Source organism: Bradyrhizobium diversitatis, from assembly GCF_016031635.1.
GTDB lineage: Bacteria > Pseudomonadota > Alphaproteobacteria > Rhizobiales > Xanthobacteraceae > Bradyrhizobium > Bradyrhizobium diversitatis.
Window position 1 is genome coordinate 1 of the sequence record NZ_JACEGD010000024.1, and the last position, 107307, is coordinate 107307.

Annotated in this window: 121 protein-coding genes and 1 pseudogene (1 of these 122 only partly in view); 61 read left to right on the forward strand and 61 right to left on the reverse strand. The window is 64.7% G+C overall.

Going from position 1 to position 107307, the window contains the following annotated elements; genetic code table 11:
- Positions 1-384: 384 nt before the first annotated feature.
- The 3 genes from H1B27_RS25010 to H1B27_RS25020 all read right to left on the reverse strand — a co-directional run bounded on the left by H1B27_RS25010 (position 385) and on the right by H1B27_RS25020 (position 2249).
- A complete protein-coding gene (locus H1B27_RS25010) occupies positions 385-690 on the reverse strand; it encodes a hypothetical protein (RefSeq protein ID WP_028182079.1) in 306 nt (101 codons plus the stop codon).
- Between the two features lie 95 nt (positions 691-785).
- The gene (locus H1B27_RS25015; protein WP_061876527.1) at positions 786-1472 is read right to left on the reverse strand and encodes a DUF2161 domain-containing phosphodiesterase; all 687 of its coding nucleotides are present in this window, start codon (positions 1470-1472) and stop codon (positions 786-788) included.
- 96 nt (positions 1473-1568) lie between these two features.
- On the reverse strand, positions 1569-2249 hold the full coding sequence (locus H1B27_RS25020) for an SDR family oxidoreductase (protein WP_197967881.1): 681 nt from the start codon (positions 2247-2249) through the stop codon (positions 1569-1571).
- A gap of 119 nt (positions 2250-2368) precedes the next feature.
- On the opposite strand from H1B27_RS25020, the gene H1B27_RS25025 reads away from it, so the two are divergent.
- Positions 2369-3109, forward strand: a complete 741-nt coding sequence (locus H1B27_RS25025; RefSeq protein WP_061876528.1) for an SGNH/GDSL hydrolase family protein — start codon at positions 2369-2371, stop codon at positions 3107-3109.
- On the opposite strand, the gene H1B27_RS25030 is transcribed toward H1B27_RS25025, so the two are convergent.
- Positions 3110-3853 (reverse strand): tyrosine-protein phosphatase, encoded by a 744-nt coding sequence (locus tag H1B27_RS25030; protein WP_061876529.1) that lies wholly within the window; start codon positions 3851-3853, stop codon positions 3110-3112.
- A 70-nt stretch (positions 3854-3923) separates the two neighbouring features.
- On the opposite strand from H1B27_RS25030, the gene H1B27_RS25035 reads away from it, so the two are divergent.
- Positions 3924-4235 (forward strand): MliC family protein, encoded by a 312-nt coding sequence (locus tag H1B27_RS25035; protein ID WP_061876530.1) that lies wholly within the window; start codon positions 3924-3926, stop codon positions 4233-4235.
- A 113-nt stretch (positions 4236-4348) separates the two neighbouring features.
- Here H1B27_RS25035 and H1B27_RS25040 read toward each other — a convergent pair whose 3' ends face one another.
- Positions 4349-4552 carry a DUF2735 domain-containing protein gene (locus H1B27_RS25040; protein ID WP_061876531.1) on the reverse strand — a complete coding sequence of 68 codons (204 nt, stop codon included), beginning with the start codon at positions 4550-4552 and terminating at the stop codon, positions 4349-4351.
- Between the two features lie 538 nt (positions 4553-5090).
- On the opposite strand from H1B27_RS25040, the gene H1B27_RS25045 reads away from it, so the two are divergent.
- From H1B27_RS25045 to H1B27_RS25070, 6 genes are all read left to right on the forward strand, one after another.
- Complete coding sequence (locus H1B27_RS25045; protein WP_061876532.1) at positions 5091-6125, forward strand: glutamine synthetase beta-grasp domain-containing protein; 1035 nt, start codon at positions 5091-5093, stop codon at positions 6123-6125.
- A 194-nt stretch (positions 6126-6319) separates the two neighbouring features.
- Entirely contained in the window at positions 6320-7021 is a 702-nt protein-coding gene (locus H1B27_RS25050) for a GrlR family regulatory protein (RefSeq protein WP_197967956.1), read from the forward strand.
- Between the two features lie 18 nt (positions 7022-7039).
- Entirely contained in the window at positions 7040-7723 is a 684-nt protein-coding gene (locus H1B27_RS25055) for a substrate-binding domain-containing protein (RefSeq protein WP_197967882.1), read from the forward strand.
- A gap of 32 nt (positions 7724-7755) precedes the next feature.
- Positions 7756-8577, forward strand: coding sequence for a tetratricopeptide repeat protein (locus H1B27_RS25060; RefSeq protein WP_197967883.1), 822 nt, complete (start codon positions 7756-7758; stop codon positions 8575-8577).
- A 71-nt stretch (positions 8578-8648) separates the two neighbouring features.
- Complete coding sequence (locus tag H1B27_RS25065) at positions 8649-8798, forward strand: hypothetical protein (protein WP_007609497.1); 150 nt, start codon at positions 8649-8651, stop codon at positions 8796-8798.
- A 253-nt stretch (positions 8799-9051) separates the two neighbouring features.
- Complete coding sequence (locus tag H1B27_RS25070) at positions 9052-9756, forward strand: GrlR family regulatory protein (protein ID WP_061876535.1); 705 nt, start codon at positions 9052-9054, stop codon at positions 9754-9756.
- Positions 9757-9938: 182 nt separating this feature from the next.
- On the opposite strand, the gene H1B27_RS25075 is transcribed toward H1B27_RS25070, so the two are convergent.
- Positions 9939-10898 (reverse strand): LysR family transcriptional regulator, encoded by a 960-nt coding sequence (locus tag H1B27_RS25075; RefSeq protein ID WP_197967884.1) that lies wholly within the window; start codon positions 10896-10898, stop codon positions 9939-9941.
- Between the two features lie 192 nt (positions 10899-11090).
- On the opposite strand from H1B27_RS25075, the gene H1B27_RS25080 reads away from it, so the two are divergent.
- The 8 genes from H1B27_RS25080 to H1B27_RS25115 all read left to right on the forward strand — a co-directional run bounded on the left by H1B27_RS25080 (position 11091) and on the right by H1B27_RS25115 (position 19939).
- Positions 11091-12455 carry an aromatic ring-hydroxylating dioxygenase subunit alpha gene (locus H1B27_RS25080; RefSeq protein ID WP_197967885.1) on the forward strand — a complete coding sequence of 455 codons (1365 nt, stop codon included), beginning with the start codon at positions 11091-11093 and terminating at the stop codon, positions 12453-12455.
- A 24-nt stretch (positions 12456-12479) separates the two neighbouring features.
- On the forward strand, positions 12480-13094 hold the full coding sequence (locus tag H1B27_RS25085) for a hypothetical protein (RefSeq protein ID WP_210343486.1): 615 nt from the start codon (positions 12480-12482) through the stop codon (positions 13092-13094).
- A 15-nt stretch (positions 13095-13109) separates the two neighbouring features.
- The gene (locus H1B27_RS25090; RefSeq protein WP_197967886.1) at positions 13110-13979 is read left to right on the forward strand and encodes a branched-chain amino acid ABC transporter permease; all 870 of its coding nucleotides are present in this window, start codon (positions 13110-13112) and stop codon (positions 13977-13979) included.
- Positions 13976-14929 (forward strand): branched-chain amino acid ABC transporter permease, encoded by a 954-nt coding sequence (locus H1B27_RS25095; protein ID WP_197967887.1) that lies wholly within the window; start codon positions 13976-13978, stop codon positions 14927-14929. Before H1B27_RS25090 ends, H1B27_RS25095 begins: the two co-directional genes overlap by 4 nt.
- Positions 14926-16542, forward strand: a complete 1617-nt coding sequence (locus tag H1B27_RS25100) for an ATP-binding cassette domain-containing protein (protein ID WP_197967888.1) — start codon at positions 14926-14928, stop codon at positions 16540-16542. The genes H1B27_RS25095 and H1B27_RS25100 overlap by 4 nt, the downstream gene beginning before the upstream one ends.
- 220 nt (positions 16543-16762) lie before the next feature.
- A complete protein-coding gene (locus tag H1B27_RS25105; RefSeq protein ID WP_197967889.1) occupies positions 16763-17761 on the forward strand; it encodes a YlbE family protein in 999 nt (332 codons plus the stop codon).
- Entirely contained in the window at positions 17761-18903 is a 1143-nt protein-coding gene (locus H1B27_RS25110; RefSeq protein WP_197967890.1) for an ABC transporter substrate-binding protein, read from the forward strand. The genes H1B27_RS25105 and H1B27_RS25110 overlap by 1 nt, the downstream gene beginning before the upstream one ends.
- A 64-nt stretch (positions 18904-18967) precedes the next feature.
- Positions 18968-19939 carry an FAD-binding oxidoreductase gene (locus H1B27_RS25115; RefSeq protein ID WP_197967891.1) on the forward strand — a complete coding sequence of 324 codons (972 nt, stop codon included), beginning with the start codon at positions 18968-18970 and terminating at the stop codon, positions 19937-19939.
- 45 nt (positions 19940-19984) lie between these two features.
- On the opposite strand, the gene H1B27_RS25120 is transcribed toward H1B27_RS25115, so the two are convergent.
- Entirely contained in the window at positions 19985-20716 is a 732-nt protein-coding gene (locus H1B27_RS25120; RefSeq protein WP_197967892.1) for a DUF3750 domain-containing protein, read from the reverse strand.
- 172 nt (positions 20717-20888) lie between these two features.
- Between H1B27_RS25120 and H1B27_RS25125 the strand changes: the two genes are divergently transcribed.
- The 3 genes from H1B27_RS25125 to H1B27_RS25135 all read left to right on the forward strand — a co-directional run bounded on the left by H1B27_RS25125 (position 20889) and on the right by H1B27_RS25135 (position 23368).
- On the forward strand, positions 20889-21143 hold the full coding sequence (locus tag H1B27_RS25125) for a hypothetical protein (RefSeq protein WP_061876536.1): 255 nt from the start codon (positions 20889-20891) through the stop codon (positions 21141-21143).
- A gap of 68 nt (positions 21144-21211) precedes the next feature.
- On the forward strand, positions 21212-21565 hold the full coding sequence (locus H1B27_RS25130) for a hypothetical protein (protein ID WP_197967893.1): 354 nt from the start codon (positions 21212-21214) through the stop codon (positions 21563-21565).
- Positions 21566-21745: 180 nt separating this feature from the next.
- A complete protein-coding gene (locus H1B27_RS25135) occupies positions 21746-23368 on the forward strand; it encodes an ABC-F family ATP-binding cassette domain-containing protein (protein ID WP_197967894.1) in 1623 nt (540 codons plus the stop codon).
- An 87-nt stretch (positions 23369-23455) separates the two neighbouring features.
- Here the strand turns inward: H1B27_RS25135 and H1B27_RS25140 are convergent, their stop codons facing one another.
- Positions 23456-24745, reverse strand: a complete 1290-nt coding sequence (locus H1B27_RS25140) for a type II asparaginase (protein WP_276578562.1) — start codon at positions 24743-24745, stop codon at positions 23456-23458.
- A 54-nt stretch (positions 24746-24799) separates the two neighbouring features.
- The gene (locus H1B27_RS25145; RefSeq protein ID WP_061876538.1) at positions 24800-25048 is read right to left on the reverse strand and encodes a hypothetical protein; all 249 of its coding nucleotides are present in this window, start codon (positions 25046-25048) and stop codon (positions 24800-24802) included.
- 201 nt (positions 25049-25249) lie between these two features.
- On the opposite strand from H1B27_RS25145, the gene H1B27_RS25150 reads away from it, so the two are divergent.
- Positions 25250-25714 carry a cupin domain-containing protein gene (locus H1B27_RS25150; protein WP_197967895.1) on the forward strand — a complete coding sequence of 155 codons (465 nt, stop codon included), beginning with the start codon at positions 25250-25252 and terminating at the stop codon, positions 25712-25714.
- A 7-nt stretch (positions 25715-25721) separates the two neighbouring features.
- Here H1B27_RS25150 and H1B27_RS25155 read toward each other — a convergent pair whose 3' ends face one another.
- Complete coding sequence (locus tag H1B27_RS25155) at positions 25722-26684, reverse strand: alpha/beta hydrolase (RefSeq protein WP_197967896.1); 963 nt, start codon at positions 26682-26684, stop codon at positions 25722-25724.
- A 114-nt stretch (positions 26685-26798) separates the two neighbouring features.
- On the opposite strand from H1B27_RS25155, the gene H1B27_RS25160 reads away from it, so the two are divergent.
- On the forward strand, positions 26799-27476 hold the full coding sequence (locus H1B27_RS25160; RefSeq protein WP_197967897.1) for a nitroreductase: 678 nt from the start codon (positions 26799-26801) through the stop codon (positions 27474-27476).
- A gap of 131 nt (positions 27477-27607) precedes the next feature.
- Positions 27608-27811, forward strand: coding sequence for a hypothetical protein (locus H1B27_RS25165; protein WP_061876542.1), 204 nt, complete (start codon positions 27608-27610; stop codon positions 27809-27811).
- 27 nt (positions 27812-27838) lie between these two features.
- Here H1B27_RS25165 and H1B27_RS25170 read toward each other — a convergent pair whose 3' ends face one another.
- From H1B27_RS25170 to H1B27_RS41075, 4 genes are all read right to left on the reverse strand, one after another.
- Positions 27839-28960, reverse strand: a complete 1122-nt coding sequence (locus H1B27_RS25170) for an HD-GYP domain-containing protein (RefSeq protein WP_197967898.1) — start codon at positions 28958-28960, stop codon at positions 27839-27841.
- A 58-nt stretch (positions 28961-29018) separates the two neighbouring features.
- The gene (locus H1B27_RS25175; RefSeq protein WP_061876544.1) at positions 29019-29348 is read right to left on the reverse strand and encodes a PilZ domain-containing protein; all 330 of its coding nucleotides are present in this window, start codon (positions 29346-29348) and stop codon (positions 29019-29021) included.
- Positions 29345-30454 carry a DUF2336 domain-containing protein gene (locus H1B27_RS25180; protein ID WP_197967899.1) on the reverse strand — a complete coding sequence of 370 codons (1110 nt, stop codon included), beginning with the start codon at positions 30452-30454 and terminating at the stop codon, positions 29345-29347. Before H1B27_RS25180 ends, H1B27_RS25175 begins: the two co-directional genes overlap by 4 nt.
- Before the next feature lie 217 nt (positions 30455-30671).
- Positions 30672-30989, reverse strand: coding sequence for a hypothetical protein (locus H1B27_RS41075; protein WP_311976989.1), 318 nt, complete (start codon positions 30987-30989; stop codon positions 30672-30674).
- Between H1B27_RS41075 and H1B27_RS25185 the strand changes: the two genes are divergently transcribed.
- Both H1B27_RS25185 and H1B27_RS25190 read left to right on the forward strand, forming a co-directional pair.
- Positions 30916-31701 carry an AraC family transcriptional regulator gene (locus H1B27_RS25185; protein WP_311976985.1) on the forward strand — a complete coding sequence of 262 codons (786 nt, stop codon included), beginning with the start codon at positions 30916-30918 and terminating at the stop codon, positions 31699-31701. The genes H1B27_RS41075 and H1B27_RS25185 overlap by 74 nt on opposite strands.
- Before the next feature lie 50 nt (positions 31702-31751).
- Positions 31752-32342: an NADPH-dependent FMN reductase gene (locus tag H1B27_RS25190; RefSeq protein ID WP_197967901.1), complete on the forward strand. Its 591-nt coding sequence runs from the start codon at positions 31752-31754 to the stop codon at positions 32340-32342.
- A 96-nt stretch (positions 32343-32438) separates the two neighbouring features.
- Here the strand turns inward: H1B27_RS25190 and H1B27_RS25195 are convergent, their stop codons facing one another.
- Together H1B27_RS25195 and H1B27_RS25200 are read right to left on the reverse strand one after the other, a co-directional pair.
- Complete coding sequence (locus H1B27_RS25195; RefSeq protein ID WP_197967902.1) at positions 32439-34520, reverse strand: methyl-accepting chemotaxis protein; 2082 nt, start codon at positions 34518-34520, stop codon at positions 32439-32441.
- A gap of 92 nt (positions 34521-34612) precedes the next feature.
- Entirely contained in the window at positions 34613-35053 is a 441-nt protein-coding gene (locus H1B27_RS25200; protein WP_197967903.1) for a DUF1810 domain-containing protein, read from the reverse strand.
- A 120-nt stretch (positions 35054-35173) separates the two neighbouring features.
- Here H1B27_RS25200 and H1B27_RS25205 point away from each other — a divergent pair, with 120 nt between their 5' ends.
- From H1B27_RS25205 to H1B27_RS25215, 3 genes are all read left to right on the forward strand, one after another.
- Entirely contained in the window at positions 35174-36193 is a 1020-nt protein-coding gene (locus H1B27_RS25205) for a DUF2778 domain-containing protein (RefSeq protein ID WP_197967904.1), read from the forward strand.
- A 65-nt stretch (positions 36194-36258) separates the two neighbouring features.
- On the forward strand, positions 36259-36516 hold the full coding sequence (locus H1B27_RS25210) for a hypothetical protein (protein WP_024338019.1): 258 nt from the start codon (positions 36259-36261) through the stop codon (positions 36514-36516).
- A gap of 122 nt (positions 36517-36638) precedes the next feature.
- A complete protein-coding gene (locus tag H1B27_RS25215) occupies positions 36639-37730 on the forward strand; it encodes a TRAP transporter substrate-binding protein (protein ID WP_061876550.1) in 1092 nt (363 codons plus the stop codon).
- Positions 37731-37875: 145 nt separating this feature from the next.
- Here H1B27_RS25215 and H1B27_RS25220 read toward each other — a convergent pair whose 3' ends face one another.
- The 6 genes from H1B27_RS25220 to H1B27_RS25245 form a co-directional block, all read right to left on the reverse strand.
- Entirely contained in the window at positions 37876-38658 is a 783-nt protein-coding gene (locus tag H1B27_RS25220) for an ABC transporter ATP-binding protein (protein ID WP_197967905.1), read from the reverse strand.
- Complete coding sequence (locus H1B27_RS25225; protein WP_061876552.1) at positions 38646-39701, reverse strand: dihydrodipicolinate synthase family protein; 1056 nt, start codon at positions 39699-39701, stop codon at positions 38646-38648. The genes H1B27_RS25220 and H1B27_RS25225 overlap by 13 nt, the downstream gene beginning before the upstream one ends.
- A gap of 6 nt (positions 39702-39707) precedes the next feature.
- Entirely contained in the window at positions 39708-40529 is an 822-nt protein-coding gene (locus tag H1B27_RS25230; protein ID WP_197967906.1) for a GNAT family N-acetyltransferase, read from the reverse strand.
- Positions 40516-41553: an NAD-dependent epimerase/dehydratase family protein gene (locus tag H1B27_RS25235; RefSeq protein ID WP_197967907.1), complete on the reverse strand. Its 1038-nt coding sequence runs from the start codon at positions 41551-41553 to the stop codon at positions 40516-40518. The genes H1B27_RS25230 and H1B27_RS25235 overlap by 14 nt, the downstream gene beginning before the upstream one ends.
- A gap of 20 nt (positions 41554-41573) precedes the next feature.
- Positions 41574-42344, reverse strand: coding sequence for an ABC transporter permease (locus H1B27_RS25240; RefSeq protein WP_197967908.1), 771 nt, complete (start codon positions 42342-42344; stop codon positions 41574-41576).
- A gap of 68 nt (positions 42345-42412) precedes the next feature.
- The gene (locus H1B27_RS25245; protein ID WP_197967909.1) at positions 42413-43075 is read right to left on the reverse strand and encodes a TetR/AcrR family transcriptional regulator; all 663 of its coding nucleotides are present in this window, start codon (positions 43073-43075) and stop codon (positions 42413-42415) included.
- A gap of 100 nt (positions 43076-43175) precedes the next feature.
- Here H1B27_RS25245 and H1B27_RS25250 point away from each other — a divergent pair, with 100 nt between their 5' ends.
- The 5 genes from H1B27_RS25250 to H1B27_RS25270 all read left to right on the forward strand — a co-directional run bounded on the left by H1B27_RS25250 (position 43176) and on the right by H1B27_RS25270 (position 46678).
- Entirely contained in the window at positions 43176-44192 is a 1017-nt protein-coding gene (locus H1B27_RS25250; protein WP_197967910.1) for an ABC transporter substrate-binding protein, read from the forward strand.
- A 282-nt stretch (positions 44193-44474) separates the two neighbouring features.
- Positions 44475-45173 (forward strand): septum site-determining protein MinC, encoded by a 699-nt coding sequence (minC, locus tag H1B27_RS25255; protein WP_197967911.1) that lies wholly within the window; start codon positions 44475-44477, stop codon positions 45171-45173.
- Positions 45174-45194: 21 nt separating this feature from the next.
- Positions 45195-46010 (forward strand): septum site-determining protein MinD, encoded by an 816-nt coding sequence (gene minD, locus H1B27_RS25260; RefSeq protein ID WP_061876558.1) that lies wholly within the window; start codon positions 45195-45197, stop codon positions 46008-46010.
- Positions 46007-46288, forward strand: coding sequence for a cell division topological specificity factor MinE (gene minE, locus H1B27_RS25265; protein WP_025035955.1), 282 nt, complete (start codon positions 46007-46009; stop codon positions 46286-46288). Before minD ends, minE begins: the two co-directional genes overlap by 4 nt.
- 204 nt (positions 46289-46492) lie before the next feature.
- The gene (locus tag H1B27_RS25270) at positions 46493-46678 is read left to right on the forward strand and encodes a hypothetical protein (protein ID WP_061876559.1); all 186 of its coding nucleotides are present in this window, start codon (positions 46493-46495) and stop codon (positions 46676-46678) included.
- A gap of 485 nt (positions 46679-47163) precedes the next feature.
- Here H1B27_RS25270 and H1B27_RS25275 read toward each other — a convergent pair whose 3' ends face one another.
- Complete coding sequence (locus H1B27_RS25275) at positions 47164-47559, reverse strand: hypothetical protein (RefSeq protein WP_061876561.1); 396 nt, start codon at positions 47557-47559, stop codon at positions 47164-47166.
- Between the two features lie 126 nt (positions 47560-47685).
- Here H1B27_RS25275 and H1B27_RS25280 point away from each other — a divergent pair, with 126 nt between their 5' ends.
- Positions 47686-48471, forward strand: coding sequence for an SDR family NAD(P)-dependent oxidoreductase (locus H1B27_RS25280; protein WP_197967912.1), 786 nt, complete (start codon positions 47686-47688; stop codon positions 48469-48471).
- A 112-nt stretch (positions 48472-48583) separates the two neighbouring features.
- Here the strand turns inward: H1B27_RS25280 and H1B27_RS25285 are convergent, their stop codons facing one another.
- Positions 48584-48814, reverse strand: coding sequence for a DUF6894 family protein (locus H1B27_RS25285; protein ID WP_025035960.1), 231 nt, complete (start codon positions 48812-48814; stop codon positions 48584-48586).
- A 354-nt stretch (positions 48815-49168) separates the two neighbouring features.
- On the reverse strand, positions 49169-50245 hold the full coding sequence (locus H1B27_RS25290; RefSeq protein WP_197967913.1) for a hypothetical protein: 1077 nt from the start codon (positions 50243-50245) through the stop codon (positions 49169-49171).
- A gap of 345 nt (positions 50246-50590) precedes the next feature.
- Here H1B27_RS25290 and H1B27_RS25295 point away from each other — a divergent pair, with 345 nt between their 5' ends.
- Positions 50591-51187 (forward strand): L,D-transpeptidase, encoded by a 597-nt coding sequence (locus H1B27_RS25295; protein WP_165935844.1) that lies wholly within the window; start codon positions 50591-50593, stop codon positions 51185-51187.
- Between the two features lie 73 nt (positions 51188-51260).
- On the opposite strand, the gene H1B27_RS25300 is transcribed toward H1B27_RS25295, so the two are convergent.
- Positions 51261-51689 carry a COG4315 family predicted lipoprotein gene (locus tag H1B27_RS25300; protein WP_197967914.1) on the reverse strand — a complete coding sequence of 143 codons (429 nt, stop codon included), beginning with the start codon at positions 51687-51689 and terminating at the stop codon, positions 51261-51263.
- Between the two features lie 117 nt (positions 51690-51806).
- Positions 51807-52271, reverse strand: a complete 465-nt coding sequence (locus tag H1B27_RS25305) for a MarR family winged helix-turn-helix transcriptional regulator (RefSeq protein WP_061876627.1) — start codon at positions 52269-52271, stop codon at positions 51807-51809.
- A 107-nt stretch (positions 52272-52378) separates the two neighbouring features.
- On the opposite strand from H1B27_RS25305, the gene H1B27_RS25310 reads away from it, so the two are divergent.
- The 4 genes from H1B27_RS25310 (at position 52379) to H1B27_RS25325 (ending at position 55433) form a co-directional block, all read left to right on the forward strand.
- Entirely contained in the window at positions 52379-54292 is a 1914-nt protein-coding gene (locus H1B27_RS25310; RefSeq protein WP_197967915.1) for an FAD-binding monooxygenase, read from the forward strand.
- A 127-nt stretch (positions 54293-54419) separates the two neighbouring features.
- Complete coding sequence (locus H1B27_RS25315; protein ID WP_028179792.1) at positions 54420-54701, forward strand: hypothetical protein; 282 nt, start codon at positions 54420-54422, stop codon at positions 54699-54701.
- A gap of 131 nt (positions 54702-54832) precedes the next feature.
- Positions 54833-55039 (forward strand): hypothetical protein, encoded by a 207-nt coding sequence (locus H1B27_RS25320; RefSeq protein WP_028179791.1) that lies wholly within the window; start codon positions 54833-54835, stop codon positions 55037-55039.
- 73 nt (positions 55040-55112) lie between these two features.
- Positions 55113-55433, forward strand: coding sequence for a hypothetical protein (locus H1B27_RS25325; protein WP_061876628.1), 321 nt, complete (start codon positions 55113-55115; stop codon positions 55431-55433).
- Between the two features lie 22 nt (positions 55434-55455).
- On the opposite strand, the gene H1B27_RS25330 is transcribed toward H1B27_RS25325, so the two are convergent.
- Together H1B27_RS25330 and H1B27_RS25335 are read right to left on the reverse strand one after the other, a co-directional pair.
- Positions 55456-55800: a DMT family transporter gene (locus H1B27_RS25330; protein WP_028179789.1), complete on the reverse strand. Its 345-nt coding sequence runs from the start codon at positions 55798-55800 to the stop codon at positions 55456-55458.
- 173 nt (positions 55801-55973) lie between these two features.
- A pseudogene (locus H1B27_RS25335) lies at positions 55974-56123 on the reverse strand (O-methyltransferase); the annotation flags it as partial.
- Positions 56124-56250: 127 nt separating this feature from the next.
- Between H1B27_RS25335 and H1B27_RS25340 the strand changes: the two are divergent.
- Both H1B27_RS25340 and pdxY read left to right on the forward strand, forming a co-directional pair.
- On the forward strand, positions 56251-56892 hold the full coding sequence (locus H1B27_RS25340) for an FMN-binding negative transcriptional regulator (protein ID WP_197967916.1): 642 nt from the start codon (positions 56251-56253) through the stop codon (positions 56890-56892).
- 40 nt (positions 56893-56932) lie between these two features.
- Positions 56933-57751, forward strand: coding sequence for a pyridoxal kinase (gene pdxY, locus H1B27_RS25345; protein ID WP_197967917.1), 819 nt, complete (start codon positions 56933-56935; stop codon positions 57749-57751).
- Between the two features lie 8 nt (positions 57752-57759).
- Here the strand turns inward: pdxY and H1B27_RS25350 are convergent, their stop codons facing one another.
- A complete protein-coding gene (locus H1B27_RS25350; protein ID WP_197967918.1) occupies positions 57760-59064 on the reverse strand; it encodes a hypothetical protein in 1305 nt (434 codons plus the stop codon).
- A gap of 257 nt (positions 59065-59321) precedes the next feature.
- Here H1B27_RS25350 and H1B27_RS25355 point away from each other — a divergent pair, with 257 nt between their 5' ends.
- The 3 genes from H1B27_RS25355 to H1B27_RS25365 all read left to right on the forward strand — a co-directional run bounded on the left by H1B27_RS25355 (position 59322) and on the right by H1B27_RS25365 (position 61069).
- Entirely contained in the window at positions 59322-59525 is a 204-nt protein-coding gene (locus tag H1B27_RS25355) for a hypothetical protein (protein ID WP_061876629.1), read from the forward strand.
- Positions 59526-59696: 171 nt separating this feature from the next.
- A complete protein-coding gene (locus tag H1B27_RS25360; protein ID WP_061876569.1) occupies positions 59697-59951 on the forward strand; it encodes a hypothetical protein in 255 nt (84 codons plus the stop codon).
- A 197-nt stretch (positions 59952-60148) separates the two neighbouring features.
- A complete protein-coding gene (locus tag H1B27_RS25365) occupies positions 60149-61069 on the forward strand; it encodes a DMT family transporter (protein WP_197967919.1) in 921 nt (306 codons plus the stop codon).
- A 6-nt stretch (positions 61070-61075) separates the two neighbouring features.
- On the opposite strand, the gene H1B27_RS25370 is transcribed toward H1B27_RS25365, so the two are convergent.
- Both H1B27_RS25370 and H1B27_RS25375 read right to left on the reverse strand, forming a co-directional pair.
- Positions 61076-61426, reverse strand: coding sequence for a zinc ribbon domain-containing protein YjdM (locus tag H1B27_RS25370; protein WP_197967920.1), 351 nt, complete (start codon positions 61424-61426; stop codon positions 61076-61078).
- Between the two features lie 110 nt (positions 61427-61536).
- Positions 61537-61710 carry a hypothetical protein gene (locus tag H1B27_RS25375; protein ID WP_018644642.1) on the reverse strand — a complete coding sequence of 58 codons (174 nt, stop codon included), beginning with the start codon at positions 61708-61710 and terminating at the stop codon, positions 61537-61539.
- A gap of 169 nt (positions 61711-61879) precedes the next feature.
- On the opposite strand from H1B27_RS25375, the gene H1B27_RS25380 reads away from it, so the two are divergent.
- The 6 genes from H1B27_RS25380 (at position 61880) to H1B27_RS25405 (ending at position 65272) form a co-directional block, all read left to right on the forward strand.
- A complete protein-coding gene (locus tag H1B27_RS25380) occupies positions 61880-62332 on the forward strand; it encodes a pyridoxamine 5'-phosphate oxidase family protein (RefSeq protein ID WP_197967921.1) in 453 nt (150 codons plus the stop codon).
- 121 nt (positions 62333-62453) lie between these two features.
- Positions 62454-62813: a c-type cytochrome gene (locus H1B27_RS25385; protein WP_197967922.1), complete on the forward strand. Its 360-nt coding sequence runs from the start codon at positions 62454-62456 to the stop codon at positions 62811-62813.
- 207 nt (positions 62814-63020) lie between these two features.
- Complete coding sequence (locus H1B27_RS25390) at positions 63021-63425, forward strand: VOC family protein (protein ID WP_197967923.1); 405 nt, start codon at positions 63021-63023, stop codon at positions 63423-63425.
- Between the two features lie 54 nt (positions 63426-63479).
- Positions 63480-64139, forward strand: coding sequence for a cell envelope biogenesis protein TolA (locus H1B27_RS25395; RefSeq protein WP_197967924.1), 660 nt, complete (start codon positions 63480-63482; stop codon positions 64137-64139).
- A gap of 158 nt (positions 64140-64297) precedes the next feature.
- Positions 64298-64834 (forward strand): helix-turn-helix domain-containing protein, encoded by a 537-nt coding sequence (locus H1B27_RS25400; protein WP_197967925.1) that lies wholly within the window; start codon positions 64298-64300, stop codon positions 64832-64834.
- A gap of 162 nt (positions 64835-64996) precedes the next feature.
- Positions 64997-65272: a hypothetical protein gene (locus H1B27_RS25405; protein WP_061876575.1), complete on the forward strand. Its 276-nt coding sequence runs from the start codon at positions 64997-64999 to the stop codon at positions 65270-65272.
- A gap of 106 nt (positions 65273-65378) precedes the next feature.
- On the opposite strand, the gene H1B27_RS25410 is transcribed toward H1B27_RS25405, so the two are convergent.
- The 3 genes from H1B27_RS25410 to H1B27_RS25420 form a co-directional block, all read right to left on the reverse strand.
- A complete protein-coding gene (locus tag H1B27_RS25410) occupies positions 65379-66176 on the reverse strand; it encodes a transglycosylase SLT domain-containing protein (protein ID WP_197967926.1) in 798 nt (265 codons plus the stop codon).
- Between the two features lie 217 nt (positions 66177-66393).
- Positions 66394-67599, reverse strand: a complete 1206-nt coding sequence (locus tag H1B27_RS25415; RefSeq protein WP_197967927.1) for a calcium-binding protein — start codon at positions 67597-67599, stop codon at positions 66394-66396.
- An 81-nt stretch (positions 67600-67680) separates the two neighbouring features.
- Entirely contained in the window at positions 67681-68883 is a 1203-nt protein-coding gene (locus H1B27_RS25420) for a calcium-binding protein (protein ID WP_197967928.1), read from the reverse strand.
- A gap of 277 nt (positions 68884-69160) precedes the next feature.
- On the opposite strand from H1B27_RS25420, the gene H1B27_RS25425 reads away from it, so the two are divergent.
- On the forward strand, positions 69161-69427 hold the full coding sequence (locus tag H1B27_RS25425; protein WP_025575662.1) for a DUF2312 domain-containing protein: 267 nt from the start codon (positions 69161-69163) through the stop codon (positions 69425-69427).
- Positions 69428-69844: 417 nt separating this feature from the next.
- Here H1B27_RS25425 and H1B27_RS25430 read toward each other — a convergent pair whose 3' ends face one another.
- The gene (locus H1B27_RS25430; protein ID WP_061876578.1) at positions 69845-70075 is read right to left on the reverse strand and encodes a hypothetical protein; all 231 of its coding nucleotides are present in this window, start codon (positions 70073-70075) and stop codon (positions 69845-69847) included.
- A gap of 339 nt (positions 70076-70414) precedes the next feature.
- Here H1B27_RS25430 and H1B27_RS25435 point away from each other — a divergent pair, with 339 nt between their 5' ends.
- Positions 70415-70702, forward strand: a complete 288-nt coding sequence (locus tag H1B27_RS25435; protein WP_197967929.1) for a hypothetical protein — start codon at positions 70415-70417, stop codon at positions 70700-70702.
- Positions 70703-70809: 107 nt separating this feature from the next.
- Here the strand turns inward: H1B27_RS25435 and H1B27_RS25440 are convergent, their stop codons facing one another.
- The 5 genes from H1B27_RS25440 to H1B27_RS25460 all read right to left on the reverse strand — a co-directional run bounded on the left by H1B27_RS25440 (position 70810) and on the right by H1B27_RS25460 (position 76566).
- On the reverse strand, positions 70810-71454 hold the full coding sequence (locus H1B27_RS25440) for a phasin family protein (protein WP_197967930.1): 645 nt from the start codon (positions 71452-71454) through the stop codon (positions 70810-70812).
- Between the two features lie 109 nt (positions 71455-71563).
- Positions 71564-72079 (reverse strand): ParB N-terminal domain-containing protein, encoded by a 516-nt coding sequence (locus H1B27_RS25445; protein WP_197967931.1) that lies wholly within the window; start codon positions 72077-72079, stop codon positions 71564-71566.
- 211 nt (positions 72080-72290) lie between these two features.
- Positions 72291-72539 (reverse strand): DUF2442 domain-containing protein, encoded by a 249-nt coding sequence (locus tag H1B27_RS25450; RefSeq protein WP_061876581.1) that lies wholly within the window; start codon positions 72537-72539, stop codon positions 72291-72293.
- Positions 72540-72548: 9 nt separating this feature from the next.
- The gene (locus tag H1B27_RS25455) at positions 72549-72764 is read right to left on the reverse strand and encodes a DUF4160 domain-containing protein (RefSeq protein ID WP_246515699.1); all 216 of its coding nucleotides are present in this window, start codon (positions 72762-72764) and stop codon (positions 72549-72551) included.
- Between the two features lie 31 nt (positions 72765-72795).
- Entirely contained in the window at positions 72796-76566 is a 3771-nt protein-coding gene (locus H1B27_RS25460) for a vitamin B12-dependent ribonucleotide reductase (RefSeq protein ID WP_197967932.1), read from the reverse strand.
- 807 nt (positions 76567-77373) lie between these two features.
- On the opposite strand from H1B27_RS25460, the gene H1B27_RS25465 reads away from it, so the two are divergent.
- Positions 77374-78270, forward strand: a complete 897-nt coding sequence (locus tag H1B27_RS25465; protein WP_061876584.1) for a DMT family transporter — start codon at positions 77374-77376, stop codon at positions 78268-78270.
- Between the two features lie 46 nt (positions 78271-78316).
- On the opposite strand, the gene H1B27_RS25470 is transcribed toward H1B27_RS25465, so the two are convergent.
- The 5 genes from H1B27_RS25470 to H1B27_RS25490 all read right to left on the reverse strand — a co-directional run bounded on the left by H1B27_RS25470 (position 78317) and on the right by H1B27_RS25490 (position 85125).
- On the reverse strand, positions 78317-80116 hold the full coding sequence (locus H1B27_RS25470; RefSeq protein WP_197967933.1) for a cache domain-containing protein: 1800 nt from the start codon (positions 80114-80116) through the stop codon (positions 78317-78319).
- A gap of 7 nt (positions 80117-80123) precedes the next feature.
- Positions 80124-81095 (reverse strand): ABC transporter substrate-binding protein, encoded by a 972-nt coding sequence (locus H1B27_RS25475; protein ID WP_061876586.1) that lies wholly within the window; start codon positions 81093-81095, stop codon positions 80124-80126.
- Positions 81096-81472: 377 nt separating this feature from the next.
- Positions 81473-83731, reverse strand: coding sequence for a CHASE3 domain-containing protein (locus H1B27_RS25480; RefSeq protein WP_197967934.1), 2259 nt, complete (start codon positions 83729-83731; stop codon positions 81473-81475).
- Complete coding sequence (locus H1B27_RS25485; RefSeq protein ID WP_061876588.1) at positions 83728-84150, reverse strand: response regulator; 423 nt, start codon at positions 84148-84150, stop codon at positions 83728-83730. Before H1B27_RS25485 ends, H1B27_RS25480 begins: the two co-directional genes overlap by 4 nt.
- Before the next feature lie 246 nt (positions 84151-84396).
- On the reverse strand, positions 84397-85125 hold the full coding sequence (locus H1B27_RS25490) for a BA14K family protein (protein WP_061876589.1): 729 nt from the start codon (positions 85123-85125) through the stop codon (positions 84397-84399).
- A 243-nt stretch (positions 85126-85368) separates the two neighbouring features.
- Here H1B27_RS25490 and H1B27_RS25495 point away from each other — a divergent pair, with 243 nt between their 5' ends.
- Positions 85369-85776, forward strand: coding sequence for an NADH:ubiquinone oxidoreductase subunit NDUFA12 (locus H1B27_RS25495; RefSeq protein ID WP_061876590.1), 408 nt, complete (start codon positions 85369-85371; stop codon positions 85774-85776).
- 532 nt (positions 85777-86308) lie between these two features.
- Here the strand turns inward: H1B27_RS25495 and H1B27_RS25500 are convergent.
- A complete protein-coding gene (locus H1B27_RS25500) occupies positions 86309-86995 on the reverse strand; it encodes a DJ-1/PfpI family protein (protein ID WP_197967935.1) in 687 nt (228 codons plus the stop codon).
- A 108-nt stretch (positions 86996-87103) separates the two neighbouring features.
- On the opposite strand from H1B27_RS25500, the gene H1B27_RS25505 reads away from it, so the two are divergent.
- The 3 genes from H1B27_RS25505 (at position 87104) to H1B27_RS25515 (ending at position 90207) form a co-directional block, all read left to right on the forward strand.
- Entirely contained in the window at positions 87104-88042 is a 939-nt protein-coding gene (locus tag H1B27_RS25505; RefSeq protein ID WP_061876592.1) for a GlxA family transcriptional regulator, read from the forward strand.
- 213 nt (positions 88043-88255) lie between these two features.
- On the forward strand, positions 88256-89314 hold the full coding sequence (locus H1B27_RS25510; RefSeq protein ID WP_197967936.1) for a YeiH family protein: 1059 nt from the start codon (positions 88256-88258) through the stop codon (positions 89312-89314).
- Between the two features lie 2 nt (positions 89315-89316).
- Positions 89317-90207, forward strand: a complete 891-nt coding sequence (locus tag H1B27_RS25515; protein ID WP_197967937.1) for a LysR family transcriptional regulator — start codon at positions 89317-89319, stop codon at positions 90205-90207.
- A gap of 234 nt (positions 90208-90441) precedes the next feature.
- On the opposite strand, the gene H1B27_RS25520 is transcribed toward H1B27_RS25515, so the two are convergent.
- On the reverse strand, positions 90442-90591 hold the full coding sequence (locus tag H1B27_RS25520; protein ID WP_197967938.1) for a hypothetical protein: 150 nt from the start codon (positions 90589-90591) through the stop codon (positions 90442-90444).
- Between the two features lie 118 nt (positions 90592-90709).
- On the opposite strand from H1B27_RS25520, the gene H1B27_RS25525 reads away from it, so the two are divergent.
- Complete coding sequence (locus H1B27_RS25525) at positions 90710-91951, forward strand: molybdopterin-dependent oxidoreductase (protein ID WP_246515701.1); 1242 nt, start codon at positions 90710-90712, stop codon at positions 91949-91951.
- Between the two features lie 10 nt (positions 91952-91961).
- Positions 91962-92291, forward strand: a complete 330-nt coding sequence (locus H1B27_RS25530) for a cytochrome c (RefSeq protein ID WP_197967939.1) — start codon at positions 91962-91964, stop codon at positions 92289-92291.
- 103 nt (positions 92292-92394) lie between these two features.
- Here H1B27_RS25530 and H1B27_RS25535 read toward each other — a convergent pair whose 3' ends face one another.
- Genes H1B27_RS25535 through lipP1 form a run of 3 tightly spaced genes read right to left on the reverse strand, consistent with a single transcriptional unit; the run spans position 92395 to position 94693 of the window.
- The gene (locus H1B27_RS25535) at positions 92395-92649 is read right to left on the reverse strand and encodes a PepSY domain-containing protein (protein WP_131868455.1); all 255 of its coding nucleotides are present in this window, start codon (positions 92647-92649) and stop codon (positions 92395-92397) included.
- Between the two features lie 27 nt (positions 92650-92676).
- Positions 92677-93735 carry a bile acid:sodium symporter family protein gene (locus H1B27_RS25540; protein ID WP_246515703.1) on the reverse strand — a complete coding sequence of 353 codons (1059 nt, stop codon included), beginning with the start codon at positions 93733-93735 and terminating at the stop codon, positions 92677-92679.
- Positions 93736-93745: 10 nt separating this feature from the next.
- The gene (gene lipP1 / locus H1B27_RS25545) at positions 93746-94693 is read right to left on the reverse strand and encodes a LipP1 family hormone-sensitive lipase (RefSeq protein ID WP_197967940.1); all 948 of its coding nucleotides are present in this window, start codon (positions 94691-94693) and stop codon (positions 93746-93748) included.
- Positions 94694-94894: 201 nt separating this feature from the next.
- On the opposite strand from lipP1, the gene H1B27_RS25550 reads away from it, so the two are divergent.
- On the forward strand, positions 94895-95917 hold the full coding sequence (locus H1B27_RS25550) for a DUF2155 domain-containing protein (RefSeq protein WP_061876595.1): 1023 nt from the start codon (positions 94895-94897) through the stop codon (positions 95915-95917).
- 19 nt (positions 95918-95936) lie between these two features.
- On the opposite strand, the gene aat is transcribed toward H1B27_RS25550, so the two are convergent.
- The 10 genes from aat to H1B27_RS25600 form a co-directional block, all read right to left on the reverse strand.
- Positions 95937-96617 (reverse strand): leucyl/phenylalanyl-tRNA--protein transferase, encoded by a 681-nt coding sequence (gene aat / locus H1B27_RS25555; protein ID WP_061876596.1) that lies wholly within the window; start codon positions 96615-96617, stop codon positions 95937-95939.
- Between the two features lie 61 nt (positions 96618-96678).
- On the reverse strand, positions 96679-97596 hold the full coding sequence (locus H1B27_RS25560; RefSeq protein ID WP_197967941.1) for a histidine kinase dimerization/phosphoacceptor domain -containing protein: 918 nt from the start codon (positions 97594-97596) through the stop codon (positions 96679-96681).
- The gene (locus H1B27_RS25565; protein ID WP_028177209.1) at positions 97593-98033 is read right to left on the reverse strand and encodes a response regulator; all 441 of its coding nucleotides are present in this window, start codon (positions 98031-98033) and stop codon (positions 97593-97595) included. Before H1B27_RS25565 ends, H1B27_RS25560 begins: the two co-directional genes overlap by 4 nt.
- A complete protein-coding gene (locus H1B27_RS25570; RefSeq protein ID WP_197967942.1) occupies positions 98030-99556 on the reverse strand; it encodes a sensor histidine kinase in 1527 nt (508 codons plus the stop codon). The genes H1B27_RS25565 and H1B27_RS25570 overlap by 4 nt, the downstream gene beginning before the upstream one ends.
- 107 nt (positions 99557-99663) lie before the next feature.
- Positions 99664-101022 (reverse strand): acetyl-CoA carboxylase biotin carboxylase subunit, encoded by a 1359-nt coding sequence (gene accC, locus H1B27_RS25575; RefSeq protein WP_197967943.1) that lies wholly within the window; start codon positions 101020-101022, stop codon positions 99664-99666.
- An 82-nt stretch (positions 101023-101104) separates the two neighbouring features.
- On the reverse strand, positions 101105-101599 hold the full coding sequence (gene accB, locus H1B27_RS25580) for an acetyl-CoA carboxylase biotin carboxyl carrier protein (RefSeq protein ID WP_061876600.1): 495 nt from the start codon (positions 101597-101599) through the stop codon (positions 101105-101107).
- Positions 101600-101634: 35 nt separating this feature from the next.
- The gene (aroQ, locus tag H1B27_RS25585) at positions 101635-102102 is read right to left on the reverse strand and encodes a type II 3-dehydroquinate dehydratase (RefSeq protein ID WP_061876601.1); all 468 of its coding nucleotides are present in this window, start codon (positions 102100-102102) and stop codon (positions 101635-101637) included.
- Positions 102103-102328: 226 nt separating this feature from the next.
- A complete protein-coding gene (locus H1B27_RS25590; protein ID WP_197967944.1) occupies positions 102329-103159 on the reverse strand; it encodes a DUF1236 domain-containing protein in 831 nt (276 codons plus the stop codon).
- Between the two features lie 224 nt (positions 103160-103383).
- A complete protein-coding gene (locus H1B27_RS25595; RefSeq protein WP_197967945.1) occupies positions 103384-104151 on the reverse strand; it encodes a DsbA family protein in 768 nt (255 codons plus the stop codon).
- Between the two features lie 98 nt (positions 104152-104249).
- Positions 104250-105650 (reverse strand): M48 family metalloprotease, encoded by a 1401-nt coding sequence (locus H1B27_RS25600; protein WP_061876604.1) that lies wholly within the window; start codon positions 105648-105650, stop codon positions 104250-104252.
- Positions 105651-105841: 191 nt separating this feature from the next.
- Here H1B27_RS25600 and H1B27_RS25605 point away from each other — a divergent pair, with 191 nt between their 5' ends.
- Together H1B27_RS25605 and H1B27_RS25610 are read left to right on the forward strand one after the other, a co-directional pair.
- On the forward strand, positions 105842-107029 hold the full coding sequence (locus H1B27_RS25605; RefSeq protein ID WP_197967946.1) for a pyridoxal phosphate-dependent aminotransferase: 1188 nt from the start codon (positions 105842-105844) through the stop codon (positions 107027-107029).
- A gap of 92 nt (positions 107030-107121) precedes the next feature.
- Positions 107122-107307, forward strand: partial view of a biotin transporter BioY gene (locus H1B27_RS25610; protein ID WP_197967959.1) — the 5' end (the start) only. The gene runs 372 nt beyond the window's last position; only the first 186 of its 558 coding nucleotides appear in the window; it begins with the start codon at positions 107122-107124; its stop codon lies off the right edge, out of view.

Genomic DNA, 107307 nt, shown 5'->3' on the forward strand with positions numbered 1-107307 from the left:
GCCGTCGATCCAGTCCCAATCGACCTTGCCGGCAAGCTGAACCAGCTCGTGCTTCATATTGATGATCTGGTCCAGCCTGGCCCGGAACAGATCGCCCGATTCCGTCGTCCTGTGCTTCTTCGGTCGCATCGCCACCTCCGATGCGACGACGGAATCATGACTGGCGATTCGACGGAATCCTGAAAATGAAATTGCAAGGTTCCGATGCCCCAAGCATCAAAACCCTGCAATCGCAAAACAGCCCACAAAGACAAATGCGATTCTAGCTCAATCGCTTAGCCGCTCTTCACGGACGACCGCATAGCCTGAAGGCACCGGACACGAATCAAAAAGCGGACCGGCACGGCCGGTCCGCTTTCGTATTCGGGGTGGTGAAATGAACGCTCAGGTGCCAGTGCGCTTGTCGTTGCCGAAACGGCGGACGACGCGGCGCTCGACCACCACGGAGCGCTGCGCGCCCTGTTCGCCAGCGATGACGCGCGTGGCCGTGATGCGGCTGTTGGTGCGGGCCTGCTTCTTCACCTCGGCCTGGACAACGTCGAGCGGCATTCCCATCAAGGCTGCGGCGATCTCGGCCTGCTGCGCCTGATCGTCGGTGATGCCGACGGCGGCGAAGATCGCCTCATCCAGGGTGGGCGGATCGTGGCGCACGCGCCGCGTGCCATATTTGGTGTTCCAGTCTGCGCTCATAACGGCCTCGTTTTGATGCCGGGATACCTAGTGCCCTGAATGTTGCATTGCAATATGAAATCGGCGTGGCAGCTCAGCTATGCACCGTTCGGGTGTCATGGCGGTGACACAGCACCTGCGACGACCCCCACACGTTGCTGAGGCCAGCGTTTCAGAGCTGCGTCTCCGGCTTCGGTGAGCCGGTAAATTCCCCGCTCAGTGCGTTCGAACCAGCCATACACATTGTTAAGCAAGATCTTGCCGGCATCGGGACAACGTTCCCGCAGCTCGCGCACGGGCTTCGGGCCTTCGGCGAGCGCCGACGCGCAGGCCAGTGCCTGCTGCCGATAGGCCGTCATGATCGGTGCGCGGGTGCTGCCGCCGAGCACGGGATCGCCCTGGCGCCGCTGATGCTCGGCGACGAGCCGCGAGCGCACCTTCGGCTCCCGGCGCGGCGCAGCGGTCGGCGGTTTCACCAGCACCTCGACCTGGCCGCGATCGGTCACCCCAAGCATGCCGAAGCCGAGACGGCGGCAGAGATTGCGGTAGCGCGCATCGCTCTCGCGTCCCTTGCCGCGCGCCGACATCTTGGCCGCGATCCAGACCTCGTCGCCGGCCGGCGCGCGGTCGACTGCCTGCAGGATCAGCTCGAGATTGAAGGCAAGCTTGAGCTCGCCGATGACCACGACCGGCGGATCGCCGGCGCTGAGACCGACGAGATCGCAGCCGCCGATCTCGCCCTTGACCGTGAAGCCAAGCTCTTCGAGGAAGCGTTTGACGGGCAGGTATAGCGCGGTTTCCAAGGCGGTTCCGATCGGAGAATCAGTTGCGGCTAGTCTAGTGCCTTCTCGCCTCTGATTGAATCAAGCCGGTGTTCGGACGATCAGATCAAAACGCAATCACACCCGACCACCTACCGGAATCAGCGCACCGGTGACGCCGCTCGCGGCGTCGCTGGCAAGGAACAGGATGACCTCGGCGAGTTCCTGCGGCGTCACCCATCTGGAGAAATCGGCCTTCGGCATGTCGGCGCGATTGGCCGCGGTGTCGATGATCGAGGGCAGCACGGCATTCACGGTGACCTTGCCCTTCCATTCGTTGGCGAGCGCCTCGGTGAGGCGATGCACGCCGGCCTTCGAGGCCGCATAGGGCCCCATGCCGCTGCCCGCCTGGAGCGCGCCCATCGCGCCGATATTGACGATGCGGCCGGCCTTGGACGCGGCGAGGTGCGGCAGCGCCGCGCGCGAGGCGTTGAGCGCGGTGAGCACGTTGAGCGCGTGCATGCGCTGCCACGTCTTGATGTCGCCGTCGCCGATGGTCTCGAAGGCGAAGCCGCCGGCGATGTTGATCAGTGCGTCGAGCCGGCCGAAATGCTTTGCGGCCGCATCAACGGCGTTGTTCGCTTGCGCTGCGTCGGACAGGTCGACACCGCCGATCTCGATGCGGTCGGGCGTCGGGGGCACTTGCGAAGGCGCGTGATCGATGCCGGCCACGCGCGCGCCGCGCGCCAGCGCCGTCTCGGCGACCACCTTGCCGAGCGCGCCGAGTGCGCCCGTCACGAGAACCACTTTTCCGTGCACGTTGCTCTCCGTCGTTACCTCTTGCGCTCCGACATTGCGCGGGCCGAATTGGACTTGCAATGCCGGCGGCTTCAAGGCTGAATGAGTTCTGCAACCTTGAATAGCGTGAGGGCGTCGGTATGTCCGAAAGTCTGCCAGCCGTAGACATCCCGCAGGACATCATCGCGCTCAAATACCCGCTGCGACGCTTCTTTGAGGCTCTGCGCGGAGAAGGTCCGGCTCGCATCGTGGCGATGGGATCATCCTCAACGGCGGGACGTGCGGATGTCGTGCCTTACCCCGCCCGCCTGGAGATGTATTTGAGGCAGCACTACGCCGGCCCCTTGCCGAAGCTTCGCATCGACGTCCTGAACCGCGGCAAGGGCGGAGAGGAGGCGCCGACAGAACTCGATCGGTTCGACGCAGATATTTTCGCGGACCGGCCCGCGATGGTGCTTTGGCAGGTCGGGACCAACGCTGTCTTCCGCAAGAACGAGTTCAACTTTCAGCAGGTGCTGGACAGTATCGCCGAAGGCGTGCGCCGGCTGGGGCAGCATCCAATGGATGTTGTGTTGATTGATCCGCAATATGTCACCGCCATGCTCCGCGACGACAAGGCCGAGCTTTCGGAGCAGATGGTCTCGAAGATCCGGGAGATCGCGGAAGCTGCGAAGGTCAATGTGTTCCGACGTTGGGCCCTGATGCGGCATTGGCATGTGCAGAATGGCGTGCCATTCGACCAGATGGTCGATCCAACGGATCGGCCCGACATGCTTCACCAGAGTGACTGGAGCACGCTTGAGGTCTCCAAAGCCCTGTGTCAGGCGATCACCGACGCTGTCCCGCCGGGGACGTGGCTGACCGACCAAGCAACGTCCTGATCAGGCTTGCAGATAGCGCGCCTTCAGCGCGGCCCGCTCGGCTTCGCCGAGCTTGAGCCCGTCGCGCAGATAGGTTTCGAGATCGCCATACTCGCTGCCGACGGCCTCGAAGGCCGCAGCAAGATACGAGGTCTCCACGCTGCCGATGGCGTTGCGGACGTCCTCGGGCAGATCCGTGGCGGCCGTCGCATCGCGCTTGTAGTGACGGTTGGTCAAGAGGTAATCCTCGGCGATGATGTCGTCGGGCACGCCCAGCGCATGCAGGATCAGCGCGCTGGCGAAGCCGGTGCGGTCCTTGCCGGCGGTGCAGTGGATCACGAGCGGCGCGCGGTCTTCCAGCAAATGGCCGAACAGCGCACGAAAGCAGTGCGTGTTGTGGCGAACATAGTTCCGATAGGACTCGCGCATGAGCTCGAGCGCCACGGGCGCGGTGAGCGTGCCCCGGGTGAGCTCGGCGCGCAGCGCGGCGACGACGGTCGGCTCGATCGGCAGCGAATGCACCGTGATCTCGTTCACGACGCAGATGCCAGCTGCGCGCTCCTCCAGGCCACGGAAATCGAATGCGCTTCTGACGCCCAGCGCGCGGACGATCTCGACGTCGGCTGCGGTGAGCTGGCCGAGATGATTGGAGCGGAAGATGTGCCGCCAGCGCGTGATGCGGCCATCGGTGGTCGGATAGCCGCCGAGATCGCGAAAATTGCTGGCGCCTTGCAGGGCGAGATGGCGGGCAGGAGAGTCTGACATGAGATCAGCTTGGGTTATGTTCCATTGGACGCACGACGGGCGTTCTTAAGGGCTACTAGAGGGGGCGATCATGGGCTGCCACAAGGCCATTCTTTTGGCGGTCACCATGCTGGCGGGCGGAATTTGCCACGCGCCGCAGGCCGATGCGCAGACGTTCCGGACCTATCGCTGTGCCGATGGTACACGGTTCATCGTTGGTTTTTATGATGGCGACAAGCGCGCCTTTCTGCAGATCGACGGCGAGCCCGTAACGCTCGCGAAGCGGCTGGCGGTCTCTGGCGCGCGCTATTCGGGAGCCGGTATCACGCTGACCATCGGGAAGGCCGGGACCACCACGGTCAAGCATCTGAAGCGGCCGGTCACGGCCTGCGCGGTGATTTGATCGGCATGGTTCAGGCAGGAATCAAAAAGGGCCGAAACGCCGTTGTTTCGGCCCTTTTCAAACTGCCGCCGGGCGACTTCGAGAGCGCGGCGGTCTCAAACCAACGATAGGCATCAGCGATCCCATTTCGGCTTGGCTTCGTCGACCGCATCCTGGTGATACCAGCTGTCGCTGCAGATCGAGACGTTCGAGGGCAACGAGGCGTGATCGGCAGGAAGGCGGGTCTCGCCGTAACGGCGTCCCCCGAGCGCCGCACGGCCGCCGACGGGGAATTGGTAGATCTTCGCAGATCCGTGACTAAGACCATTGTTCATCATTACGATTTCTCCTTGGTCGAAGCGCCTTGGCCTCCATGGTGCGCCCGACTCGTTCGATTGTGGTTACTGGAATCCCCATATCGGCCGGGCTTCCCGGATTGGAAAGTGCTGAAAAGAAAATCAGTTTCCGCCCAATTTGTGGGCAGGCAGCCTTCTGCATCGTCTAAGGCACGATCCCTCTGACCAACGCATGGGCCATTCCGAAGGTTGCGGGGCAGGGGGCGTATAGTTTGCGAAAATTGCCGGACGTTGATGCGCGTTTAGTCGGCAACCTCCGGGACGATGCTAGCTGCTCCAGAATCGGGCGTTCTCCGAGGAATTTTGCAGTGTAGCTTCACGTGAAGGTGCGCGGCTATGACGCACAGTGCCGTGAGTGGTTCGCCGGCGACGTGGGAGGTCGGCCGCGGTGGAAAACCGCCCGTACTGCGGCTTTTTGGCACGTAAAATGCTTGGGAAGCGCCGGCCGATGATGGCCGGGTACAAAACGTGCGGGGGCCTTCAGGCCCCCAACCTTTCGCATCATCTACAGAGAGGCTCAATGACCAAGTACAAGCTCGAGTACATCTGGCTCGACGGATATACGCCGACTCCGAATTTGCGCGGCAAAACTCAGATCAAGGAATTCGCGTCGTTCCCGACGCTCGAGCAGCTTCCGCTCTGGGGCTTCGATGGCTCCTCCACCATGCAGGCCGAAGGCCACAGCTCCGATTGCGTGCTGAAGCCGGTCGCGGTGTTTCCGGACGGCGCGCGCACCAACGGCGTGCTGGTGATGTGCGAAGTCATGATGCCGGACGGCAAGACCCCGCATCCGTCCAACAAGCGCGCCACCATCCTGGACGACGCCGGCGCCTGGTTCGGCTTCGAGCAGGAATACTTCTTCTACAAGAACGGCCGTCCGCTCGGTTTCCCCGAGGCCGGCTATCCGGCGCCGCAAGGTCCGTACTACACCGGCGTCGGCTATTCGAACGTCGGCGATGTCGCCCGCAAGATCGTCGAAGAGCATCTCGACCTCTGCCTGGCTGCCGGCATCAACCATGAAGGCATCAACGCGGAAGTCGCAAAGGGCCAGTGGGAATTCCAGATCTTCGGCAAGGGCTCCAAGAAGGCCGCTGACGAAATGTGGATGGCCCGCTACCTGATGCTGCGCCTGACCGAGAAGTACGGCATCGACATCGAATTCCACTGCAAGCCGCTCGGCGATACCGACTGGAACGGCTCGGGCATGCATGCGAACTTCTCGACCGAGTACATGCGGACGGTCGGCGGCAAGGAGTATTTCGAGGCGCTGATGGCCGCCTTCGACAAGAACCTGATGGACCACATCGCCGTCTACGGCCCGGACAACGACAAGCGTCTGACCGGCAAGCACGAGACCGCGCCGTGGAACAAGTTCAGCTACGGCGTTGCCGACCGCGGCGCGTCGATCCGCGTTCCGCACTCCTTCGTCAACAACGGCTACAAGGGCTATCTGGAAGACCGCCGTCCGAACTCGCAAGGCGACCCCTACCAGATCGCTTCGCAGATCCTGAAGACGATCGCGTCCGTGCCGACCGACAAGAAGGCCGCGGCCTAAGATCCTCCCGGCCCGGGCTGGGGGGCTGGCCCGGGTTGGTCTCAATCCGCCGGAGCTGCAAGGCTCCGGCGGATTTTTGCATTTGAATGACGGCCGTTTCCGTGTCTGCCGACCGCGGCTCCGCGAAACTTGTCCATTGCTGCCGAAAGCGGGATAGAGTGCTCCAGGATGCGGGCAGGGCCGGGGCACGGCTGGTGTTTGAAGGCTTCTACAAGGTGAGATTTCAGCTCGGCGATGCCATCGGCCGGAGCGTGATGCATGCCGGCAACGGCAAGATGCTCGGCGGCAATTCGGCCTTCGCTCATATCGGCACCTACGTGAAGACCGGCGAGGGCGTGGACGTCGTGATCAGCACCGTCCGCCATAACCCGGATCCGAGCTACCGCGCCATGGCGGGCACGGACGATGCGACCTTGATCGCGAAGGGCTGGGCGGACGGCGATCTCTATCGCTTCAAGGGTGAGCTGAAGGAGCTGCCCGGCGTGCCGTTCCAGTCGGTGATGACGCCGATCACGGATGACGAAGTACCGATCGCCGGCGGCGTCGGCGAGGCCGGCATCGCCAACGGTCTCTACTCGATTCATCTGCGGATGCTCGACGGTCTCGACGGAGGCCTCACCGGCGTGATGCTGCTCAACCAGGGCCGCATCCTCGGCGGCGACGCATCATTCCATTATCTCGGCAGCTACACCGCCGCGAACGGCCGCTGGAAGGGCCAAATCCTCAACCAGGAGCACACGCCGGCCAAGGACGATCCGATCTTCGGCGGCCACGAGGTCGGCATCGGCTTCTCCGGCAGCTACGATGCGGAGCACGCGGTGCTGGAGGCGACAGCGCTTGCCGGCAAGCGCAGCCTGCGCCTCACCGCCGCGCTCAAGCTGATGCATCGCGCCTGATCGCGCCAGGAACCGCGCATGGAAAATGTCCGCATGCTCTCGACGCTCGGCCTCATGGGCGCGATGCGCAGCCTGTCCTCGGCCTTCGAGACTGCAACCGGCATCCATGTCGATGCCGATTTCGCGCCGACCCTGGCGCTGCTGAAGCGGTTGCGCGAGGGCGAGGCCGCCGACCTCGTCATCCTCACCCGCGAAGGGCTCGACGAGATGATCGGCGAGGAGCGCGTGATTGCCGAGAGCGCGGCTGATCTGGCGCGGTCCTTCGTCGGCATCGCCGTGCGGGCCGGGCAGGCGCACCCCGACATCGGCAGCGAAGCGGCGCTGCGCACGACCCTGCTCGCAGCGCGGTCCGTCGCCTATTCGCGGCTCGGAGCGAGCGGCGTGTACTTCGCCCAGCTGATCGTGCGGATGGGGATCGCGGCGGAGATCAACGCCAGGGCCACCATCGTCGAGCAGGGATTTACGGCGGAGCGGCTCGCGACCGGCGAGGCGGACCTCGCCGTGCAGCAGATCAGCGAGCTGAGGCAGGTCGGCGGCATCGAGGTCGTCGGCCCGATCCCGCATGAATTGCAGACGCCGGCCGTGTTCTCCGCCGGCCGCATGGCGAATGCGAAACATGCCGAAGCCGCCGACCGGCTGCTGCGCTATCTGGCATCGCCTGATGTCGTGCCCGTGCTGCGCCAATCAGGACTCGAGCCTTGAATTTGCCGGGACGGGGACGCAACGTGACGACCATGCGGACTTACCTCCTCGCCATGCTGTTCACGCTCGCCGTGCCCCTGACGGCGCAGGCGCAATCGGCCGACCTCGTTCTGTGCGACCGGGTCGCCGCCGATCCCAGCGATCCCGACAAGCCGGCCGACGTGAAGGGCGTGGCGGAGATCGCGGCCTCCGACATTGCAACCGCGGTCAGGTTCTGCAAGCAGGCCGCGCCATCCTCGCGGCGCGCGATGTTCGCGCTCGGCCGCGCCTATGCGGCCAACAGGCAGACGGCCGACGCGATCGCAGCCTGGCGCAAGGCCGCCGACAAGGGATCGAGCGCGGCCATGGTCGAACTCGGCGTGGCCTATGCCACCGGCGCGCGCGTCGCCAAGGACGAGGCGCAAGCGCGAAAGCTGTTCGAGAAGGCGGCGCAGGCCGGCAACCCCCGTGGCGTCAGCAATCTCGCCGCGCTCGGCGGCGCAGGTGGCGCCGCGCCGGCCGATCCCGCGCAGGCGCGCGCGCTGCTCGGCAAGGCTGCCGAGACCAACGCGGAAGCGCAGTACCAGCTCGGCCTGATGCTCTCCGAAGGCGCGGGCGGTGCGAAGGACGACGCCGCGGCGCGTGCGCTGTTCGAGAAGGCGGCGGCACAAAACCATCCCGGCGCATTGGAGCGGATGGGCGCCTTCGCGCAGGAAGGCCGCGGCGGGCCCAGGGACAAGGACGCCGCGAAGGCCTATTACGAGCGCGCTGCGGCGCTCGGCGACGAGGACGCGAAGAAGGCGCTGGAGCGCATTCGCTGTCCCTATGCGATCAAGGACAAGCAGGGCAAGCTCGTCACCACGCTGTGTTTCTGAGCAGAGCCGGGACCTGACGGAACCCGGCTCGCGCGTACGTCGTTGTCGTCCGGACAAAACGGAGCGCGATCATGATCCGCAAACTGGCATCGGGCGAATACCGCCTCTATTCACGCAAGGTGAATCCGAAGACCGGCAAGCGTCGCAATCTCGGCACGTTCAAGAGCCGTGCAGCCGCCGAGAAGCACGAGCGCGAGGTGCAGTACTTCAAGCGTCACTGACGCGTGAGGGCCTTTTCCGCGAGTCAGAGACAAAAGTCGAAAAACAACCCCATGCACAGTAGCCAAGCCGTTGAAATCACACGCATGCGGATTTTGCGAAGTCGATTTGACCCGTCGGGCAAAACAGGGGCATAATGGCATCGTGGTGGACGTGCGTTCCGTGGCCGGTGCTGCGCGGAAAAGCCGGTGGCTTCAGTGCCGCGACGATGCTAGGTAGCCGACAATTGTTTTCCGATTTTGCGAGTTCAAGGCATTGCTGGACGGGCTCTACAAGGTTGAATACGGCGTCAACGACGGGTTTGGCCGCAGCATCATGTGCCTGCATGACGGCAAGATGCTGGGCGGCAATTCGGGCTTTGCGCATCTCGGCAGTTATGTCGAGCGTGACGGCGAGATCATCGCCCAGGTCATCACCGAGCGGCACAATCTGGACCCCAGCTACAAGCCGCTGATGGGAGCGGATGTCGCCTCGATCGCAGCGCGCGGCCGGCTCTACGGCAACCAGATCCGTCTCGAGGGCGGCGCGGACACCATGCCGGGCGCCAGGTTCTGGGCCAATCTCACGCGGCTCGACGACGAGGGGGGGCCGCCGAGCGGTGCGGTCGGGCCAGGCGGTATCGCCAACGGGCTCTACGGGATGAAGCTGAGCGCGCTGGACGGCATCGATGCTGGACTGTCCGGCGTGATGCTGCTGATCGACGGGCGCATCCTCGGCGGCGATGCGTTCTTCTACTATCTCGGCTCCTATTCCTCGGCGGACGGCCGGTGGAAGGGCGAGATGCTGAACCAGGAGCACACGCCGGCGAAAGGCGAGAACCCCGTGTTTGGCGGCTTCGAGGTCGGGATCGGCTTCTCCGGCACCTGCACGGCCGACAGCGGCGAGCTCGAAGGCATCGCGCTCGCGGGGAAGCGCAGCTTACGGCTTGCGGCGTCGCTCAAGCTGATGCGGCGGGCGTAATCTCGCCGCCGCTCAATGGTAGGGGACGAATTTGGCACCCTCGGCGAGAAATTTCGCGGCTGCCTTCATTGCATCGAGAAATATCGACTTCATCGCATCTGACCTCGTCTTTGCATGAGCAAGCAAAGACCGTGCCCGGCTCGGGCAGCTGCCATGCCGACGCTTCGCGCACGTTGCCATGGCTAGAGAGTCGATATCGTCAGTTGCTGGGCAGCGAAGCTGACGCTTTTGAAGAACTCGTCGACGAGCCGCGGAGCTCGAAATCGGTACAATCGGGCGAGCACGAGTTGCTGCGGTCGGTCCACATCGGCAAGGGGCCGGGACGTTAGCGTCCCATGGCCATAGACATTGTAGGGTGGCACAAAGTTCAGCAGCGCGTAGCCGAATCCGTTCGCTACGAGACTGCGGACCATCTCGAAGGAGTCGACGCGGTACGCCACAGTTGGACTGAGGCCGCGGTTTGCGAACAGCGACAGGAAGTAGTCGCGCGTCCGCGGCTGATCGAGCAGCACCATGGGCAGTGCGACTAGGTCGGAGAGGCTGCAACTCTGGCTGGAGGCCAGGGGATGTGCACTCGGCAGGACCACCTGGATCGGCATTGATCGCAGCGGTGAGGCGTGAAGCGTCGTCGGAATATCGTAGTCGTAGACAATGATCAGGTCGAAGCTTCCGTTGTGCAGACCGTCAAGCAGCGCTTCGTGCTTGTCCGCGCGCCAGCGCATTTCGATGTCTGGATGCTTCTCCTGGAGGTCGCGCAACACCAGCGGGATCAGATAGGGGGCGATCGTCGCAAGGCATCCGACGTTGATGCGGCCGGCGGCTCGAAACGGTCCTCGTTGCGCAACGGCCTCGATTTCGCGGGCGTGGAGGAGAATGTTCCGAGCATGGGCGGCGAGATCCTGTCCGGCCGAGGTCAGCACCAGACCGCGCGCGTGACGGCGGATGAACAATTGAGTCTGCAGAAATTCCTCAATCTGGGCGATCGCAGTCGAAATGGAGGCAGACGATACGTTCAGCGTTTCCGAGGCGCGCAACACGCTCTCGTGGTTCGCAGTTGCGAGAAAATACGTGAGTTGTCGCAGCGAAAGCTTGGGAACGGCCTCGCCGACCTCGATCTGGTCCCTGTATTTCTCGCCCGCCAAATCGGTTCACCTCGCAAAGGTCCATTTTCAGGCAGTGTCTGCGCGCATCATAAGCGCTGCCGCTGATCTATTGAGCAGTTCAAGATTTCCAAACTCGTCTCGCATGTAACTATTATTGGCAGAACCAGAGCCGCACACAATACTCGAATGAGACTAATTCCAACGACCCGCGCGAGCGGAACGAGGGCAGCGATGGTTGCGCAAAAGCAGTTTCTGACGACCGCCTATGGTGGCTACCTCAAGCAGGAGATACCGGGAGAGAACGTCGAACTCACGCACGTGGAGAAAGGATCGCCTGCCGGCGAGCTGCTGCGCCGCTACTGGCAGCCGATCGCGTTGACGTCCGAGCTCACAGACGTGCCGCTTGGCTTCCGCATGTTCGGCGAAGACCTCGTGGTGTTCCGCACCACCCAGGGCGAGTACGGGATTCTCGACCGGCATTGCAGCCATCGCGGCACGTCGCTGGAGTTCGGCCTGCCGACGGAGAATGGATTGCGGTGCTGCTATCACGGCTGGCTGTTCGGCGTGAACGGGCAGGTGCTGGAAACGCCCGGCGATCCCCCTGGCACCGCGCTCAAGGACCGGCTGTTCCACGGCGCCTACCCCTGCAAGGAATACAAGGGGCTGATCTTCGGCTATTTCGGGCCGCCCGACAGTATTCCGGAATTTCCGATCTTCGACAGCTACGACTATCCCGATGACAGGCTGGTGCCGTATTGCATCACCTATCCCTGTAACTGGCTGCAGGTGCAGGAGAACGTCATGGATCCGGCGCACGCCGTATTCCTGCACACCCGCGTCACCTTCTCGCACTTTTCCGATACGTGGGGTGAATTGCCGGTGATGGACTTCGTGGAGACGCCGACCGGCATGATCTACGTCACGACGCGGCGCTGGAAGGACAAGGTCTGGGTCCGCTCCAACGACATCATCATGCCGAACCTCGCGCAGGTCGGCCACATCTGGGAAGACGGCCAGGACGCCAAGCAGTTCGGCCGCGTCGGCATCACCCGCTGGACGACGCCGATCGACAACACGACCTGCAAGGTGATCGGGTGGCGGCACTTCCATCCCGAGGTCAATCCGAGGGGGATCGGCAAGGAAGAGGATTGCGGCCTGGAGAAGGTGGACTTCTACGGCCAGGGCGCCGGCGGTTCGTTCGAGGAGCGGCAACGCCTGCCAGGCGACTACGACGCGATCGTCACGCAGCGTCCCATCGCGCTGCATGGGCTCGAGCACCTCACATACTGCGACAAGGGCGTGGTGATGCTGCGCAAGTTGCTGCGCCGCGACATCCGCAAGGTCGCCGCCGGCGAGGAGCCGCCGCGTTCGACGCTCCGCTCCGGCGGCGCGATCCCCACCTATTGCCACGACACCGTCCTTGCAATCCCGCCGATCGCGGGTGTCGACGATCTCGAACTGCAGGAGGAGGTCGGACGCCGTGTCACCGAGATCGTGATCGCGGGCGATCATCACGCCGCCGACGACCGGCACGACGTCGTCCGCAAGCTTCTGAGCGAATACGAAAGCAGCGTCGCATCGCAGGCCGCGGCCTGAGCCTTCAACGAAGAGAGTGTGAACGTGTCGATCAAAAGTCCCATTCATCCCGGCGCGGTGGCCTGGACCGGCGAGAATCCCGGAATCTATCTCAAGGACACCCAGGACGGTCCCTGGACCGGGCTGATGTGCTTCTTCCGCATCTTCTACTCCGCGCACGGCATGGGTAGAGGCATCGTGGTTCTGGACCAACCCGGCCTTGCCAAAGGCCGGCCGGACGCCGACAATTTCTGTATCAGTGACAACGAGCCGCTCGCCAGATATCTGGTTGCGGAGTTTTTCTCGAAATTCGCTTCGTTCCGGGTCTCGCCCGGCATCGGCGCACTGACGTACCTGCCGATGGTCGAGTGCCGCCGTGAAGGCAGTACGCTGTCGAGCTATTCGGAGATCGTGCGCGCCGCCGACCTGGAGGTGGTCGCGACATGGTCGAAGCTCGGCTCGCCCTATGCCGTCGACATGCCGGCCGAGAGCGGCCCGACCAAGCTGCACCAGATGTACAGCCTTTTCCTCGACGCCGGCGAAGGCTCGGTGACCATCAACGGTCGTCCACTGGCCGGCAAGGTAGTGCAGCGAGATTTCGCCGGAACGCGCAAGAGCACGGCGTTCCTGGCGTTCTCCGAATCCTGGATGCAGGTCTAACGCAGAGGAGGGGCAATGTCCGACGCCTTGCAGTTTCTCATGAGCGGACTGGTGGTGGGCAGCATCTACGGGCTGATCGGCGTCGGCTTCACTTGCATCTACAACGTCACCGGTATCGTCAACTTCGCCCAGGGCGATTTCGCGATGGTGGGCGCGATGAGCGCGATCGCGCTGAACGTCGCAGGCGTGCCGCTGTGGCTCGCGATTCTGCTCGCCATCGTGATCACCAGTGTGGTGGCGGTGTTGATAGAGCGCACCGCCATCCAACCCGTCCGTGGCGACGTCATGCGCGGCATCATCGTCACCATCGGCGTCGGGGTGGTGCTGCAAGGTCTCGCCGCGATCATCTGGGGAACCGACGCGCAGCCGATGCCTGCGTTCTCGGGCGAGAAGTTGATCCATCTTCTCGGCGCAACCGTGATGCCGCAGTCGCTATGGGTGATCGGGATCGGCATCCTGGCGATGGGCGGCCTCGACCTGCTGTTTCGTCGCACCTATCTCGGCCAGATGTTCCGGGCCTGCGCGATGAATCCGTTCGCCGCGCGGCTGGTCGGCATGAAGGTCGAGACGATGAGTCTGGTCGGATTCGTCATGTCGGGCGCGCTGGGTGCGATCGCCGGCATCGTCGTCGCACCCATCGCGCTGACTCAATACGACAGTGGCCTGCAGCTGGGGATCAAGGGCTTTGTGGCCTGCATCGTCGGCGGCTTCGGCGGTCCGGTCGGCGCCGCCCTGGGCGGCCTGGTGCTCGGTGTGCTGGAGGCGTTCTCTGCAGGCTACGTGTCCTCCGGCTACAAGAACGCGATCGCCTTCGCGCTTCTGCTCGGCTTCCTGCTGTTCCGTCCCGGCGGGCTGCTCGGCGACTACGATCGGGTGCGCGCATGATGCGATGGCGTATTCTCGCGCTTGCTGCGGCGGCTCTCCTGGCCTGTGCCGCAACCGGTAACGGCTACATCATCAGCCTGTTGGTGGTGATCGGGCTGCAGGCACTGCCCGCGATGGGCCTCGCGCTGATCGCTGGATTTACGGGGCAGATCTCGCTCGGCCACGCTGCCTTCTATGGCCTCGGAGCCTATGGCGCGGCGCTGATCGGCCGGTGGCTCGGTGTTCCCGCCTGGGTCGATATCGCGCTGTCGACTGCGATGGTGGCGCTGCTGGCCTGGGCGATCGGCTGGCTCGTGTTTCGTCTCAAGGGCCATTACCTTGCGATGGCGACGCTGGCGTTCGGCATCATCGTGCAGATCTGCTTCACCGAAATGCATGGTGTCACCGGCGGTCAGGACGGACTGACGGGCATTCCGCCGCTGAGCCTGTTCGGCCTCACTTTCCGCAGCGATGCCGCAATGCTGGCGGTGGTCTGGCTGGTTGCGATCGCAGCGATCCTGGCCGCGCAAAATCTCGTGGCTTCGCCGACCGGTCTCGCCATGCGGGCGATCGCGGAAAACGAAGTCACGGCCCGGTCGGTCGGCAACGACGTCCAGTCGATCAAGCGGCTGATCATGATGGTAAGCGGCGCATTTTGCGCGCTCGGCGGCGGCCTCTATGCGCACTACATCGGTTATCTCAGCCCAGGCCCGTTCGACGTCGGTTTCTCCATCAAGCTGTTGCTGATGGTCGCGATCGGTGGTTTCGCCGACGTCTGGGGCGTGCTGCTCGGCGTCATCTTCATCACCTTGATCGGCGAACTGCTGAAGCCGCTCGGCGCCTATGACATCGTGGCTTACGGGACGCTGCTGGTCGTCAGCGTGATCTATTGCCCCAATGGATTGTTGCGCGGCATGGCGGCGCTCGTCGCTCGTGCCCGGCGGACGGCAATCGCGGGGAGCACGCGATGACGATCCCGTTGCTCTCGGTCAAGACCGCGTCGGTGAATTTCGGCGCCTTTCGCGCGCTGACCGACGTCAGCTTCGACGTCGATGCCGGCGAACTGGTCGCACTGATCGGCCCGAACGGTGCGGGTAAGACTACGCTGCTCAACGTCCTCTCCGGAGAGATCACTCCGCAGACCGGTTCGGTGCAGTTCGACGGTCAGACCATCACAGGCGAGGCGCCGCACGACGTCGTCGCGCGCGGACTGGCCCGCACGTTCCAGGCAGCCGAGCCGTTCCAGAATATGTCGGTGCGCGAGAACGTCATGGTCGGCGGCGTCGCGCTGCATCGCATGGGTCTCTTGTCCTCGATGATCGGCCGCGGGACGGCGGTGCTCGACCAAGGACGGTTGCGGCGCGAGGCCGACGAACATCTCGCGGCGGTCGGATTGGCAGACCTTGCGGATCAACAGGCGTCGATCCTGACCGCCGGCCAGCGGCGGCTCCTCAGTATCGCGCGCGTGCTCGCCTCGGGCGCGCGGATGCTGGTGCTCGACGAACCCGGCGCCGGGCTGAACGAGCTCGAGAAACGCGCGCTCGGCGACATCATCCTGTCGCTCTCGCGCACGGGCAAGACCGTCCTGTTCATCGACCACGACATGCCGCTGGTGAGCCGGCTGGCGCGCCGGATTCTGGTGCTTGACCAGGGCCGCATCATCGCAGACGGCGAGCCAGCAGACGTGAGGCGAAATCCGCGCGTGCTCGATGCCTATCTCGGGCGCCGAGACGTCGCCCAGGAGGCGCCGAAGGTGATCCGGGCCGTCACATCGCCGTTGCTGGAGATCGGCGGGCTCGGCGTCAAGTATGGTGGGCTCCTGGCGCTGGACAGCGTCTCGCTCGGAGTGGGCCGCGGAGAAATCGTGGCGCTGGTCGGCGCCAATGGCGCAGGAAAGAGCAGCTTGTTGCGGGCGATCGCGGGGGTGGAGCCGTGCAGCGCAGAGAAACTGACGTTCGGTCAGCGCGACCTGCGCGGCGTGACGGCGGACCGGCGCGTGGCGAGCGGCATCAGCCTGGTGCCGGAGGGGCGTGCGTTGTTCGGATCGCTCACGGTGCTGCAGAACCTCGCTGCCGGCCGCTACGCGTTGCGGCGGGCGAGGGGCTTCCATCACGTCGTCTGGCGCGACTCCGCCGAACGAAGCGCCTTCGAGCGACGGCTCGAAACCGTGTATCAGCTCTTCCCGGTTTTGCAGGAACGTGCGGATCAACTGGCGGGCACGCTCAGCGGCGGGCAGCAGCAGATGGTGGCGATCGGTCGCGCCCTGATGGGTGAGCCGAAATTGCTGATGCTGGACGAGCCCTCGCTTGGCCTGGCGCCGCAGGTCCTCATCGAAATCCTGCGCTGCGTCGAACGGTTGCGCGACCAGGGGCTGACGATCCTGCTGGTGGAGCAGAACGTGTCCGCCGCCTTGTCGATCGCCGACCGCGGCTATGTGCTCGCAGGCGGGCGGGTCATCGCGGAGGGCGCGGGGCGGACGCTGCTTCAGGACCGCGGCCTGACCGAGGCCTATCTCGGGTCGAGTGAGTCAGAAGCGGACGACGCCGGGCCAGGCCGTGACGTCGTCGCCGTCAACGGAGGTTGAATTGTCCGATCCTTCCTCCGCAATGATGGATCGCTCGGTCGAGACCAGCCTTCACGCTGCCGATCGCGCGGCGCTGGCGCGGATGCATGCCGTGCGTCCGGTCTGGCGAGGTGTTGCGGCGGCGCGGGACGTCATCGCGCTTCCGGATCGCACCATCCTCCATGCCGGCCCTCCGGTCCGGCCCGATGCGATCGCCGCGCCAATCGTCAACAGCGCCGTGATGGCGATCCTGTTCGAGCGCTGGGCGGCGGACGAAGGGGCGGCCCGGGCAATGCTGATGCGAGGGGAGGTGCGGCTGGCGCCCGCCCAGGATTTCGACGCGATGGTGCCCCTCGCCGCGGTGCTGTCGCCCGGCATGGCGGTGCAGATCGTGACCGATGCCGCCGACGCGACCAACGTCACGTGCAGTCCTCTGAACGGCGGAATGGCGCTGGCGCAACGGCTGGGTTTGTGCAGCCGCGAAGTGCTGACGCATCTGCGGTGGATGAACGGAAATCTTGCCGCGACCCTCGAGATCATCGCCGATCGAGACATCCCGCTGATCGAGATTGCCGATCCGGCGCTGATGGAGGGCGACGATTGCCATTCGCGCACGTCAGCGGCGACGCGTCGTCTGATCGAACAGCTCGCACCGCGGCTCGGCGGCGATACGCCGGAGCGCCGCTTTCTCGACCGGGCCTCGGCTTTCTTTCTCAATCTCTGGATGGCGGCAATGAAGTGCATCGCCAAGGCAGGGGAGGGAGAAGGGAGCAGCATCGTCACTGCGCTCGGCGGCAATGGGGTCGATTGCGGCGTCAAGCTCGGCGGCAGCGGTCAACGCTGGTTCGTCGCCGCGGCGGAGCCGCCCGAAGGCAATCTGCTGCCGGGCTTTCAGAGCAGCGATCGCCTCGGTGCGATCGGAGACAGCGCGCTGGTCGACGCCATGGGCTTCGGCGCGATGACCGCGCGGTCTTTGCCGGCAGATGGCGCCACCGCGGCGGAAGCAGCCCAGCTGCTACCCGCGGCTCATCCCGGCTTCGTACGAAGCGGGATCAGGGTCGGGACCATCGCGCGGGCCCTCGTGTCCGGCGGCATGCCGCTCGACGTCGTCCTCGGCATTCTCGATCGCAGGGGACACAACGGCCGCATCGGCGGCGGAATCTATCGGCCGCCCCGGGATCCGTTCGCCGCCGCGGTCGCTTCGCTCGCACCTACGACCTTCCAAACCCAGGGGATCTGATGATGACGACCAAGGCCATGCTGGCTGCGCTGATACTCATGACGTCCGCCGTCGGCGCGCAGGCGGAAGACACGATCAAGATCGGCGGATTGCTGGAGACCTCCGGGCCTCTGGCCTCGCTCGGTCAGCCCGGTCTCGAAGGTGCGATGCTCGCGGTCGAGCAGATCAACGCCAAGGGCGGTGTCGCCGGCAAGAAGCTCGAACTCGACAACGTCAACACCGAGGGCGACAACACCAAGACAGTGACGGCCGCCAAGCGGCTGCTCGAGCAGAACGGCGTGGTCGCCCTCGTCGGACCGATGAACAGCGGCTCGTCCTACGCGATTATCGACACCGTCCAGAATGCCGTAACGCCGATGATTTCCAACGGCGGCTCGCGTGGCATCGTCCTGCCCGCGCAGGACAAGAAATGGCTGTTCCTGTCGCCGCTCACCGACGTGCTGGTGCAGAGCGTCATGATGACGGACATGCAGAAGCGCGGCGCCAAAAAGATCGCGCTGCTGTATGCGGACTCGCCGTTCGGCACCAGTGGCCGCGACCAGCTCGTGAAGAATGCAGGCTCGTTCGGACTGACGCTCGTCGCCCAGGAATCCTACGCCAACGCCGACAAGGACATGACGCCGCAGCTCACCAAGATCCGCAGCGCGCAGCCGGATGCGGTGGTGATCTGGGCGACCGGCCCGGGCCAGGCGATTGCTGTGAAGAACTACCGCCAGCTCGGTCTCACTGCGCCGTTGTACATGTCGCACGCCGCCAACGACTTCAATTTCTTGCGGCTTGCCGGCGGCTCCGCCGACGACGTGCTGATCCCCTCGTCTAAGATCTACGTGATCGATTCACTTAAGGACTCCGATCCCCAGAAGGCCGCGCTGCGGCGCTTCGTGACTGACTACCAGAACAAGTACGGCAAGCCGCCAGCGACCTTTGCGGGAAACGCCTATGATGCCGTCAACATGATCGCGGCGGCGATCGGGAAGGGGGGCACCGATCGCGCCGGAATTCGGGACGCCATCGAGGGTCTGAAGGACTATGTCGGTGTGACCGCGGTGTATTCCTACGGCCCCGACGATCATTTCGGTGCAAAGGCCGACAGCGTCGTGATGCTGACCGTGAAGGACGGCAAGTTCACCCTGGCGCAGTGACCGCCGCTGGCCACAGGAGCGAGCCATGCCGACCCTTTTCCTCAGCTTTGCGGATGGCGATTGCGTGCGCATCGAGGCGAATCCAAGTGAGACGGTCCTGGTTGCGGCGCGGCGCGCCGGAATCCCGCTGAGCTCGGATTGCGAGGTTGGCGATTGCCAGACCTGCCGTGCGACCTGTTTCGGCGGCGATCTGGACTACGAGGACGGCGCGTCGGTGTCGCTGTCGCGGCAGGAGATCGACGCCGGGGAGATGCTGCCCTGCGTAGCCAGCGCCCGCACCGACGTGCGGATCAGGCTGCCCTATGAGCGCGGCAAGCTGATCCCAGCGAAGCCGTTTTCGATGAAGATCGAGAGCATCGAACGGCTGAGCGCCTCCGTGGTCCGAGTCGTTACGCGCACGCTCGGACTTTCACCGATCCGGTTTCTGCCGGGCCAGTACGTCAATTTTCACGTGCCGGGTACGACGCACTGGCGCTCCTACTCGATGGCCAATTCTCCCGGCGACGATCGCTGCTTGGAGTTCCTGGTTCGCCTGCTGGAGGACGGGGAGATGTCGCGTTATCTGACCGAGCGCGCGGCCGTGGGCGACGTCGTCCAGTGTCGCGGCCCGCAGGGCGTTTTCTATCTGAGATCGGGCGAGCGGCCGGTGCTGATGGTGGCGGGCGGAACGGGCGTGGCGCCGATGATGTCCATGCTCCGGCAGATCAAGGCGCCCGGCGAGAGCCGCAACGTCACGCTTTGCTTCGGTGTGAATTCTGCCGATGATCTCTTCTTCGTGGACGAGCTGAACGAACTCGCCAGGGCAATTCCGGAACTGGACGTGCGGATTGCGGTCGCTCAGGGGCCGAGCCCGACGGGTATCAGCCAGGGACTGGTCACGGACCTGATCGGGGAGCGCTCTCTTTCAGGGCACGATGTCTATCTGTGCGGCCCGCCGGCAATGGCGGACAGCGCGCGCCGCATCGCGATCGGGCTGGGCGCGGCTCCCGACAACGTCATCGCGGAACGTTTCGTCGCGGCCGGGGCGGCGGCTTGAACCGGCAACGCTGCGAAAGCGAAACCGGCGTCCGGCTCCGGGCCCCTACACGCCGGTGGTGACCCCAACGCGGCCGAGGCCTGGCAGTTTGAGCGCCGGGCGCCGGATGTCGATGCCGAGCACGGCGCCGAAGAAATTGATCTCCAGGCCTTCGACCCAGCCGATCGAAAAGCCGATATATCCGGCAAGTGAAGCATAGATGCCTGTGCCGGACGCCGTTACGCCGAACCATCTGCCGGTATACGGGAAGTCCTTGCCGATCGCGGTCGGCGGCAGGACGGCTCGGAGCTCAGGGACGGAGTCGAGTGCGGCCTGCACGAAGGTGTTTGAATTGGGACCAGGCCAGACGCTGTAATCTCCATAGGATCGAAACCTGTAGTTTTCGATCACATCTCTGATCTTCGGGATCAGCGCCTCCGCGCGCGCTCCATCTACGGCCACAATGGTTTCCGGCGCAGCGCCGAACCACCGCCCGTCCGGAGCGAAGCCGTTGGTGCGGATCGGCTCGCCCCACGCCGTGTAGTCATACCGGGTGTAGGTCGCGGCATCCTTCTCTTTTACGACGATCCAGGTGTGAATTGCGAAGATGCTGCGCCATCTCACCGTTCTCGCCCCGAATACCCGTACGACGGCTTCGCGATGATCGGCCGCGGCGGCCAGAAGCCCCGCGCTCGACCGATCGGCCGTTTGCCAATTCTGGCGGCCATCGCCCAGCCAGAAATATCTCGCCGCTGATGCGGTAAGCGGTGCGATGACGAGGAACAGAAAGATGAGCAAGGGCTTCTTCAAGGGAGCGGTACGGCAGGGGCTTCGACGAAACTATATAGTTCGCATGAATGCCGCCGCCATAGCTGCTCCCATTGGTTCCCAACGCGCTTGTCAGCAGCGCCGGACGGGCACCCGAGATTAAGTCATTGTTCCGCAACCGCACCAGCATTGGAGCGCGCCCATGGACATGAAGGAAGCCGCGGCCATGACGGAAGCCTCCGGGCTGACGGACGATCAGGGCGGCATACAGCAGGCTTCGAGCCCGCGGTCAGGTTCCGGAGAGCAAAGAGGCGCTTTCAGCCGGCAGCTCCACTCGCCCTCGTCGGATTCGGTGAAGCGATGGGCCGACCAGTTGCGCGAGGTGACAGTGAAGGCGCCTTTGGTGTCTTTGCTTGTTGCCTTTCTGGCCGGAGCATGGATCGCTCGCCGTCGATAGGAGCTGCGAGATTTCATCACCAGGAACCCAGCGCTTTCGGAGCTGGCCGGAATCGAGGGAGAGGACAAATGAGGCTTCTGGCGGCGGTCGTGACCATTCTTCTGGGCACCATTTCGTTCTCCATGGCGCAAAGCTCGGGAGGCTCTTCAGGCGGTTCTTCATCCGGCGGCGGCGCGAGTGCGGCTGGTTCGAGCGGCGCGGGCGGCTCGACGCTCTCGAATGGGACGACGCTCAGCGGAACAGGCGGTTCGCCAGGCCCCAACACGCTCAATGCAAAAAGCCGGGGAAGGACGGGCGCAAGACCCGGTGCTACCCCTTCTGATCAGGAAGGCGGTGGATCTCGACCGACCTACAACACGCCCGCCGCAAACGCTGCCATCCAGCAGCTCGGAAATACCAATACGGGCATCCTCAAGAAGTGACGATCATCAAGACCGGGCGGCGGCTCGACCACCAAGAGGTGGCTCATCGGGGGTTATAATCCCGAAAGCTGCGGTTTGAACGACGGTATTGCGGCCGGGTGGTGCGCTGGTCCCGGGCTTCCCCTGGAAGCCCGTATGGCCTATGACGCTGCAACGCAAAAATCCCCCCAAAAAGACCTCATGATCCGCCTCGACAACGTCAGCAAGCAAGCCGGCCACCAGATCCTGTTCATCGAAGCCTCCGCCGCCCTGAACAAGGGCGAGAAGATCGGCCTCGTCGGGCCGAACGGCGCCGGCAAGACCACATTGTTCCGGATGATCGCCGGCGAGGAGCTGCCTGACGAGGGGCAGGTCTCGACCGATCGCGGCATTACCATCGGTTATTTCAACCAGGACGTCGGCGAGATGAGCGGCCGCAGCGCGGTGGCCGAGGTGATGGATGGCGCCGGCCCCGTCAGCGAGGTTGCGGCCGAGCTGCGCGAGCTCGAGGCCGCGATGGCCGACCCTGAAAAGGCCGATCAGATGGACGAGATCATCGCGCGCTACGGCGAGGTGCAGCATCGTTTCGAGGAGTTGGACGGCTATGCACTCGATGGCCGTGCGCGCGAAGCGCTGTCCGGCCTCGGGTTCAGCCAGGAGATGATGGACGGCGACGTCGGAAAACTCTCCGGCGGCTGGAAGATGCGCGTGGCGCTGGCGCGTATTCTCCTGATGCGTCCCGACGTGATGCTGCTCGACGAGCCGAGCAACCATCTCGATCTCGAAAGCCTGATCTGGCTGGAAAAATTCCTGCACGATTACGAAGGCACGCTGCTGATGACCTCGCATGACCGCGAGTTCATCAACCGCGTCATCTCCAAGGTGATCGAGATCGACAGCGGCTCGCTCACCACCTACACCGGCAATTACGAGTTCTACGAGCAGCAGCGGGCGCAGAACGAGAAGCAGCAGCAGGCCCAGTTCGAGCGACAGCAGGCCATGCTGGCCAAGGAGATCAAGTTCATCGAGCGCTTCAAGGCGCGCGCCTCGCATGCAGCACAGGTGCAGAGCCGGGTGAAGAAGCTCGACAAGATCGAACGGGTCGAGCCGCCGCGCCGCCGCCAGAGCGTGGCGTTCGACTTTTTGCCGGCGCCGCGCTCGGGCGAGGACGTCGTGGCGCTCAAGAACGTGCACAAGGGCTATGGCAGCAAGCGCATCTATGACGGCCTCGACTTCATGATCCGCCGCAGGGAGCGCTGGTGCGTGATGGGCGTCAACGGCGCCGGCAAGTCGACGCTGCTCAAGCTGGTCGCCGGCGCGAGCGAGCCGGACCAGGGCACCGTGGCGCTCGGGGGCAGCGTCAAGATGGGCTATTTCGCCCAGCACGCGATGGACCTGCTCGACGGCGAGCAGACGGTGTTTGAGTCTCTCGAATATGCATTTCCGACCGCCGGGCAGGGCTCGTTGCGCGCGCTCGCCGGCTGCTTCGGCTTCTCCGGCGACGACGTCGAGAAGCGCTGCCGCGTGCTGTCCGGCGGCGAGAAGGCGCGCCTCGTGATGGCCAAGATGCTGTTCGATCCGCCGAACTTCCTGGTGCTGGACGAGCCGACCAACCATCTCGACCTCGCCACCAAGGAGATGCTGATCAACGCGCTGTCGGATTTCGAGGGCACCATGCTGTTCGTCTCGCATGACCGGCATTTTTTGGCGACGCTATCGAACCGGGTGCTGGAGCTGACGCCGGATGGCATCCACCAATATGGCGGCGGCTACACCGAATATGTCGCGCGCACCGGGCAGGAGGCTCCGGGGTTGAGGAGCTGATCCTGCCGATCCATTCCGGCGCCGACGGCCGGGCTCATCAAGTCGTTCGGCGCCGCGTTCGATTACCGTTTCAAGCGCGAGTAGCCTCTAATAGGCGAAGAACATCCGCTGAATTTCCTTGGTGTCGGTCGTCTTGGTCAACGCCAGCATCAGCAAAATGCGCGCCTTCTGGGGATTGAGCGTATCCGAGACGACGAAGTCGTGCTCATCGTCCTTGGCCTCGCCATTGCGCGCGACGATGCCGTTGCCGACACGGCTGCTACGAACGATCACCACTCCCTTCTTGCGGGCTTCGTCGAGCGCCGGCTCGACCGCGGGGCGGGCCAGGCTGCCGTCACCCACGCCGGCATGCACGACCCCCTTGGCGCCAGCGGCTACAAAAGCGTCGATCGCGACCCGGTTCATGTTGGCGTAGCCGTAGACGATGTCGACCTGCGGCAGAACATCGAGCTTGGACACGTCAAATTCGGAATCCGCCGTGTGCCGGCGGGTCGATTGCCGATAGAAATACGGCTTGTTGCCCTGCATGTAGCCGAGAAAGCCGAGTTCAGGCGTGCGAAAGGTGTCTGCCGTGGAGGTGTTGTTCTTGGTGACGTCGCGCGCGGCGTTGATCTGATCGTTGAGCGCGACGAGCACGCCCTTGCCGACGGCTTCTTCACTGCCTGCAAGGATCACCGCATTGAAGAGGTTGATCGGGCCGTCCGCGCTGATCGCGGTCGATGGGCGCATCGCACCGACGACGACCACAGGCTTCTTGCTCTTGACGACCAGATTCAGGAAATAGCTGGTTTCCTCGATCGTATCGGTCCCGTGCGTGATCACGATCCCGTCCACGTCGTCCTGCGCGAGCAGCGTATTGACCCGCTTGGCGAGCTTCAGCCAATAATCATTGTTCATATTCTCGCTGGCGATCTGGAAGACCTGCTCGCCCTTGACGTTGGCCACCGTTTTCAACTCGGGGACGGCGTTCAAGAGGGTCTCGATGCCCACCGTGGCTGCGGTATACCCGACGACGGTGGTGCTGCTCGCCCCGCTGCCGGCGATCGTGCCGCCGGTTGCGAGAACCACGACGTTGGGCAGGCCAGGGCCTCTTGCGTTGGCAACGTCAACAATCATGAGCAGCGTAAAGAGCACGCTCATCGTCGCCATCATGTGATCTCGCACGCGAAACTGCAACATCTCGCCCATCCTTTGCTGGAAGCCTCGTCGATGCCCCGGTTCACTCAGCGCGGCATGATCCGTCAGCCGCTGCGTTCTGTCTAGGGTCGCGGCGAGTTTGCTCCACGCGCTCGGCGCGTGTCGCACACTGGCGGCGGGGAGGCACAAAAAGCAAATGGCCGGGACATCTCGCGCGAAGACGCGCTTCTGCCCGGCCATGACGGCATTTCATTTGTGATGGCTTGCTGAAAAAGCCGGGAATGGACCGCGCGCTTACGCGCTGGTCTCGCACTTCTTCATGAAGCTGTTCTTGGCGGCGCCGGCGAGCGGCTTGCCGTCGGAGCCGACTGCCTTGGGTGCGCAGGCATCCGCCTTGCACTTCTTCAGGAACGAGGTCTTGGCGGCGCCGGCCAGCGGCTTGCCGTCCTTGCCGATCGCTTTGCTCTCGCAGGTCTCTTGTGCGAATGCCGAGCCCGCTGCAAAGGCGGCAACAATCGCTGCGAGGAAAATCCGCTTCATCATGGGTGTCTCCTGAAACCAGAAATGGCCGGGAGATAGGAGCCGGGAATCATGGCGCAATCAAGCAGGATGAGCTGATGTCGTCCGGTCGACGTATGGATTTTTCGAGCGCGGTCGGCGGCCGTCGATCCTTGTTGCACTGCTCGCTGACCCCGCCGGGCGATCCTGCTAGCTTCGATCAGCTTAGCTGGATGGAGCATCGTCATGGACGCCACGATCCCGAAGAGCGAACGATTGGCCGATCGGCATTCCCACCTGGTTCGGCCCCAGGACATGGACTGGCAGAAGACCCGCTTTCCTGGGTGCGAGGCCAAGACGCTGCTGTTCGATCGCCGCACCGGGCTGATGACCGCCTTGATGCGCTTTGCGCCAGGATCGGTGCTGCCCGATCACGAGCATGTCGGCATCGAGCAGAGCTGGGTCATCGAAGGCGCGCTCGTCGACCAGGAGGGCCCGGCCAAGGGCATTGCCTGCAAGGCCGGCGAATTCATCTGGCGCGAGGCGGGCAGCCGCCACGCCGCCTGGTGTCCGGACGGCGCCTTGATTCTGGCGATCTTCCAGGTGCCGAACAAGTTCTTCGAAGCCGACGGCCGCGTCGTCGACGCAGCCGGTCAGGATTGGGACGAGACCTGGGGGCATACCGGCGCGCAACAGGCATCTCGCGGCTAGCACCCCCTCAGGCACCTCGCGCGAGCAACGCCTTGAAGTCGGCCCTCGCGCGCTGCGCTTCGGCGCGTGCGACGTCCGAGGCATCGCCCATGCCAAAATAGCCGTGGATCAGGCCAGGGCCCTCGTGGTGCTTGACGCGGACGCCGGCGGCCTCCAGCGCTCGCGCATAGGCGGCACCTTCGTCGCGCAAGGGATCGAACCAGGCGGTGGTCACGATGGCCGGCGCGACGCCCGCAAGTGAGGCGGCACGCAACGGCGAGGCGCGCCAGTCGGTGGCATGGCCGGGATCGGCGAGATAGTGGCCGCAGAACCATTCCATCGTCGCCCGCGTCAGAAAGTAGCCCTCGGCATTCTCCTCGCGGGAGGGATAACGCGCGTTCTCGCGCGCGTCCGCGTAGCTGCCAAGAACGTCGGTCACGGGATAGACCAGCATTTGCGCGGCGAGCTTGATGCCGGCATCGCGGCAGGCGATCGCGGTGGTGGCTGCGAGATTGCCGCCGGCGCTGTCGCCGGCAACGCCGAGGCGCTTTGCATCGCCGCCAAATTCCGCGACGCGGTTGAAGACATCGCCGACTGCTGCGAAGGCGTCCTCGAAGGCGCCGGGAAAGCGCGTCTCGGGCGGGCGGCGATAGTCGACGGAGACGACCACCGCGCCGGTCTCGATCGCAAGGTTGCGCGCCTGCCGGTCGTGGGTTTCGAGATCGCCTGCAACCCAGCCGCCGCCGTGGAAGAACACCACGGTCGGTGCCGGCGCGGTGCCTATCCGGTAGACCCGTGCAGGTAGCGGACCGGCGCCGCCTTTCACCCTGATATCCTCGACGCTATCGACCGGCGGCGGCGGAATGGCGGCACGTGAGGCAGCCAGTGCGCGCAAGGAATCGCGGGCGCTCTGTGGCGTCATGACCGTGGGATCGCGCATCGGCATGAGCGGAATGATCTGGGCGATGACGGGATCGAGCGGCGCGGCCATGACGGGTCCTCCGGGATTCTTGGTCTTGCTTGCGGGCCAGCATAGGTTTTGCGGGCCGCATCGGCAACCGGCCTGCGTCGCAACGCCGGACGAACGGGCAGGGAGGTTCACGAGGTGGAATTCGAAACGCTGGTCCAGTCGCGCCGCAGCGTGCGTGGCTTCAGGAACGAGCCGGTGCCGCGCGCGGTGATCGAGGCGATCATCGAGAGCGCCAAGCGCGCGCCCTCGTCGATGAACACCCAGCCCTGGCATGTCCATGTGCTCACGGGCCATCCGCTGGAGGAGGTGCGTCGCCGCAACATGGCGGAGATGGCCGGCGGCGCCAAGGTCAAGCGCGACATCATCAGCCATGGCGAATACCAGGGCGTGCATCGCACCCGGCAGGTCGACATCGCCAAGAAGCTGTTCGGCGCGATGGGAATCGCGCGCGACGACAAGCCGATGCGGCAGGACTGGGTGCTGCGCGGCTTCCGCCAGTTCGACGCGCCGGTCTCGCTGGTGCTGACCTACGACCGCGTGCTCGATCCCGGCGCCGTCTGCCATTTCGATCTCGGCGCGCTCTGCTACGGCATCGTGCTCGCGGCGTGGGACCGCGGGCTCGGCTCGGTCATCAACGGGCAGGGCATCATGCGTTCCGACATCGTGCGCGAGGTCGCCGAGATTCCGGAGGACGAGGTCATCATGACCTGCGTCGCGATGGGCTATCCCGACGACGGCTTTGCCGCGAACGCGGTGCGTTCGGACCGCGAGCACAACCACCAGTTCGTGCGTTACGTGGGTTTTGCCGATTAGCGCGACAGGAGGAGATTATTCTCTGGCGGAAATTTTTGGTGCGGAGTCCCAAGCGGCCTCTTGCAATCTCGAAGGTGCAGGAGGAACAATATGCGGACTGAGAGGTTTGTTGCTGGCGCGAGGGAATTGACATGCGGCGGCTGGCTAGCCTGGTTCGACGGTTCTTCGGTCCGCGACTCCGGCACAAGATCGATGACGATCCAAGTCTTCCTTTCACACCCGAAGAGTTCGGCCGGCTGATACGCAGCGGCCGGCACGAGGACATGAAGCTGCTGGCCGAGGGGCTGGCCTGCCGGTCCATCCCGCGCCGCGCCAGCCATCGCGCTACTCATTAGGCCGCGTTCGAGACCGGTCTGCCGCGCTCACCGCGTGAGCGCGACCTGCTTGAATGAGTGGACCAGCGCCTTCTCCAGCTTCCCGTTCATCCCGCACAGAATATTGTAGGCGTCCGCGCGCGGCATGGTCGGCTTGTAGTGCCGGTGCTCGATCAGCGCCGCGAAGATGTCCGAGATCGTTAGAATTCGCACGATGTCGCCGATCCTCTCGGCGCAGAGCGCGTCGGGATAACCGCTCCCGTCGAGGTATTCGTGATGATGGCGAACGGCATCGAGTATCTCCGGCGAGATTCCGTCGTGTCCCTTGAGAAACTCGTAACCGGCGGCCGGATGCGTTTCGATCAGCGCGCGTTCGGCGGCATCAAGACGGCCCGGCTTGTCGAGGATGGCGAGTGGTATCTGCGCCTTGCCGATGTCGTGGAACATGGCAGCCGAGTAGAGACGTTCCAGGTCGGCTCTGCCGACGCCGAGGCTCAGTCCGAAGTCGATGGCAACGCCTGTCACGAGCAGGCAATGCTGATAGGTTCCTTCGTGATGGCGGCGCACCGTCATGAGCCACTCCGTCAGGCCATGCCGGGTGATACGGTCGGCAATCTGGCGACCGGCTTCCTTGGTGCCGTCGACGTCGAGCGGTTGGCCGAGGGTCACAGCCGTGAACATCGATGCTATCGCGGTCGCGGCGGTCTCGACGGCGTCGTCCGGTTGCGACGCGTCGCCTGACGAAGCGGATGGACCGTCGGCCGGATCGGCCAGCGCCGCCAGCAGCCTGGTCCGGCTGACCGTGCCGGGAAGGACCAGCGTCGCCCCGAGCGCGTAGGCTTGCGAGATGCAGACGTGGGAGGCGTGCTCGAGCAGGAAGATGCGCTTCCTGGCCTTCGCCAGCTTGCCGGCCCGCTTCTTGATCGCGGCGATGTTGTCGACGTCGCGCAGCTCCGTGCGGATGACGATGGCGGCCGGCGTCTGCGACAGCCTGGAATCGGCGTCGAGTCGCTCGCCGGCAATGGTGAATTTCTCTTCGAGGATCGAGCAGACCCCCGAAAGCTTGTCGGACGTGTCGGCCAGCACATGCAGGAAGGGGCGATCGGTTCGTTTCTGACGGATACCGCCGTCACCATCGACCGGGCCGGATCTTGTTGGCGCGTGCTGCACGATCTGACCTACACTTTGCGACCGTATGAAAGTCAAACACCAGGTGGAATGTTCGAATCTATTTGCCCTGAGCCGCGGTCTGCGCAGGCGCTGGTGCGCCTGCAGGTTTCTTCTTGCCGTCAGCCGTAACGAAATGGACTCCAGCCGTGGTGCCGTCGATCCAGACCAGTTCGCAGCGCCGGTAGGCGAGGCCGGTCGACGACAGCAGCATGAAGAACTCCTTGGCCTGGAGCACGTCGAGCGTGCCCTCGACCTCGATCTTGGCGCCGCTTTGCGATACGTCCAGCAGGACGCAGCTGCGTCGCCAGGTCCCGTCCGAACCCATGAGATTGACCGGCTGCCTGTGGTCCATTTTCACACGAGCGGCTTTGCGACCGTCGAATTTCATCGGCTGATCTCCATCTTTGCGCCGCGATGTTCCCGACTGCTCTCCTTGGCACTTGCGGCAATTTCCCCCCAACGCACCGTCCACTGGCTGGTGGACAGGAGCAGTGTCTCGAAAATGTGCTGCGCACGTTCGCGCTCGGCGAAGGAAAGCCTTCTGCCGCAGCGATTGCCCAAGATGGCCAACGTGGTCTGCCAGTTCAGCCGCGAGGCGCGGCAGGCCATCACGAGACCCTCGCAATCGTCGTCGGTCATGACATGCTCGACGATTTCGATGGGAGCCCCCGAAAGCACCGATAGGGCCGTGACGAGGTTGGCGGTCTCGCCGCGGATGGCGAAGCGGTTCACCGTGGAATCGTTGAGCTTGCCGATGCGGTTGAGCGCGACGATCTCCGGCCGCGCGCCGGCATAGGCGGCCGCGCAGGGCAGCTTTGGAACGATTGGCGCGGCCGCTACCGTTCGAAGCGAGACGGTCGCCGTCGGCCCTGTGCCGGATTTCGGAGCCGGTGAGGCCGACAGCAACTTCCGCATGATCGCGTCTGGCGTGTCCGGCCTGAGGGCCAGCGCCTTCGTGAGCTCATCATCCGTCAGGCACTTGCCGACCAGCGCGGCGTAGGCGGCGTCCGAGAATCGTGCCTCCGTATTGGCGATCAGCGCAATAAGGACGCTGCGGAAGCCGCCTTCGATCAGCGTCTCGATCACCGGCGGATCGATCGGCGCGCGGGCGGCGATCGCGCATTGCTGCCGTTCGCCGCTCGAGGCCGCGATCGATTTGAGATCGGCGGTGGACAGTGACGGCGATCGCAGCAAGACGGGGCACGCCACCTCCGGATCGTGGTGAGAGGCGAGACGCCGCATGGTCTTCGGCGGAGCCACCGCGAGTTCCGCGAGTGCGGTGCTGAGCTCGATCAACGCACTGGCCTCAACCCGCTCCGTCAGCCGCAGCAGAACGCCGTCGACCACATTGGCGAGCAATTCCTGGGGCCGGTCGCGGCTGCTGGTGAGCAGCTGCATGATGCCGGAAAGAATGCGTGCGCAGCGGTCCAGCGGACACGTTGCGACCGCGTCCTCCAACTCGACCAGAACATCAGCAGGCGAATTTGCCGTCATGGCAGGGGCCTGAAATTCGAAATAACTTTGACGATCAAACGAGAGCTATTGCGCCTCAAAGTCGTTAATTTTGAATTTTAGATATCGAAGGTCAGGTAGCCTGGCACCATCACTGTGCGGGAAACGCTATCGAAATTCGGCGAGAGACAGACGTGGCCGCTTGTTCTTTCAACTGGCTCCTCGCCAATTTGTCAGGACACGTTAAGATTGATCCTTTCTAGGTAACGGAAAACCGAAGGGGGAAACGAACCGGCGTCGCGGCCGGACGCACGTCTACGCCACGTTGCGTTTCATATTTCATGAACAGCATTGACGATGTGCCGAGACTGGCACTCAACACTTTTCGCTTTTCAGACGTCGACGAATTTCGAAGTGCGATACGCGGGCTGAATTTCGAATTCACGCCTTTCGTACGGAGGATTTCGGCTGAGCAGACAATCCTGTCGTTGCCCGGTTGCGACGTGAATTTGACGCGGACGTTTCCGCGAATGGTCGATGCACAGCTGGTCGAGAATTGCACGGCGGTCGGCTTCACGATGGACGACCTCGACGTGCCCGTTCGCTTCAATGGCTCGCAGCGCGCCCGACCGGTCGTGGTCATTGGCAGCGGCGGCGCCGCCTACACCACCATTGAGGAGGTGCAGCGACAAATCGCCTCGGTGGTTTTCAGGCCGGAGGTGCGGGACCGCGGCTGGCCGGCCACGCTCTCGAGTTTCAAGATTTTTGAGGTCTCGGCGGCCGGCTTGCACCGGCTGCGCACCGTGGTTCGTGAGGTGCTGGCCGAGGCGTCCGGCCCGGCCGAGGCGCCGGAGCTTTCGTTGAAGGGCGCGGCGATGAAGGAGTCCCTGCTCGGAGCCGTCGACGAGGCCTTCGAAAGCGTCGTCTCGGCCCGCTGGACCCTCGGCCCCAACGACGAGCGGAATTTCAGGATGTTCCAGGACATCCGCGCACTGCTGACCGAGGATTTGTCGCAGCCGATCTACAGCGATGAGATCGCGCGCAAGCTCGGGCTGTCCGTTCGCACCATGCACGACGTCGTCCGCCGCTATCGGGGCATGAGCCTGCACCGCTATTTGCGCCTGCGCCGGTTGTGGCTGGTGCGGCGGCAGCTTCTCGCCGGTGCCGATAGCGTCAAGGCGGTCGCGCTGGCGTTTGGCTTCTGGCATCTCAGCGATTTCTCCAGAAGCTACCGCGCCCAGTTCGGCGAGTCGCCGTCGCAAACGCTGGGCCGCGGTCGCGGACGATAGTCCGACAAATCGGGTAGGGACGGGCGCCGGTTTCGTGCTACCGTCCGGCCATGAGCAATCGCATTCTCGTTCTCTACGGTTCCTACCGTTCCGACCGCATGGGCATCCGCCTTGCGAATTTCGTCGTCGATCGGCTGCGCGGCCGCGGCGAGGAGGTCGAATTCATCGACGCCAAGGCAATCGGCCTGCCGATGCTGGACCGCATGTACAAGGAGTATCCCAAGGGTGCGGCGCCCGAGGCGCTGGAGAAGCTGGCCGGGCAGATCCGCGGCGCCGACGGCTTCGTCTTCGTCACCGGCGAGTATAATTGGGGCATCCAGCCCGGCCTGAAGAATCTTACCGACCACTTCCTCGAAGAGTGGTTCTGGCGTCCGGCCGCGATCGTGAGTTATTCCGCCGGCCGACTGTCCGGCGCGCGCGCGGCGACGGCCTGGCACGGCACGCTGTCGGAGATGGGGATGGTGGTGGTGTCGAGCACCATCGGCGTCGGCCCGATCGCGCAGACATTGTCGGCGGAGGCCGAGCCGATCGGCGAGGGCGGCAAGGCGCTGGAGCGCTCGTTCCCCCGCTTTGCCGACGATCTCCTGTGGTGGATCGAGGCAGCGAAAGGGCAGCGGGCGCGGAAGGCGCCGCCTTACTAAAGCGCGATGCGACCGGGATGACCGTCATCGCGCTTTAGGTTGTTGTTTCAGCATGAGCTGTTCGGAAAACCGCTGCGCGCTTTTCCGGATCATGCTTTAAGCGGCCCTGACCTCGCCGAGGAAGCGGTCGAACTGTCCGGCGAGATCGCGCGACTGCGTCGAGAGCTGCTCGGCGGCGCCCAGCACCTCCCTCGCGGCAGCTCCCGTGTCGTCGGCGGCGCGCTGCACGCCGGAGATGTTGCTGTTGACCTCCTGGGTGCCGCGGGCGGCCTCCTGGACGCTGCGGGCGATCTCCTTGGTAGCCGAGCCCTGCTCCTCGATCGCAGCGGCGATCGCGGTGCCGATCTGGTCGATCTCGCCGATGACGTCGGCGACGTTGCGGATCGCGGCCACGGTCTGGTCACTTGCCGTCTGGATCGCCGTGATCTGCTCGGAGATCTCGGTGGTGGCCTTGGCGGTCTGGCCGGCCAGCGACTTCACTTCGGAGGCGACCACGGCGAAGCCGCGGCCGGCATCGCCAGCGCGGGCGGCCTCGATGGTCGCGTTCAGCGCGAGCAGGTTGGTCTGTTCGGCGATGCTCTGGATCAGCGTGACGACGTCGCCGATCTTCTGGGCGCCCTCGGCGAGCGCGCGGGCGGTGTCGCCAGTGCGGCGCGCGTTGTCGACGGCACGGGCGGCGATCTCGGTGCTTTGGGCGACCTGACGGCCAATCTCCGCGATCGAGGAGGTCAGCTCTTCGGTGGCGCTGGCGACGGTCTGCACGTTGCTCGATGTCTGTTCGGAGGCGGCGGCGACCACCGCGGCCTGGCTGTTGGTCTGCGCCGCCGTCGAGGTCATCGACTGCGCGGTGCTTTCCATGGTCGCCGAGGCCTGGGACAGGCCGCCGACGAGCTCGGTGACCTTGGCCTCGAAGGCTCGCGTGAGGCTGTCGAGCGCCTGCGCGCGCCGCATCTTGCCGTCGTTCTCAGCCTGCTTCTCGGCGGCGAGCCGGTCGGCCCGGATCATGTTGTCCTTGAAGACCTGAACCGCCGCGGCCATCGCGCCGATCTCATCGGAGCGCTGGGCGCCGGGGATCTCGCCGGCGACGTCGCCATCGGCAAGCTGTGTCATGCGCGTCGTCAAGCCGACGATCGGGGCGCAGACGCGGCGGCGGACCATCACGATCAGGCCGGCGCTGGCGATCAGCACGGCGAGGAGAACGCCGAGGGCGATGATGAAGCTGGTGCGGGCGGCGGAAGATGCGCTGGCGAGAATCTGCTCGGCATTGTCGTAGAAGGCATCGCGAACGCCGATGATGGTGCCGAGGCCGCGCTGTGTCGCGGCGTAATAGGTGTCCATATCGTGCTCGTACTTGCCGGTGACGGCGCCGTCTTTCACCAGCTTGAGCTCGCGGCCGAATTCCTCGACATAGATCGCGTTGAACTTCTCCAGGGCCTCGGCGACGTTCGCAGGGGTTGACGGATTGCCGCGCAGTTCTTGCAGCGCCATCACGATCTGGTCGTTGCGGCCCTGTGAGCGGGCGATGTCGGCCTTTTCGGCGTCAGTCGCCGGTTTCTTGCCGCCGACGAGATTTTTGTGGAGGCTGGAATTGAAGCCGCCGACGTCCCGCAACGTCATGGCGATGTTGGCGTAGCTGGCCTGTCGGTAGGCATCGCCATTGAGGATCGCCATGCGGCGGACCTGCTCGTTGAGAAGCGCAGTCACACCTGCATTGAGCACGGCATTGTCGGCGACGATCTTCTTGGCCGCGTCCTTGCGGGCCTCCGCCGGTCCGGCGAGCGCCTTGTCGATGGCTTCGCGCAAGGCGGTGAATTTCGCATTGATCCCGTCGATATTGCTGCCGATGGTGCTGCCGTCCTCGAAGGAGCCGGGCAGCTCCTTGCGTCGTGCGTTCATCCTGTCGCGGGCGCCGTCGGTCTGCTTGCGCAATTTGTCCTGCTCAGTGAGCAGTGCCGGGTCGATACTCGCAGGGCCGTAGAGAATGTTGGTGGAAAAGCCGCGCTCCGGATTGAGATAGCGCGGGATATCGCTGACAGCGCGGACGATGGCCAGGCGGCCTTGCGCCTCGCCGACCCGTTCCATGGTCTGGTATTTCGTCACGGCGACGTAGACGGCGAGGCCGCCGCCGACGGTCGAGAGCGAGACGATGGCGCTGGTCAGGAGCGTACCGATTTTCATGATCTGTCCGGCAATGGCGTGCGACGAGAGTTAAATTTGCACGGACAATAGATACCCCGTGTTAATCTCGGGTTACGCCCCCGGCGGCAGGTTCAGCCGGATGCGCGGTCGAGCCGCGACAGGATCTCGAGCGTGGCGCCGTCGCGTTCACCAGCAAAATAACGGGCAATCGCCTGATCGAAGACGCGTTCGTCGGACACCGCGCCGAACAGAGTCATCGACGAGCGGAATTTGGCGTCATCAGGTGCGCCCAGGATCGCGTTGATGGTCCGGCCCTCGACGGCGAGCACGAGCCTCGTGCATTCGATCACGCGCGCCCCGAGGACGGGATGGGCGAGATAGGCCTCGGCCTCCGCGCGGGACCCGATGGCGTAGCGCTGTGACATGGCGCTGAAGCCGAGGCCTGCGACCTGCGGGAAGATGAACCACATCCAGTGAGTCTGCTTTCGACCCCGGGCCAGTTCGGCCTGGACGTCGCGATAGACCGGGTCCTGGGCCCGGACAAAGCGGTTGAGATCGAAGAGATCGGTCATTGGATACCTTTGGGAGGTTTTCCGGCCGCGATTATGCCTAACTTTTGGCTCCCAATGTGGTAGCTGGTATAGAGTCTCCGGGTGGGGGTGGGCACCCCCGGGGTCGATTTTGGGGATCTGATGGTTTCCGACGCAGCAAACGCCGATAGGCTGTTGTCGCGCCGCCGTGTCGGGCGGGCCGAGACGATTTTACTGTCTGTGGCAGCGGTCGCGCTGGCGCTTGGCGCCGCCGCGTGGGTTTCTGACATCGGCGATTCGACTCCGCTGGTCTCCGCTGCGCTGCCGCCGGCCAATGCGCCTTCGTTCGAGGACCGTTTCGCGTCTGCTGCCGGCAGCCCGCCGGCGCGCGAGTTCGGCCTGCGGGCGCTTGAGCGCTCCGCGGTGAATGCGGTCCAGCTCAAGCTGCGAGATGCCAAGGCGATGCTCGCCCAGAAGCTCCAGGGCGACGACTGGCGCTCGATGCTGTCCGATGACGAGCAGTCTGCAGCCGAAGAGGCGAGGCCCTCGCAGCGTGCCGACGCCATCCCGATGCCGCGCTCGCGTCCGGTCCAGGCAGATCTGGCCGCCCAGATCGCCTCCAGCCAGGCCTATGCCGATACCGGTACCAGGACCGACAACCGCAATTTCTTCGAAAAATTCACCGACAAGATCAAGCTGGCTTCGTTGACGCCGGATAGCGGGCTGCTGACAAAGGCGCCTGATCTAGCTTCCCTCGGCTACGACTCGCGAACCGCGGTCTACGACATCTCGGCCAAGGCGGTCTATCTGCCGAGCGGCGTTGCGCTGGAGGCCCATTCCGGCCTGGGTGCGCTGATGGACGACCCCGACCACGTCGACCGGCGGATGGTCGGCGCGACGCCGCCGGCGACCTACGACCTCAAGCCGCGCGAAAAGCTGTTCCACGGCGTCCGGGCACTGCGCATGACGCCGACTGAGGGCACCAGTGCGCTTGGGCGCGTCGGTCTGCTCACGCACAACTACCTGCTCGGGCCGCGCGGCGATTCCAACGGCTGCGTCTCGATCAAGGACTACGACCGTTTCCTGAAAGCCTACGACAATGGCGAGTTCAACCGCCTGGTCGTGGTGCCGAGCCTGCGCGGGACGGCCACCGCTTCGCAGCGCGCGAGCACCAATTCCTGACCTTGTCTGCGACGGCGGGGCTGCCGTTTCCCCTTCGTTAAGCCGTCCTCGCCCAGAAGCAGCCCATGAGTGATCCATCAAGTTCCGAAACCCCGCTGCGCACGACGTTCAAGATCAAGCTGAACGGTGACACGTTGGCGATCGCAACCGTCGGTCAGGCCTATCAATTCCTCACCAACTTCAAGTCGGTCGAGTGGATGGAATTTCGCTCCCTGCACGAGGACGCAGTCGCAGCCCTGGAAGGTGCCGCCGGTAACGCTATGCTGGCGGTGCAGGCGACCAACGCCGTGCGCGCGCTGTTCGTCAGCGCCAAGCTGCTCTGAGAGCTCCGTACGGGCCTTCTCCTCGCAACTTGAACTCCGCTATAGGAACGGGCAAACGGTCCGCGAAGGCCATCGCCACAAAACCATGTGTTTGAAATCTACTTCCAGGGAGAGTCCACATCATGAAACGCCGTACATTCATCCAGGGCGGCGCGGTCGCCGGCGCGACGACGCTGGTTGCTGCACCTGCGATCGCGCAGAGCGCGCCCGAGATCAAATGGCGCCTGACCTCGAGCTTTCCGAGATCGCTCGACACCATCTACGGCACGGCGCAGACCTTCGCGAAATACGTCGCTGAGGCCACCGACAACAAATTCCAGATCCAGACCTTCTCGGCGGGCGAGCTCGTGCCCGGCCTCCAGGCGCTGGATGCCGTCAGCACCGCATCGGTGGAGATGGCGCAGACGCCGCTCTATTTCTACATCGGCAAGGAGCCGGCGCTGGCCTATGCCACCGGTGCGCCGTTCGGCATGAACCATCGCCATCAGGAGTCGTGGTGGCACTTCGGTGGCGGCGCCGCTCTCACCAACGAGGCGCTCAAGCCCTTCAAGGCGCACGCCATCCTGTGCGGCAATTCCGGCACCCAGATGGGCGGCTGGTTCCGCAAGGAGATCAAGACCGTCGACGATCTCAAGGGTCTCAAATTCCGCATCGCCGGCATGGGCGGCCACGTGCTGGCAAAGCTCGGGGTCGTCCCGCAGCAGATCGCGGGCGGCGATATCTATCCGGCGCTGGAGAAGGGCACGATCGACGCGGTCGAGTTCGTCGGTCCCTATGACGACGAGAAGCTCGGCTTCTACAAGGTCGCCAAATATTACTACTTCCCCGGCTGGTGGGAAGGCGGCGCCATGCTGCACATGATCGTCAATGACGAAAAGTGGAATTCGCTGCCCAAGCAATACCAGGCGATCGTCAACCAGGCGGGCGCGGCGGCCGGCGCCTGGATGCTCGAGAAGTACGACAGCGTCAATCCGGCCGCGCTGAAGCGGCTGATCGCGAGCGGCACGGAGCTGAAAGCGTTCCCGCAGCCGGTGCTGGAGGCCTGCTACAACGCCACCCAGGACCATCTGAACGAGCTCGCCGCCAAGAGCGACCTGTTCAAGCGGACCAAGGAGAGCCACGACGCGTATATGAAGGAGCTGCTCTTCTACACGCAGATCGCGGAGAACTTCTACGACAACTATCTGCTCAGCAAGATGCGCAACAAGAGCTGACGTAAGGGGCGCGGTGCCGCGATCGCGCCGCGCCCTCGTAGGGTGGGCAAAGGCGCACTTGCGCCGTGCCCACCATCACGTGCTTCACTTGCATTGGTGGGCACGCTCCGCTTTGCCCACCCTACGAGAATTTTCGTTTGGCGAATTACGCCGTCCCTAAGCCCAGCTTTGCATAGATGCGCCTTGCATAGGCGCCGAACGCGTCCGTCGTCTTCAGCGGAAGGTCGCGCGGAAAGGGCAGGTCGATCGCGAAATAGTCGGCCATCTTCGCCGGGCCCGCCGTCAGCACGGCGCAGTGCGAGGACAGGAACACGGCTTCCTGGATCGAATGCGTGACGAAGATGATGGTCTTGCCGCTCTCGCGCCAGATCCGCAGCATCTCCAGATTCATCTGCTCGCGCGTCAGCGCATCCAGTGCGCCGAACGGCTCGTCCATCAGGATCAGTTTCGGATCGTGGATGAAGGCGCGCGCGATCGCCGTGCGCTGCTGCATGCCGCCGGACAATTGTTGCGGATATTTCTGCTCGTAGCCGGAGAGCCCGACGAGGTTGAGAAGGTCGCGCGCCCGCTCGCGCGCGGCCTTCATCGGCAGGCCGACGATCTCGGCCGGCAGCAGCACGTTGTCCAGGATGGTCCGCCATTTCAGCAGCAATGCCTGCTGGAACACCATGCCGATATCGCGGGTCGGATCGAACGGGCTCGTGGCATTGCCTATCGTCGCGGTGCCGCCGTCGGCGCCATGCAGGCCCGCCAGGATCTTCATCACCGTCGTCTTGCCGCAGCCGGACGGGCCGACCAGCGAGACGAGCTCACCTTCCTGCACGTCCATGGTGACGTCGGACACCGCCAGAAACTCGGTGCCGCCGCTGCGATAGACCTTTCGGACGCCTTGCAGGCTGATGAAGGGCTCTGAGCTCATGCCAGCCATTTGTTCAAATTCGCGGCGACGAAGGCATCGTCGCTGAGGTCGGCGTGCTCGCGGCAGACGCGATCGATCTCCTCCTTCTGGCCGGGGCTGAGACCCTCGTTTGGATCGAGGCACCACAAACCTTCCATCAGGCCCTGGCGCCGCAGCACCTCGTGGCAGCCGGCGATGCAGCCATGGAAATTGTTGGCGACGTCGAAGAAGGCGCTGTTGCAATCGGTGACGCGGGCATCGAGCGCCAGCAGGTCGGCGGGCACGGTGTCCTTGTGCCGCGCCGCCTTGCAGCGCTCGAACTGCTGGATGGCGCTCGCGGTCCAGACCGACCAGTGGCCGAGCAGGCCGCCCTTGAAATAGGTCCGCGTGGTGACGCCCTTGTCGCGGAGATCGAACGGCAGCATCAGGTCGAGCAGGATGTGGTCGTCATTGCCGGTGTAGAGCGCGACGCGGTCGAGCGCGCCGGCGGCCGCGACGCCGCGCAGAACATCGAGGGTACGGTAGCGGTTGAACGGTGCGATCTTGATCGCAATGACGTTGTCTATCGAGGCGAAGCGCTGCCAGAACCGGCTCGACAGGATGACGCCGCCCACGGCCGGCTGAAGGTAGAAGCCGACCAGCGGAATTTCGGCGGCCACGGCCGTGCAGTGCGCGATGATCTCGTCCTCGGAGGCGCTCTTCATCGCGGCGAGGCTGAGCAGGCCCGCGTGATAGCCGATGTCGCGTGCGGTGCGGGCCTCGGTGATCGCCTGGCTGGTTGGGCCGGCGAGGCCCGCGACCAACGCCAGCGGCCGCTGGGTCCAGTGTGCTGCGGTCTCCGCGGCGAGCTCGAGCACGGGACGGTAGAGACCGACGTCGCGGATCGCGAATTGCGTAGTGTGCACACCGACGGCAAGGCCGCCCGAGCCGGCGTCGATGTAATAGCGCGTCAGCGCACGCTGATGAATCTTGTCGAGCTGTCGCTCGGCGGTGAGCGCGAGCGGATGCGCCGGCAGCACGGTGCCGTTGGCGATCAGCTTGCGGACGTCGCTGTTGATCTGGCTGTGGTGCATGATGTCCTATCCGAATTCGGGGCCGGCGACGGCGAATGGCATTTCCTCGGCCATGGCGGTGGCGGGGCCGAGACGCATCCGCTGGAAGGGGCGTTCGATGGTCCAGCCGGACGCCGTCAGTCCGTCCAGGAATGCGGCTTGCGACGCGACGGCGTCGAGCAGGAGCGGTCCGTCCTGCGACCGCGCGATCGCGTCGACCAGGGTCAGCGCGGCTGTGGTGTGATCGGCGAACAACGGGCCGATATGGCACGCGGCTCGGCCGTCCCGCACCAGCGCGATGGCGCCGTTCGTGGAGACGATGCGCGAGCCGGGTCGCTGTGCGAACGCCGAGAGCAGGGCGGTACGGTCGAGACCGGTCGCCCGCCGGTCCCGCGCGCGAAGTGCATCGAGCGTTGCGGCTGACGGAGCTTGCGCGGATCCGGACGTGGATTTCGCCAGCTTCAGCCGGCGCAATTGCGAGGTCGGGGTGAAGCCGAGCGGGCCGTAGACCCGGGCGCCGTCGGGCGTCGCATCGAGCCAGCACGTCAGCCAGTTCTTGCGCGCCGCCTCGAGGCAGGCATCGACGAGATGCGTGGCGAGACCGCGGCGGCGGTGGCTTTCCGTCACCAGCACCATGCTGATCCACGCATTGTTGCCGGAATAGGGTAGCAGGGCCGCAGTTGCGACCAGCCGTGCGTCGTCGCGGATGCCGAACACAAAGCCTTCGCTCAAGAAGAAGCGCCAGTCCTCAATCGTCTGGTTCCAGTGCGCTTCGGTCGAGAGCACAAGGCCAGCCGCGGCGTCCTCGACGCCGAGCCGGACGATGTGCGGACCGTCAGTAGCGACCATCGCGCACCTCGTATTTGGTGGGCTTGCCGAGGCTCGGCATGGCGCGAGAGACCCAATCCGCCGTCCAGGCGATCAGTTGCTCGGTGTCAACGACGGGCAGGTCGAACAGTTCGACCGCCTTCGACGTGTCGGTCAGCCACGCGGTCGGCTCTTCCTTGCCTGTCAGCACCGGCGTGCGGCCGAACTTTGCGCCGAACCTCGCCGCGAGATCGCGCACCGCGAGGATCTCGTGGCCGCTGACGTTGATCGGGGAGGTCGGCGTCGTGCAATGCGCGAGGCAGCGCAGCGCCTGGGAGGACGCATCGCCCTGCCAGATGAAGTTGACATGGCCGAGGCTGACGTCGATCGGCGTGCCCGTCAGCACTTTCGTTGCGATGTCGTGCAGCACGCCATAGCGCATGTCGATCGCGTAGTTGAGGCGGAAAAGGCGCCCCGGCGTGCCGAATTTGCGCGAGAAATATTCGAACATGCGCTCGCGGCCGACGCAGGACTGGGCGTATTCGCCGGGCGGATTCGGCGCCATGTCCTCGCTCGAGCCTTTGCCCTCGACGGGGACGAACGGATAGATGCAGCCGGTCGAGAACGCCACGATGCGCGAGGAGGGGAAAGCCTGCGCGACCAGCGCCGGGACATGCGCGTTCATCGCCCAGGTCAGCGACAGATCGCCCTCGGCGCCGAACTTGCGACCGGCCATGAAGACGATGTTCGGCGCTTTCGGCAGGGCCTGAATAGCCTTCTCGTCCATGAGGTCGCAGTTGATCGTTTCGACGCCGCGCGCGTGCAGCCAGTCCTTCACGCCGGCGTCGCTGAAGCGGGCGACGCCGATGATACGGCGATCCGGCGCGGCGGCCTTCGCAAGTCCTGCCAGGGTCGGGCCCATCTTGCCGGCGACGCCGAGGATCATGATGTCGCCCTCGACCTTCTTGAGATCGTCGATCAGGGCCTGGCTCGGCCGGCACAGGAGATCGTCGAGTGCAGCGGTGTCAGGGATGGTCTTCGGCAGCGTCTGGCGGGTGAGCAGCATGGATACGTCGTCCTTGGTCTTCAGGTCTGCCTGGTGTCGCCGACGACGAACATGCGTTCGAGGGCGAGCACCAGGCCGTAGAGAGCGACACCAAGCAGCGTCAGCAGCACGACTGCCATCACCATCGCGGGCGTGTCGAGCGAGGACTGCACCTGGATCATGAGGTAGCCGAGCCCGCGCTCGGAGGCGATGAACTCGCCGACGATGGCGCCGGCGACCGCGAGGATGGCGCCGACCTTCATGCCGGAGAAGATGTAAGGCAGCGATCCCGGCAGCTGGATCTTGCGGAACAGAGTCCAGCGCGAGCCGCGCAGCGATTTGACGAGATCGAGCAGGTCCGGCTCGACCTCGCGCAGGCCGCGCGCGGTGGTGAGCAGGATCGGGAAGAAGCAGATGCTGAAAGCGATCAGGATGTTCGGCACGATGCCGTAGGAGAACCAGACGATGAAGAGCGGGCCGAGCGCCACTTTCGGAATCATGTTCAGCGTGACGAACAGCGGCAGCAGCACGAGGCTGAGCAGCGGTGCCCAGCTGAAGATCACGGCGAGCGCGACGCCGACGAAGGCGCCGAGCGCGAAGCCGCCGAGGATCTCGACCGCCGTCACCAGCGTGTTGGCGCCCCAGGCATAGCCTGTGGTCCCCAACGTCTGAATTGTCGCAAGCGGGGAGGGCAGGATGAATTTCGGGACCTGGAAGGCATCGACCGCGACCTGCCACAGCACGAGCACGGCGAGGTGCACGATCAGGATGATCGCAAAGCTGCGCGAGGTGCGTGCCCCGTCTCCTGCCACCGCATGCTCCCTGTTGCCGACAGCCAACCTGCCGCGGGTCGCGAGCCTAGCCGGACTCGAGGGAAGTTTCAACCAGTTGGTTGATTAGGTCGGAGCGACTGGAGCACCAGGTCGGCGACGTGCCGGCGGCGGGCGCGCCGCTGGGCCCGGCTCGACAGGTCCTTGCCGAAGATCGCCGACAGCGTCGGCGTATTGGAGAAGAAGAAATAGCTGAGGCCCGCAATGGAGATGTAGAGCTGGACGGGATCGATCCCCTTGCGGAATACGCCAGATCGCACCCCCTCGTTGAGGATGTGGGAGACGCTCTTGACGAGCGGCGAGTGCATCGCCTCCAGCCGGGTCGAGCCGCGGACATGACGGGCGCCGCCGCGGTTCTCGTCGTTCAGAAGCACGATGAAATCAGGGTTTGCCGCCAGGTGATCGAACGATGCCTCGATCAGCTTGCGGATCGCCTTCTCCGGCGGCAGGCCTTCGAGATTGAGCCTGCGCTCCTGCTCGCGGATGTCCTCATAGACCCATTCGAGCACGGCGAGGTAGAGCGCGTCCTTGTCGCCGAAATAGTGGTAGACGAGTTGCTTGTTGACGCCGGCGCGCTCGGCGATCTCGTCGACACGGGCGCCCGCAAAGCCGTGCCGGGCGAATTCCTGGCGTGCCGAGGTCAGGAGCTTCCTGCGGGTGGCGACGGGATCGCGACGCTGCGGCACGGTGTCGCCAGATCGTTTTGCGGGCATTTCCAACCAAACAGTTGACAAGTGGAGGGCGGGCTTGTTGCATTGGTATCCTCACAAGGGGAGAGCGACAAGCCGGGTCGCGGCAACGAGGAGAGATGCGATGAAGCGTTTGCAGGCGGCGGGCTCGGCCCTGGTGTTGGCTCTCGGGCTCGGTGTGTCGGCGATGCCCGCGCATGCGGGAGAGGCCGTCAATCTGATCCTGAACTGGACGCCGACGGCCGACCACTCGCCGTATTACTACGCCAAGGCGCAGGGCTGGTACGAGAAGGCGGGCATCGACCTCACCATCGAGACCGGCAAGGGCTCAGGCGTCTCCGCGGCCAAGGTCGGCTCCGGCGGCTCGCCCTTCGGCGTCGCCGATCTCGCCACCATGCTGGTGGCCAAGAGCAAGGGCGCCGACACGGTCGCGGTGATGAGCGTCTATGCCAATACCGGCCAGACCTTCTACTGGCTGAAGAGCTATGGCGTGAACGGGGTGAAGGATTTCGCCGGGCACAAGATCGGCAACCCGCCCGGCGATGCCTCGCGCGTGATGTGGCCGGCCTTCGCCAAGGCGGCGGGGCTTGCGCCCGACTCCGTCGGCTTCGTCAATGTCGGACCGACCGCCAAGATCGCGGCGCTGAAGAGCCACACCGTCGATATCATCAGCGACTTCTACAACGAGCACGACTTGAAGGTGATCGAGTTCGGCGGCGATCTCGGCTACGTCAACTGGAAGGACATCGGGCTCAACCCTTACGGCAATTCCCTGATCGTCAACGGCGCCTACTTGCAGAAGAACCCGAAGGTCGTCGAAGACTTCGTGCGCGTCACGCAGAAGGCCTTTGCGGCCTGCGTCGCCGACGTGGCCCCGTGCCTGAACGCGCTGCTCGAGCAGGTCTCGGGGCTGGACCGGGCCAATCAGGAACGCCAGTGGGAGCGCATCAAGTTCCTGATGACGGACGAGTTCACGACCACCAAGGGTCTCGGCTGGATCGACGGCGAGCGGATGAAGAAAGACTACGAACTGGTCCAGACCTATCTCGGCATGGAGAAGCCGTTCGACGTGACCACGGCGTTCACGACCAAGATGCTGGATCCCGGCATCAAGATGGACGCGAGCAAGGTGAAGAAGTAGGGCGGTAGGCGTCGCCCGTTCTCCGCGCATGCCCCGGACGCAGCGCAGCGTCCCTTGACGGTGCGCTGCAGAGCCGGGGCCCATTTCACCGAGAGCACCATCCGCGCGGTCTGGGTCCGGGCTCTGCGCAGCAGCGTTACACGCTGCAGCGCGTCCGGGACACGAGAGCGAATCCCAGCCAGCCCGAGCCCCAGCCTCCGTAACTCCATGGAGAATTAACCGGCCGTTAACCATATCCGCCGCATCGTTAACCATTCAATAACAGGGAACGAGTCGGCCGCTATGGAGGCTGCAGCAAAAGTCCAACGTCAAATGGTGCGCCTGCGCGGGCGCTCCTATGTGGCGTTCGTGTTTACGCCGACGGTTCCGGTCCAGGACTGGCTGCACGAGATCGACGCCACCATCGCGCGCTCGCCCGGCTTTTTCGCCGGTCGGCCCGTGGTGATCGACTTGTCGTCGGTCGATCTCAGCCAGGCCGGCATCGGCCATCTGCTCACCAGCCTTCAGGACCGCAACATTCGCGTGCTCGGCATCGAAGGGGTGGAGGAGGGCCGGCTGACCCCCATGATGCCGCCGCTCCTGTCGGGCGGGCGCAGCTGCGTGGTCGAGCCGAGCGCGCCGAAGAAGGCCGAGGTGAAGGCCGAGACCAAGCCGACCTCGCTGCTGCTCGAACACCCCGTGCGCTCGGGCCAGACCGTGATCTTCCCGGAAGGCGACGTCACCATTCTCGGCTCGGTCGGCTCCGGCGCCGAGGTCGTTGCCGGCGGCTCCATCCACGTCTACGGCGCGCTGCGCGGCCGCGCCATGGCGGGCGTGAACGGTCACACCAGCGCGCGCATCTATTGTCAGAAGATCGAGGCTGAACTGCTTGCAATTGACGGGTTTTACCAGACAGCGGACGACATCGACGCCGCCTTGCGCGGCAAGCCGGCGCAGGCCTGGCTACAGGGGAATACCATGCGAATTACAGCACTGAACTGACCAGCAAAGGAGACATTTCAGATGAGTAAGGTACTGGTCGTGACATCAGGCAAGGGCGGGGTCGGGAAGACCACGACGACCGCCGCGCTGGGAGCAGCGCTCGCGCAACGCGGCGACAAGGTCGTCGTCGTCGATTTCGACGTCGGCCTGCGCAATCTCGACCTCGTGATGGGCGCCGAACGCCGCGTGGTGTTCGATCTCATCAACGTGGTGCAGGGCGTTGCGAAGCTGCCGCAGGCGCTGATCCGCGACAAGCGGCTGGAGAATCTCTGGCTGCTGCCGGCCTCGCAAACCCGCGACAAGGACGCGTTGACGGAAGAGGGCGTCGGCAAGGTCATCGACGATCTGCGCAGCCGCTTCGACTGGGTGATCTGCGACAGCCCGGCCGGCATCGAGCGCGGCGCCTCCATGGCGATGCGCTTTGCCGACGAGGCCGTGATCGTCACCAATCCGGAAGTCTCCTCGGTGCGCGATTCCGACCGCATCATCGGCATGCTCGATTCCAAGACGGTGCGGGCCGAGAAGGGCGAGCGCGTCGAGAAGCACATCCTCATCACCCGCTACGATCCCTCGCGTGCCGCGCGCGGCGAGATGCTGACCATCGACGACATCCTCGAGATCCTGGCAACGCCATTGCTCGGCATCATCCCCGAGAGCCAGGACGTGTTGAAGGCGTCCAACGTCGGCACGCCGGTGACCTTGTCGAACGCGGATGGAGCGCCGGCGCGGGCCTATATGGACGCGGCCAAGCGCCTCTGCGGCGAGAACGTGACGATGCATGTTCCTGCCGAGCGCAGAGGTCTGATGGATCGCCTGCTGCGACGGAGGGCTGCATGAGCATGGGTCTGCTTCGACTTCTCCGCGGTAAGAAGGCCTCGGCACCCGTCGCGCGCGAACGGCTGCAGATCTTGCTTGCCCATGAGCGCGGAATGCGTGGCCAGCCGGATCTGCTCGGCGTGCTGCGTGAGGAAATTCTCGCCGTCGTGTCCAGGCACGTCACGCTGGATCCGACCAAGGTCATCGTGCGGCTCGAGCGCGGCGACGAGGTTTCGACCCTGGAGGTCGATATCGAGGTGCCGAACGATTTCGAGCGCAAGAAGGTGGCTGTCGCGTAGGGGGCGCGGCCGCGGACCTCCGTTTGGGGTGGGTGAGAAGGCGGTCCGCCGGGCATGGCGGGCCGCCTTTGTCTTGAGCTTGTGTTGGGCTTGTCTTGGGCTCACGTCGACGGGACGGAACGAGCTCGGGGCCTCGATCGTTGTGAGACACCCGCGGTGGCAGTTGTGCGCTGCACCGCAGTTCCCTCAAGCGGGAGAGCGCCCATGATGTCCGAGGTCCAGGTTCATACCGTTGCCCGGCAGATGCTCGAACAGCACGGACTTGCTGCGATTGCGAAAGCCGCCGAGCAGGCCCGGGCCTGCGAGGGCCGCGGCGAGACCGACGAGGCCAGGGAATGGCGTCACATCGTGGACGCCATGAAGATCATGCGCGGCCCGCATCAGAGCTGACATTCGTAAGCGCGAGCGCCTTCAACGCTCCCCACGATCGCTGCCTTGCTGCGAGGCGCGGTTCTGTGTCTGCGGCTGGCCGCGTTCGCCTGTCGCCTTGCAGGGGAGTGGCTCCCACGAGCCATCCGGCGCCTGCTGATAGGCACTGCATGAGGACGGGGTGGATTTTTCCTCGCCTTTTTGGGCGTCGGCATTCCTCGCCTGTGCGGGCGCGATCAGGACCGTGGCGGCCGCAATCGCGCCTGCGAAAACGAAATGGATACTCCGCATGAGGACCTCCTGTTCGAATTCGAAGAGGTCGCATGCTTTCGAGGATTGTGACGATTTTGGGCCGGGCCAGCGGTTCCGTCGCGGAGTGCTTAATGCGGCGAAAGCCAGGGCTCGCTAAAGCGCGATGCGAATAGGATGAATCGTCATCGCGCTTTAGGTTGTTGTCTAAGCATGATCTTTTCGGAAAACCGCTGCGCACTTTTCCGGATCATGCTTTAGCCGCCCTTGCTGCGGATCAGGCCGGCGAGGTTGGTCTTTTGGGCTTCGCACCAGCCGGGCATGCCGAGCCGACGCTGGTCCAGGTCGGTAGCCTGGGTCGCGACCGCGACCTCGGCCATCAAGTCATCGTCCTGCTTCTCGCCCATCTTGCCGCCGGTGTGCATCCAGGCGATCGCTTTGCGCACCTTCTCGGTGGTGCCGTCGGGCAGGTGCATCTGCTGCGCCCTCTGCACGAGGTCCTGATAGACGAGGTCCGTGTTGGGGCACTCGACCTTGGCGGCGAAGGCCTGCAAGACCATCGTCACATAGGTCGACCGCGGCGGCGCGTCGCCAGCCTGGACCGGCGCAGCCAGCAGCAGCAACAGGCCCGTCATCAGAAAACCGGTGCGCATCCCTGGAACCTCCTCGTTTTTTTGGGAGGCTAGCGTCCGGCGCGCCGCTCCGCAATGGCGCGCGGCGCAATTGTCGTCGGTCCAGCCGGTGGGCTAACCTGCCGCTCCCCAGCCTCGGAGCACGACATGAGCCTGTTCAGCACGCCGTTCGATCCAGCACGCGACACCGCGCTCGTCACCGGCGCAGGCAATGGCATCGGCCGCGCGATCGCGCAGGCCCTGGTCGGTGAAGGCGTGCGGACCGTGTTTGCGGATGTGAGCGCGGAGCGGGTACATGCCGCGATCAGCGCCAGCGAGCAGCCCGCTCTGGCCGTGCCCTGGGTCGGCGATCTCGCCAGGCTTGAGGCCTGCGACGAACTGCTGGCTGCCGCACACGCAGCGCTGGGCGAGGTCACGCATTTCGTCCACAGCGCCTCGCCGCCGCGGCGCGAGGCCGATCATGCCCTCGCGGTCGATCGCAGGACCTGGCAGGAGATGCATGCCGTCAATCTCGATGCCGGTTTTCACCTGGGGCGTGAACTCGCAAAACGGCTGATCGCGGCGAAACGACCGGGCTCGTTCTTGTTTCTGACCTCGCTGCATGCGGGCACCCCGCGCAACCTGCCGCATTATTCGACGACGAAGGCGGGGCTGGCGATGCTGGTGAAGGAGTTGGCCAAGACGTTTGGCCGCCACGATATCCGCGTCAACGCGCTGGTGCCCGGCGCAATCGCGGCCGGCGGATTCGTTGCGGATCCCGCGCTGGCGCGGCACATTCCGCTCGGGCGTCTCGGCGAGGCCAAGGACCTCGTGCCGATGGCGCTCACGGTGCTGTCGAACAAGCTCTCCGCTTACGTCACCGGCGCGGCCTTCGTCGTCGACGGTGGGTTGTCGCTGACGAACTGGTTCGAGCCGCCGACGCTTGGAGAGTAAAGATCGTTCCGATTCCATCGGAACGAACTTTGGCGTCTTGGTTTGACGCGTTTCTCAACGCGACCCGGCATCCGCTTCGCTTGAAAGCGCTGTGCTTAGCAAAACGCTGTGCTTAGCGCTGCCAGGCCGGCACCGGATCGAGCGGCGTGCGATAGAGCTCGTTGTGATCGCGATCGGTGACGCGCACCGCGCAACCCTTCTGCTGCAGCTCCGGCTTCACCTGTGACAGCTCACACGCCAGTTGATCGGCGCGATCGGAGGCAACCTCGATGTCTTCGAGGATGATTCCCCCCTGGTTCTTGAACTCTTCACCAACCACGAGATCGAAATAGTAGTAGGGCATCTGAATTCCCCCGTGTGACGATCTGAGCTTCAGTGCAAGTCTCAACACATCCCGGATGATACCACTGAGTCGATAGTTGCCGAATGAACAGGCCGCGCAATCTCTGAGCTTATGGCGCAGAAATGATGTGCAGCATGTGGGCGCGTTAACATTTTATTAAATATGTCCGGGCGACCATGAGGCATGGAATTGCAGCAGAACCGGGCTCCGGGAACCGGCAGCTGCACGAGAAGGCCGGCGGCATAGATCCCGACGGCCTTTTCTCTTGATCGGAAGACGTGCAAGGCATCGCTTCCCGTAGTAGCCCGGACTCAACGCATTACATCGACTCGGACAGCGTGCGCGAGATCGCGACTAACGCAGCGGCATTGGCGGGCGCACGATAGGTCCGTCGTCATCGGCAACGGCTTGCGTCGTCGTGGCCGGCGCAGCTGGCGGCGCGACCGCGGCGGCCTGCGATGGCGGCGGCGGAGGTGCGAGCGGCGCGGGCGAAGAGGCCGGCATGTAGTTCCGTGCCACGGCCGGTTTGGGCTTGCGAACCGGAGGCGCGGCAGGCTGCGGCGGAAGCGCAGCGGCGCGTGCGCGCGGATCGACCGGTGGCTTCGCTTCGGCTGTCGGCTTCGGTGCAGGCGGCTTCGACATCTCACGCGCCATCTGCTCCTGCCCGGCCTTCAGCTCGGCGATGCTGGCCTTGAGCTGCTCGATCTGCTGCGCCATCGCGGCGAGATCGTGCGTCATCGATTGCACCGACTGCGTTGTGTCGACCGGCAGTGTCGCGGCAGGCGCGACTGCGGCAATTTGAGCGGCGGGCGGCGGCGCAGCTTGGTTGGCCGATTGATCTGCCGTGGCTTCCACTGCGGCCGATGGGGCCTGCGTGGCGGCGACCGGAGCGGTCTGCGACGTCGCAGGTAGCCACGAGGTCACAGGTAGCAACGAAGTCAGTGCTGGCGTCCATTCGGCCAGCATTTGCGTTGCCGTGTCGCCGTGCTTCTCCCAGGCGATGCTGGCGGCCACGCTGGCGCCGGCAAACAAGAACGCGACGGACGCACCGCGCAGCCACTTGCCGACCGAGGATCGCTTCTGCCTGACAGGAACGTCGCTGGACGTGACGCGGACAGCCGTGTCGACAAATGGTGCCGCGGCGGGCTTTCCGTAGACGACGTTGATGGTGGGCTCGGGCGCACGTGCCGGCTCCGGCGCGAACTTCGGCTCCAAAGTGAGCTTGGGCTCCGGAGTGAGCTTGGCCTCCGGGGTGAACCTGGGCTCCGGACGCGGCGCGATCTCCGGCGCCAGCGCAGGAGACGCGCTGGTGGGCCGGGAGGCCAGCACGATCTCGGGAGAGATCTGAACCGCGTCGTGAGGGTCGTTGTCCTTGACCGTGTCCTTCACGATCTCATCGACGATTTGCTTGGCATTCAGCGTCGCGAGCATCGCAACTCCTTTGAAGCCTGGTGTTTGAAGCCTAGGTCGTCCGCATTGGCGCGGCGCCGATCGGTTGAGGTGAGCCCATCCCGAGCCCCAGGGCGCACGAGTCCAGCCGGGTTTGACCAAAGCAAGGCGAGGGGATGGAGATGATGCGACGGTCTTCCGCCGTTTGTGGTGATGGAACCCGGTTGATCGAACACGCGCACGTGTTCCTCTCCCGCCTTGTTTTCAGCGCGATTTTGGCGATATGTGGCGGTGCTGGGGGTGCTGCTATCCGCTATCGGGGGGCCGGCGGTGCCAAGATCTCTACTCGTTTTGTTCGTCGCAGCCTTGTTGCCGCTGGGCGGCTGCATGCAGACGACACTCTCGCCATCGACGGACGCGAGCATGACGCCGCGCGACCGTCAGTTGCTCGCGCATACGCCTTACGCTCAGGCGAAGGTGCCTGAGCAATATCTCCGCCATATCGTGGACTACCACCGCAAGGAACAGCCGGGCACGATCCTGGTCGATACCGATGCGCGCTATCTCTACTACGTGCTGCCCGAGGGCAAGGCGATCCGCTACGGCGTTGCGGTCGGCGAGGAAGCCATGGCGTTCTCCGGCGTCGCGCGGGTCGGCCGCCTGGCGGAGTGGCCGGACTGGGTTCCGACGGCGGACATCCAAGCGCGGCTCGGCCCGTATCCGGCGCGCGTTCCAGGCGGTCCCGCCAATCCGCTCGGCGCGCGGGGCATCTATCTGTATGTCGGCAACAAGGACACGCTCTACCGCATCCACGGCACCAACCAGCCCGAATATATCGGCCAGGCGATCTCGTCCGGCTGCATCCGGATGCGCAATGAGGACGTCATCGATCTCTACGACCGGGTAAAGCTCAATTCGACGGTCGTGGTGCTGCCGCCCGGGCAGAACGCGCAGGCCGAGACGGGTATGCGCTGGCGAAGCTGAGAGCTGTGCGAACGGTCGGTTCCGTCGCACAGGGACGTTGGTGAGCCGGCGACGCTGCCGGGATGCCTTTTCCCTATTCGGGCCGCGCGATCCGCCATTGCAGCGTCGTGGCATTGCCGTTGGCGTCGCCCGGCGCCTTGTCAGCGGGTGACGTGTAGAGCGGACGATAGCGGTAGGCCCACATCTTGCTGCCGTCGTCGCGGCTGATCACGGTGAAGTCGCCGACGGCCCTGGCGTCGGCCGTCGCGGCCAGCGGAACCCAGTTCTCGGTGCACTTACCGTTGCAATTCGAGGACTTTCCGGTGGTGTCGCGCTCGTAAATGTAAAGCGTCATGCCGTTGAGATCGACGAGCTTGCGACCCTGTTTGGTCAGGATCACCTTCGCTGGAGCCGTCGGCGCCTCGACCTTCGGCGGAGGAGGGTCGCCGCCCCCGTGGCCGCCTGCGACTGCATGACTGGTCGAGAGCGTCATGGCTGCCGCCATAACGAAGAACCTGAACATTCCGAACTCCGCCCCGCAAAGTTAATCGCACGTTAAGTGCCCAATACGGCCGAGCTTAGCAGGCGAAGGTTAGTTCCTGGTTTCGTGCGCTGCGACAAATTCGGACGTGGTTTGGAGTTAGATTTGCGCATCGCGTTGCGGGGCGCGGCTGAGCTCGTTGCCGGCGGCGATGGCCTTGCGCAGCAGCCGCATCAGTTCCTCGCCCTCCTTCGCGCTGAGGCCGCCCAGCATGATGCGCTGCGCAGATTCGACGGCCGGCGTGATCTTGCGCAGCGTGCGCCGGCCTTCATCGGTGATTTGGAGCTCCCGCGCGCGGCGGTCGCGGCTGGAGGGGCGGCGCTCCGCGAGGCCCTTCTGGACGAGGCGATCGATCACGCCGGTGATGGTGGTGCGATCGTAGGCGATCAATCCGGCGAGCGTTACCTGGTCCAATCCCGGATTGGCCTTGATGGTCGCGAGCGCGGCGTACTGCACCGGCGTGAGATCGAAGCCGGCGTCTTCGACTTCGGCCAGGAACACCGCGACCGCGATCTGCTGGAAGCGGCGCGCCAGATGCCCGGGCATGTCGTTGTTGTCTTTCACCGACGTCTCCACGGAGGCAGGGAGGTTTCGAGGGTCGTTGACAAGCATACTGATAGTCAGCATACTGAGCAATATCCAAAACAGAAGTTTTGACGGGAGAGGTGCTCATGCAATTCCATCTGAATGGATTTCAGCCGGGCGACCCCGAGATTGCCGATCCCGCCGAGCGCGTTCAGGCACCGGGCGCAACGGGCGCCGTGCCTGACGAGGTCGATGTTCTCATCGTCGGCTGCGGACCTGCCGGCCTGACGCTCGCCGCCCAGCTTGCGCAGTTTCCTGACATCAAGACCTGCATCGTCGAGCAGAAGCCGGGCCGGCTGCTGGTCGGCCAGGCCGACGGCATCGCCTGCCGCACCATGGAGATGTTCCACGCCTATGGCTTCAGCGAGCGGGTGCTGAAGGAGGCCTATTGGGTCAACGAAACGACGTTCTGGAAGCCGGATGAACTGACGCCGGAGAAGATCGCCCGCAGCGGCCGGGTTCAGGACGTCGAGGATGGGCTGTCGGAATTCCCGCACGTCATCCTCAACCAGGCGCGCATCCATGACTGTTTCCTCGACGTCATGCGCAGGTCGCCGGCGAAGCTCGAGCCGTATTACAGCCGACGCGTGCTTGATCTCCATGTCGATCCTGCTGCCGATCATGCCGTGAGCGTGCGCCTCGAACGCGTCGATGCCGCGCACGAGGGCAAGGTCGAGACCATCCGGGCGCGCTACGTCGTCGGCTGCGACGGCGCACGCAGCACGGTGCGCAAATCGATCGGGCGCGAGCTGCATGGCGATTCCGCCAACCACGCCTGGGGCGTGATGGACGTGCTGGCGGTGACGGATTTTCCGGACATCCGCTTCAAGTCGCTGGTCCAGTCGGCCAGGGACGGCAGCCTGCTGATCATTCCGCGTGAAGGCGGCTACATGGTCCGCATCTATGTCGAGCTCGCAAAACTCGATGTCGGCGAGCGCGTTGCGAGCCGCAACATCACCGCCGACGACGTGATCGCCAAGGCGCAGCGGATATTGAACCCGCATACACTCGAGGTGAAGGAGATCGCCTGGTGGTCGGTCTACGAGATCGGCCAGCGCCTGACCGACAAGTTCGACGACGTGCCGGAGACCGAGATCGACACGCGCCTGCCGCGCGTCTTCATCGCCGGCGATGCCTGCCATACGCACAGCCCGAAGGCGGGGCAGGGCATGAACGTCTCGATGCAGGATGCCTTCAATCTCGGCTGGAAGCTCGCCGCTGTCCTCCGGAGCCGGTGCGCCCCAAGCCTGCTGCATTCCTATTCGGCGGAGCGCCAGGCGGTCGCGAAAGAGCTGATCGATTTCGACCGCGAATGGGCGGGGATTCTCGCCTCGGCCGCCAAGGCGGGCGGCGCCGATGCCGCCAAAACGCAGGACTATTTCGTCAGGCATGGGCGCTATACCGCGGGCACGGCAACGCATTACAGACCATCGGTGCTCACCGGCGCGACTTCGCATCAGCACCTCGCGCAGGGCCTCGTCATCGGCAAGCGTTTCCATTCCGCGCCGGTGATCCGGCTGGCGGACGCCAAGCCGGTCCATCTCGGCCACGCCGCGCAGGCCGACGGCCGTTTCCGCATCTACGCGTTTTCGCCTGCGGAGGATCCTGCGGCTGCCGGCTCGGCCATCCGCGCGCTGTGCGGCTTCCTCACCGAGGCTCGGGAATCACCGTTGCGGCGATACACGCCTGTTGGCGCCGACGTCGACAGCGTGATCGACCTGCGTGCCGTCTTCCAGCAGGATCATCGTCAGCTTGCCGTCGCGGCGATGCCGTCGCTGCTGCTCCCGCGCAAGGGCCGCTATGGTCTGATCGACTACGAAAAGATGTTCTGCCCGGACCTGAAAGGGGGCCACGACGTTTTCGCAATGCGAGGGATCGATCGAAAGCGCGGCTGCATGGTCGTGGTGCGGCCCGACCAGTATGTCGCGAATGTGCTGCCGCTCGACGACTATGCCGGGCTTGCATCGTACTTCGACCGCTTCATGCTGAAGGTGATCTGACGCCCGGCGTCGAGTTCCCTGCACGTACAATTTAAGAAAGTTCTTCGCGGGCAGATTTCATCGATCGTAACATGTGTATCCAAAGATGCAGTCATCCACTCGGGGCAGCGGGGCACGGGAGGATGAAATGAGTCAGAGCCAGGCGGAGACGCGCCGTCAGCAGAATGTCGCTAAGCGGTCGATGACCAAGGAGGCCCAGCAGCTGGCCGGGTTGATTGCCGGACTGCGCAAGTCCCTCGAAGCGATCCACAAGGAACGGACGAGCACAAAGCTCAGCGGCGCCGAGATGGGTTTGCTCGACGAGCGCCGCAACAATCTATTGCTCACCATTGCAGCCCTCGATGACCGCCTCTCGGCGGTGCAGGGCCTGATCAATCTCGGCCGCCCCCACGTTATTCGCGTGCATTAGCGCCGATCCGGCGCGGCAGGATCGGCTCCGTTGCCGATGGCACGAGGCGTGCCCATACCGCCTGCGGATGGCATCAAATTGCCACGCTCCCGGCGAATTGCCGCCAAAACCCGCTGTCACGAGAAGGCTGGGTGCAGGGCGACGCTAGGGGATGCGAATTGGCCTACAAAATGGTCGCAGAACGCGACAACGAGAAGTACAGCTTCGCCCGCGAGAGCCGGTTGGTCATCGTGGCGAAGGCAAAGGTGTGGGCGAGCGAGGGATGGCGGGTCGTCATCACCGACCAGGACGGCAAGGCCTACGCGCCGCCCGAATTCGATCAGCAGTCGGCTGCGTGATCGCGAGACGGGGCGAGGGGACGACAGTTTGACGTCGTTGTTTCGACCTTGGCGCGGCCCGACTATGCCCCTGATGACTGTCGCAGCCGCCACCGTGCTGACGGTGACGGGTGCGGCCGCGCAAAATCTCGACGCGGGCAAATCGCCCGCGAAGCTCTTTGCCGACGGCTGCGCGACCTGCCATCGCAGTCCGCGCGGTCTCGCCAAGGGCCGCTTCAGCCTGACGCTGTCCTGGTTCCTGAAGGACCATTACTCAACCAGCACCGACTCGGCCAGGGCACTCGCCGCCTACCTCGTGTCGGTCGATGAATCACCGCCCCGGGGCGCGGCCAAGCCTGGCGCAAAGCCGCCTCGATCCGCGCCGCGTCAGCCCAAGCCGGTGCAGAGCCAGTAGGCGGGCCGGCAACGGGCCGGCATCAACGCACCGTGGTCTCCGAGAACAGGTTAATGACCACGACCCCGGACACGATCAGCGCGATGCCGACGAAGGCTGCGGCGTCCAGGATCTGGCGGAACAGCACGAAGGAGACGGTGGCGGTCAGGATGATGCCGACCCCGCCCCAGATCGCATAGGCGATGCTCAACGGGATGACCCGGATCGCCACCGACAGCGCGTAGAACGAGGCGACGTAGAACAGCACCATCGCCAGCGTCGGCCAGGGACGGGTGAATTGCGCGGACTGCTGCAGGAACGCCGACGCGGTGACCTCGAACACGATGGCGAGGGCAAGAGCCGTATAGGCGTTGAAGACGGAGCTCATGCGGAGACCAGGCCGACGATGGCTGACATATGACGGCGCATACCACGCGGGGGTGACGTGCCTGCGACAGCTTGGAGCGTGGTGCAAAGGCTCTGCGGTCGGTCCGGATGACCAAGCCGCCGCGCGATGAATCGCGCAGCGGCTCCATGATACAGCGACGGTCGCGCGTGGCTTCAATCGATCCGCATCGAAAGCTCGACGTCCTCGGCGAAGGCCGTGGACATATAGCCGCTTCCGGGCTGGCGCATGCGGGAGAGATAGTCTGGGCTGTCGTCGGCGACGATGATCGCGCCCGGCTTGAGACGGTCTTCGAGCAGATCGAGCGTCATCCGAATCGCGGCGCTGAGGGATTGCCGGCAGCAGCGTTCGAAGGTTGATTGTTGTTCAGATTTCGGGGGATTATGGGTTAGCCTCGCCGCGTTCGTCATCCATTCATCGAGACCCCGCGCCATGCACGTTCTCCGCGCCCAGTTCCGCATCGAGACACAGCGCGCGCTGGAATTTGCCGCATCTCGCGGCTTCGGCGTGATCGTGGTGGCGGACGAGCGCGGGCCGCGGGCCTCGCACGTGCCATTCGTGCTGACCGAGCGCGGCGGGCACACTGTCGTGCAGATTCACTTCACCGCCAAAAATCCGCTTGTGGCGCTGGCCGATGGCAGCAGACGATTTCTGCTGATCGTTACCGGCGACGATGCCTATGTCTCCAACGACTGGTATGCCTCACGCGACAACGTCTCGACCTGGCTTTACGAAGCGGTGCACCTGTCGGGCGTGGCCCATCTGCGCGGGCTCGACGAGAACCGCGGGCACGGCGATGCGCTGCTCGCAATCTCCGAGGCGCGCTTGCCGAAAGAACCCTGGGACCTCGCGCAGATGGAGCCGGGCAAGCGTGAGAGCATGCTGGCTGCGATCCGCGTCGTCGATCTCGTGGTGGATGAGGTCGAAGGGCAGGCCAAGCTCAACCAGCACAAGAGCGATGCTGACCATGTCGCGGTCGCCGATCGATTGGCGCGGTCGGAGGAGTCGGGTCACCGGCGGCTGGCGCGCAAGATGCAGGCGCTGCGGCAGGGGCTTGGATACGAGATGCCGTAACGCTTGCCTCGCGCAACGTTTGACCTTACGGACCTTCCTCATGCTCGTCATCTCCATTCAGAGCCAGGTGGTCCACGGCCATGTCGGCAACAGCGCGGCCGCCTACGCCATGCAGGCGGAGGGCGTGAACGTTGCGGCGGTGCCGACGACGCTGCTGTCAAACCATCCGCGCTATCCGAGCCTGCGCGGGCGGGTGCTGGAGAGCGATCTCGTCGCCGATCTCCTGAGGGGCGTCGAGGAGCGCGGCCTCGTCGACGAGGCTGCGGTGCTCGTCACCGGCTATTTGGGCTCGCCGGGCAATGCTGCCGTGATCGCCGATTTCGTCGAGCGGGCGCTCACGCGGAATGCGAAGCTCGTCTATCTCTGCGATCCCGTGATCGGCGATGACGGCCGCGTCTATGTCGCGGACGGCATCTTGGATGCGGTCCGGCACCGGCTGCTGCCGGTGGCGAATCTCACGACGCCGAATCAGTTCGAGCTCGAGCTGCTCTCCGGTCTCACCATTGCCGATGCCCAGGGCCTCCGCGCGGCCTGCTCCGCGCTGGCAGGGGTGGGCCGCATCGACGTAGTCGCCACCGGCTGCACGCTCGCTGACACGGCGGCGGGGCAGGTGGAGACGATCCTGTGCTCCGACGGGCGATTGTCGCGCTTTGCGACGCCGCGCCTGCCGATCCGGCCCTATGGCACCGGCGACCTCCTCACCGGTCTGATCGCGGCGCATCTGGCCAAGGGCGAAGCGATCGAGTCGGCAATACGGCTTGCAGTCGACACGATCTTCGCGGTGCTGGTGCGCACGCAGGACGCCGGCTCCGCCGAGATGCGGCTCGTGCCGCTGCCGACGCGCGGGCTCGATGTCTGATTGACGGTTCAGGTCGCGGGCTTGACGGCCGATTGCGCCGACTTCTGCTGCTTGGCCGGGCTCTTCTGCTCGCGTGCGGCGTGCGCCTTGGGCGGCTTGGCGCTGGCGGCCCGCGTCTTCTTCGGCTTGACGTTCGCGGCTTCCTTGCTGTCGGTCGCAACGCCGCGGCGCGAGATGTATTCCTTCCCGTCGATCGGGCCGACATGCGGCGGATCGCGGCCGAGATAGGGGCGGCCGATGCCGAACGCCTTGCCGTTGGCGTCAACCCACTTCCACAGGATCTCGGTCGAGACCCAGCGCTGCGCGCGGTTGTTGCCCTGCGTGCTGACGATGTCGGCCGCCATGCCGTGGCCATAACCGCCGCGCGTACTGCCTCCGTGATAGGAGCGGTCGGAGGCAGCCTTGAGGCCGCTCGCGATCGACTGGCGATAGTCGTCGCGGAATGCGCTGGTGATGCCCGGCGACAGGCCGGCGGCTTCGGCTGCGAGCAGCGTGCGGAACAGCTTCTTCTTGAAACTCTTGTCCATGCCGCCGATGACGTAGTCCATCATCGACATGCCGGCGCGCTCGGCCGCCTTCGGATCCTTCCAGCCGAAGTCCTGATCGACCAGCTTCGTGAAGCTACGCATCACCGTGACCGTCTTGCCCTTGCGCTTGACGGTGACGGCGCGCCGCTCCTGAACCTTGATCGTGTCCTCCTTGGCGGTGCGCTGATAGAGCGCCCAGAGGTAGCGGTCGATGCAGGCCTCCATGACGAAGCATTCGTCGAGCACGGCGACGGTATCGGCCGGCGGAGATGGCTTGCTTGCGGGCGTGACGGGGCCGCTTGCGATTGCCGCAGGCGACAGTGCGTCCGTCGTCACGATCTCAGTGGGATCCGCGGATGCGAGCTTGACGGGCTCTGGCGCGGGAGCAGGGTCAGCCTCGCTGACGATGGCTACCGGTTCAGGCGAAATCTGCGGCGCGGGCGCCGCCTCTGTCGGCAGGATCAGTGCCGGGTCGGCCGAAGCGAGCTTGATGGCTAAGGCGAGCCCCTCCGGCATTTCCTGCGCGGTCGCCGCCGGGGCAGGCGCCGCAGCGACGGCGGCGGCGATGTCGGCGGTCAAGGCGATGCCGTCCTCGATCGTTGCAGCGCGCGGCACGTCGGCGAGGTCGAGGCGACTGACATCCTTGGCGCGCGAGACGGCAGCCACGTTGGCGCCGCTGTTCTCGATGAGGGCAGGCGCATGGGCGGAGAGAGACAACACCAGCCAGCCGGCGAGAACGGCCGAGGGACACGACACCGCCACTAGAAGAGACCGCCGATCGTTCATGACCCCTGCCTCCAAACGGTTCCGTCCGAACCATCTTGTCCGAACAGTCATGATGCAAACAGTTGACGAAACAGTCTTGCACGGAAAGGCAACGCAGCTCGTCGATTGTTCGGGGGATGGTGTGGCGGCGCAATGGCGCAATCGGCGGCTGCGGGCTTTTCGCGGCGGGTGTTGCCGAGTTGCAACGCGAGGTTCCACGCGGTGCTTTGCCTGAGGCCGTGCCGCAACTTTGCGGACGCTGCTGCGTTGGAGGCGCCATGACGCATCCCACGCTTCGTCCCATGGACGCCTTCGATCCCACCGAGCCCGCCATCCTGCACGATCGTCTTTCGGACACGATCATCACCTGGACCGCCGATCAGGCCGATGACTATCGCCGTGCCAGCAGGCCCGCTGGGGACGGAACCGTAGCTTGGAAGACCTATCTCTTCGATGGCTGGGGCAACGTGCTGGGTGGCTGAGTACCGCACGGGGCAGAAGGCCATGTCGCGGCCAGCGTGATTCGGCCAACGCCCTGTACGCATTAGGCATATCGCCATGCATCGCGCGCGCTGTTGCGATGCAGCAAAGCATGTCGCAATGCAGCAAGACGCGCCTAAATAGGCTCCGACCTTCACTCTCGGAGCATCACCATGAACAAGAAGACTTTGTCGATCGCCGCCGCCATCCTGACCATCGTGGGCGGCACCGCCGCCGTCGCCGCCGAGCTGCCGACCTATGAGGCCAACGGCCTGCCGGTTTCGCCGCTGCAGGTGCGTGTGCTCGGGGCTGCGCATGTCGAGCAGCAGGTCGCCGCGCCGGCCACGGTCGCCTCGGTCCACCAGGCGAAGGTGCTCAGCCCCCGCAAGGTGACGACCGCGGACGTCACCACGGGCGCGGCCCGCTAAGACTGAGGTCGCCTGAGGCAGATGGGTCTCGCGCAGAGCGAGATTTCACCGCGTCGTGCGGCCATTGGCATGATGACGCCGCATGCGCATTGCGCGTGCGGCAATTGCGTTCTACGCGGCATCGTCGCGATGTCTGCGTGCCAGCCTTGCAGCCGCGTGGGTTGAGCGGCGTAGCGCGCCGACATATCGCTTGATCCATGGATCAGCGGACGAGCGGCGCTGACGCTCTCACTCAAAAGAACGACGCAGCGCCGGCTCTGCTCGGCGTGGTCTGCGGCCTTGCCGCGGCGCTGTTCTGGGCGCTCGGCTTTGCCGCCACGCGGCACGGCCTCAAGGTCGGCTTCACGCCGGTCGATCTCCTGGTGCATCGCTATGTCTGGTCGGGGGTCGCGTTCCTGCCGCTGGTGTTGCGCGCCGGAATCTCCGATCTCTGCGGCATCGGCTGGAGCAGGGGCCTCGTGCTGATGGTGCTCGGCGGCCCCGTGATGTCGCTGATCTCCTACAGCGGCTTCCTGTTCGTGCCGCTCGGCCATGGCAGCGTGATCCAGCCCTCTTGCGCGACGCTCGGCGGGCTGCTGCTCGCGGCGGTCGTGCTGAAGGAGCGGATCTCCGCCTCGCGGCTTGCCGGCGCGCTCGTCATCGTCGGGGGCCTCGGCGTGATCGGCGCGGAATCGATCGGCCATATCGGGGCCGACGGCATTCAGGGTGATCTGATCTTCGTCCTCGCCGGGTTCATGTTCGCCGGCTTCGGCGCGATGCTGCGCCGCTGGCGCGTCTCGGCCGTGCCGGCTGCGCTCGTCATCAACGTGCTGTCGCTGCTGCTGGTGCCGGTCTACGTCGCCACGATCGGCCTCGCCCATATTGCGGCAATCGGCGTGACCGAGAACGCGATCCAGGCGCTTGTGCAGGGCGTGCTCGCCGGCCCCGCCGCGCTCTATCTCTACGCCGTCTCGGTCCAGCGCCTCGGCGTTGCCCGCGCCGCGGTGTTTCCGGCCTGCGTGCCGGCGCTGACGCTGCTCACCGGCTGGCTGCTGCTCGGCGAGCCGCCGACGATGTTGCAGACGGCAGGCCTCGTGACGGTGCTGTGCGGGTTCTACCTGGCACAACGGCAAAGCTAGCGGATCTCAAGCCTTCCGCACGAACTCGGATTTCAGATTCATCGCGCCGATGCCGTCGATCTTGCAGGCGATGTTGTGGCCGTCGCTGGCGTCCTGCAGGCGGATGTTGCGCACCTTGGTGCCGCCCTTGACGACCGAGGACGAGCCCTTGATCTTGAGATCCTTGATCACGATGACGCTGTCGCCGTCGGCGAGCACGTTGCCGTTGGCATCGCGCACGCCGGCATCCTGCGCCGTGTCCGCGGCCGCGTCCGCCGTGCCGCTCCATTCATGGCCGCATTCCGGGCAGACCCAGAGATCGCGGTCCTGATAGGCGTGCTCGGAGCTGCAGGCCGGGCATTTCATCGTGTCGGTCATGTCTGTCTCGTCTCAACGGTTCGTTCGCGGCGCGACCGTAGAGGCGGGAACCGGGAAAGCAAGGAAAAGCTGCAAGCCGCGCGGACCGGGGCTCGCCGGCCGGTGCGATATCACCGAAACAGCGCGACGAAGATCACGTAGAGCCAGCCCAGGATGCCGTGGATGATCGCCCACAGGATCGAATGGTTGTTGGTGTAGGAGATCGCGATGGCGAGCGCCGAGCCGAATCCCACGCCGTATTTCGCGCCCTCGACGCGGACGCCGTAATAGCGGTTGCCGTTCATGGTGATGTCTCCTGAATCGTCGGATGAGCGCCGAGCCTATGCGGTCGCCGTGATCCTGGCGAGCGGCATGATCAATCGACCGACGTCGCCCGCGCGGGATTGAGCTGCGTCAACGGCATTACGCGTGAGGGTCGTATCCTCTCGCCGAATGACCACCGGAGGCGAAGCGATGGACGACACGCTCAGAGCAAAAATCCAGGCCTTGCTGGACCAGCACCGCACGATGCGGATCGCAACCGTTCGCCCGGATGGCTGGCCGCAGGTGACGACCGTCGGCTACGCCAACGTAGGCTTCACCATCTACTTCCTCTGCGGCATCGACAGCCAGAAGGCGCAGAACCTGTCCCGGGACGACCGCGTCTCGCTGGCGATCGACGACGACCCGGCAGAAGTGATGGAGATCACCGGCCTGTCCATGGCGGCGCGGGCGGTGGCCGTGACCGATCTGGCCGAAGCCGAGAAGGCGATCGCGCTGCTGATGGCGCGCTATCCCGAGCAGAAGGCCCTGGGCCTGACGGTGCCGAAGCCTTCCGAGGTGCGGCTGATCCGCCTCACGCCGACGGTGATCTCGCTGCTCGATTATTCCAAGGGATTTGGCCACACCGATCTCGTGACGTGCTGATGACGCGCGCGGTGGTTTGCGAAGACGAGCGGTCATCCGCTCCTGCCTTGACGCAGATCAACCCGGCCTTTCCCTGCAAATCTAGGCTCGATCGATGATTCAATCGCGGTGAGGTTTGGCGATGTCGCACACTGTTCGAATCTCCATCGGCATCGTCATCCTGATCGCCTTGTCGCTGCTGTTTCTCTTCAGCGTCGTTCACACCGCCGCGGGGGCCCCAAGGGCCGGCTCGCGCACGATCGCCGAAGGACAGCGCCTGGCGCAGGCGTGGTGCCAGTCGTGTCACGCGGTCGAGCGGCACATGACCGATTTCTTCGACGAGGCGCCGAGCTTCCAGGCCATCGCAGACCGGCAAGGCACCACCGCGCTGTCGCTCAAGGTGTTCTGGCGGACCAGCCATCGGAACATGCCGAACCTGGTGATCTCGCCGGAGCAGGCGGATGCGCTCTCGGCCTATATCCTCAGCCTCAAGAGCGAATGAGGGACCGGCCAAAGCACATCTTTGCGAAAACAACCCCATGCACAGTAGGCATGGCCATGGAATCGCTGGGGATTTGATCTGACTTCGGCGATACCGAATTTCGTTTGCGCCGTCGGGCAAAACAGGTGCATGATGTCACGGTGGAGTCCCCTCGACGTCCAGGCGCTCGATGCGTAGCCTCCGCCCGTAACGCGCGACGAGCCCGCCATGTCCTTCCTTCTCAACATCGACGTCCCCGACGTCGCCAAAGCCACGACCTTCTACACCGAGGCCTTCGGCCTGACGGTCGGCCGCCGCTTCGGCGCCGACTTCGTCGAGCTCAACGGCTGGCCGGCGCCGGTGTATCTCCTGACCAAGCAGGCCGGCACGATCGGCGCCGGCGGCGACCGCCGCCGCTACGAGCGGCATTGGACGCCCATGCATATCGACGTCGTCGTTGACGACGTCGACGCCGCCGTCGCGCGTGCGCTCAGTGCGGGTGCGATCCTCGAGGCGCCCGCGCGCGATGCGCCCTATGGCCGGATCGCGATGCTGGCCGATCCGTTCGGGCACGGGTTCTGTCTGCTGGCGTTCAGCGCGAGAGGGTATGACGCGTTGTTGGGGAGTTCGTAGTTCGCGACCGGGCTACGATCGCCAGCGGGACAGCGAAGCCAGAATCGGGGCGGCATGCCAAAGCAGGCGAAAAGCAAATCGACGAGGAAGCTGAAGACCTACCAGACCTCGCTCGGGTTCTACGATCAGGCGATCGCCGCGCCCTCGATGAAGGCAGCGCTGCAGGCCTGGGGCGCCAGCTCCAACCTGTTCCATCAGGGCGCGGCGAAGGAGACCGACGACCCCGACATCGTCGCGGCGACCATGGCGAAGCCGGGTGTCGTGCTCAGACGTCCGGTCGGCTCGGACGGCCCGTTCACCGAGAGTGCGGAGCTGCCGACCGATCTCGGCGAGGGCAAGTCCGAACGCAAGCCCAAGAGGTCGCCCAAGAGCAAATCCAGGAAGCGCACGGCCAGGACCGCAAGGAAACCGTCCCGCAAGATCGACGATCAGGCGGCGCGCAAGGCTGCGGCGGCATTCGAGAAGGAGGAACGGCGGCGCGAAGCCGAGCGAAGGAAAGAGGAGGCCGCCCGCGCCAGGGAACGCGCGCGCCGGGAGAAGGCTGTCGCGACAGCGCAGGCGGCGTTTGACAAAGCGAGGCGGGAGCACGAGGCGCGGGCGGAGGAGATCGAAGCCGAGCGGACCGTGCTCGACGAACGCGCCGAGGCCGAGCAGGACCGCTGGGACAAGCAGCGGATGAAGCTGGAGCAGGCGCTGCGCCGGGCGCGGGAGTAGCTTGCGCAGGCCGGGAGGGATTCCTTTACCACGCCATCCAGTCCCGGCCGAACCGCCGGACGTTTAGGAGTTGCGCCAAAGTTCTGCGGTATCCTCGCTGTGATTGCGGATGCGTCGGACACGCCGTGCGACGCCGCCGCACGATCACGGGATCTGTCATGAGCGATCATCGCGCCGCAGTCAGGCATCACACCTTGCGCACCGGCATCGTCGAATTCGACAACGGCACCGGCAGCACCGTCAGCGTGCCCTGTACGATTCGCGACGTCTCCGGCACCGGCGCGCGACTGCAACTCAACTCCTCGCTATGGGTCGCCGAAGCGTTCACGCTGGTTTTCGCGAGCGGCCTCCGCAAGGCCTGCCGCGTTGCCTGGCGCAAGGAGCGGCTGATCGGCAGCGCGTTTGCGGACGGCTATGCCAGCGTGGACGAGCAGGCCGCCATGATGACCGCGGGGGAACAGGCCCGGCACCGCCTCGGCATCGGCGCGCGCGTCAAGGCGGCGCGCGAAAAGCGCGGCTACACGCAAGCCCAGCTCGCCGAGCGCCTCAGCGTGACGCCGGCGTTCGTGGTGCAGGCCGAGCAGGGCGAGGTAGACATTCCACTGTACCAGCTGATGCACATCGCCGATCTCTTGATGGTCGGCCTCGACGGGCTCGTGGCGGGCCCGGCGCCGGAGGAGGTGGATGCGGCGTAGGGCGTCACGGTCCGTCGCCCGGTCTCGGTCCGTTCGCATTGCGCGCGCTGAAATGCCGTTCAAAAGCGGGCGTCTCGAAGGATGGCCGCAGAAAAACTCGCGCGAAATTTGCTTGCCTTGCCCGGCATCCTTTTGCACTCTCGCTGAGAAGGAGACCAACGCATGACAAAGATGACCGTCGCCTATGCGCTCGGAACGGCCCTGGTGCTGAGCCTCGCAACATCGGCTGCCGACGCAAAGCCGCGGAAGCAAGTGGTTCGCGCACCGCAGGAGCGGCTGATCGTCACGGCGCCGGTGCTGCGGCCGACGCCGTGGGACTACAACATCGTTCCGCGCTATCGCTATCGTCCCGAGGACGACAAGGTCGATCCCTACGGTCCGCCGCTGGTGCCGTCCTATGTTCGCTACGAGGGATGGCGCTGGCCGTATTGGTGGTAGAGCCGGGCCACGCGCGTGGTCTCGTAGCCCGGATGAGCGAAGCGATATCCGGGGGTGATTCGGCAACGGAAGTCCCCGGATGTCGCTTCGCTCATCCGGGCTACGGCTAACCGCTGTCCTCCGCCGCAAGCCGCAGAAACTGCCGCTTCATCGCGTTGACCCTAGCGAGATAGGCCGCGACGAGGTGATCGCCGCAGCGCTCGCCGGCGAGCATTTGAAACTTGCGGCGCGCATAGGCCGTGGCGGGGCCTGCACCGCAGAGATGGATGAAGGCGGCCAGATCCTGCTTCTGCGTCGCGTTTGCCTTGATATCGCCCGCGAGGGAGAGAACCAGCGCCATTTGGCGGTCGAGATACACCGAGGCCAGCTCGATGGCGTGGCTCGGGACCGCGCGGATGTAGAAGCTGGTGAAGCCGCAGCCGGTCTGCGTAACCGCGTTGCCGCGAACGCAGAACCGCGCGGCCTCCGCGAAGGCCGGGTCGGTCATCTGGAACAGGCCGACGGCGCTGGAGGCGGGCCGGTAGATCGCAAGTGGATTGAAGCTCCATCGCCAGCGCCAATAGGTGCGCGCCACCGGATTGCCTGAACTCTCGACCTGCGCCAGCGCGGCCAGCAATTCCGGCGTGATCGTTGCGGTGGAGGCGTTCCGGAACAGCGGACCGTAGCTCGCCCAGGTCTCCGCCGGCTCCTTGTCGAGGGCGTTGCCGATGAGGACGAACAGCTCGGTCGGCTTGCGGATCAACTGATAGGCGATGTTCAGAAGCGCGAGGGTCACAAGTATCACCGCCACGCTGCCTCCGATCCTGACCGTCCGCGGTGCGCGCGCGAACCTCCTTCGAACCCACCGAGCGCTCCGCCGGACGCTGCGAAGGCGGGAGAGGAGGCTCTTGCTTTTGGTTGGCATGGGCTGTGAGCGCGCAATCGCGGAGACTGTGGACCTGGTTGGCGCTGTCTACCACGTGAAGCGGGCCGCAGATCCCGCATTTGAGAGCGGCTTCCGCAGGCAATCCGCTTCCCTTATGCGAACGTCCCGGGTTGAGGGGATTTGCGGGGCGGCGAAGGTGTAGCCCGCGTCCCGCCCCGCTGCAGGCGGAGCGAGACGGTTACTTGGACCAACTCGCTCAGATCAGGAAGTCGGTCGCGTGCAAGCTCGCCGCCTGGACGCCGTCGAGCGTGATGGTGTCGTTCGCCGAGAGATGAATCACGGCATCGCCAGCGGTGTTGTCGCTGATCAGTTTCGACAACGCCGCCCAGTCCGCAAACCCGTAATCCTGCACGTTGATCAGGTCGTGCTCGGTCACGGTGCAGCCGACCGCCTTGTTGCCCTGATCGAAGTCGGTGATGAGATCGTTGCCGGAGCCGGTGTTGAAGACGAAGGTGTCGCTGTTGCCGCCGCCAGAAAGCTGGTCATCGCCGGCGCCGCCGTTGAGGATATCCCTGCCGCCGGTGATCGAGCCCGGCGTGGCTGGGGCATAGCTCGCGGCATCGCCATAGAGGTGATCGTAAGTTGCCCCGCCGGTGAGGATATCGTTACCGCCCTGGGCATTGCCGGACATGGTCCGCGCATCGCCGTAGAGCTCCGGGTGCGCAAACTGGATGGTGTCGATGCCATCGAACTCGAGCGTGAGAATGTCATCTCCCCCTCGGGCATTGTCGGTCAGCGAGGTCACCGAATCTCCGTAGCCAAATCCGCCGGTCATGACGACCTCGGTGCCTAAGGTGAAGGTGATGTTGTCATTGCCGCCATGCGCATCGCCGCCGATGGAGCCGATGGCATCGCCGCTGGCTGTCGCAAAGCCCTGTAGGGTGTCCACATCGATTGCGAGCGTGTCATTGCCGCCCTGCGCCGTGCCGGTCATGGAACCACCGGCATCGCCGGCGTACACGTGGTCGTAGCTTCGCCAGCCCACCGCGCTCGTGATGGTGTCGCTGCCGCCGTGCGAATTGCCGGACATGTCGCCGGCGACATCCCCGAAAACATGCACGTCGGTGTAAAGCGAGTCGGCCCCGACACTGATCGTGTCGTTGCCGCCCCTGGCGTCGTCGGTCATCGCCCCGGCGTCGCCGACCACGAGGAAGGCATTCCAGCCGTAGCTGCCAGTCACGGTCAGGGTGTCGTTGCCGCCGTGGGAGTGGCCATGCAGCGTCGAGTCGTCCTCGCCGAAGATCGTGACGTCCACTTCAGGCTGGGTGACGGTGACCGTCACGGTGTCGTTGCCGCCCCAGGCATCCGTGGCGGTCGGGAAATTCGGATCGCCGTAGAGGGTTTCGATTTGACCAAACTGGTCGAGCAGGACGTCGATGGTGTCGTTTGGCAGATATTGCATGGCGTAACTCCCATTTCGTTGCAATCTCCGATGTCGCCCCATGCGCCACGGAGCGACATCGCGGCTTTTCGATTCAGTTCCTCAGATGATGAAGTCGGTCGGATGCAGGTTCGCCGCCTTGACGCCGTCCAGCGTGATCGCATCATTGGCCGACAGGTGGATCACGGCATCGCCGGCGGTGTTGTCGCTGATCAGGCTCGACAGTGCCGCCCAGTCGGCAAATCCATAGTCGTGTACGTCGATCAGATCGTGCTCCACCGCGGTGCTGCCGACGGCCTTGTTGCCCTGATCGAAGTCGTTGATCGTGTCGTTGCCGGAACCGGTGTTGAAGACGAATAGGTCGCTGTTCCCTCCGCCCCACAACTGGTCGTCGCCGGCTCCGCCGTTCAGCGTGTCGATGCCGCCGGTGATCGAGCCGGGCGATGCGGGTTCATAGGTCCGCGCATCGCCATACATGAAGTCCCGGCCGGCGCCGCCGTTCAGGATATCGTTGCCGCCCTGGGAATGACCCGCCATGATCGGCGCGTCGCCGAACAGCGACGAGGCGGCATCCGCGTACTGGCCGTCGATCTGGACGGTGAGGACATCGTCGCCGCCCTGGGCAAAATCCATCAGGGACGTCGACGAATCCCCCGATAGGGATGCGCCGGATATGGGGCTGTCGCCGTTCAGCGTGACGGTCAAACTGTCGTTGCCGCCTTGCGCAAGGCCGCGCAGGTCGCCGATGGCATCGCCACTGACCGTCGCCGCGCCGTCGATGGTGAGCACGCTGACATCGAGCGTATCGTTGCCGCCGTGCGAGGTATCGATCATGGAGCCGCCGGCATCGCCCGCGAACAGGTTGGCGCCACCGCGCCACCCGATCGAGCCGGTGATGTCGTCATTGCCGCCCTGCGCATTGCCCGACATGTCGCCCGCGACATCGCCGAAGGCCGAGACAGTGGTGTAGACCGTGCCATGGGCATCCGCGACGATGGTGTCGTTGCCGCCCCTGGCGTCGTCGATCATCGATTGGGTGTCGCCGACCACGAGGCCGGTGTTCCAGCCGCCGCCGATGTCGGCGATGAGCGTGTCATTGCCGCCTTTCGAGTGACCAAGCAGCATCGTGTGGTCATCGCCGAAGATCGTCAGGCGCGTATTGAGCTCAGTGACGGTGGCCGTCACGGTATCGTTGCCGCCCCAGACGTCCCTGGCTGCGGGAAAGCCGGGGTCTCCGTAGACGGTCTCGATCTGACCAAACTGGTCGAGGGTGACGTCGATGGTGTCGTTCGGCAGATGCTGCATGGCGTAGCTCCCATTTCATTGTCGGAAGCGGGCCTGACGCCTGCAGAGTTTCTTGCAAGTCGCGTTGTTGACCACGCTTCAGGGGAGAAATCTACCTTTGGTAGATGGCAGAGATTTGTAGGAATTCGGGAGAGAGTTTGGTGGCGTGCATGGAACCGCGGCGGCGTTCGTCGAGATCGCCACGGCAAGTTTGCGCGTCCCGTGAAGACGACGAGGGTTAACACATTGGTCATTTCTTTGCGGTCATTTTCACGACCTCAGTCAGCAAAGAGGCACCATGTCCGACATCACCATTCCCGGCGGCAAGATCCGTTCCTTCGTCGAGCGGATCGAGAACCTCGACAGCGAAATGCAGGAGTTGAGCGAGCAGAAGAAGGAAGTCTTCGCGGAAGCGAAGGGCGAGGGCTTCGACGTGAAGATCCTCAAGGAGATCATCAAGCTGCGCAAGGAAGACAAGAACGAGCGCGACGAGCGCGAAAGCCTGCTCGACCTCTACATGCGGGCGATGGAAACGGCCTCGCCGGAGCAGGCGAAGGCGGCGTGAGAGCATTGGGTTGATCGGTGAGGGAGAGATGGCCGCGATCGCTGGGATTGCGGCCGTCATGCGGTGGCAACCACGAAGAAGTGGAGCGCAGCAGAACCCACCGTCATTCCGGGGCGCGCGAAGCGCGAGCCCGGAATCCATTGCGCCACTCGTCGTGCCGCCCGATGGATTTTCGGGCTCGCGCCCAAGCGGGCGCGCCCCGGAATGACGGCGCAAAGGGTGTCTTCGTCGGAACGGCAGTGGCTCGTAGGATGGTTAGAGCGAAAGCGAGAACCCATCAATAGTCGTCGAGGAATGATCGGTTTCGCAAGGGCTCTGCCCATCCTACGAGCTGTTACCGTAATCATCGGTTCACCGATCCTGATCGAACAGTCGTGATCGGTGTTGCTTGCGGCACAGCGTAACTCGCCCTACGGGCTAAAAGTTCGCGCCCGACGCCATCAGCACGGCACCGGCGGCCATCAGAACGATTCCCGGCCAGTTCGATGCGATCCCAAGAAATCCCAGGCCGCGGCGAGGCGGCTCCAGCGTGCCGCGAACCGGTCGAGAGGAATCCCGACCGCTAAGGGGCCCCCGCCAAATCGTGGCGCGCAGCATGTACAGGAGTCCACCAAAGATGAGCAGCGCGCCAAGTCCCGTCAGGAACATTTTCGCCTCTCAACTTGTCACTGCCCACCCGTAACGGAGGCAGTACATTTCAAAGCAACAGCGGACGAATAAGTTCCGCTACTCAAGCGCCGCGGGATGGGTTGGGGCCTTGCAAGACCCTTCACTTTCGGCGCAGCAGTCGATGGGTATCACTTCCGCGCTCGCTCGCCGAGCTACGGTGGATAAGCCGCTCTATGCCTCACATCCTGGGGGCCGACCGTTGGCTCATTCCTGCCGGCTCTCGCTGGTGGGAGATCCCACATTCATGAAAATTCGTTCGAGAGGAACGGGGCGTTGGGTCCATTCGTTGCATTGCGGGGCTCTTGGGAGGAAGACGTCATGAAAGCAATGATCATTGCGCTTTCGGCTGCCGTTGTCATGGCTACAGCCCCAGCCGTGTTTGCTCAGGGTGTATCGAGCAAGACGCCAGGTCATGAGATGCAGCAAATAGGTTCCAAAAAGGGCGAGCCGGGCGCTTCCAGCTATGCTCCTGGGCATAAGAAGAAGCACGCCAAGTCCTCGAAGAGCACCGGCCCCGGTGCCTCGAGCTACGCTCCAGGACAAACCACAGGACAGACCACCGGCGCGAGCACGAGGCCGACCACCGGCTCGAAGTCAGGGTACTGAACTCCAGGCGGTCCTCAAGCGCGTAAGGTGGGTTAGCTCCGCGACGGCGCAAAGCGCAGTTCGCGTGGCGTAACCCACCTCGTTCATCCCGGCGCGCGGAACTGCCGTCAGTGACGCATCGCGCGGATTTCGAGCGTCGTCTGGGTGAGCCTGGCCACGAACCCCTCAAAATGCATGACCCTTTGTCTGGTCAATTGTTCATGCAACTCGGTGATCTTCTGGGATTCGGCGACAAACGAATCGCTCGCCTGCTTCGCGTACGCCATCTGAAGCTCAAACGCCTCGACGGGTGAACGCGCCGCCGCGAGCTTTCCCAGAAAGCTCCAGGCTTGCTCGAGCGACGTCCTGATGTAGTCGCTATAGGCGTCGGCAATTGCCTGCGTGCTGGCCTGGAAGGGTTCGACCGGCGCGACGGGCGGGCTTGCAGCGATCTCCATCCCGGGCGACTCGTCCGGCAAGGCTGCAGCCGAAGGTATCTCCCCACTGATCTCTCGGCCCGGCTTTTGCTCGGAATCTTGCCTGTTCTCCGCCGAGGCATCCGACAATAGATGCGCTGCACTTGCGCGTTGCTCGCCGGCCCCGGTCCGTTGTCCCGACTTCTTCTTACCGCCGCGCCGGCCGGATTTTCCCGTCGGCTTGTTGTCCACCGCACTCAACATTGCAAATGGCTCCCGAATATCGATGAAGCCGCGAGCCTCCGTCGCGTTTGCGCTGAAATCGCGATTGTGGGCTGTCGCTTGCGTGGCGGCCATGTGGTGAGATTTTGCCGCTGCATGTTTGATGCATCCGGCAAGAAGTCGCCGATCCTGATCGCTGCGGGATTGCCGTGGCGCACCGGCATCGAAATTCTGGCGCCGACAATCAATAGCGGCCGCCGCTGCCCTTTTGCTGGGTGATCCAGTCCGACAATGATTTGGGCTTCGATTTCGCAATCCGACCCGCTGATACCTTCGGAGCGTCGCGGAGGCCGTTCGTCGGACCGGTGCGCGGCGCTTGCGTTGCGATGACGCGCTGCGCGGCAGCCGACGATGCCTCCGCGGCTTCCTTCTCCAGGCGCAACTGTTTCAATCGCGCCATCTTGATGCGCTCTGCCTCGACTTCGGGTCGGTCGGCGAGCTGCGGCCTGTGTTGAGCGAGCTCGGCCGGGACCAGGACACCGAGAATGGTCGTCTCGCCGAGCGCCTTGCAGGCTTCGAGCCGATGCAGTCCCTCGACCAGAACGAGGCGGTCTCCGTCGGGCCGAACGGAAATGGGGGCCTGTTGTCCGATCTCCAGAATACTTTCCGCGATCTCCGCGACGGTCTCGGGCTTGATGGCCTTCTTCTGCTTCGTGGGAACGAAGATCTTCTCGATCGGGAAGCTTTCCGGTTTGGGCATAATCTGACTCCGCTTCTACCGGGCCCGTCGGAACCCATGCCGGTTGGGTGGAGTTTAGGAGGGAAGGGCTCGACCGCAAGGGCAATTCGGAGGAATGCGGTGTGCACTTAATCGGGGGCGCACGCGAAAGTCGGCCGAAGTAGCCCAAATTCGGCGATAGCGAACGAATTTAGTGCACTGTCACCGTTTCCCGTTCGGCGCGGCGCTCGGCCTACGCCGCGTGCTCCGTCGATCGCGTAACATCCCCACGTCCCGCAAGCAGGCCAGCGATGGAGATATCCTCGTCGAGCGCTTCCCAATGCAGCCCGACGCGGCTCAGCTCGACTCGGTCGCGCTCGTCAGGCGTTGCGTGCAGCAGGCGTGGAAACCACGCCAACGGAATTCCGAGCGTCCGGCCGTCCGACAGTTCGACCCACATCGTGTGTTCGTCAAAGCGAACGCTAGTTGCCGAAATGGTCATGCCAAGCCTTCAGGAGAAGATCGCGGTTGTCCTCGACGACGCCAGGATATTCGAAAGTTCCCGCGGATTGAAGCCATAACTATCGGCGATCGATACGGCCGGTTCGAGCCAGATCTTGGCATCCCGGCCGCCGCCCTTGACGTGAATATGCGCCGGCTCGGGCGGCTGCCCCTCGTTCGAGAAGAAGTAGTAGCGCAAGCCGCCCTGGCGTAATGCAACCGGCATCGATGCCTCCAGGCGGCTTGCGCTGTTGGTATCAGCTACACCCCGTCGTGCTGCCGCACGTATCGCACTTCATGCAGGTCCCATTCCTCACCAGCGTGAAGTTGCCGCACTCCGAGCACATCTCGCCCTCGTAGCCCTTGGCCTTGGCTTCGGCGCGGCGCTCGGCCTTGGTGGGGACGAGCGTTTGCGCGGTGCCGGCCTTGCTCCATTGGAGTTGCTCGAGCTTCTCCGTCGGCGACAGATCGTGGTTCGCTTCCTGCTTCAGGGCGACGGCGCCTTCGAGGGCGTCACTGAGGCGGGCGCTCGCGCCATGCGAGGCCATCGCCGTGACCTTGCTGCCGCCTGAGGGAGCGCTGTCGTTGCCTTGGCTGACCGCGGTCGAGCCGCCGCGCATCACGAACAAATTGTCGGTGCGGGAGCGGGTGAGGCCGCGCGAGACCAGCTTGGTCGCGTGGTGGCCGCCGTCCTCGTCCGGCTCCTTGCCTTCCTCGACGCCCTTGCCCAGCGCGTCGAAGCCCGTCTCGTTGGGATCGACGTGGGCGAGGTCGAAGCGGGAGAGGTAGCTCACCGCGAGTTCGCGGAAGACGTAGTCGAGGATCGAGGTCGCGTACTTGATGCTGTCGTTGCCCTGCACGGGGCCCGCCGGCTCGAAGCGGGTGAAGGTGAAGGCGTCGACATATTCGTCGAGCGGCACGCCGTATTGCAGGCCGAGCGACACCGCGATGGCGAAGTTGTTGATGAAGGAGCGGAGCGCCGCGCCTTCCTTGTGCATGTCGATGAAGATCTCGCCGAGACGGCCGTCGTCATATTCGCCGGTGCGCAGGTAGACCTTGTGCCCGCCGACGACCGCCTTCTGGGTGTAGCCCTTACGGCGGTCCGGCATCTTCTCGCGCTCGCGCATCACGATGATGCGCTCGACCAGCTTCTCGACGATCTTCTCCGAGACCTGGGCCGCGCGTGCCGCCATCGGCTTTTCGTAGAGCTGCTCGACCGCATCGTCCTCGTCCTCGTCATCGCTGATGAGCTGCGAGTTGAGCGGCTGGGAGAGCTTGGAGCCGTCGCGATAGAGCGCGTTGGCCTTCAGCGCGAGCTTCCACGACAGCATGTAGGCGGACTTGCAGTCCTCCACCGTGGCGTCGTTCGGCATGTTGATGGTCTTGGAGATCGCGCCCGAGATGAAGGGCTGCGCCGCTGCCATCATGCGGATGTGGCTCTCGACCGAGAGGTAGCGCTTGCCGATCTTGCCGCAGGGATTGGCGCAGTCGAACACCGGATAGTGCTCGGCTTTGAGGTGCGGGGCACCTTCCACCGTCATCGCGCCGCAGATGTGGACGTTGGCCGCCTCGATCTCGCGCTTGGTGAAGCCGACGGCCTGGAGCAGGTCGAAGCCCGGCGCGGCAATGGCTTCAGCGCCAATGCCCAACTGGTCGCGAATAAAATCCTCGCCGAAGGTCCACTTGTTGAAGGCGAACTTGATGTCGAAGGCGGTCGGCAGGGCCTTCTCGACCTTGGCGATGGCTTCATCGGTGAAGCCCTTGGCCTTCAGCGTGGTGACGTTGATGCCGGGGGCGTTCGACAGCGAGCCATGGCCGACGGCGTAGGCCTCGATCTCGGCGATCTCAGCTTCGCGATAGCCGAGCGCGCGCAGCGCGGCAGGAACGGCGCGGTTGATGATCTTGAAGTAGCCGCCGCCGGCGAGCTTCTTGAACTTGACCAGGGCGAAGTCGGGCTCGATGCCGGTGGTGTCGCAATCCATGACGAGGCCGATCGTGCCGGTCGGCGCGATCACCGTGGTCTGGGCGTTGCGATAGCCGTGCTTCTCGCCGAGCTCGAGCGCCGCATCCCAGGCCGCCTGCGCGTGGCTGACGAGGTCAGCTTGCGGGCAGGAGACGAGGTCCATCGGCACTGGATTCACGCTGAGCGCCTCGTAGCCGTTGGACTGGCCGTGCGCGGCGCGCCGGTGATTGCGGATCACGCGCAGCATGTGCGCGGCGTTCTTCTTGTAGCCGGGGAAGGTACCGAGCTCGGAGGCGATCTCCGCCGAGGTCTTGTAGGTGATGCCGGTCATCACGGCGGTCAGCGCGCCGCAGAGCGCGCGGCCTTCCTTAGAGTCATAGGGCAGGCCCATGGTCATCAGGAGGCCGCCGATATTGGCGTAGCCGAGGCCGAGCGTGCGGAACTCGTAGGAGAGCTCGGCGATCGCCTTGGACGGGAACTGCGCCATCATGACGGAGATTTCCAGCACGATGGTCCAGAGCCGGCACAGGTGCTCATAGCCCTCGACGTCGAAGCGCTTGGTCTCGGTGTTGTAGAACGTCAGCAGGTTCGCCGAGGCGAGGTTGCACGCCGTGTCGTCAAGGAACATGTATTCCGAGCACGGATTGGAGGCGCGGATGTCGCCGGACGCCTTGCAGGTGTGCCAGTCGTTCATCGTGGTGTTGAAGTGCAGGCCCGGGTCGGCCGAGGCCCAGGCGGCGTAGCCGATTTTTTCCCAGAGGTCGCGCGCCTTCAGCGTCTTCGTCACCTTCTTCGAGGTGCGGGCGGTGAGATTCCAGTCGCCGTCGGTCTCGACCGCGCGCAGGAAGTCGTCACGCAGCGAGACCGAGTTGTTGGAGTTCTGGCCTGATACCGTGAGGTAGGCCTCGCTATCCCAGTCGGTGTCGTAGGTGTCGAACTGGATGTCCTTGTAGCCCTGCTTGGCAAACTGGATGACGCGCTTGATGTAATTGTCAGGCACGAGGCTGCGGCGCGCGAGCTTGATCTCGCGGCGGAGCGCCGGGTTCTTCTCCGGGTCGAAGCAGTCGTCGCCCGAGCCTTCGCAGTTCACGCAGGCCTTCAGCACCGCCTTCAGGTGCTTCTGGTTGATCTTGGATCCCGTGACGAGGGCGGCGACCTTCTGCTCCTCCTTCACCTTCCAGTCGATATAGGTCTCGATGTCGGGGTGATCGACGTCGACCACGACCATCTTGGCGGCGCGGCGCGTGGTGCCGCCGCTCTTGATCGCGCCCGCGGCGCGGTCGCCGATCTTGAGGAAGCTCATCAGGCCGGACGAGCGGCCGCCGCCGGAGAGCTTTTCGCCTTCGCCGCGCAGGCGCGAGAAGTTGGAGCCGGTGCCGGAGCCGTATTTGAACAGGCGGGCCTCGCGGACCCAGAGGTCCATGATGCCGCCCTCGTTGACGAGGTCGTCACCGACACCCTGGATGAAGCAGGCATGCGGCTGCGGATGCTCGTAGGCGGACTTGGACTTGGTCAGCTTGCCGGTGAAGGGGTCGACGTAATAATGGCCCTGGCCGGGGCCGTCGATGCCATAGGCCCAGTGCAGGCCGGTGTTGAACCATTGCGGCGAGTTCGGCGCGACCATCTGCATGGCGAGCATGTAGCGGAGCTCGTCGTAGAAGGCCTGGGCATCGTCGTCGGACGAGAAATACTTGCCCTTCCAGCCCCAATAGGTCCAGCAGCCGGCGAGGCGGTCGAACACCTGCTTGGCCGAGAGCTCGCTGACATAGCGCTCCTTCTCGGGGAGAGCGGCGAGGGCATCGGTGTCGGGCACGGAGCGCCACAGGAAGGAGGGGACGGATTCCTCCTCGACCTTCTTCAGGCGCGCGGCAACGCCCGCTTTGCGGAAATATTTCTGGGCGAGCACGTCGGAGGCGACCTGCGACCACTCGGCCGGCACCTCGACATTCTCAAGCTTGAACACGACCGAGCCGTCGGGATTGCGAATCTCCGACGTGGTCAGGCGGAATTCGATTCCCGCATAAGGTGACTGTCCCGAAGTGGTGTGGCGCCGCTCAATCCGCATGGTCTTGCCCCGTCCTTAATCTTTGACCGGTCCCGCCCCTCGTTGAGGGCATGCCGGGTCGACATTTCGTTTCGCGGCGCCTTCCGGCCGTCCGGCCTTCGGTCACCGCAGTTCAGCCGGTGGATCCGGCCCTGTTTTTTCCCGGCGCGACGTCGATGCGTGCATCGATCATCCCGCCGGCACGTCCACACCCATCCGCCCCCAAGGGGATGTGCGCGACATGCGTTCAACGCCCCACAACGCCGCTACTTCTCTCACTTCACGCAGGTGTCACTTCGGCACCACCGCGAAGTCTACCTTCCGAGCCTGTTGCCGGCCCGTTCCGGCGCCCCCGGGGAGTCCGCATGTCGAGGGCAGACAAGCCCTCATCCCGCTGCCTTCGTCTGGCTTGGCGGAGTGCAGTCTTGCGGACCCTTTGGGGGAGTGCCGGCGGGACGCAAACTCACTCGCGCCGAACGGACCGAAAGCTAGGACTCTCCGTTGCGCCCGTCAAGAACTAGTGCGAGTTCCTGAATCAAATACTAAATATGGTGGATTGTGGGGGATAACAGGGGTCTTCGCCGCGCCTGTTGTGGAGCCAAGTATCAGTGAGTCCTCAGAGATTCCCAACCGAAAAAATTCGTATCCGGTGAGCTGCGGAGGCTTCATCCCGCTGTTCACAGGGCAGGTATATTTTTCCGGACCGGGATTGCGCCAGGGGGACTCACGTAGCCCTACGGAAGGTGAGGGCAGGCATGCCCGCCGGGACGGTGGTTCGGCCTGCGAATCCGGGCCAAGCTGACCGCAAGTTTTTGCCGGATTGCCCACATGCATGATTCGACTCGCCGGGATGCGCGGCCGCGCATCGCCCCGGCCGGCCTGATGTTCCTTGCGATCACCTCGATCGGCTGGGGCTTCAACTGGCCGGTGACGAAATTCCTGCTGGCCGAGCTGCCGCCGCTGACCCTGCGCGGGGTGACCGGCGTGCTCGGGGCGGTGCTGCTGGCGCTGCTCGCGGTGATGCGCCGGCAAAGCCTGCGGGTGGAGGGCGCGATCTGGCCGCGCCTGCTGACCGCGGCCGTGCTCAACGTCACCGGCTGGATGGTGCTGATGGGGCTGGCGCTGCTCTGGCTGCCGGCGAGCGAGGCGGCGCTGATCGCCTATACCATGCCGGTCTGGGCCTCCATCATCGCCTGGCCGGTGCTGGGGGAGCGGCCGACGGTCCTGCGTACGCTCGGGCTGGTGCTGGCCTTCGCGGGGCTCGCCTCGATCATGGGTGGCAACGGCTTTGCCGCCAGCGCTTCGAAGCTGCCGGGCATCATCATGGTGCTCGCCGGCGCATTCGGCTTCGCCCTCGGCACGGTGCTCTCGAAGAAGTACCCGATTCACCTGCCGCCGCTCTCGGCGGCGGCCTGGCAGATCGGGATCGGCTGCCTGCCGATCTCGATCGTCGGCCTCCTGATCGAGACCACACATTTGTCCAACGTGACGCCGCTCGGCTGGTGGCTTCTGGTCTATTCGGTCGTCGGGCAGTTCTGCATCGCCTATGTCAGCTGGTTCGCAGCGCTGGCGCGCCTGCCGGCCTCCGTCGCCGCGATCGGGACCATGGCGGTGCCGGTGATCGGCGTCGTGGCCTCGGCGATCGCGCTGGGCGAGCCGCTCGGGGCAGGGCAGATCGCGGCGCTGGTCTTCACTCTGGCCGCCGTGGTGCTGGCGACGCGGTAGAAGCGTGATAAAGCCATCCCGCGCTAGGTGTCCGGACGCCGGGGTATCAGTGGTCCTGAGGCTCTTTCTCTCGCCCGCGTTGTGCCGAGCCCGGCGGTTTCAACGAGAGGTCAGCAGGTGCGACAGCAAAGACTTCGAGAGCCTGGTCGTAGCCTCTGATGTTCCGCTGTCCGAGCGATGCCAACGGAACGCTATCCCTTACCTTTCCAGCGATCGTGGGATCAGCCAGGATCTGCGCATCCTTCGCGAGATTGCAGAGCCGCGACGCCAAATTCACCACCGCTCCCATCGCCGTGTAGTCCAGCCGACCGTTATAGCCAACCGTGCCCACCGTTGCCGGTCCCATGGCAACGCCCACACCAAAGCCGATCGCGTGGCCTGCGTCACACCATCTGCCGGCAAGGGACTGCACCGTCATTTGCAGGTCGATCGCGAGTCGGACCGCTTGAGTTGCCGGCTGTTCGCATGCGATCGGGGCATTGACCAGGAGCATGACTCCGTCGCCATCAAAGCCGATGAGCGTTGCCTCGTGACGAGTCGTCACGGCGCCGACGGCCGCGTAGTACTCTCGCATGACGGCCATGATGACGTGGGGTTCGTTGCGCGTGGAGAACGCCGTGAAGCCGCGTAGGTCACCAAAAATGACAGCCACTTCACGTCGCCGCGCTTCGAGCAATTCATGAGAATGTTCGACCAATTCCGCGACCTGTGACGGTAGGAACTGCTTCAGCCGTTCGATCCGCGCAGATTTCTGCTGTGAGATCGCCAGTTCAGAAGCCATTTCATTGAAGCGCAACGCCAGTTGCTGAAACTCGTCACCGCTAAAGATCTTGATGCGATGCTCGAATTGTCCGGCTCTGATCCGCTCCACGCCCTCTTCCAGTTGCTTGATCGGGCCGGACATTCTGTGCGCGCGCCAATAGGCGAGCGACAGCGCGATAAGAACACCAAGGCCAATGAGGATTGAGGATCGCCACAGGGCCGCGCGAATTGATGCAAAGGCTTCCGATGTTGGCTGCATCGCGATCACCGTCCATCCCAAATCGGCAGCCTGAACGGATAGCGCCACTACCGGGCTGCCTCGCTCCCCGGTTATCACGGCCGCTCCGCTCGCCGCGCTGACGAGATGCTTGATCCGGCCAAAACTGCTCGAACTGGCGCGGCCGCGCAGGACCCGACTGATATCGGGATGTGCGATCAGATGACCGGAATCATCGACAACTATGGCGTAGCCGGTCTCGCCAATTCTAATGGCTGCGATGACATCCCAGATCAGCTTCAGATTGACCTCGGCGATCGCAACCCCTGCGGCAGGCAGGCTCCCGGCAACCGCGACCCTCATATAGGGCTCTGAATCTCGCTGGTACTGAACCGGTCCGTACCAGACTTTGTTGCCGCGTGCGCCCAGAACAGCGGGATCCGTAGACATATCAATGCCGCGACCGGTCCTGTTCAGAAGCAGCCTGGAAACAAAGACCCGTTCGGTACCGGTCTCATCCAGAAGCGAAACCGAAACGATTGCAGGCACCTGCTGCAGGAGGCGCAAGGCATCGATCTTATGTTGCGCATCGTCTCCGGCAGACCAGGGAAGCTGCACCATCCAACCCAGCTGATCTCGGATGCCATCGGTGAACGCCTCGATCCTGTCGGACGCCGCGCGAGCATCGGCCTGCAGCACCGCGCTGATCTGGCGGCGCTGGTCTCGGTAACCGAAAGAAGCCTCGATCGCCGCGCCGAGTATCAGAGGCACCACCGCAGCGACAAACAACGTCGCGAAGTACTTGCAGAACAGCGAACGACGCGGAGGCATCGTACACGAAGAGGACTGCGCAGCACCGTCCGTCATGACTGTCTCAGGAGATCACCTTGCTGGCGCGAAACAGGATCGACGACACATCCAGGTCGATCCCCAGAAGCCTGGCTGTTTTCAGATTTACTGCCAGTTCAAACTTCTCGGGACGCATCACCGGAAGATCTGACGGATTTTCACCGCGCAGGATGCGATCGGCATAAGTGGCAAGCCGGAAATAGGTCGTGCGCTGGTTTGCCCCGTAACTCAAGAGACCTCCAGCGTCACAATATTCAGACCAGCCAAACATCGAAGGCAGCCGGTGCGCGATTGCAAGCTCCGCAATCCTCGCACGATGCACCAGCGTCACAGCATCGGGAAACACGAGGAGGGCATCCGCGTCCACCTTGGCAGCAGCCATCAACGCATTCTCGATTTCGCGAGCGCCGCAGAAGGGGACGTAGGCTGCATCAATCCCGAGATTCCGGCACGACTCCAAAGTCGCACGCCATTCCAGTGGCTCTCCCGGATGATCCGTGTTCGAGAGGACCGCCAGTTTTCGCAGCTTTGGATAAAGGTCCTTGAGCAGCTCGACGCGCTTTCCTGCCAGCTCGAGCGACAGGAATGTGCTGCCGGTGAAATTGGTGCCGGGGTGCGCAAGGCTCTTCACAACGCCCAGAGCGACGGGGTCACCGCTCAATGCAAACAGCACGGGGACGTCGGTGATTGCAGTCATGACACGTGTCGCCGGACCGCTCGAGACCACAAGGTCGACATCTCCTCGCGGCAACTCGGAGACGATCTTCCGCAGGGCCTGCGGATTTTCGGGGGCATAGTGCGTCTCGAAGGTTACCGTCCTGCCCTCAACGTAACCCAGCGCGCGCATTCCCTCGCGAAAGCCGTCCAGGAAGGGATCCGGTTCGGCCTGGGTCGAGACCCAGAAGATACGATGCAGCTTGGCTCCGCCCTGCGCCCGTGCGATCGCAGGCCATACCAGCCCTCCACCAATCAACAAGATGAACTCTCGTCTTTCCATGCGAGCACCTGTCGAAGCTGCGCCGTCAATTTCGGCCGCAGACCAAAATCGTAGCTGTGCATCTGCTGACTGCGCTCGGTATCGCGCTCCGCAAGCGGAATGTCGCGACACCGACTCCAACATTTGTCGCCGAGAGCACGCTCAGAGACTGGGCTGATGAGACGATTTGTCCTTGAGATGGGCTTGATTTTTGCTTGAGACCGACCGATCCGGATCGAAACGGCCCCACTCGCTGCATAGCGCCGTGTCGGAACACCTCTGGCGCGGGTCCGGGCGAACTACGGCGTCTCAAGAGGACAATTGGAACTCACATCCTGAGCCAGTGCCCTCGAACTCATCGATCGTGTGACTGCCGAGCGACTTCGGCAGTTCACGCGCTAGCTCGTCGCTATCCTTCCACCGTTCAGCGCCTTGCGGATCATCTCGGCGAGCTGGTTGCGGCGGTAGGGCTTGGTCAGCAGCATGACGCCGTCGTCGAGCTTGCCTTGATGGATGATCGCGTTGTCGGTGTAGCCGGAGGTGTAGAGCACCCTCACGCCCGGCCGGCGCCTGGCCACTTCTTCGGCGAGCTCGCGGCCGCTCATGCCGCCGGGAATGACGACGTCGGTGAACAGCAGATCGAACTTCTGGCCGGCCCCGATCAATTCCAGCGCGGCTTTGCCGTCGGGCGCGGCCACCGTCTTGTAGCCGAGGCTCTGGAGCTGGGTGGTGACGAAGTTGCGCACCAGCGGGTCGTCCTCGACCACGAAGATGGTCTCGGCGCCGCCTTCGGCCTGCGGCGCGATGCCGGCTGCCACCTCTGCCGTGCCTTCGCCCGGCGGCAGATAGAGCTTGATCGTGGTGCCGTGGCCTTCCTCGCTGAAAATCTTGATGTGTCCGCCGGACTGCTTGACGAAGCCGTAGACCATGGAGAGGCCGAGGCCGGATCCCTTGCCGACCTCCTTGGTGGTGAAGAACGGCTCGAACGCCTTCTGCTGGATCTCCACCGACATGCCGGTGCCGGTATCGCTGACCGCGAGCATGATATAGGGGCCGGGCGTCACGTCGGCATTGGCCTGCGCATAGGCCTCGTCCAGCACCACGCGGTGGGTCTCGAGCAGCAGCTTGCCGCCGTTCGGCATGGCATCGCGGGCGTTGATCGCCATGTTGAGCACCGCATTGGTCAGCCTGGACGGATCGATATGCGTCGTCATCGGCCCCTGTTCCAGCACGGTCTCGATCTGGATCTGCTCGCCGAGGGTGGGGCGCAGAAGCTTTGCGATGTCCGCTATCGCGGCGTTGATCTCGACGTTGCGCGGCTCGAGCGGCTGCCGGCGCGCAAACGCCAAGAGATGCTGGATCAGCTCGGCGCAGCGCTCGGCGGCGTCGTCGATCAGCCGTGCCGTGCGCTGGAGCTCGGGTTGGTCCTTCAGGCTCTCCACCAGCGTCTCGGTGTTGCCGGAGATGACGGTCAGCATGTTGTTGAAGTCGTGCGCGACGCCGCCGGTGAGCTTGCCGATCGCATCCAGCTTCTGCGACTGGTGCAGCTGCCGCTCGGTCTCGCGCGAGGTCGTGGCATCGTGATAGACCAGCACCGCGCCCGAAACATTGCCTTGCCCGTCCCGCATCGGCCGGCCGCTGATCATGAGATGGCGGGGAGCATCGCCGCTGTACGGGCGGACGATCATCTCCAGCTCTTCGAATTGCTCGCCGCGCAGCACGCGCGTCGATGGCAGCTCGTCGGCCTCGAGCGGCGTGACGCCGTCGCCGTGAAATACATCGGACAGCGCGCGCAGGTTGCTCAGGTTCATGCCGGCGCGATGCAACAGCATGCGCTCGGCGGCCGGATTGGACAGAAGGACATTGCCCTCGTCGTCGATGACCAGCACCGCCTCCGCCATGCTGCGAAACGTGCTCTGGAGCACGTTGACCGACAGGCGCAGCTCGTCATGCGCGGTGACCAGGTGCTCGGTCCGCTCCGCCACCGCCGCCTCGAGCGCCGTCTTGGCGGCCTGTGTTTGCTCGAGCGAGCTCTGGAGCTCACCCGTGGTTCGCCGGCTTTCGCGCATCACCAGTGCGACCAGGAGCAGGATCAGCACAGCGCCGGCGACGTCGATACCGAGCAGCGCGATGCCGGTGCGGCGCGAATCCCGGGATCGCTCGGCGAGCAGGCGCTCTTCCTCCGCGCTCAAGCGGTCGAGATTGGCCATCACCGTGTCCATGAGGCCGCGGCCCTCGGCCCTGCTGTTGAGCGCGGCAATGCCGGCCTGGTCGTTCTCGGCACGGAGGCGCATCGCCGTGGCGGCGATCTCCATCCGGCGCAGCGCCAGCGGCTCGGTGTCCTCCAGCAGCGCGACCTGATCGGGACTGTCGCGCACGTCGCGCTTGAGGTCGGCGAGGGCCGGCGCGATCCTGGCGTGCACCGCCTGGAAGTCATCGCTGAAGCCCGGGGTGCGATAGAGCTCGTAGCCGCGCGCAGCGCTCTCGGCGCGGCGCAGCAGCACGCGCAGATCCGAGATCTTCTTCTGCACCTGCGCGGTATGGTTGACCCATGCCGCGTCGGACCGCGACTTGACGTCGAGGGCGATCGAGGCCGCGGCGATGATCAGGAGGATGGCAAGTCCAGCACCGAAAATGACGCGCTGCGTTGGAATCAAGGGGCTTCTTTCTTGTCCTTCGGCTGTGCGCTCTCGCCTGCGCCGGCGAGGCATTCCCGGATCGTGGTCATCAGCGCTTCCGGCGTGAACGGCTTGCGCAGGCAGCGCGTTGCGCCAAGCTCCAGCGCCATGCGGAGAAAATCGGGAGAGGGCGATGCGGATGAGGCGAAGGCGTAGCCCGACATCGCAATCAGCGGAGTGGTCGGCGCGCGCTCGTGAAAGATGCGGATGGATTCGAAGCCGCGCATATGCGGCATGAAGATGTCAACCAGCATCACGTCGAAGGCCTGCGATTCCAGCGCAGCCAGTCCCGTTTCGCCGCCGTCGGCCAGCGTGACGTCGAAGCCCTGACGTTGCAGGAGGACCTCGATGGTCGCGCCGACCATCGGATCGTCATCAACCACGAGAACACGCGGCATGACACTTCCCAGGTGATCGAAGTCCCCACTGCCTTTGGTGATATCCGCGAATCGTGTGTCCGGTCAATTTTGGATTGGTCCCCCAAGGATATGCACGGCGCAGTGCATAAAGGTCCGCTTGCCTCCGGCCGTCGGTGTCCTCGGACGGGCGAGCAGGACGGAAATCGAAGCGGGTGAGGATACGCCGGCCGCGAGAAAGGCGCCGCATCGCTGCGGCGCCTTCAGCCTCAGGCCTTGGCGGTCTGCTTACGGGCAGGGATGCCGCTGGCCGTCGTACCCGAGATAGGTGCCGGAAGCCGGGTCGTATGATTTGAAGCGCTGCGCGCAATAGGCGGAATCGCCGCCGCCATCCTGCACCACCGCGACCGACGGTTCGTCATAGTAGCTGCCGTAGTAGTAGGGATCATCGTAATAGCCGTAGCCGCCGCCGTAGCCGCCATAATAGGCATACGAGCCGAGGCCGCCAACTGCGACGCCGGTCGCGAAGCCCGGCCAGAAGCCGCCGCGACGATGATGATGCCAGTGACGGCCGCGCCAGTTGCTTCCACCGTGCCAGTTGCCCGCAGTTGCGACGCTGCGGGTGCCGCCGAAGGACGGCGAGAAGGACTGACGGGGCGTCGCGCCGGCTACGAAGCGGTCGCCGCTCGGACGCATCGGAGTGCCGGCCGCGAAACTGCCAGCGCTCGGACGCATTGCAGGGCCGGCGCCGAAACCGCCTCCGCTGGGACGTACCGCGGCGCCGGCCCCGAAATTGCCGCCACCGCCGCCAAACGCAGCGCCGCCGCCACCGCCACCCATGCGCGCGCCGCCACCGCCGCCACCGAAGTGAGCGCCGCCGCCACCGCCGCCGCCACCGCCGACATGGGCGCCGCCGCCGCCCCCGCCCACTCCGGGACGCTGGGCAAAGCTCGGTGTGGCAAAGGGAACAACCAGCGCCACCGCCGCGGCGGCACTCAAGATTTTCAGACTGCTCATAGTTAAACTCCTTTCCCGGAAAGCAAACCCTATGAAAGCGCGGGGGTTCCTTGGGATCACGCCGGTTTGCGCGCGAACGGAGCCTCTCGCGCGGCCGCTGTACCGGGCATGAATGAATCGCGACCGCTTTGCGGCAGGGGCCTGCTCGGTAGCCGGATTGGGGAGGAGACCCACGCACCTGCCGAACTGGACATTTCGTTGCCCGGATGGCATCAGGACCCGACGAAGCAGGGCCCTTGCCGCATGAAACAATTCTTCCTCAAGTTCTTCACCTGGTGGAATGGCCAGACTTTTGGCACCCAGCTCTGGACCAAGCGGTACGGGGAGCTGGTCGGCCAGGACGAGCAGGGCAACCGTTACTACCGCACCCGCGGCGGGGCGATCGATCCCACCCTCGGTTTTGAGCGGCGCTGGGTGATTTATAACGGCTACGCGGAGGCGAGCCGAATTCCGCCGTCCTGGCATGGCTGGATTCATCACGTCGTCGACGTGCCTCCGACCGAGGCCAATTACCAGCCGCGCGAGTGGGAAAAGCCGCACCAGCCGAACCTCACCGGCACGGCGAAGGCGTATCGTCCCTCCGGCTCCACGCTTGCCAGCGGCCGGCGTCCGAAGGCGACCGGCGACTACCAGCCCTGGACGCCCGGCTAGCCTTTTCACCCACCCGCGAACTGCCATCGTTCGAAGCGGATGCATATGCATCCGCGCCGCACTGCTGTGGACAACGGGAACAGCGGGGATGCCGCTCGCGCCGACGTTGCATTGACGCGGGCGATGCGGCTCAATGATCCCATCTTACGGTGATGGGAGACCATCGCGTTCGGTTCGGGCAACAGCTCGCGACTGTCCCGAAATGCAGCGGCCGCCGACCAGGACTCGATCGGGAGATAGGCCCCCGGTCTGGAAGCTCCGAAATCGCCCGATGTGAATGTGCAGCCGCCGTAAGACAGGAAGGGCCGCTCGGGAAACCGGGCGGCCTTTTTCTTTTGGGGGGCTTGCGAAGGTCTCGTGCCCCGGACGCAGCGCAGCGCTTCCCCGGCGATGCGAAGCGTCGTCCGGTTCAGCGGTGCGCTGCAGAGCCGGGGCCGATGTTGCAGCGGTCCGTGTGGCTTGCTGGGTCCCGGCTCTGCGCCGCATCGCTACGCGGTGCGGCGCGTCCGGGACACGAGAGTATCGGCCTGCGCTACATCACCCTTTCAGCCGCGCGCTTGACCGCTTCGAGCCGCCGCGCCTGGTTCTGTGCGCCGCGCTCCTTCAGCAACGCCTTCACCTCGGCGGAAGCGGTGTCCGGCGAGCCGGAATTGAACGGCGGGGCCGGATTGTATTCCATCTGGAGCTGGATCGCTTCCGCCGTCGTGCGATCGATCATGATCGATACCAGCGTCAGCGCGAAATCGATGCCGGCGGTGACGCCGCCGCCGGTGATGCGGTTGCGATCGATGCAGACGCGCGTCTTAGTCGGCGTCGCGCCGAACTGGGCGAGCATGTCCATCGCGCTCCAATGGGTGGCGGCGCGGTAGCCCTTCAACAGGCCTGCGGCGCCGAGCGCCAGCGAGCCCGTGCAGACCGAGGTGACGTATTTGGCGCCGTCGGCCTGTCTGCGCAGGAAGTCGAGCACCTCCTCGTCGTCGATCAGGTCGTTGGTGCCGGCGCCGCCGGGCACGCAGATCACGTCGAGTTGAGGGCAGTCCGCAAACGTCGTGGTCGGCGTCAGCGTCATCACGGAATCGCTCGGCACCGGTTCGATCCGCTTCCAGATCAGGTGCAGTTTTACGCCGGGAACCATGGCGAACACCTGCAGGGGACCGGTGAAGTCCAGCTGGGTGACGCGCGGAAACACCAAGAGACCAATCTGGAGCGGTGACGACATCGAAATATCCTCCAATTGCGAGCTTGACGCCGGCAGGATGTCATGGTGCCCTCCCGTCCGAAATGGCTTAATTCCCTCACTTTCGGACATATCGTTAGGAGTTGGCCCATGATCGGCATCCTGATCTTCCCGGATTTCCAGCTGCTCGATGCGGCAGGCCCGATCTCGGCGTTCGAGATCGCAGCGCGCTGCACCGGCAAGACGCCGGCCATCCGCGTACTGGCAGTCAAGCCGGGGCTCGTGCGCAGCTCATCCGGGGTCGAGATGATGGCGCGCGACTTCAAGGCGGCGAACGCGATCACGACGCTGGTGGTAGCCGGCGGCGTGGGCGTTGCCGATGCCGCGCGCTGCGAGGTCACGCGGGCCTTCTTGCAGCGGCTGGCAAAGCGTGGCGTTCGGGTCGCGAGCGTTTGCTCGGGCGCCTATGTGCTCGCCGAAGCGGGACTTCTCGACGGCCGCCGCGCCACCACGCATTGGGGGCGGACACGCGATTTCGTCGCGCGCTTTCCCAAGGTGAAATTCGAGCCGGACCAGATCTTCACAAGGGACGACAATGTCTGGACCTCGGCAGGCATCTCCGCGGGCATCGATCTCGCGCTCGCGATGATCACCGAGGACCACGGCGAGGAGATCGCACAGCAGACCGCACGCCAGCTCGTGCTCTATCACCGCCGCAGCGGCGGCCAGTCGCAATTCTCCTCGCTGCTGGAGCTGAAGACGCCGAACGGGCGGTTCGGCGCACTGCTGTCTTGGGCACGTGAAAATCTCGACGCGCCGCTGACGGTGGAAGATCTCGCCGATCGCGCCGGCATGAGCGCTCGGCATTTTGCCCGTGCCTTTGCCGCCGAGACCGGCACGACGCCATCCAAGGCGATCGAGCGCCTGCGGCTCGAAGTCGCGCGCGAGCGCGTGCAGTCCTCGCGCGAGGCGATCGAACTCGTTGCGGAAACGACCGGCTTCCGCGATCCCGAGCGAATGCGGCGCGCCTTCATCCGCGCCTTCGGCCAGCCGCCGCAGGCCCTGCGGCGCGCGGCGCGGGTGGGATAGCTGCTTCACGGACGTCGTTCGCGACTAGGTGGGCCAGTTCGATCACACGATGTCAGCCTCGTGCGCGACATCCCATTTCGCGATCGGCTGGCCGGCGCCTGCCGCCCAAAATAATCGATTTTATCGATTAATTGTACACAAACAATCTGTTTGATCAATTTAATGGATTCTCCGATCCTCGCTGCGCCAGCGTCGATACCGAGAGATACGCCAATGACCATTGTCCAAAATTCCCGCCCGTACCCAGTCAAGCGTGCCATGCGCGACAACATCCTGTCATACGGAAACTCCGTCCTTGCAATCGTCCCCGGCGTCGCGCTGGCCGCGACCATTGCCGTGGTCGCCAACACGATGCGCAGTATTCCTGCCGTCGCGACGTTCAGTCCCATGATCCTGGCGATCGCGATCGGAATGGCCGTGCGCAACCTCGCCGGCACGCCAGCTCTCGCCCGCGCTGGAATCAGCTTCAGCATACGCCGGTTGCTTCGGCTCGCGATCGTTCTCCTGGGCTTCCAGATCACGCTGACCCAGCTTGCCAGCGTCGGCCCCAAGGGGATCCTCATCGTCGCCGGCACGCTCGTTGCGACGTTCGGATTCACGCTCGCAGCCGGGCGTGCGCTGGGCGTCGAACGCAAGCTCGCTCGACTGATCGCCGCGGGCACCTCGATCTGCGGCGCGTCAGCCGTCGTCGCGACCAATAGCGTCACCGAAGCTCGCGACGAGGACGTTGCATATGCGATCGCGTGCGTCACGGTCTTCGGCTCGATCGCGATGTTCGTCTATCCCATGCTGCCTCGCCTCCTGCATCTCGATGCCGACGCGTACGGCCTCTGGAGCGGCGCATCCATTCACGAGATCGCCCAGGTGGCTGCCGCCTCGTTTCAGAACAGCCAGCGGGCGGGTGAAATGGCAACCGTTGCCAAGCTTGCCCGCGTCATGCTGCTCGCGCCGGTCGTGCTGACCCTGAGCGTCGTCACCAGGGCTTCGGCGCAGCCGGCCGGCGGCAAGTCGGCACGGCCTCCCGTCCCCTGGTTCGCGATCGGCTTTGTCGCGATAGCCGCACTCAACAGCGTCGTGAGCATTCCGGCGGGCCTCAGGAGCGCGACGATCACGCTCTCGACGTTCCTGCTCACGATGGCGCTCGCGGCCATGGGCCTTGAGACCGACGTCTCGAAATTGTACGCGGAGGGGCTGCGTCCGGCCATGCTGGGCGGGCTCGCATTTCTCTTCATCGCAGGCTTCAGCCTGATCCTCATCAAACTCGTTGGATGACCATGACGCTCGAACAGCTCCGTATCTTCGCCGCTGTCGCTGACAAGCAGCACGTCACCCAGGCTGCCCACGAATTGAATCTGACACAATCGGCCACGAGCGCGGCAATCGCCGCGCTCGAAGGACGCTACGGGGTCAAGCTGTTCGATCGGGTGGGGCGCGGAATCGTTCTGACGCATATGGGCCGGACGTTTCTCGGGGAAGCGCGTGCGGTGCTGGCGCGCGCGCACGCCGCCGAGCAAGTCCTGCGCGATTTTGCCGGCCTCAAGGCCGGCCGATTGGTGATCGCGGCAAGCCAGACGGTTGGGAGCTACTGGCTTCCGATGAGATTGCTGGCGTTTCAGGCCGTCCATCCCGGCATCGAAATCAACGTCAGGATCGCCAACAGCGAGCAGGTCGCAACCGACGTACGCGACGGCATGGCGGATGTCGGCTTCGTCGAGGGCGACATTGACGACGCCGCATTGTCCGCCCGCCGGGTCGATGGCGATGCGTTGGTCGCCGTCGTGGGTGCGCGGCACCCTCTTGCGAGCCAAAAGAAGCTGCCTGCCGACTGGATGACCAGGACACCGTGGATCCTTCGCGAGCCGGGCTCCGGAACGCGGGCCATATTCGAGCGCGCCCTGAAGAAGCGCGGGGTCCGCCTCGCCGACCTGACGGTGCAGCTCGAACTGGCCTCGAACGAGGCGATCCGAACCGCGGTCGAGGCGGGCGGCTGCGCTGCAGCCGTCTCCGATCTCGTGGTCGAAAAGGCGATAGCGACGAAACGGCTGGTCCGGCTCGAGGACGAATTGGCCAAGCGCTCGTTCTACGCGCTCCGTCACAAGGAGCGGCATATCAGCAAAGCGGAAGCCGCCTTGATGTCCAGCATCGCTGGCGGCGCTACACCGTAGGCAGAGCTGCGCACGCCCGTAGCCTGTATTCCGCAACGATCGAACCCAGGTCTCGCCGAAGAGTGCGCCGGCGCGCGCGCATGCGCCTGCGGAATTCGATCGGTGTCGGCGATCAGAACGATCTGATCATCTCGTTGGATTGCCGATGCGCCGAGGTCTACCTCTTTGGTCACAGGCAGGCACTTCAAGCACTGCGTGCCGGAAATTCAGAGATGGAGAACGAAAATGACCCATTCACGTCGCGCTTTCCTCGCGATCGCCCTGTTCGTCGCAGCCGCGTCCACGCTTGGTGCGCCGTCCGCGCTTGCCGGCAGCCCGGTGCACGTGGCGGATCACAGAAATGCCGTTCACCCGGAACGAGGCTTTCACCAGATCGACAGGCATCTTCCGACCATCCGGCAGGCGCAACCTCGCCAGCCCGTCGAAGATCCGCTCGCGGACTTGATCCTCGGATGAGCCGCGGGACTGAACCAGCACAAATCCATTCCATGAGGAGCCTTCGATGTCCCAACATTTCGATGATGCACGCATTCCGGCATTGTCCCGCCGCGCCATGCTTCGAGCCATCGGGGTTGCCGGCCTCACGCTCGCCGGCTCATCGGTCCGCGCCGATCAATCGATCCGGCTGCCGATCGCCGGGGAGCCGCGCGATTGGCCGATCACGCATGACTTTCCGCAAAAGGGGAGCATGATCCTGCAGCGCACGCGACCGCCGCTGCTCGAGACCCCGATGGAGGTGTTCGACCGCGGCGTGTTCACCCCCAACGACCAGTTCTATGTGCGCTGGCACTGGGCGGTGATACCGACCTCGGTGGATGCGGACGCCTTCAGACTGTCCGTGCGCGGTCACGTCAACCAAACCCTCTCGCTGTCCATCGGCGACCTGCTCAGATTGCCCCGTGTCGAGCTTGCCGCCGTCAACCAATGCTCGGGCAATTCGCGAGGATTCTTCCTGCCTCGTGTGCCGGGCGCGCAATGGGCGCATGGCGCGATGGGCAATGCGCGGTGGACGGGAGTCCTGCTCAAGGACGTGCTGGACCGTGCGGGCGTCAAGCCGGGCGCAGTTCAGGTCCGATTCAACGGACTGGACGAGCCGGTCGTGCCCGACGCACCGGACTTTCGCAAGTCGCTCGATATCGATCACGCCCGCGACGGCGAGGTCATGATCGCCTTTGCCATGAACGGCGAGCAACTGCCGCTTCTCAACGGCTTCCCGCTGCGGCTGATCGTGCCGGGATGGTACTCGACCTATTGGGTCAAGATGCTCAGCGACATCGAGGTTCTTGATCGCCAGGACGACAATTACTGGATGGCGACTGCCTACACCGTCCCGGATACGCCGCATGCCAACATCATGCCGGGCCAGACCGGCGTCAAGATGGTTCCGATCAGCCGCATGGTGCCACGGTCATTCTTCACGAACGTCGCGGACGGCGCATCGCTTCCGGCGGGCGCAGTCGCAACAATCCGCGGCATCGCGTTCGGCGGAGATGCCGGCGTCGCCAAGGTCGAGCTATCGGTGGATGATGGCCGGACGTGGCAACCCGCGACGCTTGGCGAGGACCACGGCAAGTACAGCTTCCGCCGCTGGCAGGTGGAGATTCCACAACTGATGAAGGGCGGCCATTCGTTGATGGTCCGCTGCACGAACACCGCCGGCGACATTCAGCCGGCCGCATCGAACTGGAACACCAGCGGCTTCATGCGCAACGTCGTCGAGACGGTCCAACTCACCGCGATCTAGGAACAACACCATGCGTCACCTTATCTTCGTCGTCGGCACCTCGTTCGCCGCTCTGCTGGCATCCACGCCCGCGTGGCCGGCCCCCGCAATTTCCTCCACGACCGTGGAGCTTCCGGCGGGCGACGCGCTGTTTCCCGGTGGACCCGAAGCGGATGCCATCAACAACAACTGCCTGGCTTGTCATTCGGCAGACATGGTGGTGAACCAGCCGGCCTTGCCCAGGTCCACCTGGGAATCCGCGGTGCACAAAATGATCAAGGTCTATGGAGCTCCCGTCGAGGACAGCGACGTGCCCGCGATCGTCGACTATCTTGCCAAGGTCAAAGGAAGTGGCCAGTGATGCTCGGCGCCGTTGACAAGCGCTGTTGAATGGATGAGACCAGGACGTTCTTCCAAGCCGCCCAACGCTGAATCTCCCGCCTGAGAAGCGAACTTCGGCGTGCTCATCGATCGGGCTTCTCGCGCACTATCGCGCCAGTCTTGGGGTCGGCATGGAATTCCATCTTCTGTCCGTTCTTGACGCCTTCGCCCTCCCACTGGCCATCGTCGGCTTCAAGCTTGGTGACCTCCGAATAGCCCGACTCCATGACTTTGGCTTTCACTTGCTCCATCGGCATCCAGTCGGGTCCGGGTTGATCGGCTCTCGCTGCCGAGCCCACGGCGAGCGAGCCGAGAACCAGAATTGCGGCAAACTTCATCGCGAACCTCCTTTTCGATGAGAGGCTTCAACGGGGGCCTTGGATTGATGTTCCTCCACTGCGTTGGTGCGACGCAAACGAGTGAACGTCAGGCTTGTTTTCCCCGCCGGACGCATCTGCCCGTGCCGTCAGGCGCCGCGCGATCGGCATCAGCATGTATGGCGCAAGATGTATCGGGAACTGCGTCATCGCGAAATAGAGCCAGGTGGCCGGCGGCAGCGCGCCGGCCGTCGCCGCCAGCATCAGGCCGAGATTGCGCTGTGACACCATCAGCCCGAGCGCAAGCGCGCGCTCATAGCCGATGCGGCGGAACAGCAGCGTGGTGATCGCGAGCAGTGTGAAATAGATCGCGAAGGACAGCAGCGCGAGGCCGATGGTGAACACCGGCTGGCTCACCAGCTCGCTCGCGACATCCCCCATGACTGCGGACGCGAACACAAACAGGATGATGATGTTGAAGCCATCGATCGGCCGCTTCCGGCGCTGGATCGCCTGCGCGCCGAAGATCCAGCGGATGACGGTCGCGGCGAGCAGCGACGCGGCGAGAATGCCGAGCAGCTTCAGGCCGAGTGCAAGCGGCGAGATGCTGAGCATTCCGTCGAGGAACAGGCCCGCGAACATCGACGCCGTGAAGGGAACGAGCGCGGTCGAGGTCACCAGCGTGACAAGCACCAAGGTGGCGTCGAGCCCCATCAGCGCGGCGAGTGCCGGCGAGGCCATCATCGGCGAGGCCATGCCCTGGAGCATCAGCGCGAGAGCAAGGCCGGGCGAGTGGCTCGCCAGTCCCGTTGCATGGGCGATCAATCCGACGATCAGCGGCACGCCGATCGTGGTCCAGGCCGTGGCGGCCGCGACCAGCGCCGGCCTGCGGAGATGGCCGTAGAGCGCGGCCAGATCGACCCGCATGAAGGAGATGCAGAGCAGAAGGAAGATCGCCTCGGTGACATAGGGGCGCAGCAGCGCGCCGAGCGGCGGCACCGCGACCGCGATGAAGACGACGGCTGCGACCGCGCGGGTGCCCTGGCTGCCGAGCCATGTCAGTCCGCGCAGCGGAAGAGCGAAGATGGGGCGAAGAACGGAAGGCATGCGGGAGGGGTCAGCCCAATCCCTTCAACCAGACGCCGATCTCGCTCACGGCGACGTTGGCCTGTCGCAACAGCTTGCCCATGGTGAAGAAGCCGTGGAACTGGCCGGGGAAGTGCTTGTAGGTGACGGGCACGCCGGCCTGCCTGAGGCGCTCGGCATATTCGTCGCCCTCGTCGCGCAAGGGATCGGCGCCGGCGGTCAGCACGTAGGCGGGGGGCAGGCCGGCAAGGTTCTGCGCGCGCGCCGGCGAGGCGCGCCAGTCGTGGATGTCGGCGGCGCCATTGAGGTAGTGGTCGCGAAACCAGCGGATCACCGAATGCGTCAGCAGCACGCTGGTCTCGGGCTCGCTATGGGAGGCGTGCGTCATGGCGAAATCGGTCGCCGGATAGATCAACACCTGACCCGTGAGCGCGGGGCCGCCAGCGTCACGCGCGGCGAGCGCCACGACCGCGGCGAGATTGCCGCCGGCGCTGTCGCCGCCGATCGACAGGCGCGAGGCGTCGATGCCGAGATCGCGCGCATGCGCGGCGATCCATCTGGTCGCTGCGATCGCGTCATCGGCGGCGGCGGGAAACTTGTGCTCGGGCGCGAGGCGGTAGTCGACCGAGATCACGATCAGTGCGCCTTCGGCCGCGAGCTGGCGGCAGACGACGTCGTGGGAATCGAGATCGCCGATCACCCAGCCGCCGCCATGGAAAAACACCAGCGCTGGCGACAGGCCGTCGCGCTGGCGCGGTTCCTTGGGGACGTAGAGGCGGGCTGGAATCGTCCCGTGCGGTGCCGGTATCGCCAGCGGCGCGACGCGCGCGAGCTCCGGCGCGTCAGGATTGGTGGCAAACCGCGCCTGGGAATAGTAGGCGCGTGCTTCGTGCGCGGTCAGGGTCTCGTAGGCGGGGCGGCCGGCCTCCTGGAAGGCCTTGTAGACGGCGGCTGCATCGGGATCGAGCACAACGGGCATGAAGGGGGCCTTGGAGTTTCCGGTTATCGTTGGATGGTATTTTCGGGGCAACGCCCGCGTTCGGCCTTGGGAGGGCTCATGACTATCCCATCCGGGAGCTGGCCTGGCCAGACCGCGCCGGGAAGGGCAGGGATGCCGCCCTTCCCCCGCCGTATTCCCCGTGTTAACCGGAGGCCTGCGAGCGGCGGTATCCCCTGTAAAATGTCCAACGAGCCCGATTCGCTGTTGAAGCCGCGCGAGATGTTCAAAACCTTTTCCCTGACAGGCCTTGCGGCACTGCTGGCCGCCACCGCGCTGACCGTCGCGACGCCGGCCCAGGCGCAGATCGGCACGATCTTCTCGGATCCGCCGCCGCTGCGGCCGCCCGGCAGCATTCCGCGCGGCCAGCCGCAGCCGCAGGTCCCCGAGGACGACGAAGAGGTACCGGAGCTGCCGCCGCAGGGCCGCGTGCTGCCGTCGCGGCCGATGGCGCCGCCGCCGGGCCGCCAAGGTAACGTGATGCCGGGGCCGGTCGAGAGCCAGCCGCTGGCGCCGCCGCCCGGCTCGACCGTGGCGCCGCCAAACCAGCTGCCGTCCGCGGCGATCGCGCCACCCAGTCCGCAAGGTGTGCCTGGTCAGCGCCAGCCCCAGCAGAAGGGTGCGCCGGGCACGGTCCCGCAGACCCCGGCAAGCCTCCAGCCGGGCGACGAGGTCGTGACCGAGCCGCCGGCCCAGAAGATCGTGAACAAGAAGGCGACCTTCTCCGGCCTCGACAAGATCACCGGGCGCATCATCAATTTCGACGAGGAGATCGGCGAGACCGTCCAGTTCGGCGCGCTCAGGGTCAAGACCGACGCTTGCTATACGCGGCCGGCGACGGAGGCTGCCAACACCGACGCCTTCGTCGAGGTCGACGAGATCACCTTGCAGGGCGAGGTGAAGCGCATCTTCTCGGGCTGGATGTATGCGGCAAGCCCGGGCCTGCATGGCGTCGAGCATCCGATCTACGACATCTGGCTGACCGACTGCAAAGAGCCGCAGCAGACCGTTGCGACCGCGGCACCGGATCCTGCGACCAAGCCGGCAGCTCCGCCGCCCGCGCAGAAGAAGGCTGCGCCCAAGCAGGCCGTGCAGCAGCGTCCGCCGCAGCCCTTGCCGCCACCGCCGCAGCAGCAACCGGCTCCGCCACCGCCGCCGCCGGAGCAGCGGCCAGGTCTGTTCGGTATCCCCGGGTTCGGCCGCTAAAATCGAGCCCTGCTGTCGATCATTGCCGCGAGGCGATGATCTCTAGCGCGCGTGCGCCGGGGATCGCTTCGCCGTCGGAGAGCCTCAGGAAATCGCCTGGTTCGCCCGCCAGCGCCTTGTCGAGCAGTGCCGTATAGCGTCGCCGCGAAATCTCGACCGCGCCGAAGCTCTTCAGATGCTCGGTGACATATTGGGTGTCGAGCAGCTCGAAGCCGCCATAGATGAGCCGCGCGACCAGATGCACCAGCGCGACCTTCGAGGCATCGCGCGCGGTGTGGAACATGCTCTCGCCGAAGAAGGCCCGTCCGAGGCTCACGCCGTACAGCCCGCCGACGAGGTCGTCGCCCTGCCAGGCCTCGACGCTGTGGCAATGGCCGAGCTCGAAGAGGCCGCCATAGAGGTCGCGTATGCGCTTGTTGATCCAGGTGTCCTCGCGTCCGGTCTGCGGCGCGGCGCAGCCGGCGATCGTCGCCTTGAAGGCGGTGTTGACGGTCACGCGAAAGGCGTCGGACCGTACGGTGCGCGCAAGCCGCGAGGCGACGCGAAAACCGTCGAGCGGGATGACGCCGCGCAATTCCGGCTCGACCCAGAACAGGGTCGGATCATCGGCGCTTTCCGCCATCGGGAAGATGCCGCAGGCATAAGCGCGCAGCAGCACGGCCGGCGTGATTTCAGACGGGGCGGAGTCGCGCGAAGTCATGGTTTGCCATCATAGCAGGATCGCAATGCGGTTGCGATGGGCGGCGCAACCGGGCGCGAGGTCAGCTCGCTGCGGCGGTGCCGGCCTTGACGGGGGCTGCGGGCGCGCGGCCGAACTTCAGCACGACCCTGGTTCCGGAATGCGCGGGATCGCGCTCGACCGAGGCATCGAGCTTGGAAGCCATGGCGGCGACGATACGCTGGCCCATGCCGGTGGAGCGCGGATCGGCCTTGACGTTGTCGCCGACGCCATCGTCGCTGATCGAGAGCAGGAGATCGTCGCCCTGCGAGACCAGCTCGACATGGATCGGGCCGGCGCCGTCGGGATAGGCGTATTTCACCGCGTTCATCACCAGCTCGTTGACGATGATGCCGACGGCGACCGCGCGGTCCGGATCGATCTCGATCGGCTCGGCCTTCAGCGTCAGGCGCGACATCCGGTTACCTTCGGCCGAGCGGCGGAGATCCTCGAGCAGCGAGTCCAGATACTGGTTCAGGACCACGCTTTTCAGGTCCTGCGAGGTGTAGAGGCGGCGGTGCACCTGCGCGACCGCGGCGACGCGGCCCATCGCATTGGTCAGTGCCGCCTTGACCTCGTCCTGCGCGGCGGAGCTCGCCTGAAGGTGCAGCAACGAGGCGATGATCTGGAGCGAATTGCCGACACGGTGGTCACCCGCCTTCAGCGCGGTGACCGCGATGCTGGAATCCTGCGAGGCGGTGACGAATACGACCGGCGGTGCGTCCGGGATCGCCATGATCTGCTCGAGCGTCTCCAGCCCGTCGAGGCCCGGCATGTACTGATCGAGTGCCACGACATCGATACCGCCTTCGGCGCCGGCGCGGCGGATGCGCTCGAGACCTTCCTCGCCGCTCGCGGCGTGAACGACCCTGTAGCCGCGCCGCGTCAGGCCGCGGTCGACCAGGCGCGCCAGCGCGTCGTCGTCGTCGATGTAGAGCAGTGTCGGCGTGGGCTGGTTCATGTGGCGGCGGGCGGGACCTGGATGACCGAGAAGAAGAGGCCGAGCTGCCGGATGGCATTGGCGAAATTCTCGTAGTTGACGGGCTTGGTGATGTAGACGTTGCAGCCCAGCTCGTAGCAGCGCTTGATTTCCTGGGAATCGTCCGTGGTGGTCAGCACCACCACGGGCGAGGCCTTCAGATATTTGTTCTCCTTGATCTGCTTCAGGATGTCGATGCCGGTCATGTCGGGGAGGTTGAGATCGAGCAGGATCAAGAGCGCGTTGCCCTTCTGAACCAGTCCGGAGCGGTCTGCACCAAACAGGTGCATCATCGCGTCCGTGCCGTTCTGGAAGGAGACGATCTCGTTGTTGACGCCGGAGCGGCGGATGTTGCGCTCGATCAGGCGGGCGTGGCCCTCGTCGTCCTCGATCATGATGATGGTGACAGGCTGGGTCATCGATCTGTGTTCCGGTTGCTCACATTCCAGGCGATCGGCAGCGTGATCGTGAAGGTGCTGCCTGCGTTCAGTTCCGATGATACCGACATGGTGCCGCCGAGGCGACGCACAAGTGCACGGACATGCGCAAGACCGATGCCCTGGCCGGGCTTGTCCTGGGTTCCCGCGCGGCGGAACAGGTCAAATATCCGCTGGTGATCCTTCGGATCGATCCCGCGGCCGTTGTCGCTGATCTCGAAGATAGCGTAGCCGAGCTTGGTGCGCCCGCGGATTCGGATCTCGCCGGGCATGCCGGGTTTGAGATATTTGATCGCATTGTCGATCAGGTTCGAGAAGATCTGCTCGAGGGCGAGACGGTCGCTCACGAGGTCTGGCAGGGGCTCGAGGTGGATCTCGGCCTGCGCCTCAGCCGCCTGGTGCGCCAGCGTCGAGACGATGGCCTCGATCAGCTCGCGCGTGTCGATCTTCACCGGCTGGAATTCGCGCCGGCCCTCGCGCGTGAGGTTGAGAATGGCCGAGATCAGACGGTCCATCTTGGCGATCGACGTCTTGATGAAGCCGAGCGCTTCGGAAAAATCCTCCGAGAGCTGCTTGTCGGCGCCCTCGAGCGCGATCTCGCCCGGCCCGGCGGGGGCCAGCGGTGCTCCCTCCGCAGAGACATGAGCGAGGCTGCTCATGCGGCGGAAAATGTCGCCGCCGAGCTCCTCGAGTTCGCTGGTGAAGCCCATGATGTTGACGAGTGGCGAGCGCAGATCGTGGCTGACGATATAGGCGAAGCGCTGGATCTCGTCGTTGGCTTCGCGCAGGTCTGCCGTGCGTTCGTCGACGACGGCCTCCAGATTGACGTTGGCATCGCGCAGGCGTGCTTCGGCTTCGTCCCGGGCGCCAGCCGACCGCCGTACCAGCCAGATCGAGAGCATCGCCAGCACCACCACGAGGCCGGAGCCGATGCCGGTCATCGACGCGGCGAGGGTCTGGCTGTGGTCGGAGTTGGCAGTGCGGAGGCGGAACAGGCGCTCCTCCTCCTGGGCCATCGCGTTCGCGACGGTGGCGATCCTCGTCGTGGTGTCCTGGGCCGCGGCCTCACGCACCAGTGCCGCGGCCTTGTCCGGCTGGCCTTGCTGGATGAACACCATTTCCTGCGCGAATTGGCCGAGGCGGATTTCAATCGCCGCGCTCAGCTTTTCGACGTTCTCGCGCTGCCCGGGATTGTCGCCGCTCAGGCGCGTCAGCTTGTCGAGGGCGGGGATGATTGCCGCCACGGCCTTTTCATGGTCGACCCTGAAATTCTCCCCCTGCGTCAGGAGATAGCCGCGAACGCCGCTCTCGGCGCGCCGGATTTCGAGCAGCAGGGCGTTGATCTGGTTCTCCACCTCGATGGTGTGAACCACCCATTTGCTGTCTTCCCGCGCCTTGTTGACGAGATAGACGGAGCCGGCGCTGATCACCGTCAGCACCAAAAGGCCCGCCGCGAACAGCAGGATCTGCCAGAATGCGCGCCGTCGCTGGCCTTCAGCCGTCACGGCGGTTCACCTGTCTGCGCTCAATGAAGATCAAAACGCCCCCCCTTTGGAACTGGCCCCAACCGTCCAGAACGCGATTGGGGCCAAAGGGTTCCACAAGAGGAGGACTAACTCGCTTCAGGTTCCGGCTTGCCGGCGAGATACTGCTCCAGCCAGTGGATGTGGTAGTCGCCGTTGATGATGTCGTCTTCGCGCACCAGTGCACGGAACAGCGGCAGCGTGGTCTCGATGCCTTCGACCACCATCTCGTCCAGCGCCCGGCGCAGCCGCATCAGGCATTCGGCGCGGGTCTTGCCGTGCACGATCAGCTTGCCGACGAGTGAATCGTAATAAGGCGGGATCGTGTAGCCCTGATAGACGGCGGAATCGATCCGGACGCCGAGGCCGCCGGGCGGATGATATTGCATGATCCGGCCGGGTGAGGGGCGGAAGGTCTGCGGGTTCTCGGCATTGATGCGGCACTCGATCGCATGGCCGATGACCTGGATTTCGTCCTGCCTGGCGGGCAGGTCGCCGCCGGCGGCGATGCGGATCTGCTCCAGCACGAGGTCGATGTCGGTGATGCTCTCGGTGACGGGATGCTCGACCTGGATGCGGGTGTTCATCTCGATGAAGTAGAACTCGCCGTCCTCGAACAGGAACTCGATGGTGCCGACACCGAGATATTTCATCTCGCGCATCGCTTTGGCGCAGGTCTCGCCGATCCTGGCCCGCGCCGCGGCGGACAGTACGGGCGAGGGGCCTTCCTCCCAGACCTTCTGGTGCCGGCGCTGCAGCGAGCAGTCGCGCTCGCCGAGATGGATGGCGCCGCCGCGGCCGTCGCCGAGGATCTGGATCTCGATGTGGCGCGGCTTCTGGAGATATTTTTCAAGATAGACGGACGCATCGCCAAAGGCGGACCTGGCCTCGTTGGCCGCCGTCGACAGCGCCAGCTGGAGGTCGGCCTCGCTGTGCGCGACCTTCATGCCGCGGCCGCCGCCGCCGGCCGCCGCCTTCACCAGCACCGGGAAGCCGATCGCCTTGGCGATCGCCATCGCGTCGTCGTCGGGGCCGACCGCGCCGTCGGAGCCGGGCACCACGGGAATGCCGAGGCGCTTCGCCGTCTTCTTGGCCTCGATCTTGTCGCCCATCAGGCGAATGTGCTCGGCCTTCGGGCCGATGAAATGCAGATTGTGCTCGGCGAGGATTTCCGCAAAGCGCGCGTTCTCGGAGAGGAAGCCGTAACCGGGATGCACGGCATCGGCGCCCGTGATCTCGCAGGCCGCGAGCAGCGCGGGCACGTTGAGATAGCTGTCCTTGGACGACGGCGGCCCGATGCAGACGCTCTCGTCCGACAGCCGAACATGCATGGCGTCGGCGTCGGCCGTGGAGTGCACGGCGACGGTCGCGATCCCGAGCTCCTTGCAGGCCCTGAGGATGCGAAGGGCGATCTCGCCGCGATTGGCTATGAGGATCTTGTCGAACATGTTGTCCTGCAGCGAATGGCGAGTGGCGAATGGCGAGTAGGGAAGGCTGACGCCATTCGCTATTCGCTATTCCCCATTCGCGTCACTCAATGATCACCAGCGGCTCGCCGTACTCGACCGGCTGGCCATCCTCGACCAGGATCTGCGTCACCGTGCCGGCGCGCGGCGAAGGGATCTGGTTCATCGTCTTCATGGCCTCGATGATCAGCAGCGTCTGGCCGACCGAGACCTTGGTGCCGACCTCGATGAACGGCTTGGCGCCCGGCTCCGGCGCCCAATAGGCGGTGCCGACCATCGGCGAAGTCACGGCGCCGGGATGCTTCGACAGATCGGAAGCGGCAGTGGCGGTCGCGGCCGCGCTTGCAGCCGCCGTCATGGCGGCAGGAGCGGCTGCCACTGGCAGCGGCATGGTCGCGGCCACGCTGATGTTGCGGGCGACGCGCAGGCGCAGCCCCGCCCGCTCGATCTCGATCTCGGTCAGGCTGGTCTCATCGAGCAGCAAGGCAAGCTCGCGGATGAGCGCCGAATCCTCGCTGGAAAACTTTGCGGCTGCTTTGTCGTCTGGCTGGCGCGCCATGTTGTTTGATCCGAATGTTCTGTTGGAAGGGAGCGTCAGGCGGTGGGCTTGATGCCGAGCTTGGCGGCAAGGCCCTGGATGGCGAGGCGATAGCCCTCGATGCCGAAACCGCAGAGCGAGGCGAAGGCCGCGCGTGCGGTGTAGGAATGGTGACGAAAACTCTCGCGGGCGTGGATGTTGGTCACGTGCACCTCGACCGTCGGGATCTGCACCGCGAGCAGTGCGTCGTGCAGCGCGATGGAGGTGTGGGAATAGCCGCCGGCATTGATGACGATGCCCTTCATCTTGTGCCGGTGCGCCTCATGGATGAAGTCGATCAGCTCGCCTTCGCGGTTGGACTGCCGGCAGTCGGCCTTCAGGCCGAAGGTCGCCGCTGTCTCCCGGCACAGCGCCTCGACGTCGGCCAGCGTCGCATGACCGTACTTTTCGGGCTCGCGCGTCCCCAACATGTTGAGGTTCGGCCCGTTCAGGACGAGGATCGTGTCGGTTGCAGGTTCGGCCATTCCAATCCCGGAAGAGGTGCTTCGGCGTGGCGGGGGTTATAGGTAACAAAGCGCGTGAGGGGAAGCCTCGAAGGGCCTCAGGGGCGGGTTCAAGCACCTCACCCAGTGCGCAAAAACCTGTGCGGAAACTACGGAAATTGCTTGTTAACCAGTCCGAAGCATGGCTGCGGAACGAATGCAAAGGGGCGGGCATCGCTGCCCGCCCCGAGCTTGCCGGTATCCTGCCTCAGGCGTTCAGGACCGCCACGATCTCGTAGGTGTCCGGATTGATGATCACGATCTCATCGCGGACCAGGACGTACCTGTAGGTCCGCCACTCCGGATAAATGGTCACGACCCGCGACGGCAGGGCGTGCAGCGTAATGCCCTCGCGCGGGATGCGGGTGCCGACCGAGATCGAGAAGTTCACGTTCGTCACCGGAGCGACGCGCTGCTCGCGGATCACCGACGTGATCTGCGTCCGCTGCTCGGTCGAAAGCTTGGCAGCGGCGCCAGCCTGGCCGACAGTGGTCGAGCTCTGGCCCTGAGCATTCTGGTTCGTGCCGGTGCCCGGCCGGTTCTCGGCGTTGTTGGTCGAGGTGCCGCTCTTGCTGCCCTCAGCCTTCATGTCCTTCTGGTCCTTGCTGCCGGACTTGCTGGTGTCCTGGCCCATGCTCTTGGACTTGTCCTGCTGGGACTTGTCCATCTGGCCCTGCGCGCGATCATCGGTGCGCTGGCCCTTGGTGGCGCCGGCCTTGTCCTCGGCCGCGTTCTTGTTCATGGCGCCGCCCGGGCGCTCGTCCTTCATCGCACCGGACTTGTCTTCCGAGGCGCGATCGGACTTCATCGTGCTGGAGCCCCCGGCCTGACCGACGGTGCCCTTGTCATGGCTCATGGAGTCGCGCCCCATCGAGCCGCCGCGCTCTGCGGCGCCGCCGGAGGGCTGCGAGTGCTGCATCTGCTGCGAGCCACCGGCGCCGCCACCGCTGTCGCGGCCCATGCTGCCCTGTGCGTTTGCCAAACCGGTCCCCGCGACGAGTGCAGCTGCGGCAACCGAGATCATAAAGCGGTTCAACATTGAAATTCTCCTCACGTGTTTCCTGCGTCATTGCCCGCGCCGACAACGAAAGGAGATTTGAGTTGTTCCGGAACTTCGTCTGTTCCGCGGCATTTGTTTGTTGAACGCTGGATGAACGACTTTGCACGAAGACGCCAATGTTGGGCGCGCGAAAAAAAAGGGCCGGCTCTTCAGCCGGCCCTTCTGCATGCACGAGTTGCGAACGGCGCCTTCAGCAAGTCGCCTTAGCAAGTCGCCTTGCCGCAGCGGGCGATGCCGATCTTTTCCCTGAGGCCTTCGACGCCGACAGCGCCGATCACGATCTGCTTGCCGATGACGTAGCTCGGCGTGCCGTTCATGCCCATCGCTTCGGCAAGCTTGAAGTTCTCCTCGATGGTGGCGCGCACCTCGGGACTGGCGATGTCCTTCTCGATTCTCGCAGTGTCGAGGCCGGCTTCCTTCGCCGCCTGAATCGCGCGCGCCTTGTCGGCGGCGCCGCGGCCACCGAGCAGTCTCTGGTGGAAGTCGAGATATTTCTTGCCGGTGGGATCCTGCATGCGCACGGCGACCGCGACCTGCGCCGCTTCGACCGAGCCCTGGCTCAGCACCGGAAACTCCTTCAGCACGACCTTCAGCTTCGGATCGCTCTTCATGATGGTCAGCATGTCGTCCATCGCGCGCTTGCAGTAGCCGCAATTGTAGTCGAAGAACTCGACGAAGGTGACGTCGCCGTCCTTGTTGCCGAGCACGACCTGGCGCGGCGAGTTGAAGATCGCATCGGCATTCTGCGCGATGCTGGCCTCGTGCTTCTGCGTTTCGGCCGCGGCCTGACGCTTGCTGAGCTCGGCCATGGCCTCCTCGAGCACCTCGGGATGGCTGACGAGGTAGTTCTTGATGATGGTCTCGATGTCGGTGCGCTGGGCATCGGAGAAGCTGTCGGCCGACGCGGGCACGGCTGCGCCGAACATGGCGAGCGCGAACAATGCGGGAGCAAGCAGGCGCAGCGAAGGCATAGGTAAATCCTCTTATCCAAAGCAGGTTTCGATAAACGTCCCGGCGGACTTAAGCTCGGTGTCGTGACGTCGTGGTATCGGGCGTCGTTCGAGTTGCGTCAGTTGCGCGGCGGCTTCGCCGCCACGATGTCGTCGGCCTTGACCCATCCGGGCGTGCCGATGGCGAAACGGGTCTTCGCGCGCGTTGCAAGCTCGCGGGCGGTCTTGTTGTCGCCGCGCAAATAAGCGGCCTGGGCCGAGGCGAGATCGGCCTCGGCGTAGTCTCCCTTCCGGCCATAGGCCATTGCGAGCTGGGTATAACCGAGTGCCGCCTCGGGCTCTCGGGCCACCGCAGCGCGGAGAATCCGAACGGCATCGTCGGTGTAGGCTTTATTATCGGTTCCAACCAGAGCCTGCCCAAGTAACATCTCGATGAGGGGGGCGTTGTTCGAGAGCTGCGCTGCCTTGCGCAGGGGAGCGATCGCCTCCGCCGGCTTGCCGCTCTCCAAAAGCGCCTGGCCGCGCACCTCGTAGAAGTAGGGGTTGTTCGGCTGAACCTGGATCAGCGCGTCGATCTGAGTGAGCGCGCTGCGCAAATCCCCGTGCAGATAGGTGCTGATGGCGCGGGCATAGCGCGCCGGCAGGCTGTCGTTGGTCTGGGGATAGCGGCGGTACACCGTCTCCGGCCGCTCCATGAAGGCTGATATCTTGGCGCGGACCATGTCGTGCCGGAGCTGAAGCGCGGGATCGTCCTTCTTGTTCCAGTATGGGCTGGTGCCTGCGAATTCCTGGAGTGCGGCGACACGCTCGGCCGGCATCGGATGCGACTGGAGATAGGGATCGGCGCCGCGCGAAGCGAACAGGCTCTCGCTGGTGAAGCGCTTGAAGGTCTCGTACATGCCCTTCGGCGATTGCTGGGTCGCAGTCAGGAATTTCACGCCGGCGCGGTCGGCGTTCTCCTCCTGCTGGCGCTGGTAGGATAGCAGCGTACGGCGGATCATCTCCTGCGGAGCGGCGATCGCGGCCGCGCCGGCATTGGCCAGCCCGTTGTTGCCGGCGCTCGAGCTGCGGGTGCTGCCGGCGGCGATTGCGCCGGCGCCGAGCAGCATCGCGATGATCATCTGGGTCTGGGCCGTGGCGAGTTGCTCGCGCAGCTTGGACAGGTGACCGCCGGCCAGATGTCCGGTCTCGTGCGCGAGCACGCCGATGATCTGGTTCGGCGTCTCCGACTGGAGGATCGCGCCCCAATTGACGAAGATGCGGCGGCCGTCCGCGACGAACGCGTTGAACGAGCCGTCGTTGATGATCACCATCTGGATGTTCTGCTTCTCCAAACCCGCGACGCGCAGGATCGGACGGGTGTATTCGCGCAGCAACTGCTCGGTCTCGGTGTCGCGCAGGACCGGCGGCCCCTTGGCTTGTGCCCGCGCGGCCGAGAACGGCGTCAGCGCGATGGCCGCGGCCGTGACGAGGGCGGTGAGAGCGGAGGCCTTCTGGCGCAATGCGATCCTGAGCAACATCGAGCGGTCTGGTCAAACGGTCTTGGTCAGCAGTTTCGTGATTGGTTTGGCGATTGGCGGCAGACCGGATCCGCGATATGCCCCTTGTGAGCCGTGCCCTTTATGAGCCGTACAATGCGGCCAGTCTGGGGCGCAAGTGCCCTGTTTTCCGGACCGGACGGATCCGGTCCGCCAGCGAATAGCAGAAATCGATGCACGATGCGACCTTGAGGAACCGGTTGGGGCAGTGGCTCGAGCCCTCCCGCCGCAGCGATGTTCCCCCGTTCATGGTGATGGACGTCATGGCGGCGGCGGCCCGAATCGAGGCCGCGGGCGGTCATGTCATCCATATGGAGGTCGGCCAGCCCGCGGCCGGCGCACCGAGAAGCGCGATCTCAGCCGCCCATGCGGCGCTGGAGGCCGGACGGATCGATTATACCTCCGCGCTCGGCATTCCCAGTCTGCGCGAGCGCATCGCGCGGCATTATCGCGACACCTATGGCTGCCACGTCAGCCCCGAGCGGATCGTCGTGACCACAGGCTCCTCCGGCGGCTTCATCCTGGCTTTCCTGTCGATGTTCGAGCCCGGCGATCGCGTCGCCGTGACGGTGCCGGGCTATCCACCGTACCGTCATATCCTCACCGCGCTCGGCTGCGAGCCAGTCTTGATCGAGACCACGAACGAGACGCGTCACGCGCTCACCGGCGAGGCACTGCTCGCCGCCCATCGCAAGGCGCCGCTGAAGGGCGTGCTGGTCGGCAGCCCCGCCAATCCGACGGGCACGATGATGTCCCGCGAAGCGCTCGCCGGCCTCATCGCGGCCGCGGAAGACGCTGGCATCCGCTTCATCTCGGATGAGATCTATCACGGGCTCGATTACGCGTTTCCAGCCGTGACGGCGGCGGCGCTGTCCGAGCACGCACTCGTGATCAACTCGTTCTCGAAGTATTTTTGCATGACGGGCTGGCGCGTCGGCTGGATGGTCGTGCCCGAGATCCTGGTGCGGCCGATCGAGCGGCTCCAACAGAACCTCTCGATCTCGGTGCCGTCGCTGTCGCAGATCGCGGCAGAGGCTGCCTTCGACGGCGCGGCCGAGATGGAGGAAATCAAGCACGGCTATCAGGAAAACCGGCGTATCCTGATCGATGGATTGCCCAAGGCCGGACTGACGAGATTCCTGCCCGCCGACGGCGCCTTCTATCTTTACGCCGACGTCTCGGACTTCACCTCGGACAGTTTCGAGTTCGCCAAGCAAATGCTGGAGCAGGCACGCGTGGCGGCAACGCCCGGCGTCGATTTCGATCCCATCCATGGCCGTTCATTCATACGGTTTTCCTATGCCCGCTCGCTCGATGAGATGCGAGAGGCAGTTGACCGGATTGCTGAGTGGCTTAAATAACTGCCCCAGTTTTCTTCAGCCTTCCGGAGTTCAACTTGTCAGACCGTTCCGTCCCGTCCGCCGCTGCGCCACATTCCTCTCTCGCCGCTTTGATGTGGCCGACCCGGCCGGGCGAAGCCGTCGGCGCGCTGCGTGCCGTCGTGTTGATCGTTCTCGGCACCGCGTTGATGGCGCTGTCGGCCAAGGTGAACCTGCCGCTGCCCTATGTGCCGATGACGCTGCAGACGCTGGTGGTGCTGATGATCGGCGCCGCCTATGGCTGGCGCCTTGGCAGCGCA

What these genes read in the sequence shown, in the direction of transcription:
- accB (WP_061876600.1), bottom strand. Translation starts at nt 101,599, where the DNA reads ATGGCGCGCCAGCCAGACGACAAAGCAGCCGCAAAGTTTTCCAGCGAG.
- pdxY (WP_197967917.1), top strand. Translation starts at nt 56,933, where the DNA reads ATGCTCGTCATCTCCATTCAGAGCCAGGTGGTCCACGGCCATGTCGGC.
- H1B27_RS25455 (WP_246515699.1), bottom strand. Translation starts at nt 72,764, where the DNA reads ATGCCGGTTGCATTACGCCAGGGCGGCTTGCGCTACTACTTCTTCTCG.
- H1B27_RS25385 (WP_197967922.1), top strand. Translation starts at nt 62,454, where the DNA reads ATGTCGCACACTGTTCGAATCTCCATCGGCATCGTCATCCTGATCGCC.
- H1B27_RS25270 (WP_061876559.1), top strand. Translation starts at nt 46,493, where the DNA reads ATGATGTCCGAGGTCCAGGTTCATACCGTTGCCCGGCAGATGCTCGAA.
- H1B27_RS25550 (WP_061876595.1), top strand. Translation starts at nt 94,895, where the DNA reads ATGTCCAACGAGCCCGATTCGCTGTTGAAGCCGCGCGAGATGTTCAAA.
- H1B27_RS25060 (WP_197967883.1), top strand. Translation starts at nt 7,756, where the DNA reads ATGCGGACTTACCTCCTCGCCATGCTGTTCACGCTCGCCGTGCCCCTG.
- H1B27_RS25045 (WP_061876532.1), top strand. Translation starts at nt 5,091, where the DNA reads ATGACCAAGTACAAGCTCGAGTACATCTGGCTCGACGGATATACGCCG.
- H1B27_RS25135 (WP_197967894.1), top strand. Translation starts at nt 21,746, where the DNA reads ATGATCCGCCTCGACAACGTCAGCAAGCAAGCCGGCCACCAGATCCTG.
- H1B27_RS25105 (WP_197967889.1), top strand. Translation starts at nt 16,763, where the DNA reads ATGGCGATCCTGTTCGAGCGCTGGGCGGCGGACGAAGGGGCGGCCCGG.
- H1B27_RS25395 (WP_197967924.1), top strand. Translation starts at nt 63,480, where the DNA reads ATGCCAAAGCAGGCGAAAAGCAAATCGACGAGGAAGCTGAAGACCTAC.
- H1B27_RS25030 (WP_061876529.1), bottom strand. Translation starts at nt 3,853, where the DNA reads ATGTCAGACTCTCCTGCCCGCCATCTCGCCCTGCAAGGCGCCAGCAAT.
- H1B27_RS25315 (WP_028179792.1), top strand. Translation starts at nt 54,420, where the DNA reads ATGAGTCAGAGCCAGGCGGAGACGCGCCGTCAGCAGAATGTCGCTAAG.
- H1B27_RS25245 (WP_197967909.1), bottom strand. Translation starts at nt 43,075, where the DNA reads ATGCCCGCAAAACGATCTGGCGACACCGTGCCGCAGCGTCGCGATCCC.
- H1B27_RS25440 (WP_197967930.1), bottom strand. Translation starts at nt 71,454, where the DNA reads ATGGCCGCCACGCAAGCGACAGCCCACAATCGCGATTTCAGCGCAAAC.
- H1B27_RS25290 (WP_197967913.1), bottom strand. Translation starts at nt 50,245, where the DNA reads ATGCTCGCGACGCTGAATGCCAAGCAAATCGTCGATGAGATCGTGAAG.
- H1B27_RS25595 (WP_197967945.1), bottom strand. Translation starts at nt 104,151, where the DNA reads ATGCCTTCGCTGCGCCTGCTTGCTCCCGCATTGTTCGCGCTCGCCATG.
- H1B27_RS25405 (WP_061876575.1), top strand. Translation starts at nt 64,997, where the DNA reads ATGACAAAGATGACCGTCGCCTATGCGCTCGGAACGGCCCTGGTGCTG.
- aat (WP_061876596.1), bottom strand. Translation starts at nt 96,617, where the DNA reads ATGACTTCGCGCGACTCCGCCCCGTCTGAAATCACGCCGGCCGTGCTG.
- H1B27_RS25110 (WP_197967890.1), top strand. Translation starts at nt 17,761, where the DNA reads ATGATGACGACCAAGGCCATGCTGGCTGCGCTGATACTCATGACGTCC.
- H1B27_RS25130 (WP_197967893.1), top strand. Translation starts at nt 21,212, where the DNA reads ATGAGGCTTCTGGCGGCGGTCGTGACCATTCTTCTGGGCACCATTTCG.
- H1B27_RS25525 (WP_246515701.1), top strand. Translation starts at nt 90,710, where the DNA reads ATGTCCCAACATTTCGATGATGCACGCATTCCGGCATTGTCCCGCCGC.
- H1B27_RS25490 (WP_061876589.1), bottom strand. Translation starts at nt 85,125, where the DNA reads ATGAGCAGTCTGAAAATCTTGAGTGCCGCCGCGGCGGTGGCGCTGGTT.
- H1B27_RS25180 (WP_197967899.1), bottom strand. Translation starts at nt 30,454, where the DNA reads ATGACGGCAAATTCGCCTGCTGATGTTCTGGTCGAGTTGGAGGACGCG.
- H1B27_RS25435 (WP_197967929.1), top strand. Translation starts at nt 70,415, where the DNA reads ATGAAAGCAATGATCATTGCGCTTTCGGCTGCCGTTGTCATGGCTACA.
- H1B27_RS25230 (WP_197967906.1), bottom strand. Translation starts at nt 40,529, where the DNA reads ATGGTCGCTACTGACGGTCCGCACATCGTCCGGCTCGGCGTCGAGGAC.
- H1B27_RS25430 (WP_061876578.1), bottom strand. Translation starts at nt 70,075, where the DNA reads ATGTTCCTGACGGGACTTGGCGCGCTGCTCATCTTTGGTGGACTCCTG.
- minD (WP_061876558.1), top strand. Translation starts at nt 45,195, where the DNA reads ATGAGTAAGGTACTGGTCGTGACATCAGGCAAGGGCGGGGTCGGGAAG.
- H1B27_RS25510 (WP_197967936.1), top strand. Translation starts at nt 88,256, where the DNA reads ATGACCATTGTCCAAAATTCCCGCCCGTACCCAGTCAAGCGTGCCATG.
- H1B27_RS25055 (WP_197967882.1), top strand. Translation starts at nt 7,040, where the DNA reads ATGGAAAATGTCCGCATGCTCTCGACGCTCGGCCTCATGGGCGCGATG.
- H1B27_RS25410 (WP_197967926.1), bottom strand. Translation starts at nt 66,176, where the DNA reads ATGCCAACCAAAAGCAAGAGCCTCCTCTCCCGCCTTCGCAGCGTCCGG.
- H1B27_RS25025 (WP_061876528.1), top strand. Translation starts at nt 2,369, where the DNA reads ATGTCCGAAAGTCTGCCAGCCGTAGACATCCCGCAGGACATCATCGCG.
- H1B27_RS25150 (WP_197967895.1), top strand. Translation starts at nt 25,250, where the DNA reads ATGGACGCCACGATCCCGAAGAGCGAACGATTGGCCGATCGGCATTCC.
- H1B27_RS25310 (WP_197967915.1), top strand. Translation starts at nt 52,379, where the DNA reads ATGCAATTCCATCTGAATGGATTTCAGCCGGGCGACCCCGAGATTGCC.
- minE (WP_025035955.1), top strand. Translation starts at nt 46,007, where the DNA reads ATGAGCATGGGTCTGCTTCGACTTCTCCGCGGTAAGAAGGCCTCGGCA.
- H1B27_RS25100 (WP_197967888.1), top strand. Translation starts at nt 14,926, where the DNA reads ATGACGATCCCGTTGCTCTCGGTCAAGACCGCGTCGGTGAATTTCGGC.
- H1B27_RS25515 (WP_197967937.1), top strand. Translation starts at nt 89,317, where the DNA reads ATGACGCTCGAACAGCTCCGTATCTTCGCCGCTGTCGCTGACAAGCAG.
- H1B27_RS25210 (WP_024338019.1), top strand. Translation starts at nt 36,259, where the DNA reads ATGAGTGATCCATCAAGTTCCGAAACCCCGCTGCGCACGACGTTCAAG.
- H1B27_RS25155 (WP_197967896.1), bottom strand. Translation starts at nt 26,684, where the DNA reads ATGGCCGCGCCGCTCGATCCCGTCATCGCCCAGATCATTCCGCTCATG.
- H1B27_RS25520 (WP_197967938.1), bottom strand. Translation starts at nt 90,591, where the DNA reads ATGCCTGTCGATCTGGTGAAAGCCTCGTTCCGGGTGAACGGCATTTCT.
- H1B27_RS25175 (WP_061876544.1), bottom strand. Translation starts at nt 29,348, where the DNA reads ATGAAATTCGACGGTCGCAAAGCCGCTCGTGTGAAAATGGACCACAGG.
- H1B27_RS25360 (WP_061876569.1), top strand. Translation starts at nt 59,697, where the DNA reads ATGAACAAGAAGACTTTGTCGATCGCCGCCGCCATCCTGACCATCGTG.
- H1B27_RS25205 (WP_197967904.1), top strand. Translation starts at nt 35,174, where the DNA reads ATGGTTTCCGACGCAGCAAACGCCGATAGGCTGTTGTCGCGCCGCCGT.
- aroQ (WP_061876601.1), bottom strand. Translation starts at nt 102,102, where the DNA reads ATGGCCGAACCTGCAACCGACACGATCCTCGTCCTGAACGGGCCGAAC.
- H1B27_RS25380 (WP_197967921.1), top strand. Translation starts at nt 61,880, where the DNA reads ATGGACGACACGCTCAGAGCAAAAATCCAGGCCTTGCTGGACCAGCAC.
- H1B27_RS25560 (WP_197967941.1), bottom strand. Translation starts at nt 97,596, where the DNA reads ATGAACCAGCCCACGCCGACACTGCTCTACATCGACGACGACGACGCG.
- H1B27_RS25420 (WP_197967928.1), bottom strand. Translation starts at nt 68,883, where the DNA reads ATGCAGCATCTGCCGAACGACACCATCGACGTCACCCTCGACCAGTTT.
- H1B27_RS25295 (WP_165935844.1), top strand. Translation starts at nt 50,591, where the DNA reads ATGCAGACGACACTCTCGCCATCGACGGACGCGAGCATGACGCCGCGC.
- H1B27_RS25495 (WP_061876590.1), top strand. Translation starts at nt 85,369, where the DNA reads ATGAAACAATTCTTCCTCAAGTTCTTCACCTGGTGGAATGGCCAGACT.
- H1B27_RS25140 (WP_276578562.1), bottom strand. Translation starts at nt 24,745, where the DNA reads ATGGCCGGGCAGAAGCGCGTCTTCGCGCGAGATGTCCCGGCCATTTGC.
- H1B27_RS25235 (WP_197967907.1), bottom strand. Translation starts at nt 41,553, where the DNA reads ATGCTGCTCACCCGCCAGACGCTGCCGAAGACCATCCCTGACACCGCT.
- H1B27_RS25225 (WP_061876552.1), bottom strand. Translation starts at nt 39,701, where the DNA reads ATGCACCACAGCCAGATCAACAGCGACGTCCGCAAGCTGATCGCCAAC.
- H1B27_RS25095 (WP_197967887.1), top strand. Translation starts at nt 13,976, where the DNA reads ATGATGCGATGGCGTATTCTCGCGCTTGCTGCGGCGGCTCTCCTGGCC.
- H1B27_RS25400 (WP_197967925.1), top strand. Translation starts at nt 64,298, where the DNA reads ATGAGCGATCATCGCGCCGCAGTCAGGCATCACACCTTGCGCACCGGC.
- H1B27_RS25425 (WP_025575662.1), top strand. Translation starts at nt 69,161, where the DNA reads ATGTCCGACATCACCATTCCCGGCGGCAAGATCCGTTCCTTCGTCGAG.
- minC (WP_197967911.1), top strand. Translation starts at nt 44,475, where the DNA reads ATGGAGGCTGCAGCAAAAGTCCAACGTCAAATGGTGCGCCTGCGCGGG.
- H1B27_RS25500 (WP_197967935.1), bottom strand. Translation starts at nt 86,995, where the DNA reads ATGTCGTCACCGCTCCAGATTGGTCTCTTGGTGTTTCCGCGCGTCACC.
- accC (WP_197967943.1), bottom strand. Translation starts at nt 101,022, where the DNA reads ATGTTCGACAAGATCCTCATAGCCAATCGCGGCGAGATCGCCCTTCGC.
- H1B27_RS25285 (WP_025035960.1), bottom strand. Translation starts at nt 48,814, where the DNA reads ATGCCCTACTACTATTTCGATCTCGTGGTTGGTGAAGAGTTCAAGAAC.
- H1B27_RS25450 (WP_061876581.1), bottom strand. Translation starts at nt 72,539, where the DNA reads ATGACCATTTCGGCAACTAGCGTTCGCTTTGACGAACACACGATGTGG.
- H1B27_RS25010 (WP_028182079.1), bottom strand. Translation starts at nt 690, where the DNA reads ATGAGCGCAGACTGGAACACCAAATATGGCACGCGGCGCGTGCGCCAC.
- H1B27_RS25505 (WP_061876592.1), top strand. Translation starts at nt 87,104, where the DNA reads ATGATCGGCATCCTGATCTTCCCGGATTTCCAGCTGCTCGATGCGGCA.
- H1B27_RS25415 (WP_197967927.1), bottom strand. Translation starts at nt 67,599, where the DNA reads ATGCAATATCTGCCAAACGACACCATCGACGTCCTGCTCGACCAGTTT.
- lipP1 (WP_197967940.1), bottom strand. Translation starts at nt 94,693, where the DNA reads ATGCCCGTTGTGCTCGATCCCGATGCAGCCGCCGTCTACAAGGCCTTC.
- H1B27_RS25250 (WP_197967910.1), top strand. Translation starts at nt 43,176, where the DNA reads ATGAAGCGTTTGCAGGCGGCGGGCTCGGCCCTGGTGTTGGCTCTCGGG.
- H1B27_RS25165 (WP_061876542.1), top strand. Translation starts at nt 27,608, where the DNA reads ATGCGGCGGCTGGCTAGCCTGGTTCGACGGTTCTTCGGTCCGCGACTC.
- H1B27_RS25365 (WP_197967919.1), top strand. Translation starts at nt 60,149, where the DNA reads ATGGATCAGCGGACGAGCGGCGCTGACGCTCTCACTCAAAAGAACGAC.
- H1B27_RS25475 (WP_061876586.1), bottom strand. Translation starts at nt 81,095, where the DNA reads ATGGAAAGACGAGAGTTCATCTTGTTGATTGGTGGAGGGCTGGTATGG.
- H1B27_RS25530 (WP_197967939.1), top strand. Translation starts at nt 91,962, where the DNA reads ATGCGTCACCTTATCTTCGTCGTCGGCACCTCGTTCGCCGCTCTGCTG.
- H1B27_RS25350 (WP_197967918.1), bottom strand. Translation starts at nt 59,064, where the DNA reads ATGAACGATCGGCGGTCTCTTCTAGTGGCGGTGTCGTGTCCCTCGGCC.
- H1B27_RS25390 (WP_197967923.1), top strand. Translation starts at nt 63,021, where the DNA reads ATGTCCTTCCTTCTCAACATCGACGTCCCCGACGTCGCCAAAGCCACG.
- H1B27_RS25200 (WP_197967903.1), bottom strand. Translation starts at nt 35,053, where the DNA reads ATGACCGATCTCTTCGATCTCAACCGCTTTGTCCGGGCCCAGGACCCG.
- H1B27_RS25080 (WP_197967885.1), top strand. Translation starts at nt 11,091, where the DNA reads ATGGTTGCGCAAAAGCAGTTTCTGACGACCGCCTATGGTGGCTACCTC.
- H1B27_RS25465 (WP_061876584.1), top strand. Translation starts at nt 77,374, where the DNA reads ATGCATGATTCGACTCGCCGGGATGCGCGGCCGCGCATCGCCCCGGCC.
- H1B27_RS25460 (WP_197967932.1), bottom strand. Translation starts at nt 76,566, where the DNA reads ATGCGGATTGAGCGGCGCCACACCACTTCGGGACAGTCACCTTATGCG.
- H1B27_RS25040 (WP_061876531.1), bottom strand. Translation starts at nt 4,552, where the DNA reads ATGATGAACAATGGTCTTAGTCACGGATCTGCGAAGATCTACCAATTC.
- H1B27_RS25370 (WP_197967920.1), bottom strand. Translation starts at nt 61,426, where the DNA reads ATGACCGACACGATGAAATGCCCGGCCTGCAGCTCCGAGCACGCCTAT.
- H1B27_RS25565 (WP_028177209.1), bottom strand. Translation starts at nt 98,033, where the DNA reads ATGACCCAGCCTGTCACCATCATCATGATCGAGGACGACGAGGGCCAC.
- H1B27_RS25325 (WP_061876628.1), top strand. Translation starts at nt 55,113, where the DNA reads ATGACTGTCGCAGCCGCCACCGTGCTGACGGTGACGGGTGCGGCCGCG.
- H1B27_RS25355 (WP_061876629.1), top strand. Translation starts at nt 59,322, where the DNA reads ATGACGCATCCCACGCTTCGTCCCATGGACGCCTTCGATCCCACCGAG.
- H1B27_RS25190 (WP_197967901.1), top strand. Translation starts at nt 31,752, where the DNA reads ATGAGCAATCGCATTCTCGTTCTCTACGGTTCCTACCGTTCCGACCGC.
- H1B27_RS25300 (WP_197967914.1), bottom strand. Translation starts at nt 51,689, where the DNA reads ATGTTCAGGTTCTTCGTTATGGCGGCAGCCATGACGCTCTCGACCAGT.
- H1B27_RS25605 (WP_197967946.1), top strand. Translation starts at nt 105,842, where the DNA reads ATGCACGATGCGACCTTGAGGAACCGGTTGGGGCAGTGGCTCGAGCCC.
- H1B27_RS25065 (WP_007609497.1), top strand. Translation starts at nt 8,649, where the DNA reads ATGATCCGCAAACTGGCATCGGGCGAATACCGCCTCTATTCACGCAAG.
- H1B27_RS25375 (WP_018644642.1), bottom strand. Translation starts at nt 61,710, where the DNA reads ATGAACGGCAACCGCTATTACGGCGTCCGCGTCGAGGGCGCGAAATAC.
- H1B27_RS25470 (WP_197967933.1), bottom strand. Translation starts at nt 80,116, where the DNA reads ATGACGGACGGTGCTGCGCAGTCCTCTTCGTGTACGATGCCTCCGCGT.
- H1B27_RS25445 (WP_197967931.1), bottom strand. Translation starts at nt 72,079, where the DNA reads ATGCCCAAACCGGAAAGCTTCCCGATCGAGAAGATCTTCGTTCCCACG.
- H1B27_RS25535 (WP_131868455.1), bottom strand. Translation starts at nt 92,649, where the DNA reads ATGAAGTTTGCCGCAATTCTGGTTCTCGGCTCGCTCGCCGTGGGCTCG.
- H1B27_RS25330 (WP_028179789.1), bottom strand. Translation starts at nt 55,800, where the DNA reads ATGAGCTCCGTCTTCAACGCCTATACGGCTCTTGCCCTCGCCATCGTG.
- H1B27_RS25125 (WP_061876536.1), top strand. Translation starts at nt 20,889, where the DNA reads ATGGACATGAAGGAAGCCGCGGCCATGACGGAAGCCTCCGGGCTGACG.
- H1B27_RS25215 (WP_061876550.1), top strand. Translation starts at nt 36,639, where the DNA reads ATGAAACGCCGTACATTCATCCAGGGCGGCGCGGTCGCCGGCGCGACG.
- H1B27_RS25195 (WP_197967902.1), bottom strand. Translation starts at nt 34,520, where the DNA reads ATGAAAATCGGTACGCTCCTGACCAGCGCCATCGTCTCGCTCTCGACC.
- H1B27_RS25280 (WP_197967912.1), top strand. Translation starts at nt 47,686, where the DNA reads ATGAGCCTGTTCAGCACGCCGTTCGATCCAGCACGCGACACCGCGCTC.
- H1B27_RS25145 (WP_061876538.1), bottom strand. Translation starts at nt 25,048, where the DNA reads ATGATGAAGCGGATTTTCCTCGCAGCGATTGTTGCCGCCTTTGCAGCG.
- H1B27_RS25035 (WP_061876530.1), top strand. Translation starts at nt 3,924, where the DNA reads ATGGGCTGCCACAAGGCCATTCTTTTGGCGGTCACCATGCTGGCGGGC.
- H1B27_RS25340 (WP_197967916.1), top strand. Translation starts at nt 56,251, where the DNA reads ATGCACGTTCTCCGCGCCCAGTTCCGCATCGAGACACAGCGCGCGCTG.
- H1B27_RS25590 (WP_197967944.1), bottom strand. Translation starts at nt 103,159, where the DNA reads ATGTTGAACCGCTTTATGATCTCGGTTGCCGCAGCTGCACTCGTCGCG.
- H1B27_RS25090 (WP_197967886.1), top strand. Translation starts at nt 13,110, where the DNA reads ATGTCCGACGCCTTGCAGTTTCTCATGAGCGGACTGGTGGTGGGCAGC.
- H1B27_RS25485 (WP_061876588.1), bottom strand. Translation starts at nt 84,150, where the DNA reads ATGCCGCGTGTTCTCGTGGTTGATGACGATCCGATGGTCGGCGCGACC.
- H1B27_RS25220 (WP_197967905.1), bottom strand. Translation starts at nt 38,658, where the DNA reads ATGGCTGGCATGAGCTCAGAGCCCTTCATCAGCCTGCAAGGCGTCCGA.
- H1B27_RS25600 (WP_061876604.1), bottom strand. Translation starts at nt 105,650, where the DNA reads ATGTTGCTCAGGATCGCATTGCGCCAGAAGGCCTCCGCTCTCACCGCC.
- H1B27_RS25540 (WP_246515703.1), bottom strand. Translation starts at nt 93,735, where the DNA reads ATGCCTTCCGTTCTTCGCCCCATCTTCGCTCTTCCGCTGCGCGGACTG.
- H1B27_RS25275 (WP_061876561.1), bottom strand. Translation starts at nt 47,559, where the DNA reads ATGCGCACCGGTTTTCTGATGACGGGCCTGTTGCTGCTGCTGGCTGCG.